At 67.4% G+C, this 108,814-nt stretch carries 120 protein-coding genes and 1 other RNA gene (1 of these 121 cut by a window edge); 71 read left to right on the top strand and 50 right to left on the bottom strand.

Going from position 1 to position 108,814, the window contains the following annotated elements:
* Positions 1–1,584, bottom strand: partial view of an NADP-dependent isocitrate dehydrogenase gene (locus GU927_RS14760; protein WP_161763206.1) — the 5' portion only. 639 nt of this gene lie to the left of the window's left edge; 1,584 of the gene's 2,223 nt are visible here — the first part of the coding sequence; its start codon is at positions 1,582–1,584; its stop codon lies off the left edge, out of view.
* A 130-nt stretch (positions 1,585–1,714) separates the two neighbouring features.
* Entirely contained in the window at positions 1,715–2,398 is a 684-nt protein-coding gene (locus GU927_RS14755) for a fumarylacetoacetate hydrolase family protein (protein WP_161763205.1), read from the bottom strand.
* Positions 2,399–2,576: 178 nt separating this feature from the next.
* On the opposite strand from GU927_RS14755, the gene GU927_RS14750 reads away from it, so the two are divergent.
* The 10 genes from GU927_RS14750 to GU927_RS14705 all read left to right on the top strand — a co-directional run bounded on the left by GU927_RS14750 (position 2,577) and on the right by GU927_RS14705 (position 11,359).
* Positions 2,577–3,266 (top strand): FadR/GntR family transcriptional regulator, encoded by a 690-nt coding sequence (locus GU927_RS14750; RefSeq protein ID WP_232489225.1) that lies wholly within the window; start codon positions 2,577–2,579, stop codon positions 3,264–3,266.
* Between the two features lie 88 nt (positions 3,267–3,354).
* The gene (locus GU927_RS14745; protein ID WP_217765682.1) at positions 3,355–4,317 is read left to right on the top strand and encodes an ABC transporter substrate-binding protein; all 963 of its coding nucleotides are present in this window, start codon (positions 3,355–3,357) and stop codon (positions 4,315–4,317) included.
* A gap of 70 nt (positions 4,318–4,387) precedes the next feature.
* Positions 4,388–5,149: an ABC transporter permease gene (locus GU927_RS14740; protein WP_161763203.1), complete on the top strand. Its 762-nt coding sequence runs from the start codon at positions 4,388–4,390 to the stop codon at positions 5,147–5,149.
* 19 nt (positions 5,150–5,168) lie between these two features.
* Positions 5,169–5,933 carry an ABC transporter ATP-binding protein gene (locus tag GU927_RS14735; protein WP_232489224.1) on the top strand — a complete coding sequence of 255 codons (765 nt, stop codon included), beginning with the start codon at positions 5,169–5,171 and terminating at the stop codon, positions 5,931–5,933.
* Between the two features lie 6 nt (positions 5,934–5,939).
* Positions 5,940–6,692: an ABC transporter permease gene (locus GU927_RS14730; protein WP_161763201.1), complete on the top strand. Its 753-nt coding sequence runs from the start codon at positions 5,940–5,942 to the stop codon at positions 6,690–6,692.
* 34 nt (positions 6,693–6,726) lie between these two features.
* Complete coding sequence (locus GU927_RS14725; protein ID WP_161763200.1) at positions 6,727–8,256, top strand: acyl--CoA ligase; 1,530 nt, start codon at positions 6,727–6,729, stop codon at positions 8,254–8,256.
* Between the two features lie 15 nt (positions 8,257–8,271).
* Positions 8,272–9,249: a 2-dehydropantoate 2-reductase gene (locus GU927_RS14720; protein WP_161763199.1), complete on the top strand. Its 978-nt coding sequence runs from the start codon at positions 8,272–8,274 to the stop codon at positions 9,247–9,249.
* A gap of 12 nt (positions 9,250–9,261) precedes the next feature.
* Positions 9,262–10,134 (top strand): fumarylacetoacetate hydrolase family protein, encoded by an 873-nt coding sequence (locus GU927_RS14715; RefSeq protein ID WP_161763198.1) that lies wholly within the window; start codon positions 9,262–9,264, stop codon positions 10,132–10,134.
* On the top strand, positions 10,131–11,069 hold the full coding sequence (locus GU927_RS14710) for an NAD(P)/FAD-dependent oxidoreductase (protein WP_161763197.1): 939 nt from the start codon (positions 10,131–10,133) through the stop codon (positions 11,067–11,069). Before GU927_RS14715 ends, GU927_RS14710 begins: the two co-directional genes overlap by 4 nt.
* Before the next feature lie 80 nt (positions 11,070–11,149).
* A complete protein-coding gene (locus tag GU927_RS14705) occupies positions 11,150–11,359 on the top strand; it encodes a hypothetical protein (RefSeq protein WP_161763196.1) in 210 nt (69 codons plus the stop codon).
* Positions 11,360–11,365: 6 nt separating this feature from the next.
* Here the strand turns inward: GU927_RS14705 and GU927_RS14700 are convergent, their stop codons facing one another.
* Complete coding sequence (locus GU927_RS14700; RefSeq protein WP_161763195.1) at positions 11,366–12,244, bottom strand: MurR/RpiR family transcriptional regulator; 879 nt, start codon at positions 12,242–12,244, stop codon at positions 11,366–11,368.
* 126 nt (positions 12,245–12,370) lie between these two features.
* Here GU927_RS14700 and GU927_RS14695 point away from each other — a divergent pair, with 126 nt between their 5' ends.
* From GU927_RS14695 to GU927_RS14675, 5 genes are read left to right on the top strand one after another with little or no spacing between them, the layout of a single operon-like run.
* Positions 12,371–13,396 carry a polyamine ABC transporter substrate-binding protein gene (locus GU927_RS14695; protein WP_161763194.1) on the top strand — a complete coding sequence of 342 codons (1,026 nt, stop codon included), beginning with the start codon at positions 12,371–12,373 and terminating at the stop codon, positions 13,394–13,396.
* Positions 13,397–13,418: 22 nt separating this feature from the next.
* Complete coding sequence (locus GU927_RS14690) at positions 13,419–14,489, top strand: ABC transporter ATP-binding protein (protein WP_161763193.1); 1,071 nt, start codon at positions 13,419–13,421, stop codon at positions 14,487–14,489.
* 2 nt (positions 14,490–14,491) lie between these two features.
* A complete protein-coding gene (locus GU927_RS14685) occupies positions 14,492–15,370 on the top strand; it encodes an ABC transporter permease (protein ID WP_161763192.1) in 879 nt (292 codons plus the stop codon).
* The gene (locus GU927_RS14680) at positions 15,367–16,203 is read left to right on the top strand and encodes an ABC transporter permease (protein WP_161763191.1); all 837 of its coding nucleotides are present in this window, start codon (positions 15,367–15,369) and stop codon (positions 16,201–16,203) included. The genes GU927_RS14685 and GU927_RS14680 overlap by 4 nt, the downstream gene beginning before the upstream one ends.
* A gap of 1 nt (position 16,204) precedes the next feature.
* Positions 16,205–17,272 carry a DmpA family aminopeptidase gene (locus GU927_RS14675; RefSeq protein ID WP_161763190.1) on the top strand — a complete coding sequence of 356 codons (1,068 nt, stop codon included), beginning with the start codon at positions 16,205–16,207 and terminating at the stop codon, positions 17,270–17,272.
* A 45-nt stretch (positions 17,273–17,317) separates the two neighbouring features.
* On the opposite strand, the gene ffs is transcribed toward GU927_RS14675, so the two are convergent.
* An RNA gene (ffs, locus tag GU927_RS14670) (signal recognition particle sRNA small type) lies at positions 17,318–17,414 on the bottom strand.
* A gap of 183 nt (positions 17,415–17,597) precedes the next feature.
* On the bottom strand, positions 17,598–18,353 hold the full coding sequence (locus tag GU927_RS14665; RefSeq protein ID WP_161763189.1) for a DUF1013 domain-containing protein: 756 nt from the start codon (positions 18,351–18,353) through the stop codon (positions 17,598–17,600).
* Between the two features lie 124 nt (positions 18,354–18,477).
* On the opposite strand from GU927_RS14665, the gene GU927_RS14660 reads away from it, so the two are divergent.
* Positions 18,478–19,113, top strand: coding sequence for a ribonuclease T2 family protein (locus GU927_RS14660; RefSeq protein ID WP_161763188.1), 636 nt, complete (start codon positions 18,478–18,480; stop codon positions 19,111–19,113).
* Positions 19,114–19,218: 105 nt separating this feature from the next.
* Here GU927_RS14660 and GU927_RS14655 read toward each other — a convergent pair whose 3' ends face one another.
* From GU927_RS14655 to GU927_RS14640, 4 genes are read right to left on the bottom strand one after another with little or no spacing between them, the layout of a single operon-like run.
* Positions 19,219–19,509, bottom strand: a complete 291-nt coding sequence (locus GU927_RS14655; RefSeq protein ID WP_161763187.1) for a type II toxin-antitoxin system RelE/ParE family toxin — start codon at positions 19,507–19,509, stop codon at positions 19,219–19,221.
* Positions 19,509–19,775, bottom strand: a complete 267-nt coding sequence (locus GU927_RS14650) for a type II toxin-antitoxin system ParD family antitoxin (RefSeq protein ID WP_332838506.1) — start codon at positions 19,773–19,775, stop codon at positions 19,509–19,511. Before GU927_RS14650 ends, GU927_RS14655 begins: the two co-directional genes overlap by 1 nt.
* A 13-nt stretch (positions 19,776–19,788) precedes the next feature.
* Positions 19,789–20,778: an NAD(P)H-quinone oxidoreductase gene (locus tag GU927_RS14645; protein WP_161763186.1), complete on the bottom strand. Its 990-nt coding sequence runs from the start codon at positions 20,776–20,778 to the stop codon at positions 19,789–19,791.
* Between the two features lie 3 nt (positions 20,779–20,781).
* Entirely contained in the window at positions 20,782–21,486 is a 705-nt protein-coding gene (locus GU927_RS14640) for a COQ9 family protein (protein WP_161763185.1), read from the bottom strand.
* Between the two features lie 108 nt (positions 21,487–21,594).
* Here GU927_RS14640 and rpsU point away from each other — a divergent pair, with 108 nt between their 5' ends.
* A complete protein-coding gene (gene rpsU / locus GU927_RS14635) occupies positions 21,595–21,801 on the top strand; it encodes a 30S ribosomal protein S21 (RefSeq protein WP_023666753.1) in 207 nt (68 codons plus the stop codon).
* Between the two features lie 166 nt (positions 21,802–21,967).
* Here rpsU and GU927_RS14630 read toward each other — a convergent pair whose 3' ends face one another.
* The 4 genes from GU927_RS14630 to GU927_RS14615 all read right to left on the bottom strand — a co-directional run bounded on the left by GU927_RS14630 (position 21,968) and on the right by GU927_RS14615 (position 24,066).
* Entirely contained in the window at positions 21,968–22,636 is a 669-nt protein-coding gene (locus GU927_RS14630; RefSeq protein WP_161763184.1) for an aquaporin, read from the bottom strand.
* Positions 22,633–23,133 (bottom strand): arsenate reductase ArsC, encoded by a 501-nt coding sequence (locus GU927_RS14625; RefSeq protein WP_217765680.1) that lies wholly within the window; start codon positions 23,131–23,133, stop codon positions 22,633–22,635. Before GU927_RS14625 ends, GU927_RS14630 begins: the two co-directional genes overlap by 4 nt.
* Before the next feature lie 5 nt (positions 23,134–23,138).
* Positions 23,139–23,468: an ArsR/SmtB family transcription factor gene (locus GU927_RS14620; protein WP_161763182.1), complete on the bottom strand. Its 330-nt coding sequence runs from the start codon at positions 23,466–23,468 to the stop codon at positions 23,139–23,141.
* A gap of 136 nt (positions 23,469–23,604) precedes the next feature.
* The gene (locus GU927_RS14615; protein ID WP_161763181.1) at positions 23,605–24,066 is read right to left on the bottom strand and encodes an Lrp/AsnC family transcriptional regulator; all 462 of its coding nucleotides are present in this window, start codon (positions 24,064–24,066) and stop codon (positions 23,605–23,607) included.
* 152 nt (positions 24,067–24,218) lie between these two features.
* On the opposite strand from GU927_RS14615, the gene ald reads away from it, so the two are divergent.
* The 3 genes from ald (at position 24,219) to GU927_RS14600 (ending at position 26,511) form a co-directional block, all read left to right on the top strand.
* Positions 24,219–25,337, top strand: coding sequence for an alanine dehydrogenase (ald, locus tag GU927_RS14610; RefSeq protein ID WP_161763180.1), 1,119 nt, complete (start codon positions 24,219–24,221; stop codon positions 25,335–25,337).
* 181 nt (positions 25,338–25,518) lie between these two features.
* Positions 25,519–26,043 carry a GAF domain-containing protein gene (locus tag GU927_RS14605; protein WP_161763179.1) on the top strand — a complete coding sequence of 175 codons (525 nt, stop codon included), beginning with the start codon at positions 25,519–25,521 and terminating at the stop codon, positions 26,041–26,043.
* Between the two features lie 3 nt (positions 26,044–26,046).
* The gene (locus tag GU927_RS14600) at positions 26,047–26,511 is read left to right on the top strand and encodes a hypothetical protein (protein ID WP_161763178.1); all 465 of its coding nucleotides are present in this window, start codon (positions 26,047–26,049) and stop codon (positions 26,509–26,511) included.
* A gap of 37 nt (positions 26,512–26,548) precedes the next feature.
* On the opposite strand, the gene mscL is transcribed toward GU927_RS14600, so the two are convergent.
* The 4 genes from mscL to mobA all read right to left on the bottom strand — a co-directional run bounded on the left by mscL (position 26,549) and on the right by mobA (position 29,649).
* Positions 26,549–26,974 (bottom strand): large conductance mechanosensitive channel protein MscL, encoded by a 426-nt coding sequence (mscL, locus tag GU927_RS14595; protein ID WP_161763177.1) that lies wholly within the window; start codon positions 26,972–26,974, stop codon positions 26,549–26,551.
* A gap of 160 nt (positions 26,975–27,134) precedes the next feature.
* Positions 27,135–27,722, bottom strand: coding sequence for a GNAT family N-acetyltransferase (locus tag GU927_RS14590; RefSeq protein ID WP_161763176.1), 588 nt, complete (start codon positions 27,720–27,722; stop codon positions 27,135–27,137).
* Entirely contained in the window at positions 27,719–29,071 is a 1,353-nt protein-coding gene (mobB, locus tag GU927_RS14585; RefSeq protein ID WP_161763175.1) for a molybdopterin-guanine dinucleotide biosynthesis protein B, read from the bottom strand. The genes GU927_RS14590 and mobB overlap by 4 nt, the downstream gene beginning before the upstream one ends.
* Positions 29,068–29,649: a molybdenum cofactor guanylyltransferase MobA gene (gene mobA / locus GU927_RS14580; RefSeq protein WP_161763174.1), complete on the bottom strand. Its 582-nt coding sequence runs from the start codon at positions 29,647–29,649 to the stop codon at positions 29,068–29,070. The genes mobB and mobA overlap by 4 nt, the downstream gene beginning before the upstream one ends.
* Before the next feature lie 66 nt (positions 29,650–29,715).
* Between mobA and GU927_RS14575 the strand changes: the two genes are divergently transcribed.
* Positions 29,716–30,417: an AzlC family ABC transporter permease gene (locus GU927_RS14575; protein ID WP_161763173.1), complete on the top strand. Its 702-nt coding sequence runs from the start codon at positions 29,716–29,718 to the stop codon at positions 30,415–30,417.
* Positions 30,414–30,740 (top strand): AzlD domain-containing protein, encoded by a 327-nt coding sequence (locus GU927_RS14570; RefSeq protein WP_161763172.1) that lies wholly within the window; start codon positions 30,414–30,416, stop codon positions 30,738–30,740. Before GU927_RS14575 ends, GU927_RS14570 begins: the two co-directional genes overlap by 4 nt.
* Here the strand turns inward: GU927_RS14570 and GU927_RS14565 are convergent.
* The 4 genes from GU927_RS14565 to GU927_RS14550 all read right to left on the bottom strand — a co-directional run bounded on the left by GU927_RS14565 (position 30,737) and on the right by GU927_RS14550 (position 33,194).
* The gene (locus GU927_RS14565; RefSeq protein WP_161763171.1) at positions 30,737–31,345 is read right to left on the bottom strand and encodes a hypothetical protein; all 609 of its coding nucleotides are present in this window, start codon (positions 31,343–31,345) and stop codon (positions 30,737–30,739) included. The two genes, GU927_RS14570 and GU927_RS14565, sit on opposite strands and share 4 nt — an antisense overlap.
* Positions 31,346–31,424: 79 nt before the next feature.
* Positions 31,425–31,571, bottom strand: coding sequence for an aa3-type cytochrome c oxidase subunit IV (locus GU927_RS14560; protein ID WP_161763170.1), 147 nt, complete (start codon positions 31,569–31,571; stop codon positions 31,425–31,427).
* Positions 31,572–31,678: 107 nt separating this feature from the next.
* A complete protein-coding gene (locus GU927_RS14555; protein ID WP_161763169.1) occupies positions 31,679–32,161 on the bottom strand; it encodes a DUF6173 family protein in 483 nt (160 codons plus the stop codon).
* A gap of 88 nt (positions 32,162–32,249) precedes the next feature.
* On the bottom strand, positions 32,250–33,194 hold the full coding sequence (locus tag GU927_RS14550) for an L-threonylcarbamoyladenylate synthase (protein ID WP_161763325.1): 945 nt from the start codon (positions 33,192–33,194) through the stop codon (positions 32,250–32,252).
* Between the two features lie 149 nt (positions 33,195–33,343).
* Between GU927_RS14550 and GU927_RS14545 the strand changes: the two genes are divergently transcribed.
* Both GU927_RS14545 and GU927_RS14540 read left to right on the top strand, forming a co-directional pair.
* Entirely contained in the window at positions 33,344–35,044 is a 1,701-nt protein-coding gene (locus GU927_RS14545; protein ID WP_161763168.1) for an acyl-CoA dehydrogenase, read from the top strand.
* A complete protein-coding gene (locus GU927_RS14540) occupies positions 35,041–36,081 on the top strand; it encodes an MBL fold metallo-hydrolase (protein WP_232843820.1) in 1,041 nt (346 codons plus the stop codon). The genes GU927_RS14545 and GU927_RS14540 overlap by 4 nt, the downstream gene beginning before the upstream one ends.
* 31 nt (positions 36,082–36,112) lie before the next feature.
* On the opposite strand, the gene GU927_RS14535 is transcribed toward GU927_RS14540, so the two are convergent.
* Both GU927_RS14535 and greA read right to left on the bottom strand, forming a co-directional pair.
* Positions 36,113–37,135: a hypothetical protein gene (locus GU927_RS14535; RefSeq protein WP_161763167.1), complete on the bottom strand. Its 1,023-nt coding sequence runs from the start codon at positions 37,133–37,135 to the stop codon at positions 36,113–36,115.
* 26 nt (positions 37,136–37,161) lie between these two features.
* Positions 37,162–37,632, bottom strand: a complete 471-nt coding sequence (greA, locus tag GU927_RS14530) for a transcription elongation factor GreA (RefSeq protein WP_217765678.1) — start codon at positions 37,630–37,632, stop codon at positions 37,162–37,164.
* A gap of 282 nt (positions 37,633–37,914) precedes the next feature.
* On the opposite strand from greA, the gene GU927_RS14525 reads away from it, so the two are divergent.
* From GU927_RS14525 to GU927_RS14510, 3 genes are all read left to right on the top strand, one after another.
* Positions 37,915–39,561: an electron transfer flavoprotein-ubiquinone oxidoreductase gene (locus GU927_RS14525; RefSeq protein WP_161763166.1), complete on the top strand. Its 1,647-nt coding sequence runs from the start codon at positions 37,915–37,917 to the stop codon at positions 39,559–39,561.
* Positions 39,562–39,762: 201 nt separating this feature from the next.
* Positions 39,763–41,478 carry a tetratricopeptide repeat protein gene (locus GU927_RS20510; RefSeq protein WP_161763165.1) on the top strand — a complete coding sequence of 572 codons (1,716 nt, stop codon included), beginning with the start codon at positions 39,763–39,765 and terminating at the stop codon, positions 41,476–41,478.
* Positions 41,465–42,307, top strand: a complete 843-nt coding sequence (locus GU927_RS14510; RefSeq protein WP_161763164.1) for a 4-(cytidine 5'-diphospho)-2-C-methyl-D-erythritol kinase — start codon at positions 41,465–41,467, stop codon at positions 42,305–42,307. Before GU927_RS20510 ends, GU927_RS14510 begins: the two co-directional genes overlap by 14 nt.
* Here GU927_RS14510 and GU927_RS14505 read toward each other — a convergent pair.
* Positions 42,292–42,618 carry a hypothetical protein gene (locus GU927_RS14505; protein WP_232489223.1) on the bottom strand — a complete coding sequence of 109 codons (327 nt, stop codon included), beginning with the start codon at positions 42,616–42,618 and terminating at the stop codon, positions 42,292–42,294. The genes GU927_RS14510 and GU927_RS14505 overlap by 16 nt on opposite strands.
* Positions 42,619–42,692: 74 nt before the next feature.
* The gene (locus tag GU927_RS14500; protein ID WP_161763163.1) at positions 42,693–43,694 is read right to left on the bottom strand and encodes a polyprenyl synthetase family protein; all 1,002 of its coding nucleotides are present in this window, start codon (positions 43,692–43,694) and stop codon (positions 42,693–42,695) included.
* A 49-nt stretch (positions 43,695–43,743) separates the two neighbouring features.
* Here GU927_RS14500 and GU927_RS14495 point away from each other — a divergent pair, with 49 nt between their 5' ends.
* The 3 genes from GU927_RS14495 to GU927_RS14485 all read left to right on the top strand — a co-directional run bounded on the left by GU927_RS14495 (position 43,744) and on the right by GU927_RS14485 (position 44,991).
* Entirely contained in the window at positions 43,744–43,962 is a 219-nt protein-coding gene (locus tag GU927_RS14495) for a putative signal transducing protein (protein WP_161763162.1), read from the top strand.
* Positions 43,959–44,723, top strand: coding sequence for a tRNA1(Val) (adenine(37)-N6)-methyltransferase (locus GU927_RS14490; protein WP_161763161.1), 765 nt, complete (start codon positions 43,959–43,961; stop codon positions 44,721–44,723). Before GU927_RS14495 ends, GU927_RS14490 begins: the two co-directional genes overlap by 4 nt.
* A 100-nt stretch (positions 44,724–44,823) precedes the next feature.
* The gene (locus tag GU927_RS14485) at positions 44,824–44,991 is read left to right on the top strand and encodes a DUF465 domain-containing protein (protein ID WP_161763160.1); all 168 of its coding nucleotides are present in this window, start codon (positions 44,824–44,826) and stop codon (positions 44,989–44,991) included.
* Positions 44,992–44,996: 5 nt separating this feature from the next.
* Here GU927_RS14485 and yddG read toward each other — a convergent pair whose 3' ends face one another.
* The 4 genes from yddG to GU927_RS14465 all read right to left on the bottom strand — a co-directional run bounded on the left by yddG (position 44,997) and on the right by GU927_RS14465 (position 49,046).
* Entirely contained in the window at positions 44,997–45,854 is an 858-nt protein-coding gene (yddG, locus tag GU927_RS14480; protein ID WP_161763159.1) for an aromatic amino acid exporter YddG, read from the bottom strand.
* A 256-nt stretch (positions 45,855–46,110) separates the two neighbouring features.
* Positions 46,111–46,836: a beta-ketoacyl-ACP reductase gene (phbB, locus tag GU927_RS14475; RefSeq protein WP_161763321.1), complete on the bottom strand. Its 726-nt coding sequence runs from the start codon at positions 46,834–46,836 to the stop codon at positions 46,111–46,113.
* Between the two features lie 114 nt (positions 46,837–46,950).
* Entirely contained in the window at positions 46,951–48,123 is a 1,173-nt protein-coding gene (locus GU927_RS14470; RefSeq protein ID WP_161763158.1) for an acetyl-CoA C-acetyltransferase, read from the bottom strand.
* A gap of 101 nt (positions 48,124–48,224) precedes the next feature.
* Entirely contained in the window at positions 48,225–49,046 is an 822-nt protein-coding gene (locus GU927_RS14465) for an EAL domain-containing protein (protein ID WP_161763157.1), read from the bottom strand.
* A 97-nt stretch (positions 49,047–49,143) separates the two neighbouring features.
* Here GU927_RS14465 and GU927_RS14460 point away from each other — a divergent pair, with 97 nt between their 5' ends.
* Positions 49,144–49,719 carry a DNA-3-methyladenine glycosylase I gene (locus GU927_RS14460; RefSeq protein WP_161763156.1) on the top strand — a complete coding sequence of 192 codons (576 nt, stop codon included), beginning with the start codon at positions 49,144–49,146 and terminating at the stop codon, positions 49,717–49,719.
* A 52-nt stretch (positions 49,720–49,771) separates the two neighbouring features.
* Here the strand turns inward: GU927_RS14460 and GU927_RS14455 are convergent, their stop codons facing one another.
* Positions 49,772–50,323 (bottom strand): TlpA family protein disulfide reductase, encoded by a 552-nt coding sequence (locus tag GU927_RS14455; RefSeq protein WP_161763155.1) that lies wholly within the window; start codon positions 50,321–50,323, stop codon positions 49,772–49,774.
* A 28-nt stretch (positions 50,324–50,351) separates the two neighbouring features.
* Between GU927_RS14455 and argH the strand changes: the two genes are divergently transcribed.
* From argH to GU927_RS14425, 6 genes are all read left to right on the top strand, one after another.
* Positions 50,352–51,755 (top strand): argininosuccinate lyase, encoded by a 1,404-nt coding sequence (argH, locus tag GU927_RS14450; protein ID WP_161763154.1) that lies wholly within the window; start codon positions 50,352–50,354, stop codon positions 51,753–51,755.
* A 45-nt stretch (positions 51,756–51,800) separates the two neighbouring features.
* Positions 51,801–51,953 (top strand): hypothetical protein, encoded by a 153-nt coding sequence (locus tag GU927_RS14445; RefSeq protein ID WP_161763153.1) that lies wholly within the window; start codon positions 51,801–51,803, stop codon positions 51,951–51,953.
* Between the two features lie 8 nt (positions 51,954–51,961).
* On the top strand, positions 51,962–52,108 hold the full coding sequence (locus tag GU927_RS14440; protein WP_161763152.1) for an argininosuccinate lyase: 147 nt from the start codon (positions 51,962–51,964) through the stop codon (positions 52,106–52,108).
* Complete coding sequence (locus GU927_RS14435) at positions 52,108–52,422, top strand: DUF2834 domain-containing protein (protein WP_161763151.1); 315 nt, start codon at positions 52,108–52,110, stop codon at positions 52,420–52,422. The genes GU927_RS14440 and GU927_RS14435 overlap by 1 nt, the downstream gene beginning before the upstream one ends.
* Before the next feature lie 160 nt (positions 52,423–52,582).
* Positions 52,583–53,848: a diaminopimelate decarboxylase gene (gene lysA / locus GU927_RS14430; RefSeq protein WP_161763150.1), complete on the top strand. Its 1,266-nt coding sequence runs from the start codon at positions 52,583–52,585 to the stop codon at positions 53,846–53,848.
* A 42-nt stretch (positions 53,849–53,890) separates the two neighbouring features.
* Positions 53,891–56,353 (top strand): DUF4175 domain-containing protein, encoded by a 2,463-nt coding sequence (locus GU927_RS14425; protein WP_161763149.1) that lies wholly within the window; start codon positions 53,891–53,893, stop codon positions 56,351–56,353.
* Between the two features lie 4 nt (positions 56,354–56,357).
* Here GU927_RS14425 and GU927_RS14420 read toward each other — a convergent pair whose 3' ends face one another.
* Positions 56,358–57,155, bottom strand: a complete 798-nt coding sequence (locus GU927_RS14420; protein WP_161763148.1) for a zinc-ribbon domain-containing protein — start codon at positions 57,153–57,155, stop codon at positions 56,358–56,360.
* Positions 57,156–57,321: 166 nt separating this feature from the next.
* Here GU927_RS14420 and GU927_RS14415 point away from each other — a divergent pair, with 166 nt between their 5' ends.
* Genes GU927_RS14415 through GU927_RS14405 form a run of 3 tightly spaced genes read left to right on the top strand, consistent with a single transcriptional unit; the run spans position 57,322 to position 59,623 of the window.
* Positions 57,322–57,993: a cell division ATP-binding protein FtsE gene (locus tag GU927_RS14415; RefSeq protein WP_161763147.1), complete on the top strand. Its 672-nt coding sequence runs from the start codon at positions 57,322–57,324 to the stop codon at positions 57,991–57,993.
* Positions 57,993–58,886, top strand: coding sequence for a cell division protein FtsX (locus tag GU927_RS14410; RefSeq protein ID WP_394357681.1), 894 nt, complete (start codon positions 57,993–57,995; stop codon positions 58,884–58,886). Before GU927_RS14415 ends, GU927_RS14410 begins: the two co-directional genes overlap by 1 nt.
* Positions 58,883–59,623: a lysophospholipid acyltransferase family protein gene (locus GU927_RS14405; RefSeq protein ID WP_161763145.1), complete on the top strand. Its 741-nt coding sequence runs from the start codon at positions 58,883–58,885 to the stop codon at positions 59,621–59,623. Before GU927_RS14410 ends, GU927_RS14405 begins: the two co-directional genes overlap by 4 nt.
* Positions 59,624–59,627: 4 nt before the next feature.
* Here GU927_RS14405 and GU927_RS14400 read toward each other — a convergent pair whose 3' ends face one another.
* Both GU927_RS14400 and GU927_RS14395 read right to left on the bottom strand, forming a co-directional pair.
* Positions 59,628–60,257 carry an HAD family hydrolase gene (locus GU927_RS14400; RefSeq protein ID WP_161763144.1) on the bottom strand — a complete coding sequence of 210 codons (630 nt, stop codon included), beginning with the start codon at positions 60,255–60,257 and terminating at the stop codon, positions 59,628–59,630.
* A 38-nt stretch (positions 60,258–60,295) separates the two neighbouring features.
* Positions 60,296–62,137 (bottom strand): 5'-nucleotidase C-terminal domain-containing protein, encoded by a 1,842-nt coding sequence (locus GU927_RS14395; RefSeq protein ID WP_217765677.1) that lies wholly within the window; start codon positions 62,135–62,137, stop codon positions 60,296–60,298.
* A gap of 143 nt (positions 62,138–62,280) precedes the next feature.
* On the opposite strand from GU927_RS14395, the gene nudC reads away from it, so the two are divergent.
* Positions 62,281–63,234 (top strand): NAD(+) diphosphatase, encoded by a 954-nt coding sequence (gene nudC, locus GU927_RS14390; protein ID WP_161763320.1) that lies wholly within the window; start codon positions 62,281–62,283, stop codon positions 63,232–63,234.
* Positions 63,235–63,305: 71 nt separating this feature from the next.
* Positions 63,306–63,779 (top strand): SRPBCC family protein, encoded by a 474-nt coding sequence (locus GU927_RS14385; RefSeq protein WP_161763142.1) that lies wholly within the window; start codon positions 63,306–63,308, stop codon positions 63,777–63,779.
* On the opposite strand, the gene GU927_RS14380 is transcribed toward GU927_RS14385, so the two are convergent.
* On the bottom strand, positions 63,780–64,613 hold the full coding sequence (locus GU927_RS14380; protein WP_161763141.1) for a prephenate dehydratase: 834 nt from the start codon (positions 64,611–64,613) through the stop codon (positions 63,780–63,782).
* A 123-nt stretch (positions 64,614–64,736) separates the two neighbouring features.
* On the opposite strand from GU927_RS14380, the gene GU927_RS14375 reads away from it, so the two are divergent.
* The 6 genes from GU927_RS14375 (at position 64,737) to GU927_RS14350 (ending at position 72,601) form a co-directional block, all read left to right on the top strand.
* On the top strand, positions 64,737–65,267 hold the full coding sequence (locus GU927_RS14375) for a c-type cytochrome (protein ID WP_161763140.1): 531 nt from the start codon (positions 64,737–64,739) through the stop codon (positions 65,265–65,267).
* A 332-nt stretch (positions 65,268–65,599) separates the two neighbouring features.
* Positions 65,600–67,516 carry an extracellular solute-binding protein gene (locus tag GU927_RS14370; protein WP_161763139.1) on the top strand — a complete coding sequence of 639 codons (1,917 nt, stop codon included), beginning with the start codon at positions 65,600–65,602 and terminating at the stop codon, positions 67,514–67,516.
* A gap of 15 nt (positions 67,517–67,531) precedes the next feature.
* On the top strand, positions 67,532–68,677 hold the full coding sequence (locus tag GU927_RS14365; RefSeq protein WP_161763138.1) for a microcin C ABC transporter permease YejB: 1,146 nt from the start codon (positions 67,532–67,534) through the stop codon (positions 68,675–68,677).
* Positions 68,677–69,789: an ABC transporter permease gene (locus GU927_RS14360; protein WP_161763137.1), complete on the top strand. Its 1,113-nt coding sequence runs from the start codon at positions 68,677–68,679 to the stop codon at positions 69,787–69,789. The genes GU927_RS14365 and GU927_RS14360 overlap by 1 nt, the downstream gene beginning before the upstream one ends.
* Positions 69,786–71,381: an ABC transporter ATP-binding protein gene (locus tag GU927_RS14355; protein ID WP_161763136.1), complete on the top strand. Its 1,596-nt coding sequence runs from the start codon at positions 69,786–69,788 to the stop codon at positions 71,379–71,381. The genes GU927_RS14360 and GU927_RS14355 overlap by 4 nt, the downstream gene beginning before the upstream one ends.
* Positions 71,378–72,601 carry a glycosyltransferase gene (locus tag GU927_RS14350; protein WP_161763135.1) on the top strand — a complete coding sequence of 408 codons (1,224 nt, stop codon included), beginning with the start codon at positions 71,378–71,380 and terminating at the stop codon, positions 72,599–72,601. The genes GU927_RS14355 and GU927_RS14350 overlap by 4 nt, the downstream gene beginning before the upstream one ends.
* A gap of 36 nt (positions 72,602–72,637) precedes the next feature.
* Here GU927_RS14350 and hemN read toward each other — a convergent pair whose 3' ends face one another.
* Positions 72,638–73,993 (bottom strand): oxygen-independent coproporphyrinogen III oxidase, encoded by a 1,356-nt coding sequence (gene hemN, locus GU927_RS14345; protein WP_161763134.1) that lies wholly within the window; start codon positions 73,991–73,993, stop codon positions 72,638–72,640.
* 86 nt (positions 73,994–74,079) lie between these two features.
* Between hemN and fnrL the strand changes: the two genes are divergently transcribed.
* Complete coding sequence (fnrL, locus tag GU927_RS14340) at positions 74,080–74,826, top strand: transcriptional regulator FnrL (RefSeq protein WP_161763133.1); 747 nt, start codon at positions 74,080–74,082, stop codon at positions 74,824–74,826.
* A 140-nt stretch (positions 74,827–74,966) separates the two neighbouring features.
* Here the strand turns inward: fnrL and GU927_RS14335 are convergent, their stop codons facing one another.
* Together GU927_RS14335 and ileS are read right to left on the bottom strand one after the other, a co-directional pair.
* On the bottom strand, positions 74,967–75,221 hold the full coding sequence (locus GU927_RS14335) for a DUF3253 domain-containing protein (protein ID WP_161763132.1): 255 nt from the start codon (positions 75,219–75,221) through the stop codon (positions 74,967–74,969).
* 1 nt (position 75,222) lies between these two features.
* A complete protein-coding gene (gene ileS, locus GU927_RS14330) occupies positions 75,223–78,147 on the bottom strand; it encodes an isoleucine--tRNA ligase (RefSeq protein WP_161763131.1) in 2,925 nt (974 codons plus the stop codon).
* Positions 78,148–78,478: 331 nt separating this feature from the next.
* Between ileS and GU927_RS14325 the strand changes: the two genes are divergently transcribed.
* Positions 78,479–78,859, top strand: coding sequence for a DUF2237 family protein (locus GU927_RS14325; RefSeq protein ID WP_161763130.1), 381 nt, complete (start codon positions 78,479–78,481; stop codon positions 78,857–78,859).
* Positions 78,860–78,862: 3 nt separating this feature from the next.
* Here GU927_RS14325 and GU927_RS14320 read toward each other — a convergent pair whose 3' ends face one another.
* The 8 genes from GU927_RS14320 to rpsA form a co-directional block, all read right to left on the bottom strand.
* A complete protein-coding gene (locus tag GU927_RS14320) occupies positions 78,863–79,378 on the bottom strand; it encodes a helix-turn-helix transcriptional regulator (protein WP_161763129.1) in 516 nt (171 codons plus the stop codon).
* A gap of 33 nt (positions 79,379–79,411) precedes the next feature.
* Positions 79,412–79,831 carry a hypothetical protein gene (locus GU927_RS14315; protein ID WP_161763128.1) on the bottom strand — a complete coding sequence of 140 codons (420 nt, stop codon included), beginning with the start codon at positions 79,829–79,831 and terminating at the stop codon, positions 79,412–79,414.
* Positions 79,832–79,950: 119 nt separating this feature from the next.
* Positions 79,951–80,400 (bottom strand): hypothetical protein, encoded by a 450-nt coding sequence (locus GU927_RS14310; RefSeq protein ID WP_161763127.1) that lies wholly within the window; start codon positions 80,398–80,400, stop codon positions 79,951–79,953.
* Positions 80,401–80,725: 325 nt separating this feature from the next.
* Complete coding sequence (trpB, locus tag GU927_RS14305; protein WP_161763126.1) at positions 80,726–81,958, bottom strand: tryptophan synthase subunit beta; 1,233 nt, start codon at positions 81,956–81,958, stop codon at positions 80,726–80,728.
* A 168-nt stretch (positions 81,959–82,126) separates the two neighbouring features.
* Complete coding sequence (locus tag GU927_RS14300; RefSeq protein ID WP_161763125.1) at positions 82,127–82,768, bottom strand: phosphoribosylanthranilate isomerase; 642 nt, start codon at positions 82,766–82,768, stop codon at positions 82,127–82,129.
* 4 nt (positions 82,769–82,772) lie between these two features.
* Complete coding sequence (locus GU927_RS14295) at positions 82,773–83,135, bottom strand: lipopolysaccharide assembly protein LapA domain-containing protein (RefSeq protein WP_161763124.1); 363 nt, start codon at positions 83,133–83,135, stop codon at positions 82,773–82,775.
* 75 nt (positions 83,136–83,210) lie between these two features.
* Complete coding sequence (gene ihfB / locus GU927_RS14290; RefSeq protein ID WP_161763123.1) at positions 83,211–83,495, bottom strand: integration host factor subunit beta; 285 nt, start codon at positions 83,493–83,495, stop codon at positions 83,211–83,213.
* 230 nt (positions 83,496–83,725) lie between these two features.
* Positions 83,726–85,405 (bottom strand): 30S ribosomal protein S1, encoded by a 1,680-nt coding sequence (gene rpsA / locus GU927_RS14285; RefSeq protein ID WP_161763122.1) that lies wholly within the window; start codon positions 85,403–85,405, stop codon positions 83,726–83,728.
* Between the two features lie 310 nt (positions 85,406–85,715).
* Between rpsA and GU927_RS14280 the strand changes: the two genes are divergently transcribed.
* Positions 85,716–86,552, top strand: a complete 837-nt coding sequence (locus GU927_RS14280) for a DMT family transporter (RefSeq protein ID WP_161763121.1) — start codon at positions 85,716–85,718, stop codon at positions 86,550–86,552.
* Between the two features lie 230 nt (positions 86,553–86,782).
* On the opposite strand, the gene GU927_RS14275 is transcribed toward GU927_RS14280, so the two are convergent.
* From GU927_RS14275 to fsa, 4 genes are read right to left on the bottom strand one after another with little or no spacing between them, the layout of a single operon-like run.
* Entirely contained in the window at positions 86,783–87,490 is a 708-nt protein-coding gene (locus tag GU927_RS14275; protein WP_217765676.1) for a CDP-alcohol phosphatidyltransferase family protein, read from the bottom strand.
* Positions 87,491–87,525: 35 nt separating this feature from the next.
* Complete coding sequence (locus GU927_RS14270; protein ID WP_161763119.1) at positions 87,526–88,479, bottom strand: tyrosine recombinase XerC; 954 nt, start codon at positions 88,477–88,479, stop codon at positions 87,526–87,528.
* Positions 88,476–89,171, bottom strand: a complete 696-nt coding sequence (locus tag GU927_RS14265) for a DUF484 family protein (protein ID WP_161763118.1) — start codon at positions 89,169–89,171, stop codon at positions 88,476–88,478. The genes GU927_RS14270 and GU927_RS14265 overlap by 4 nt, the downstream gene beginning before the upstream one ends.
* 54 nt (positions 89,172–89,225) lie before the next feature.
* Positions 89,226–89,879: a fructose-6-phosphate aldolase gene (gene fsa / locus GU927_RS14260; RefSeq protein WP_161763117.1), complete on the bottom strand. Its 654-nt coding sequence runs from the start codon at positions 89,877–89,879 to the stop codon at positions 89,226–89,228.
* Between the two features lie 100 nt (positions 89,880–89,979).
* Between fsa and GU927_RS14255 the strand changes: the two genes are divergently transcribed.
* From GU927_RS14255 to GU927_RS14230, 6 genes are all read left to right on the top strand, one after another.
* Complete coding sequence (locus GU927_RS14255) at positions 89,980–92,172, top strand: primosomal protein N' (protein WP_161763116.1); 2,193 nt, start codon at positions 89,980–89,982, stop codon at positions 92,170–92,172.
* Positions 92,173–92,569: 397 nt separating this feature from the next.
* On the top strand, positions 92,570–93,811 hold the full coding sequence (locus GU927_RS14250) for an MFS transporter (protein ID WP_161763115.1): 1,242 nt from the start codon (positions 92,570–92,572) through the stop codon (positions 93,809–93,811).
* 179 nt (positions 93,812–93,990) lie between these two features.
* Positions 93,991–94,641 carry a peptide-methionine (S)-S-oxide reductase MsrA gene (msrA, locus tag GU927_RS14245; protein WP_161763114.1) on the top strand — a complete coding sequence of 217 codons (651 nt, stop codon included), beginning with the start codon at positions 93,991–93,993 and terminating at the stop codon, positions 94,639–94,641.
* Between the two features lie 39 nt (positions 94,642–94,680).
* Entirely contained in the window at positions 94,681–95,544 is an 864-nt protein-coding gene (locus GU927_RS14240) for a class I SAM-dependent methyltransferase (protein ID WP_161763113.1), read from the top strand.
* A gap of 34 nt (positions 95,545–95,578) precedes the next feature.
* Positions 95,579–96,451, top strand: a complete 873-nt coding sequence (locus tag GU927_RS14235; RefSeq protein ID WP_161763112.1) for a 50S ribosomal protein L11 methyltransferase — start codon at positions 95,579–95,581, stop codon at positions 96,449–96,451.
* Positions 96,452–96,582: 131 nt separating this feature from the next.
* Positions 96,583–96,936 carry a hypothetical protein gene (locus GU927_RS14230; protein ID WP_161763111.1) on the top strand — a complete coding sequence of 118 codons (354 nt, stop codon included), beginning with the start codon at positions 96,583–96,585 and terminating at the stop codon, positions 96,934–96,936.
* A 70-nt stretch (positions 96,937–97,006) separates the two neighbouring features.
* On the opposite strand, the gene GU927_RS14225 is transcribed toward GU927_RS14230, so the two are convergent.
* Positions 97,007–97,210: a DUF1127 domain-containing protein gene (locus tag GU927_RS14225; RefSeq protein WP_161763110.1), complete on the bottom strand. Its 204-nt coding sequence runs from the start codon at positions 97,208–97,210 to the stop codon at positions 97,007–97,009.
* Positions 97,211–97,520: 310 nt separating this feature from the next.
* Between GU927_RS14225 and ruvC the strand changes: the two genes are divergently transcribed.
* The 14 genes from ruvC to tilS all read left to right on the top strand — a co-directional run.
* Positions 97,521–98,039, top strand: a complete 519-nt coding sequence (ruvC, locus tag GU927_RS14220; protein ID WP_161763109.1) for a crossover junction endodeoxyribonuclease RuvC — start codon at positions 97,521–97,523, stop codon at positions 98,037–98,039.
* Positions 98,036–98,716, top strand: a complete 681-nt coding sequence (gene ruvA, locus GU927_RS14215; protein WP_161763108.1) for a Holliday junction branch migration protein RuvA — start codon at positions 98,036–98,038, stop codon at positions 98,714–98,716. The genes ruvC and ruvA overlap by 4 nt, the downstream gene beginning before the upstream one ends.
* Before the next feature lie 10 nt (positions 98,717–98,726).
* Positions 98,727–99,755 (top strand): Holliday junction branch migration DNA helicase RuvB, encoded by a 1,029-nt coding sequence (ruvB, locus tag GU927_RS14210; RefSeq protein ID WP_161763107.1) that lies wholly within the window; start codon positions 98,727–98,729, stop codon positions 99,753–99,755.
* Positions 99,736–100,551: a hypothetical protein gene (locus tag GU927_RS14205; RefSeq protein ID WP_161763106.1), complete on the top strand. Its 816-nt coding sequence runs from the start codon at positions 99,736–99,738 to the stop codon at positions 100,549–100,551. The genes ruvB and GU927_RS14205 overlap by 20 nt, the downstream gene beginning before the upstream one ends.
* Positions 100,552–100,766: 215 nt before the next feature.
* Positions 100,767–101,393 carry a hypothetical protein gene (locus GU927_RS14200; RefSeq protein ID WP_161763319.1) on the top strand — a complete coding sequence of 209 codons (627 nt, stop codon included), beginning with the start codon at positions 100,767–100,769 and terminating at the stop codon, positions 101,391–101,393.
* A 55-nt stretch (positions 101,394–101,448) separates the two neighbouring features.
* Positions 101,449–102,294: a YihY/virulence factor BrkB family protein gene (locus GU927_RS14195; protein ID WP_161763105.1), complete on the top strand. Its 846-nt coding sequence runs from the start codon at positions 101,449–101,451 to the stop codon at positions 102,292–102,294.
* 63 nt (positions 102,295–102,357) lie between these two features.
* Complete coding sequence (ybgC, locus tag GU927_RS14190; RefSeq protein WP_161763104.1) at positions 102,358–102,753, top strand: tol-pal system-associated acyl-CoA thioesterase; 396 nt, start codon at positions 102,358–102,360, stop codon at positions 102,751–102,753.
* 184 nt (positions 102,754–102,937) lie between these two features.
* Positions 102,938–103,633, top strand: coding sequence for a protein TolQ (gene tolQ / locus GU927_RS14185; protein ID WP_161763103.1), 696 nt, complete (start codon positions 102,938–102,940; stop codon positions 103,631–103,633).
* Between the two features lie 3 nt (positions 103,634–103,636).
* The gene (gene tolR / locus GU927_RS14180; protein ID WP_161763102.1) at positions 103,637–104,113 is read left to right on the top strand and encodes a protein TolR; all 477 of its coding nucleotides are present in this window, start codon (positions 103,637–103,639) and stop codon (positions 104,111–104,113) included.
* Positions 104,114–104,127: 14 nt separating this feature from the next.
* Positions 104,128–105,315: a cell envelope biogenesis protein TolA gene (locus tag GU927_RS14175; protein ID WP_161763101.1), complete on the top strand. Its 1,188-nt coding sequence runs from the start codon at positions 104,128–104,130 to the stop codon at positions 105,313–105,315.
* Positions 105,316–105,423: 108 nt separating this feature from the next.
* Positions 105,424–106,761, top strand: coding sequence for a Tol-Pal system beta propeller repeat protein TolB (gene tolB / locus GU927_RS14170; RefSeq protein ID WP_161763100.1), 1,338 nt, complete (start codon positions 105,424–105,426; stop codon positions 106,759–106,761).
* Between the two features lie 87 nt (positions 106,762–106,848).
* Positions 106,849–107,382, top strand: coding sequence for a peptidoglycan-associated lipoprotein Pal (pal, locus tag GU927_RS14165; protein ID WP_161763099.1), 534 nt, complete (start codon positions 106,849–106,851; stop codon positions 107,380–107,382).
* A gap of 4 nt (positions 107,383–107,386) precedes the next feature.
* Entirely contained in the window at positions 107,387–108,241 is an 855-nt protein-coding gene (ybgF, locus tag GU927_RS14160; RefSeq protein WP_161763098.1) for a tol-pal system protein YbgF, read from the top strand.
* 68 nt (positions 108,242–108,309) lie between these two features.
* Positions 108,310–108,814: tRNA lysidine(34) synthetase TilS (gene tilS / locus GU927_RS14155; RefSeq protein WP_394357680.1), on the top strand; the 505-nt coding region annotated here is incomplete at its 3' end.

The following is a 108,814-nucleotide window of genomic DNA, read 5'->3' as shown; positions in this document are numbered from 1 at the left end:
GCGCGTGGCCTGTTGCGGCGAGAGGATCCGGAAGCGGTCGGCCACGCCTGCGGCGGCGAGGATCGGCTTGACGTATTTGATCAGCTCGGCGTCATGCGGGCGGTTCTCGTCCAGCCAGAAGATGGCCTGGCAGCCTTCGGCGCGCTGGCGGTCGATGGCGAGGCGGACCCAATCCTCGATCGGGGCCTTGCGGGTGGAGGCGGCGCGCCAGATGTCGCCCTTTTCCACGGCATGTTCGTGCAGGATGTCGCCATTGGCGGCGATCACGCGGACGATGCCGTCGGCGGCGATCTCGAAGGTGGTGGGGTGCGAGCCGTATTCTTCGGCCTTCTGGGCCATCAGGCCGATGTTCTGCACCGTGCCCGCGGTGGCGGGGTCGAGCGCGCCGGTCGCCTTGAAGTAATTGATCGTCTCTTCGTAGACGGCGGCGTAGGAGCTGTCGGGGATCACGCAGTTGGTGTCGGCGGCCTTGCCGTCGGGGCCCCAGCCCTTGCCACCCGCGCGGATGAGGGCGGGCATGGAGGCGTCGACGATCACGTCCGAGGGGACGTGCAGGTTGGTGATGCCCTTGTCCGAGTTCACCATGTAGAGCGGCGCGCGTTCGGCCATGAGGGCGGTGATCTCGGCCTCGATCTTCGCGCCGTCGGGCATGGTGGCGATGCGGTCGAGCATGACGCCGAGGCCCGAGTTCGGGTCGACCCCCGCCGCGCGGAAGGCGTCGCCGTGGCGGTCGAAGACGGGCGCGAGGAAGGCGCGCACGGCATGGCCGAAGATGATCGGGTCCGAGATCTTCATCATCGTGGCCTTGAGGTGGATGGAGAAGAGCACGCCCTTGTCCTTGGACGCCTGCACCTGTGCGGCGAGGAAGGATTGCAGAGCCTTGACAGACATGAAGGTGGCGTCGACCACCGTGCCCGCGGGGTAGGTCACCCCGTCCTTGAGGACGGTGACGGTGCCGTCCTTGGCCACGTGTTCGATCCGCGCGGCGCCGGCCTGTGCGGCGGTCAGCGTCACCGATTTCTCGTTCGAGCGGAAATCGCCCGAGGACATGGTGGAGACATGCGTCTTGCTGTCGGCGGCCCAAGCGCCCATCGAATGGGGGTTGGCCTTGGCGTAGTTCTTGACCGCGACGGCGGCGCGGCGGTCGGAGTTGCCTTCGCGCAGGACGGGGTTCACGGCCGAGCCCTTGATCGCGTCATAGCGGCGGCGGGCTTCCTTTTCGGCGTCGGAGGCGGGGTTCTCGGGGTAGTCGGGCAGGTCGTAGCCCTGCGACTGGAGTTCCTTGATCGCGGCGACGAGCTGCGGGACGGAAGCCGAGATGTTGGGCAGCTTGATGACATTGGCGGCGGGCGTGGTGACCAGCTTGCCCAGATCGGCCAGATCGTCGGGCTGGCGCTGGGCATCGGTCAGGCGTTCGGGGAAGGCCGCGATGATGCGCCCGGCGAGCGAGATGTCGCGGGTGCCGACCGTCACGCCTGCCGCGGCGGCGAAGCTGCGGATGATCGGCAGGAGCGAGGCCGAGGCGAGCTGCGGTGCCTCGTCGACCTTGGTGACGATGATATCCGGGGCGGAGGAGTCGGTCATGTGCGGGCCTGTCTGGTTCGGATTGGGTCAGCGCTGTCCTATGGGCTGCGCGCCTGTACGGCAAGGGCCGCATCATGCCCTTCGGCAGGATGCGGCCCTGTTTGCGGCGCTTTGGCGGCCGCCTGCGACATTAAACCACTTTCACCGTCAGGCTGCCCAGCCCTTCGATCGTGGCTTCCATCACGTCGCCGCGCACCACGGCACCCACGCCCGCAGGCGTGCCGGACATGATCACGTCGCCCGCCTGCAGTTCGAAATATTCGGACAGGTAGGAGATCATCTCGGGCACTTTCCAGATCATCTGGTTCATGTCGCCTTCCTGTTTCAGCGCGCCGTTGACCTTGAGTTCGATCCGGCCCTGGGCGAGGTGGCCGGTCTTGGCCACGGGGTGCAGCGGGCCGACGGGGCCGGAACGTTCGAAGGCCTTGCCGATTTCCCACGGACGGCCGAGCTTTTTCGCCTCGCCCTGCAAATCGCGGCGGGTCATGTCGAGCGAGACGGCATAGCCCCAGACGTGATCCAGAGCCTTGTCGAGCGGGATGTTGGTGCCGCCGGATTTCAGCGCGACGACGAGTTCCACTTCGTGATGCACGTCGTTGCTGTGGGGCGGGTAGGGGAATTCGCCGCTGGCATCGAGGTTGTTGGGGTTCTTCTGGAAGAAGAAGGGCGGTTCGCGATCGGGGTCGTGGCCCATCTCGACCGCATGGGCGGCGTAGTTGCGCCCGATGCAATAGACGCGGCGCACGGGGAAGGCCCCGCCCCCGCTGACCGGAATCGTCGGGACGGGCGGCGCGGGGATCACGAAATCGGTCATGTCATGCCTCTTGCGGGAAGGAATGGAGGGGACGGTAACGCAGCGACCATTTGAAATCAATCCTGCTATGGCGATGTTTTTGGTCCAATCGAAAATCAATTTGACATTGATCCCGTAAAGAATACGTTGAAAACCGCTGAATGTACCAGAATTGGTCAACCAATGAGGAGAATTGGTTTTGCTTGATCCCGATCCCCAGACCGCCGATCCCGTTGCGCTGCTGCGCCGCTTCATCACGGAGCGCGGCTATGAGCGGGGTGGGAAGCTGCCGCCGGAGCGGCATCTTTCGGACGAGCTAGGGCTGTCGCGCGCCACGCTGCGCAAGGCGCTGGATGCGCTGGAACGGGACGGGCTGATCTGGCGGCATGTGGGCAAGGGCACCTTTGTGTCGGACGGGACCGCCGCCGCGCGCGCGCCGAGCGGGGCGATGGTGGAACTGGGACGGCAGCTCACGCCTTTCCGCATGATGCGGGCGCGTCTGGCGATCGAGCCCGCGATCGCGCGCGAAGCGGCGGTCAATGCCTCGGGCGAGACGTTGCAGAAGATGCAGCGCGCGGTGGAGCGCGCAAAGGCGGCCACGACATGGAAGGAATACGAGGAGCAGGACGACATCTTCCACCGCTCGGTCGCCGAGGCGGCGGACAACCTGCTTCTGCTGGCGCTGTTCGACCAGTTGAACGAGGTGCGCCGCGCGGTGGCGTGGGGAAGCGTGACGCGCGAGAGTGCGCGCCCCTCGCCGGATCATTCGAGTTTTGCCGAACACGACGCAATCTCCGCGGCCATCGCCGCGCGCGATGCGGGCGCGGCCTACGAGGCGATGCGTCGCCATCTTGGGTCGGTCTCGCGGCGGCTGTTCGGCGAGGCGTGAAGGGCAGGGGAGACTGATACCGGCAAGGGGACGGCAAGAGCCCCGACCGGACCAAGGAACAGTGACCGGATTCTCAGGGAGGAGAGCCATGAAGATGTTTTTTGCCAAGTTGGCCGGTGCCGCGCTCGCGACCAGCATGATCGTGTCCGCCGCACAGGCCGAAACCATCCGTATCGCGCTGGCAGAGCCGCCGTCGGACGAGATGGCCGCGTTCTTCGTCGCGCTTGACCGCGCCAAGGCGGCGGGCGTCGACTATGAATGGACGGCCTTTGCCGAAGAGGAACTGGCGATCCAGGCCGTGCTGAGCGGCGACATGGATATCGCCTTCGGCACGCCCTATTCGGCGATGCAGCGGTCCAAGGCGCCGGTGCGGATCATCTTCCAGCTGTCGCGTCTGGTGTTCTTCCCGGTGGCGACGAAGCAGTATGAAACGCTGAAAGACCTGAACGGCGTGCCGATCATGCTGCATTCGCGGGGCGGCGGCACGGATGCCATCGCCAACGTGATCGAAAGTCGCGAGGGCATCACCTTCGGCGAGCGGTCCTATGTGCCGGGGTCGGACAAGCGCGTGGTCGCCATGCTGGCCGGTCAGGCGGAGGCGACGATCCTTGACCTGTCCAACCGCAACAAGATCATCGCCGAGGCGGGGGACCGCTTCAACAGCCTGCCCATGTTCGAGGTGAAGGCCAGCGACGAGGCGCTGTTCGCCAATCTCGACTGGATTAAGGAAAACGAAGAGGCGGTGAACACGCTGGTCAAGTCGCTGCATTCGGTGTGGCAGGACATGTCCAAGGACCCGACCATCATCAGCCGCGAGACCGATCCCGAAGGCCCGATCGGCCAGTTGCCGGCCGAGGTTCTGGCCGAACTGGACGGGTTCTACACCGAGGCGGTCGCGGGCGGGCTTTATGACCCGAACGGCGGCGGACGCGAGGCGGCGGCGGCGGACCTTGAGTGGTACGCGCTGTCGGGCCAGCTGGAAGGCGATCCGGCCACGCTGAACCCCGAGGACTTCTGGTACTTCGCGCCGCTTGACGCCGCGATGAAGTAAGTCCCGACGACACGAGCCGCCGGTGCGATGCGCCGGCGGCCCCTTCCCGAAGCCGCGGCGGAACGGAGCCATGAAGAACAGATCCCTTTACCTGAAGCTGCTGTCGGCCGCGATCGTGTTCGGTGCGTGGGAAATCGCGGGCCGGATTCCGGTGAGCTATGCCTTTCCGACCTTCATCGATTCGATGCTGGCGCTGTTCCGGATGATCTTTGACGGGTCGATGTTCGTCGCCTATGGCGAGACGTTGCGCCCGCTGGTGGTGGGGGTTGCCATCTCGGCCATCACCGGCATCGGGCTGGGCCTGTGGATCGGGCTGAGCTCGCGCTTCGACTGGCTGTTCTCGCCCATTTTCATCGTCATGCAGGCGGCGCCGCTGGCCGCGCTGATCCCCATTCTTGTGATGGTCTATGGCATCGGTCTGACCTCCAAGGTCTTTGTCGTCTGCATCATGGCGATGCCGGTGATCGTGCTGAACACCGCATCGGCGGTCCGCAATACGCCCGGGTCGCTGAAGGAGATGGCGCGGTCGTTCCAGGCGCGGGACAGTGACGTTCTGTTGAAGATCATCCTGCCCGCCGCGTCGCCCGTGATCTTTTCCGGCCTGCGGCTGGGCGTTTCGGCGGGCTTCATCGGGGCGATCCTGTCGGAACTGAAGATCACCCCCACCGGCGTGGGCGACATCATCACCTACAGCCGGTCCATCGCCGATTATCCCAGCATGTATGCCGCCATCTTCTCGATCATCCTTTTGGCGGTGATCTTCCTGAACCTGCTGGAAAAACTGGAAAACGTCCTCTTCGAAGGGAACAACCGTGGATATGTCTCAGATTAAGCCAGATGCACGGTCGACCGTGTCCGCAACCGATATCGCCGTTTCCGTCCGCAACGTGTCCAAGGTCTATGGCGATGTGCAGGCGCTCAAGGATCTGTCGCTGGACTTTCCGCGGGGCGAGCTGACGTCGCTGCTGGGGCCGTCGGGCTGTGGCAAGACCACGCTGCTGAAGATCATCGCGGGGCTTCTGCCCGCCACGTCGGGCCAGATCGAGGTGAACGGAAAGACCGTCACCGGACCGGGGCCGGACCGGTCCTTCGTGTTCCAGGATTTCGCGCTGCTGCCCTGGGCAAGCGTGATCCGCAACGTGGCCTTTGGCCTTGAGCTGCGCGGGGTGGCGAAGTCCGAGCGCGAGGCGATTGCCGAGAAATACATCCGCGAGGTGGGTCTGGCGGGGTTCGAGAAGAAATATCCGCACCAGTTGTCAGGGGGCATGCGCCAGCGTGTCGGTCTGGCGCGGGCGCTGTCGGTGGATGCTCAGGTGCTGCTGCTGGACGAGCCGTTTTCGGCGGTGGACGAGCAGACGCGGCGGAAGTTCCAGGAGGACCTGCTGCAACTGGTGCAGAACGAGAAGAAGACCTTTATCTTCGTGACCCATTCCATCGAGGAGGCGGTCTATGTGTCCGACCAGATCGCCATCCTGCTGCCGCGGCCCAGCCGCGTGTCCGAGATCATCCGCCCCTCGAGTTTCCGCGACAAGGGCGTGGACAACATCCGCCGCGATCCCGAATACCTCGACATCGTCGACCGTATCTGGGCATCGCTGCGCAGCTATGTGGAGTGAGGGGGCATGACCGTCTGGGGATACAGGCTGCCTGCGCTGTCGTCGCTCATCCTGTGGGCGCTGTTGTGGGAGGTGGTGGGGCGGCTGGAGTTCACCTTCTTCATCCCGCCGTTTTCCGAGGTGCTGGTCACGCTGGTGGCCCTGCTGCCGACCAAGGCGTTTCTGGGCGCGCTGTGGACCACGGCCTATGCCTTCTGGGCGGGGGTGTTCTTTGCCATCGTGATCGGGATTCCGGTGGGCATCCTGATGGGGAAAAGCCGGATTCTGGACGAATTGCTGCTGCCTTGGGTCAACATCTTCCTGTCGGCGCCGCTGACGGCGCTGGTGCCGGTGCTGATGGTGCTGTTCGGCTTCGGGACCAAGACGGTGATCATCACAACGGCGCTGTTCGCCATCTGGATCATCATCCTGAACGCGCGGGCGGGGGTGCGGCAGATCAACCGGTCGCTGGTGGAAATGGCGCGGAGTTTCGGGGCATCGCCGCTGGATGCGTTCTTCAAGGTCTATTTCTGGGCGGCGCTGCCGGAAATCCTGGGCGGGGTGCGGATCGGGGTGATCCGCGCGGTCAAGGGCGTGATCATCGGGCAGCTGCTGATTTCCATCGTGGGCTTCGGCGCGCTGTTCGAGCTTTATTCCAGCAAGTTCCTGATGGCCGAGTTCTGGGCGGTGCTGATCGTTCTTTTCGGTCTGGCCTTTGTCTTGTCCGAGTTCCTGGCCTATCTCGAACGGAAGGTTTCCTATTACGCCGCCTCCCGCTGAGACGGGACGGGGCAGAGTTTCGGGGAGAGAGGCAATGACAGACACGCTGGCCGCCCTTCTGGCGGACAAGACGGCCCATGCGCGCGCCATCGGGGCACCGGTGCGTACTTGGATGGATTACGGCACGCTCAGGGCGCTGTCGGCGGATGTGGCGGCGCAGTTGCGCGGCTTTGGCGTGGGGGCGGCGGATCGCGTGGCGATCGTGCTGCCCAACGGGCCCGAGATGGCGGCGGCCTTCGTCACCATCGCGCAGGCGGCGGTGACCGCACCGCTGAACCCCGCCTACCAGCGCGAGGAATATGCCTTCTATCTGGAGGATCTGCGGGCCAAGGCCATCGTCGTGCCCGATGGCTATGACGGGCCCGCGCTGGCGGCGGCGGAGCCTTTGGGGATGGTGGTGCTGCGGCTGGTGGCGGATGCTGCGGGGCCGGCGGGGGCGTTCCGGCTGGCGGGGCCTGCGGGGAAGGCTGCGCCTGCGGGGGTGCCGGGGGCGGAGGCGACCGCGCTGATCCTGCATACATCGGGGACGACGTCGCGGCCGAAGATCGTGCCGCTTCTGCAGTCGAACCTTGCGGCCTCGGCGCGGCATATCGGGGCGTCGCTGGCGCTGACGGGGGATGATGTCTGCCTGAACGTGATGCCGCTGTTCCATATCCACGGGCTGGTCGCTGCCGTCACGGCGTCGCTGGCTGCGGGCGGGGCGGTGTGGTGCGCGCCGGGGTTCGACGCGCTGAAATTCTTTGGCTGGATGACCGAGGCGAAGCCCACATGGTATACCGCCGTGCCGACCATGCATCAGGCGATCCTTGCCCGCGCCGCGCGCAACCGCGACACCATCGCGGCGCATCCGCTGCGGTTCCTGCGGTCGTCCTCGGCGTCGTTGCCCGCGCAGGTGATGGTGGAGTTGCAGGAAACCTTCAACGCGCCGGTGATCGAGGCCTATGGCATGACCGAGGCCGCGCACCAGATGGCCTGCAACCCGCTGCCGCCGCGCGCGCAGAAGCCCGGGTCGGTGGGCATTGCGGCGGGGCCGCTGTTGCGGATCGCGCATGAGGTGGAGAACCGTCTGGTCGACGGGACGGGCGAGGTGGTGATATCCGGCCCCAACGTGACGCCGGGATACGAGGGCAACCCCGAGGCCAATGCCAAGAACTTCTTCGAGGCGGAGGGGCGGCGCTGGTTCCGCACCGGCGATCAGGGCGCGCTGGACGAGGAGGGTTATCTGCGCCTTACGGGGCGGCTGAAGGAGATCATCAACCGCGGGGGCGAGAAGATCAGCCCGCTGGAGGTGGATGGCGTCCTGCTGGACCATCCGGCGGTGCAGCAGGTGGTGGCCTTTGCCATGCCGCATCCCAAGCTGGGCGAGGAGGTGGCGGCAGCCGTCGTCCTGCGCGAGGGGCACAGCGCGACCGAGCGCGAGATCAGGGATTTCGCCGCCAGCCGGATGGCGGATTTCAAGGTGCCGCGGCGGGTGGTCATCCTGGACGAGATCCCCAAGGGCGCGACGGGCAAGCTGCAACGGATCGGACTGGCGGAAAAGCTGGGTCTGGGCGTTCCGGCGTGACCTTGGGGTAGGGCGATGAGGATCTGCATTTTCGGGGCCGGTGCCATCGGCGGCTATATGGCGGCCAAGCTGGCGCAGGCGGGGGCGGATGTGTCCGTCGTGGCGCGGGGGCCGCATCTGGCGGCGGTGCAGTCCAAGGGGCTGACGCTGCTGGAAGAGGGGGCGGAGCCGCTGACCGTGCGGGTGCGGGCGAGTGCCGATGCGGCAGAGCTGGGCGAGCAGGATTATGTCATCGTCACGCTGAAGGCCCATTCGGTGCCGCCCGTGGTGGGGGCGATGCAGCCGCTGATCGGGGCGGGGACGACGGTGGTGTCGGGGGTGAACGGCGTGCCGTGGTGGTATTTCCACCGGATCGGCGGCGCGCTGGAGGGCACGCGGCTGGCCAGCGTCGACCCCGGCGACGTGCAGTGGAACGGCTTTGGCCCTGACCGCGTGCTGGGCTGTGTCGTCTATCCGGCGGCCGAGGTGAGTGAACCGGGCGTGGTGCGGCATATCGAGGGCAACCGCTTTTCGCTGGGCGAACCGGACGGGTCGAAGTCGGACCGCGCGGTGGCGCTGTCGGGGGCGTTGCAGGCGGCGGGGATGAAGGCGCCGGTCAGGCCGCGGCTGCGCGACGAGATCTGGGTGAAGCTGTGGGGGAACCTGTCCTTCAACCCGATCTCGGCGCTGACCCATGCGACGCTGGATGTGCTGTGCACCGACCCGGGCACGCGCGACGTGGCGCGGCGGATGATGGTCGAGGCGCAGGTGATCGCGGAAAAGCTGGGCGTGGTCTTTCCCATCGACGTGGAGCGGCGGATCGACGGCGGCGCGGCGGTGGGGGCGCACCGGACGTCGATGTTGCAGGATCTGGATGCGGGGCGGCCGATGGAGATCGACGCGCTGGTGCGGTCGGTGCAGGAGCTGGGCCGGATCACGGACACGCCCACGCCGACCATCGACACGGTGCTGGCGCTGGTCGCGCTGCGCGGGCGTGTGGCGGGGCTTTACTGAAGGGCAGGCGGGATGAGGCTGACGGTCGGCTGGCAGGGCCAGAAGAAGGGCGTGTTTGCGGTCGAGGGCGCGCGGGCGCGCGATCTGACGGCGGCGCATCCGGAGGTGGGAAGCGATCTGATGGCGCTGATCCGCGCGCCGGAGCTGCTGGCGCGGATCGGGCAGGAGGGGATGGCGGGGGCCACGGTCGCGCTGTCGGACATCCGCCCCGACCTGCCGGTGGAGCGGCCGGGCAAGATCATCTGTCTGGGGCTGAACTATGTCGATCACGTGAAGGAGGGCGGGTATGACATCCCGACCTATCCGGCGCTGTTTTTGCGGACGCTGACCTCGATGCTGCCCGCGGGGGCGCCGATGCTGCTGCCCGCCTGTTCGGAGCGGCTGGATTACGAGGCCGAACTGATGGTCATCATCGGGCGGGGCGGCAAGCATATCGCCGAGGCGGCGGCGCTGGACCATGTGTTCGGCTATACGGTCTTCAATGACGGGTCGGTGCGGGACTACCAGCGCAAGACGCACCAGTGGACGCCGGGCAAGAATTTCGACCGGACGGGGGCGGTAGGGCCGGTGGTGGTGACGCCCGAGGACCTGCCCGCGGGGGCGCATGGCTTGCGGATCACCACGCGGGTGGGGGACGAGGTGCTGCAGGACGCCACGACCGCCGACATGATGTGGACGGTCGCGCGCACCATCGCCACGCTGTCGGAATTCACCACGCTGGAGCCGGGCGACATGATCGCCATGGGCACGCCGCCCGGTGTGGGCCATGCCCGCACCCCGCCGCGCTGGCTGCGCGCGGGCGAGGTGGTGAAGGTGGAGATCGAGGGGATCGGCATCTGCGCCAATCCGGTGGAGGCAGAGGCGGCCGCAGGGGGCGGGCGGTGAGCCTGCCGCGCGTTGCGGTCATCGGCGCGGGCATCGCGGGGCTGACCTGTGCGCGGGAGCTGGCCGCGGCGGGGCTGCGGCCGGTGGTGTTCGACAAGGGGCGGGGTCTGGGCGGGCGGCTGGCGACGCGGCGTGCCGGGGACGGGCTGGCCTTCGACCATGGCGCGACGGGGCTGGTGCCGCGTGATCCGCGCTTTGCGGCGGTGCTGGACGGGGCGGTGCAGGCGGGCGCCGGGACGCGCTGGACACCGTCGGGGGCGGCGGGGGCCGAGTTCGTGGGGCTGCCGGGCATGTCGGGACTGGCCCGCCATCTGGGCGCGGGGCTGGATGTGCGGGGTCAGGTGACGGTGGCGGCTGTCCGCACAGGGGCGGGGGAATGCGCCGTGGTGACGCCCGCGGGGGAAGAGCGGTTCGACCGCGTGGTGATGGCCCTGCCCGCGCCACAGGCGGCGCGGCTTCTGCAAGGGGACGTGCCGGCGGCGCTGGGCGAAGTGCGGATGGCCCCCTGCCTGACGCTGATGGCGGCTTTTGCGGCGGGGGATGCGGACGGGCGGGATGTGCAGGCGGGGGACGGGTTCCACCGCATCGTCATGGACAGCCGCAAGCCGGGGCGCGGCGGGGGCGGGGTGGACTGCCTTGTCGCGCAGGCGGATGCGGGGCTGAGCCGCGCGCATCTGGAAGAGGAAATGGAGACGGTGGCGCGGCGGCTTTTGCCGATGCTTTGCGCGCGGATCGGGCGCAGGCCCGAGGAGGCGGTCCATGCCGTGGCGCATCGCTGGCGCTTTGCCCTGACCGAGGTTGCGGCGGGCGCGGCCTGTCTGACCGGCAGCGGGGGGCGGCTGTTTCTGGGCGGGGACTGGTGCCTTGGCCCGACGGCCGAGGATGGCTGGGCCAGCGGGTCCGCCTTGGCGGCGGCGGTTCTGGCGGCGGGGTAGGTCGGGCACTTCGCCGCATTGTGCGGTTGCGGCATAAGCGCGAAGGGGCGCGGCACGCCAGACCGCAGGACGAAAGACCCATGTCGAATATCGAGAGTGACCGCCCCGGGATGCCCCTGATCGCGGGGATGATCCGTGCCTTGGCCGGGGTGTTGCGTCCCGCAGGGGCGCAGCGGCGCGGCGGGGTGCAGGACGGTCTGGTCGGGTTGTCGACGCGGGATCTGGCCGATATCGGGCAGGGGCCGCGCGGCTCGATCCACCCGCTGCGTCCGGTGGACGAAATCCGCTGAGGCGGATCAGTAGAGCCCCAGATCGCGCAGGACGGCGGGCCATGATCCGACGCGGCGTTGCGCCTTGTCCGGGTCGCGGGCCGCGACGGCGTGGGTGACAAGGTTGAGGAGCGTGGCAAGCGGGCCGGTGCTTTCCAGAAAGGCGCCCACCTTGGTGGCGGCGTGGAACACATAGGGCGTGTGATGCTGGGCCCATGTGTTGAGTTCGTCCGTGATGACCACGACCTCGATCCCCAGACGGCGGGCGGTGCGGACCACCACCTCGGCCTCGCGCGCATAGGGGACCATGTCGACGAGGATCAGCGCGCGCGCCTCGTCGGCGCGGCGCTGTGACGGCACCCATTCCACAAGCCCGCCGTCATGCGCGGCGACAAAGCGGACCGAGCCGCGCACGATGCCCAGACGGCGGGTGAAATCCTCGGCCAGACCGCGGACGGTCTGGAACCCGGTGACGAACACCTCGTCCGCGCGGTCGAGGATGGCGATGGCAGAGTCCCATTCGGGGCGCGCGATCTGGGCGCCAAGGCCGAGGATGGCATCGGCATCGCGCCGCAGGAGCGTTCCCAACTCGCCATCCAGCAGGCGCATGTAGCGTTCGGCGGCGTGGATGTGCAGGCTTGCCGCGGGCGAGCCGATCTCGGCCTTGAGGTCGGCCATGCCGCGAAAGCCCAGACGGCGCAGGAAACGGCTGACGGTGATTTCGGAAACGCCGGTCCGTGCCGCGATGGAGGCGCCGGTTTCCATGGCAAGCCCCGCCTCGTTCAGCATGAGCCACTGGGCAATCATCGCCTCGGATCTGGTCAGATCGCCCTGCACCGCGCGCAATCTTGCGGCAAGCGGCGAGTCCGAGGGCGTTTGCGGGGCATCGGGGGCGGAGTTTGTCATGATATTGTTTACAGCAAAAAATGCGAATGTTAGCCTTCTGTCATAAACGATACATGCCCGAGTCGATCTCGCAAAGCCCGTTCTTCGCGCCCGGCACAGAGGCAGAACCAACCGGGAGACCAAGAGATGAAGATGCATTCCGCGTGTGTTGCCGTGGCCTTTTCCCTTGTCGCGGGGTCGGCTTTGGCCGAGGGGACGCTGTCGCTGTACAACTGGGGCGATTATATCAACCCCGAGGTTCTGACGAAATTCACCGAGGAGACGGGGATCGCCGTCACGCTGGATACCTATTCCTCGAACGAGGAGATGCTGGCGAAGATCCAGGCGGGGGCGACGGGGTATGACATCGTCTTTCCGTCGGTCCACATGAACGACATCATGCTGAAGCTGGGGCTTCTGGAAAAGACCGGCATCAACCAGCATCCCGATTTCAAGAACATCGACCCCGCCTTCCTGCGCGCCAAGGAGGACCCCGAAAGCGAGTACTGCCTGCCCTATGCCTGGGGCACGGTCGGGGTGTTCTACAACGAGACGGTCACCGGACCCGTCGCAAGCTGGGAGGATTTCTTCGCCATCCCCGAAAAGACGGGCGGCAAGATCACGCTGCTGGACGACATGCGCGAGGTGCTGGCGATCGGGCTGATGGCCAATGGCAAGTCGGTCAACAGCGCCGAGCCTGCCGATGTGCAGGCGGCGACGGATTACATCCTGTCGAAGAAGGCGGCAGTGTCGGCCTTTACCTATGAATCGATGGCGATGCTGAGTTCGGGCGACATTGCGGCGGCGCATTTCTTTGTGGGCGGAAACGTGTTCTTCACCGAGACGCCGAACGTGAAATACGTCATCCCGACCGAAGGCGCGACGATGTATCAGGAGAATATCTGCGTTCTGGCCAGCGCGCCGAACAAGGAGAACGCCAAGAAGTTCATGGAGTTCTACCTGAAGCCGGAAATCGCCGCGCTGAACGTGGCACAGCAGTTCAACGGCACGCCGAACGTGCCCGCGAACGACCTGACGCCGGATTTCATCAAGTCCAACCCGAACATCAACGTGCAGGGCGACACGATGGCGCGGTTGCAGATCTTCGAGGATATCGGGGCGGCGCTGAAGCTGTATGACCGCGCGTGGAACACCGTCCGCACGGCACAGTGACGGCGGGACGGGCGGCAGGGCCATGACGGCGCTTCTGGAAATCCGCGGCGCGCGGCGCGAATTCGTGACGCCCGAGGGGGGCCGGCTGGCCGCCCTCGACGGGGTGGATCTTGACGTGGGGGCCAACGAGTTCGTCACGCTGCTGGGCCCGTCGGGCTGTGGCAAGACAACGCTCTTGCGGGCGGTGTCGGGGTTCGAGACGCTGGATGGCGGGACGATCCGGCTGGACGGGGCGGATATCGCCGCGCTGCCGCCCTTTCGCCGTCCGGTGAATACGGTGTTCCAGAGCTATGCCCTGTTCGGGCACATGACCGTGGCGCGCAATGTGGGCTATGCGCTGGAAGTGCAGGGCGTGCCCCGTGCGACTTATGAGGCCGAGGTGGCGGCGGCGCTGGAAAAGGTGGGGCTGTCGGGGTTGGGCGGGCGCAAGCCGTCGCAGCTTTCGGGGGGGCAGCGGCAGCGGGTGGCGCTGGCGCGGGCGATCATCGCCAAGCCCCGGCTGCTGCTTCTGGACGAGCCGCTGTCGGCGCTGGACCGCAACCTGCGCCAGCAGATGCAGATCGAGCTGAAGGCCTTGCAGCACCGGCTGGGCATCGCCTTCGTCTTTGTCACGCATGACCAGGAAGAGGCGCTGACCATGTCGGACCGTATCGTGGTGATGCGGGCGGGCCGGATCGAACAGATCGGCACGCCGCGCGACATCTATCGCCAGCCGAAGAACCGCTTTGTGGCCGAATTCATCGGCGAGACGAACCTGTTTCCTGTCCTGGTGGAGCGGATCGAGGGGGCCACCGCGCTGGCCCGCACCGATGCGGGGGTGGTCCTTGCCATCCCGGCCGAGGGGCGGCGGGCGGGCGAGCGGGTGACGGCGATCCTGCGTCCCACCGACCTTGCCCTTGCGGGCGAGGGCATCCGCGGGACGGTGACGCGGGCGGTCTATCTGGGGGCTGACCTGCATCTGTTCGTCCAGCCCGCGGCGGGCGGACCCGAGATCAGCGTGACCACACGCGATGTGGCCAGCCTGCCCGCCACGGGCGAGACGGTGCATCTGGCGCATGATCCGGCCCGCGTGCATCTGTTGGCCGAGGCGTGAGGATGCGGCGGCAATCGGTCATCCTCGGGCTGCTGCTGGGGCCGGTCACGCTGTTTCTGGGCGTGTTCTTCCTGCTGCCGCTGCTGATCATCGCGCTGTTCTCGGTCCTGACGCCGGGGCTGTATGGCGGGGTGGAATGGGCCTTCTACCACTGGAACTACGGGCGCGTCTTCGGCTGGGCGGACGGGATCACCGAGATCTACGAGCCGGTCTACCTGTCGATCCTGTTCCGGTCGCTGGGCTTTGCCGCGATGACGGTGGGGATCTGTCTGCTGCTGTGCTATCCGGTGGCCTTCTGGGTCAGCCGGCTGCCGCAGCGGTGGCGGCTGGTGTTCCTGTTCCTGATCACGCTGCCGTTCTTTTCCAGCCTGATCGTGCGGCTTTATGCATGGCTACTGATCCTGAAACCTTCGGGCCTGCTGAACGGGGTGCTGATGGCGACGGGGCTGGTCGAGGCGCCGCTGGAGATCCTGTATACCCCCGCGGCCGTCGTGCTGGGGATGGTCTATGTGATGATCCCCTTCATGTTCCTGCCGCTTTATGGCGCGATCGACAATCTGGACCGCGCGCAGGTCGAGGCGTCGCTGGACCTTGGCGCGACGCGGGTGCAGACCTTCGTGAAGGTGATGCTGCCCCAGACCCTGCCCGGGATCATGGGGGGCGCGGTGATCGTCTTCATCCCGTCGGTCGGCAATTTCATCGTCCCCGACGTTCTGGGCGGGGCGAAAGGGTTGATGATCGGCAATCTGGTGGAGCAGCAGTTCCTGTCGGCGCGCAACTGGCCCTTTGGCGCGGCGCTGTCGATGATCATCATGTCGGTCGTTCTGGTCGTGCTGCTGACGGCGGTCACGCGGGCGCGCAAGCGGAGCGACACGCGATGAGGAATCCGCTGGGCTGGGCCGCGCTGACGCTGTTCTCGCTGCTGTTCTTCGCCTTCATCTACGCGCCGCTTTTCGTGATCGTGGGCTATTCGTTCAATGCCAACCCGGTCAACATGATGATCTGGGAGGGCTTCACGCTGGACTGGTATACGGGGCTGTTCGGGCTGACCGAGCGGTCGATGGATGCCAACAGCCGCGCGGCCTATATCGAAAGCACCGACCAGATGCTGGCCGCGCTGCGAAATTCGCTGTTCGTCGCGGTCTTTACCACCACCATCGCCACGGTGATGGGAACCGCCACGGCCATCGCGCTTGCGCGGTTCAGGTTCCGGGGCCGAAGGCTCTATGACGGGTTCCTGATGCTGCCCATGATGATGCCGGACATCGTGCTGGGTATCGGTCTGCTGATCTTTTTCGTCACGCTGGGGATGCAGTTGTCGTTGCTGACGATCATCATCGGGCATTGTACCTTTCTGACCTCTTACGTCTTCATCATCGTGCAGGCGCGCATGGCGGGGCTGGACCCCGCGCTGGAGGAGGCCTCGGCCGATCTGGGGGCGAGCGAGTGGGTGACGCTGCGCAAGGTGCTGTTGCCGCAACTGGCGCCGGGGATCATGGGGGGGGCGCTGCTGGCCTTCGTCATCTCGATGGATGATCTGGTGATCACCTATTTCGTCTCGGGTACCGGCGACACCACGCTGCCCGTCTTCATCTTCGGCATGATCCGGCGCGGCGTGAAGCCCGAGATCAATGCCATCGCCACCCTGCTCATCCTTGCCTCTGTCGCCATCGCGGCCCTTGGCCTGTGGCTGCGTTCCAGAAAGACCGACTGACATGACACGACCCCGCGCGCGCGATCTTGGCCTTCCCTTTCCCGGCACGCCGGGGCCGTTCAATGCCATCACCGATGTCGCGGGCGTGCAGGTGGGGTTCTGCACGCTGACCGATCCGGCGCGGAAGATGCGGACGGGGGTGACCGCGATCCTGCCGCGACCGGGACGAGAGCCGCGCCCCGTATGGGCAGGGCATTACGCGCTGAACGGCAATGGCGAGATGACAGGGACGCATTGGATCGACGATGCGGGCTATTTCATAGGGCCTGTGCTGATCACCAATACCCATGGGGTGGGTGCGGCCCATCTGGGGGCGACGCGCTGGATGATCGGGCATTATGAGGCGTGGTTCCGCGAGCAGCACGCCTGGGCGATGCCGGTGGTGGCCGAAACCTATGACGGTGTGCTGAACGATATCAACGCGTTGCATGTCCAGCCCGAACATGCGCTGGCCGCGCTGCAGTCGGTGTCGGGCGGCGCTGTGGCCGAGGGTTCGACCGGCGGCGGCAACGGGATGATCTGCTACGAGTTCAAGGGCGGAACCGGCACCGCATCCCGCCGCGTGGCGATCCGCGGGCAGCACTATACCGTGGGCGCGCTGGTGCAGGCCAATCACGGGCTGCGGGCGTGGCTGAACATCCTGGGGCGGCCGGTCGGGCGGTTGATGCCGGAGGATGCGCTCTATTCGGCCGAGATGGGGTCAATCATCGTCATCCTTGCGACCGATGCGCCGCTATCGGGCCTGTCGCTGCGGCAACTGGCCAAGCGGGCGGCGATCGGGATCGGCCGTGGCGGCACGCCGGGGGGGAACAATTCCGGCGACATTTTCCTTGCGTTTTCAACGGCGAATGACGGGCCGATGCCGCAGGTCGACGGGCCGTTGACGGGTAGGGTCGAACTGAACTCCGAACATATCGACCCGCTTTATCTGGGAGCGGTGGAGGCGATCGAGGAAGCCGTGGTCAATGCGATGGTGGCGGGCGAGGATGTGCCCACGGTCAAGCCCGAAGGGCGCATCTGCCGTGCGCTGGACACCGGACGGTTGCGCGCGATCTTCGCCGAGCGGTGAGGCCGCGCACCGGGCGGGGCGGGCAACCGGAGGGGAAGGGGAAAGGGTGAGAGGCTGGACAACGACCCAAGCGGGGCTCGTTACGGCTGCTTCCTTCCGGACCTGACCGGGTTGGCGAGGCGCTCGCCCGCGCCAACCTCTCGGGGGGTGATATAGGCGGGCGGGGGCGGATTCGCAAGCGCCGATGGCTGTGCCGCGGGCTGTACCGCAAACTGTCAGCACGCAGCGCGCGGCGGGGGGCGTCCGGCGCAACGGGGCGGGGACATGCGAAAGGGCAGGCGCGGCGGCCTGCCCTTGGCGGTTTGGGTCGGAACGGAGGGAGGGATCAGCGACGGTCGTCGTCTTCGTCCTCATCCTCGTCATCATCGCCCTGCGGCAGGTTGAAGAAGCTTTCGGCATCCGAGAAATCGGCGGGCTTCTCTTCCCGCTCGGACAGGGTGAAGGCTTCGAGACCGGCGATGTTCGAGGGCATCTTGGGATCGTCGGACATGCCGAGCGACTGTTCGGTCGAGACCAGCTTGCGGCGTTCGTCATCCGACATGACGGTGCCTTCGGCGGCCTTCTTGCGGGCGGCGGCCTGAACGGCGGCGTCGAGTTCCGTCTGGCGGCAGAGGCCGAGGGCGACGGGGTCGATCGGGGTGATGTTGTTGATGTTCCAGTGGGTGCGTTCGCGGATCGACTGGATGGTGGGCTTGGTGGTGCCCACCAGCTTGCCGATGGCGCCGTCGGAGAGTTCGGGGTGGAACTTCACCAGCCAGAGGATCGCGGCGGGGCGGTCCTGGCGTTTGGACAGCGGGGTGTAGCGGGGACCGCGACGCTTCTCCTCGCCCACCGCAGCCGCGTTGAATTTCAGCTTGAGCTTGTAGAGCGGGTCTTTCTGGCCCTTCTCGATCTCGATGGCGTCGAGCTGGTTGTTGGCCACGGGATCGAAGCCCTTGACGCCCGTCGCGACGTCACCGTCGGCGATGCCCTGCACTTCGAGTTCGTGCATGCCGCAGAAATCGGCGATCTGCTTGAACGAGAGCGTGGTGTTGTCCACAAGCCAGACGGCGGTGGCCTTGGCCATGAGCGGCTTCGTCATCGGATGGCTCCTTGCAATATCTTTCTCGGGCCGGGAAATCGGCTGCGGCCGGGGCCGCCTTTCCACGATTTCGGGGAAGTTCAGCAGGGCATATAGTGAGTTTTGTGAAGGGAGGGAAGTGAAAATGCGTGTGATCGTTGCGGTTCTGGTGGGGTTGCTGGCGGCAGGCGGGGCAAGGGCCGAGGGCGAGCGGGCGGGGGATTTCGACTATTACGTCGCCGCTCTGTCCTGGTCGGCCAGCTGGTGCGCGCTGGAGGGGGACGGGCGGGACGATCCGCAATGCGATGCGGGGCGCGGGGTGGATTTCGTGCTGCACGGGCTGTGGCCGCAATACGAGGAGGGGTGGCCGAGTTTCTGCCGGACGGGCGAGGGTGATCCGTCGCGGGGCATGACGGCGGCGCAGGCGGATGTGTTCGGGGGGGCGGGGGCGGCCTTCTACCAGTGGAAGAAGCACGGGCGGTGTTCCGGCCTGTCGGCGGCGGGGTTCTACGATCTGGCGCGGGAGGCGAAGGGGCGCGTGGTGGTGCCGGAGGTGTTCCGTGCCTTGGGGCGGGATATCCGGCTGGAGGCGGATGTGGTGGAGGATGCGTTTCTGGAGGCCAATCCGGGGATGAGCCCGGAGGGGGTGGTGGTGACCTGCAAGGGCGGCATGGTGCAGGAAGTGCGGGTTTGTCTGACGAAGTCGCTGGAGTTCCGCGATTGTGCGGGGGATGTGGGGCGGGTGTGCCGCGGCGTGGTGGGGATGGAGGCGGTGCGGTAGGTTGGGCAATGTTGCCCATCCCGCGGCGGATTGCCGGATGGCAGACGGGGTTACGCTGCAGGCGGGTCTGTCGCGGTGTCGTGGGGATCGGGGTGGTCAGGCAGGTCAGAGGTGGCGCGGCACGTCCATCGATTGGTGCAGGATGCGGATGATGTCGATGCTGTCTGGCGTGATTTTGCACCACAAGTGGTGCGAGCCGGCAGAAACGATCACATAGTCTTTACGGACGTGGTCTGCCCGACGGGCCGATGCCGTTCCTTGTGCCAGAGCTTCGGCGCGGGCACGGATCAGGGAAACGTAGCGGTTCGCTTGCGCCGCGCCCCAGCGGTCCGACGTGTAATCCCAGATCGATGCAAGGTCCGACTGCGCGGCTGGGCTAAGGCGCAGTCGCCGCATCAGGCCCGCGGACGGGCGGCAAGGAAAGCGTCGAAGTCGAATTCGACCGGGATTCCGGAGGTCTCTCCTTCCACCAACGCTGCACGCAGGGCGGAAAGGCGGGTTTCTTCGGCTTCGAGCAGGCGCAGACCGGCGCGGATGACCTCGCTCGCGCTGCCGTAGCGGCCGGAGCGGATGCTGTCGTCCACGAAGGAGGCGAAGTGGTCGCCGAGGGATACGGAAGTATTGCGGCTCATGCCGAGATGATACCAGATATTGGTAATCACGCCAACCGGTGTCTCACTCCACCTTCAGGACGATCTTGCCCACGTGTCCGCTGCTTTCCATGCGGGCATGGGCGGCGGCGGCGTCTGCCAGCGGGAATTCGCTGTCCATCACGGGGTGGAATTTTCCGGCGGCGATCATGGGCCAGACGTTCGCCTCGACTTCGGCCGCGATGCGGGCCTTGGCAAGGTCGCTTTGGGGCCGCAGGGTGGAGCCGGTGATGGTCAGGCGGCGCATCATCACCTCGGCGAAGTTCAACTCGACCTTCGGTCCTTGCAGGAAGGCGATCTGGACGAGGCGGCCTTCGGTGGCCAGTGCCTTGACGTTGCGGGGCAGGTAGGGGCCGCCGACCATGTCGAGGATCAGCTGCGCGCCGCCTTCGTCATGCATCATCGCGACGAAATCGCCCGTGCGGTAGTTCAGCGCCTTGTCGGCGCCGAGGGTTTCGCAGGCGGCGCATTTGTCGTCGGAGCCTGCGGTGGTGAAGACGCGGGCGCCCAAGGCCTTGGCGATCTGGATGGCGGTGGTGCCGATGCCGGACGATCCGCCATGGACGAGGAAGCGTTCGCCCGCCTTGAGCCCGCCGCGCATCACCACGTTGGACCAGACGGTGAAGCAGGTTTCGGGCAGGCAGGCGGCTTCGGCCATCGACAGGCCCGCGGGGACAGGCAGGGCGTGGGCTTCGGGGGTGACGACGTATTCGGCATAGCCGCCGCCGGGCAGGAGGGCGCAGACCTTGTCACCGATGGACCAGCGGGTGACGCCGGGGCCGATCTCGACCACGGTTCCCGATGCCTCGAGCCCCGGCAGGGGCGAGGCGTTGGCGGGGGGCGCGTAGCTGCCCGCGCGTTGCAGGGCATCGGGGCGGTTCACGCCGGCATAGGCCACGCGGATGACGATCTGGCCGTGACCGGGGACCGGAACGGGGCGGGTGCAGGGTTTGAGCACGTCCGGCCCGCCGGGTTCGGTGATTTCCACGGCGCGCATCGTGTGGGAGAGTTCCATCGGTTATCCTTGGCGGAAGCGGTCCATCATCTTGCCCGGCAGGTCGTCGGGGACCGTGGGGACGCGCCATTTCTCCATCACCTTGGCGGGGCCTGCAAGGATGGCCTTGCCCAAGGGGTTTTCGCGCAGTTTGGCCTTGAGCGATTCGATCTGCATCACGTCGGCGATGCGGCGGTCGAGGAAGTCCCACGTCGCCTGATGGCCGAGGCTGTCATCGCCCAGCCAGTAGAGGACGGTGGAGCCGTAGACAGCCGACAGCGTGGCGCGTTTGGAATACCAGTTGAGATCGCGGGTGGTGTCGCCGAGGGCGGTCCAGATGGCGTCGGCGGTGCCCCAGATCAGGCGCGCGCCTTCGGGGGCGTGCTGCGGCAGGGCGAAGAGCGTGGTGCCGCGGCGGACGAGTTCGCGGTCGTCCACAAGGTCCAGACGGGTGCGGATGGCGAAGGCGATGCGGTCGCGGAAGCGCATCTGCGACAGGTCGGTGGCGGCGAGGGTGTCGCGCATCCGTGCGTCGCCGTCCTTGTGGAAGGCCACGGCGAGGTCGATCCCGCCGCGGGGGAAGAGGGCGCGGGCCAATCCTTCGGCCACGCCCGAATCGGTGATGGCGGCGCGCAGGGTGGTTTCGGACCAGCCGTCGAAGGGAACATGGGGCAAAGCCGCGGAAAGCACCGCGTCGCGGGCGTTTTCGGGGGTGGTCTGGTGTTCCATGGCGGACTCCTTCGCGGGCATCGGTGGACAGGGCGCTTTGGCTTTGTTATAGGGCGCGCGCCTGCACACTGTAGTGCAACTCTAACTTAGGAAGGTGGTGACAACCACATGCAGGTCAGCGTCCGCGACAATAACGTCGAACAGGCTCTCCGTGCCCTGAAGAAAAAGCTTCAGCGCGAAGGCGTTTTCCGTGAAATGAAGCTTAAGCAGCATTTCGAGAAACCGTCCGTCAAGAAAGCACGCGAACAAGCCGAAGCGGTCCGCCGTGCGCGCAAGCTCGCGCGCAAGAAGGCGCAGCGCGAAGGCGCCCTTTAAGGCGTTTGCGAACACTGGGGCAGCGATGCCCGCCCGATCAACCCCCGTCCGCGAGGCCGGGGGTTTTTCATTTCCTGCGGCGGTGCGGGGCGGCGGGTGGCGCACGGGGGGCTTTGCGCCCCCCGGACCCCCCGCAGGATATTTGTCCAACGGGGCAGGGGCGGGTTCAGTCCGGATGCGGGGCCGCGCGGAAGAGCCAGCCACCGAGGGCGGTGGCGAGGAGCGCGGCGGCGATCTGGGCGGCGAGGAAGGCAGGGGCGTCGGCGGGGCGAATGCCTGCGAAGCTGTCGGTCAGGGTGCGCGCCAGCGTGACGGCGGGGTTGGCGAAGCTGGTGGAGGCGGTGAACCAGTAGGCGGCGGTGATCTGGGCGGCCACGACCAGCGCGACATTGGCCCCTGCCGCGCGGGCCCCGAGGATGGCGAGGAGGAGGGTGGCGGTGGCGAGGGCTTCGGCCAGCCAGAGATGGGGGCCGATGCGCGCCGTGCTGGCCTGCTGCCAGAGCGGCTGGTCGAACATGGCATGGGCGAGAAGCGTGCCAAGGGCGCCGCCCGCGATCTGGGCCGCGGCAAAGGCCGTGGCGGCGGCGGGGGTGACTTCGCGGCGCAGGGCGAGCATCAGGGTGACGACCGGGTTGAACTGCGCGCCCGAGACGGGGGCGAAGATGGTTATCAGGACGACAAGGGCCGTGCCCGTGGCGATGGCATTGGCCAGAAGGGCGAGGGCAGTGTCCTGCGTCAATCCCTGCGCCATGATGCCGGAGCCCACGACCGCGGTGACGAGGAGGGCGGTGCCGAGGGCTTCGGCACTCAGGCTGCGGGGCGTGGCGGGGATCATTCGGGCAGGCGTCCGATGGCGCGGATGGCCGCGGTCTGTGCCGCGCGGTCGAGTGTGGCGAGGGGGAGGGCGGCCAGCGCCAGCGCGCGGCGGGTGAGCTGGGCATAGGCGGTGGCGAAGGCGAGGGCGCGTTCGGCTTCGGTTCCCGTGGCGGCGGCGGGGTCGGGGATGCCCCAATGGGCGGTGATCGGTGCGCCGGGCCAGTAGGGGCAGGTCTCGCCCGCCGCAGAGTCGCAGACCGTGATGACAAGGTCGAGGGCGGGCGCGTCAGGTCCGGCGAATTCGTCCCAGCTTTTGGAACGGGCGAAGGCGGTGTCATGGCCTTCGCGGGCCAGAAGGTTCAGGGCGAGGGGGTGGGGTTCGCCCTTGGGTTGCGATCCGGCGGAGAAGGCGCGGAAGCGGCCTTGGCCCACGCGGTTGAGGATCGCCTCGCCCATGATGGAGCGGGCGGAATTGCCGGTGCAGAGGATGAGGATGGTCAGGGGGTCTTGCATCATGGCCTTCATGGGCAGGGGAGTGCGTCGAGGAGGGGGGCGCAGGTTTCGGGCGAGCCGCCGCAGCAATCCTGCGCGAGCCAGCCGGTCAGGGCGCGAAGGCGGGCCATGTCGGCGCGGTAGCGCAGGGTGCGGCCGTGGCGGGTCCGGATCAGGAGGCCCGCGCGGTGAAGCCGCGCGAGGTGGGGCGACAGGCTGGAGGGCGGGATCGCAAGGGTGTCGGCGATGTCGCCTGCGGCAAGGCCATCGGGGGCGTGGCGGATCGTCAGGCGCAGCGCGGCGAGGCGCACGGGATGCGCGAGGGCGTCGAAGCTGTGGAGGGCGTGTGTAATTTCCATGATTCGAGAAATATCGAAGGGTTGTAACGGCGGTGTGACGGTTACGACGCGCACCGTGCCGAACCCGGGGCTTTGCGGCGGCGGGAAGGGGTCCCGGGTCAAGCCCGGGACGGGCGGTCCGGAGTGTGGTCCTGACCTACACGGCGAGCGCTGTCGTCTGCACCACGGTTCTGAGCGCGAAGGAGGAATGCATCTGCCGCACGCCGGGCAGGCGCGAGAGGTATTGGCGGTGGATGCGGGCGAAATCCTCGGTGTCCTGTGCGAGGATTTTCAGGAGGTAATCGGCCTGACCGGCCATCAGGTGGCATTCGAGGATGTCGGGGATCTTCGCCACCTCGCGTTCGAAGGCGTCGAGGAGGTCGTCGGCCTGACCTTGCAGGGTGATCTCGACGAAGACGGTGGTGGGGCGGCCAAGGCGGCGGGGGTCGAGGAGGGCCACATAGGCGGCGATGAACCCCTCTTCCTCGAGCCGCTGGGTGCGGCGGTGGCAGGCGGAGGGGGAGAGGTTCACGCGTTCGGAAAGTTCGGCATTGGTGATGCGGCCTTCCTTTTGCAGAACGGTCAGGATGCGGCGGTCGGTTGCGTCGAGTTCTGACATTGCAGGAGAACCTTTCGTCCAAGGGCGCGATTGCGGCAGAATCTACCGCAGGGGCGGGGGTGCGTCATGCAGAATTCAAAGCAATTGCACCGGATGTGACCGAGACTTTCCCCACAGGGCCCGTCCAGAGAGGCCCGTCAGGGAGAGAGAGAATGAAGATCGGTTGCCCCAAGGAGATCAAGCCGCAGGAATTCCGCGTGGGCATGACGCCCATAGCCGCGCGCGAGGCGGTGGCGCATGGGCACGAGGTGCTGGTGGAGACCGGCGCGGGCGTGGGTTCGGGCTTTGCCGATGCCGATTACATCGCGGCGGGGGCGAGGATCGCGGCCGATGCGGCGGAGGTCTTTGCCAAGTCCGAGATGATCGTGAAGGTGAAGGAGCCGCAGGCGGTGGAGCGCGCGCGGCTGCGCGAGGGGCAGGTGCTGTTCACCTATCTGCACCTTGCCCCCGATCCGGAGCAGACGAAGGACCTGCTGACGTCGGGCGTGACGGCGATTGCCTATGAGACGGTGACGGATGACAGGGGCGGGCTGCCCCTGCTGGCGCCGATGTCCGAGGTGGCGGGGCGGCTGGCGCCGCAGGTGGGCGCCTGGACCTTGCAGAAGGCCAATGGCGGGCGGGGCGTGTTGCTCGGGGGCGTGCCGGGCGTGCTGCCCGCGAAGGTGCTGGTCATCGGTGGCGGGGTCGTGGGCGCGCAGGCGGCGCGCGTGGCGGCGGGGATGGGGGCGGATGTCACCATCCTTGACCGGTCGGTGCCGCGGCTGCGCTATCTGGACGACATCTTCCACGGGACGGTGAAGACGGGTTACGCCAGTGCGGGGCTGACGGCGGAACTGGTGGCGGAGGCGGACATGGTGATCGGGGCGGTGCTGATCCCCGGGGCCGCCGCGCCGAAGCTGGTGACGCGGGCGCAGTTGAAGACGATGAAACCCGGCGCGGCGATCGTCGATGTGGCGATCGACCAGGGCGGCTGTTTCGAGACGAGCCGCGCGACGACGCATCAGGACCCGATCTACGAGGTGGACGGCATCCTGCATTACTGCGTGGCGAACATGCCCGGCGCGGTGGCGCGCACGTCCACCATGGCGCTGGGCAATGCGACGATGCCCTTCATGCTGGCGCTGGCCGACAAGGGGTGGAAGCGCGCCTGCGCCGAGGACCGGCATCTGATGGCGGGGCTGAACACGCACAAGGGCAAGCTGACCTATGCGGCGGTGGGGGCGGCGCTGGGGCTGCCGTCGATCACACCGGAAGAGGCGCTGGCGATCTGAGCAAGCTCACGCGGAGTTGAAACCGCCGGAGGGACGCCTTTGGCGGTTTCTACATGCGGACGGATGGGGTCCATCCACCTGTGCCATTACACTTTCGGTGCGGGACGGGGCAGGGTGTTGCGGTGCCGTTTTCCGGTTGTGCCGCGCTGCGTCAGACCATCCCTGCACGAAAGCCACTGCGATGAACATTGCCATACCGTCCCACCTGCGGCGATTGCGGGTTGTCCACCGTCTGCAGACCGTGCTGCCCGGCGCGGTGCTGGATGCGCTGTGCGAGATCGGGATGCGGGCGGCGGGGGCGGATCTGGCGCTCTGCACGGTGGTCGATGACCGGCAGCACCGGATCGTGGGGCGGGCGGGGACCGATGTGACGGTCTTCCCGCGGATCGGCGGGCCCGTGGCGGGGCGGCGGGACCTGATGCTTTTGCCGGATATGGCGGGGGATGTGGCGACGGCGGCGCATCCGATGGTGGACGGACGGCTGGAGCGGATGGGCGCGGCGATCCTGTCGCCGCTGCACCATGACGGCGAGATGGTGGGTATGTTCGGGATCGCGTGGCGCGGGCCGGTCGCGGCGTTCACCGACCGGCAGCGCGATCTGGTGCGGCGCCTTGCGGGGCTGGGCGAGGCGCAGATCCGGACCGAGATGACGCTGGCGCGTCTGGCGCAGGATGCCTTTCGGCATCTGGACGGGATGCGGGGCTGAGCGATGGGCGGGAGCGTGGTCGGGATCAGGGCGGGCCGGAGCCGGACGCTGGATGATATCTGCGCGCTGGCGGTGGTGGCGGTGCGGGCGGATGTGGCGGTGGTCACGCTGGTCTGCGGGGGGATGCACCATGTGATGGGCGCAAGCGGGACAGGGGCGGAGGTGTTCAGCTTTCCCGCCTTGCCTGCGGGGAACGGGCCGGAGGAATGGCACGGTCCGGAGGCCGCGCTGCTGGCGGAACCGCTGGCGGCGGGGATCGGGGCAGTGCTGTGCGTGCCCGTGGCCGCGGGCGAGGCGCAGCGCGGGATGCTGTTGCTGGCGCGGCGGGGAGAGGAGGCGTTCGCGCCGGACGAGCGGGCGATCCTGCACCGCCTGCGTCTGCTGGCCGAGGCGCAGATCGGGGCCGAGACGGTGATGGGCGGTATCGCGCGGGGCGCGCTGGGCCTGATCGAGGGCTGGCGGCGCTGAGGCGTGCCACGGGCCGGTGGCCCGTGGCGGGGGCGCGTCACTTTTTCAGCGCGTCGCGGATTTCCATGAGGATGTCCAGTTCGGTCGGACCGGCGGGGGCCGCGGCCGCGGCGGCCTCTTCCTTCCTGGCGGTCGCTTCCTTGAGCTTGTTGACCGCCTTGACGATGAGGAACACCACCCATGCGATGATCAGGAAGTTGATCACGGCGGTGATGAAGGCACCATAAGCAAAGACCGGCGCGCCGGCGTCGCGTGCGGCGGCGAGCGAGGCGGGGTTGGTGCCGGACAGGTCGATGTAGAGGTTGGAGAAGTCGACGCCGCCGGTGATGAGACCGATGATCGGGTTGATCAGGTCGCCCACCAGCGAATTGACGATGGCCGTGAAGGCCGCACCGATGATGATACCGACGGCAAGATCGACCACGTTGCCGCGGGCGATGAAGGTCTTGAATTCGTTGAGCATTCCACTGGTTCCCGTTGTTTGTTCCGCCCCTTTGCGGGGCTTGCCCTTCTGTCGTGTCGGCAGACACATACAAAAGTATGCGACATTTTGAACATGGTTTCGACGGAAAAAGCCCCGCGGCAGAGCGAAGCGGGCCGATCTGTTGCGCGCGGGCCTGTGGTCAGAGACTGCGGACCATGCTGTGGGCGGCGGAGAAGCCGAAAACGAGGCTGAGCGGGCCGATGCCCGCGGTGCGGTCCAGCACGAAGCCGCAGCGTTCATAAAGCGCGCGGGCGCGCGGGTTGGTGTCGACCACGTCCAGCCGGACCGATTGGTAGCCGCTGCTGCGCGCCTGCGCCATGATGGCGTGCAGAAGGGCGGTGCCGATGCCTTGGCCGCGCGCCCTTGGCGTGACGCAGAGGCCGTCGAGCAGGAAGCGGCTGCTGTCCGTGTCATGGCCCAGCAGGTGCAGGGCAAAGGCGCGCCATGTGCCGCCGATCCGGCCATAGATGGCGCGCAGGTCGGATTCGGACCCGCCGGCAAAGCTGCCGTGGCGGGTCTTGAAGCCCGCCAGCCCCACCAGCGCATCGGCAGGGTCGAGCGCGACGAGGCATTGGTCGGCGCGCATGACGCGGCCGATATAGGCCAGCGCCAGCGGTTCCGGCCCCAGCACGCGGCCGAGTTTGCCGCCGAAGGCCTGCCAGTAGAGCAGCGCCGCCTGCGGGCGCAGGTGGTCGGGCAGGCCGTGGCGGATGGAGACGGGGGTCATCCGTCCCCCCCGACCGCCGCGCGCAGGGCGGCTTCGTGGCCCGCACCGAGGATCCAGCCTTCTTCCCCGATACGGGGATCGGGCGGGGTCTGGAGGAGGGGGGCGAGGGCGTTGTGGTGCGAGAGGGCGAGGAGGGCGCGGGCGAGGAGGGTGACCTGTGCCGCGTCGGTGATCCAGCCCTGCGCGACCTTGCGCGCGACGGCCTCGCGCAGGAGCGAGGGGTAGACTTCGGCGAGGATCGTCGGGGCGGTGTCGATCGGGTCGAAGGGCCATACGGCGACGCCGGGGCGCTGGGACAGGCGGTGGATCATGGGCAGGCCGGTGAGGGACTGGCCGCCGACCGAGCCGGTGGTGAAGAGTTTCCAGACGGGCTGCGCGCCCTTGACCGCGCCTTCGGCGGCGCGGTGTTCGGCGAAGGCGTGGCGGGCGGGTTTCGTTTCCGGCAGGTGCGGCAGGTCCAGCGTGCGGGGGCGTCCCCAGAAGGGGCCGTCGCCAAGCTGCGCGTTGATGCGGTCGGCAAGGGCGAAGCGGTTGTTGACGTTGCCTTCGTCCGTCAGGTTTTCGGCCAGCCATTGCCAGACGGCGCGGGGGTTGGCGCTGCCGGTCAGGGCCTTGGCGAAGCCTGCGGGGTAGCCCATGGCGAAGTCGCAGCCGATCAGCAGGCGGCGGCCTGCGGCCTGTTCGGTTTCGATCAGCTGCGACAGGTGGCTTTCGGCGGCGGCGCGGGTGGGGAAGTGCTGCGCGGTGGTGCCTGCAGTGGTGGCGGTGCCGATCCAGATGGTGTTTTCCGCAGGCCGCGGGGCGGGGCCGTTGCTGGCGGACCAGTCGACGATGGCGACGGTGTCGATGCGGCGGGGGCCGATGAGGCCGGTTTCGGTCAGGATGAAATCCGCTACGGCGCGCGTGTCGTTCAGGTTCAGGACGGGGACGGGAAGGGTGAGGTCTTCGTCCGTGGCGACGGCGCGGACGAGGGGGTCGGTGGTCTGGATCAGGTCGTGGCCGGTTTCGCGCCGCCAGACTTCGACCTTGCGGTGGGCATCGCGCTTGTAACCTTCGACGAGGATCAGGTCGACGGGGGCCATGCGGGCAAGGACGGCGGCGAGGTCGGGTTCGGGGCCGCGATGTTCGACCATCAGGGCGTAGCGGTCCTTGGAGGCGAGGACGACTTCGCGCGCGCCTGCCATGCGGTGGCGGTGGGTGTCCTTGCCCGGCTGGTCGAGGTCGACGTCGTGATGGACGTGTTTCACGGTCGAGACGGTGAAGCCGCGCGCGGTGATGTCGGCCACGAGGCGCTCCATCAGGCTGGTCTTGCCGGAATTCTTCCAGCCGATGACGCCGTAGACCCTCATGTCGCGGCTGCGATGCGGGCCTCGGCGGTGGCGAGGTCTTGGGGGGTGTTCAGGTTCGAAAAGGCGCCGTCATCGGGGAAATCGGCGCGGGCGGCGCCTTGCGCGTCGGCGAAGGCGCGGATGGAGGTTTTCGCCCCGCTGGCAAGGAAGGCGCGGAGCGGGTCGCGCAGGGCGACGGGCCAGAGGCCGAAGGTGGGGTGGTCGTTGCCTGCGGAGCGGGCGAGGGCCGTGTCACCGGCGAGAAGGAGGCGGGGCGTCAGGTCGGGCGGCAGGAAGGGGGCGTCGGTGGGGGCGGTGACGAGGTGGGTGGCGCCAAGGGGGGCGGCCCAGTCGAGCGCGGCGAGGATGCCGGAGAGGGGGCCTTGGGAGGTGTCGCGGTCCGGCAGGACGGGCAGGCCGAAGCGGGCGAGGCGCGCGGGGTCGCCATTGGCGCTGATCGACAGGCGTTCGACCTGTGGTTCGAGGCGGTCGATCGCGTGGGCGATAAGGGGGCGGCCCGCGAGGGGGAGCAGCGCCTTGTCGGCACCGCCCATGCGGCGGCCCTGTCCGCCTGCGAGGATCGCCCCGAAAATTCGCATGACGCCTTTCCCTTTGTTGCGGAAAGGCCTAAGCCCTTCGGCGCGCGAGGTAAAGCGCGAGGACTGATGACCCCCGTTCGTAAAGCCTTTCTGCGTGGTCTGGTTGCCGCGTCGCCGATGACGGTGGTCGTCGGCCCCTTTGCCGTGCTGTTCGGCGTGGTGGCGACGGAGGCGGGGCTGAACGTCTTTGAAACCATGCTGTTCACGATCAGCGTCTTTGCCGGCGCGTCGCAATTCGCCGCGCTGCAGACGATGCAGGAGAATGCGCCGGTGATCGTGGTGCTGGCGACGGCGCTGGCGGTCAATCTGCGGATGGTGATGTATTCGGTCACGCTCGCCCCGCATTTCGGGGAATTGCCGCTGCGGTCGCGGGCGCTGATGGCCTATTTCCTTGTCGACCAGAGCTTTGCCACCACGGTGGCCGAGATCGACCGGCGGCCGGAGATGACCGCGCGGGAAAAGCGGGCGGTGTTCTTTGGCGCGGTGGTGGCGGTGGCGCCGCTGTGGTTTGCGGCATCCTTTGCGGGGGCGATGATCGGGCGGGCGCTGCCGCCGGAATATGCGCTGGATTTCGCGCTGCCCATCACCTTCCTTGCCATGGTCGCGCCGATGCTGCGGAGCCTGCCGCATCTGGTGGCGGCGGGGGTGTCGATCGCGCTGTCGCTGCTGCTCGCGGGGATGCCCTATGGCACGGGACTGCTGGTCGCGGCCTCGGTCGCCATGGCCACGGGCGCGGGGGTGGAGCGGTGGCGGGAGGGGCGGGGATGATCGACAAGACCGCCTTCTGGATCGTGCTGCCCGCGCTGGCCTTTGGCACCTATGCGATCCGGTTTTCCTTCCTTGGCACGCTGGGGGCGCGGCCGCTGCCCGCGTGGCTGACGCGGTGCCTGCGCTATACGGCGGTGGCGGTGCTGCCCGCGCTGGTGGCGCCCGGGGTGCTGTGGCCCGCGGCGACGGGGGGCGAGACGGACCCCGCGCGGCTGGCGGCGGCGGGGGTGACGCTGCTGGTGGGGCTGGTCACGCGGAGCACGATGGCCGCGATCCTTGCGGGGGGCGCGACGCTATATGCGTTGCTGGCGGTGGCGGGTTAGAGCGGGTTTTCCGCCGCCTGCACCAGCAGGACACCGTGGTTCTTGTCGGCATCCTCGTCATAGATCGTGCGGCCGGTGACGCCGGGGAGTTTGGCGAAGGCGTCCATGACCTTGTTCGGGTACCAGGTCTGCGGGATCGATTCGAAGCCCGGTACGTCCTTGAGGATGAAGGAGATCGACTTGGCGCATTGCGCCTTGGGCACGGCGCCATAGGCCTTGGCGCGCTGGGCGATCAGTTCGGCCACGCCCGCGCTGACGGGGATGGTCTGTTCGACCACGCGGAACGTCTCGCGCGCGTGATAGTCGATGTAGAAATTTACGATGCGGGGGGTGATCCCGTAATGCACGTCGTTGCGTTCGGGGATGCGGGGGTGGTTCCACGTGCCCGCCGGATCGAACATGATCCGTTCCGACCCGTTGATCATCAGCCCGCTGTGCGCGCCCGCGTCGGAGCGGTTGTTGATCACGGTGAAGAGCGTGACCGAGGGCGGTTCGTCATGGACATAGCGCGCGGCGGCGATCTTTTCGTCGGGGGCCCAGACAGGCTCTGCCCCGCAGGCGGCGAGGGTGAGGAGCGCGAAAAGGGCGAGGACGGCGCGCAGCATGGGATGATCCGGGTAAAATGGGTTGATCGAAAAGGGACGGCCCGCAGGGGCTGCGGGCCGCAGGAAAAGGATCGTCAGGTCAGGCGTTGACCAGTGCCATGAAGATCAGGATGGCGAAAATGATGATGACGCCCCATTTCACGAAGGCCATGAAGCCCGCGAAGGTCTTTTCCTGCACGCGGATGTCCATGCTGCCGGGGGTGAAGTCGTTGTGGTGATCGGCCATGTTGGTTCCCTTTCCCGTTCTTTTGCGCGCAATAGCTGATTCATGGGCATATGTCACCCCTCGCGACGGTCGCAGGGCCTGTGCAGCGGGGGGCGGCGGGGTGCGTCCTATGCCGAGGCGTCGCCGCTTTCGCCTCCGGCCCATTGGCGCATGATCTGGAAGCCGATGCGGCGGGGCGGTTCGGAGGGTTCCTCTTTCGGCACGGCGCGGAGGATGACGTTGAGTTGCGTCACATGCTGGATGAGCTGGGTCTTCAGCCCGTCCTCGTCGCGGCCGTAGAAGGTGACGAGATCGGGGTCGAAGAAGCCCACGCCTTCGATCGTCAGCACGCCCGCCTGACCGCCGGTGAAGCCCATGGCGATTTCCTGTGTGGAATCGAGCTGCGCCTCGAAATTCTGGATGTAGAGGATGAGGCGTTCATAGGCCCATTCGGCGGGGCTTTTCTCCTCGACCGGTTTGCGGGTGGCGGCGGGGGGCAGGGGCTGGCTTTCCAGCCTGCCGCATTCGGCGGGGTCGGCATGGGTGGCGACCGCACGGGGAAGGGCGGCGGTTTCGGCATATTCGGCGGAGGTCGAAATTTCGTCGGTCATGGCGACAGGGAAAGGGATCGGGGGCCGTGACGCAAGGGGGTATGCGGGACGGGGCGGGGATTATGGGCGCAGTCAGGCGGGGGCGAGGTTAGCGCGGGGCCGCCGCGCGGCGCAGCCGGTCGTTGATCGCGCGGCCGAGTCCGGTTTCGGGCACGGGGGCAAAGGCGATGCGTCCGCCATCGCCCGCCAGCGCGTCCGCCTCGCGCAGGATGTGGAACAGGCGCGCGGCGGCCTCGACCGGATCGGCCTTTTCGGAGAGGGACAGCGCGGCGCCGGGGCAGTCGCCGAAGCCCACGAACACCTCGTCCGGCCGCGGTTCGGTCACGTCCAGCCGGACGGCGGCGGCGGGGGCGTAATGGCTGGCCAGTTGGCCCGGGGCGTTGGGCTTTTCCGCCGAGCCGCCCGCCACCGGCGTTTCGCCCAGCACCCGTTCCAGATCCTCGACCGGCACACCGCCGGGGCGCAGCAGGGCAGGGGGGCCGTCCAGACCGAGGATGGTCGATTCCACCCCTACGGCGCAGGGACCGCCGTCGATTATGGCCTCGATCCGGCCCGACAGACCGGCCCGCACATGCGCGGCGCGGGTGGGCGACACCTTGCCCGAGGGATTGGCCGAGGGCGCGGCGAGGGGACCGCCGAAGGCGCGCAGCAGCGCGCGGGCGAGCGGATGGGCCGGCACCCGTATCGCCACGGTGTCCAGCCCCGCCGTGACGAGGGGCGAGAGGCCCGCCCCGTCGCGCAAGGGAAGGACCAGCGTCAGGGGGCCCGGCCAGAAGGCCGCCGCCACCGCCTCGGCCCGTGCGTCGATACGGGCAAACTCGCGCGCTGCCGCCACGTCGGGCACATGCACGATCAGCGGGTTGAACCTTGGCCGTCCCTTGGCGTCGAAGATCCGCGCGACCGCGCGGTCGTCGCGCGCATCACCGCCCAGACCGTAGACCGTTTCGGTCGGAAAGGCGACAAGACCGCCGCCACGCAGCAGCGTCGCCGCGCGCGCCAGCCCTTCGGGGCCATCGGTCAAATCCTCGGTCATCATCTGACGCAGCGTACCGGTTGAAGACGGGGCGCGGAGGCTGCAATCCTTTGCGGGCCCCTTGTGCCCCATGTGCAGGGTGAAGGCCCCGTGCCATTACCGCCGCAAGGCCCGTTTGCCAAGCACCGGCACGACCGAAGGAAAGACCGATGCCCTATCGCGCCCCCCTCTCCGACTTTGCCCTGCTGCTGGATCTGCTGGGATATGACCGGCTGGCCGCGACGCCGCGCTTTGCCGCGGTCCCGCGCGACATGGCGGGGGCCATTCTGGCCGAGGCCGCGCGGCTGTGCGAGACGACGCTTGCCCCGCTGAACCGCGTGGGCGACAGGCATCCCGCGCGGCTGGAGAACGGGGTGACGCGCACGCCGCCGGGCTTTGCCGAGGCCTATCGGGCGATCGCGGCGGGGGGCTGGATCGGCATGGCGGCCCGCCCCGAGAGCGGGGGGATGGGCCTGCCGATGACGCTGGCCACGGCGGTGAACGAGATGATGTCGGGCGCCTGTCTGGCGCTGCAGCTCGGGCCGCTTCTGACGCAGGGCCAGATCGAGGCGCTGGAACATCATGCCGCGCCGGGGCTGCGTGCGCTTTATCTGCCGCGACTGGCATCGGGCGAGTGGGCGGGGACGATGAACCTGACAGAGCCGCAGGCCGGATCGGATGTCGGCGCGCTGCGTACGAAGGCCGAGCCCAACCCCGACGGGAGCTATGCGATCACGGGGCAGAAGATCTATATCACCTGGGGGGATGCGGATTTCCTGCCGAACATCTGCCATCTCGTGCTGGCCCGCCTGCCGGATGGCGCGCCGGGCACGGCGGGGATCTCGTTGTTCCTTGTTCCCAAGTTCCTGCCCGATGCCGCGGGCAATCCGGGCGCGCGCAATGCGGTGACCACCGTCAGTCTGGAGCACAAGCTGGGTCTGCATGGCAGCCCGACCTGTGTGCTGCAGTATGACGGTGCCAAGGGCTGGCTGGTGGGCGAGGCGCATCGGGGGATGGCGGCGATGTTCACGATGATGAACAACGCGCGGCTCGGGGTCGGTGTTCAGGGGATCGGGGTGGCCGAGGCGGCCTTCGGTCAGGCGCTGGCCTTCGCGCAGACGCGCATCCAGGGCCGCACGCCGACGGGCGGCGCGGCCATCGTGGAGCATGCGGATGTGCGGCGGATGCTGGCCACGATGCGCGCGCAGGTCTTTGCGGCCCGCGCGATCGCGCTGTCCTGTGCCCATGCCATCGACATGGCCACAGCGACGGGTGCGCCGGACTGGCAGGCCCGTGCCGCGCTGCTGACCCCGATCGCCAAGGCCTATGGCACCGATACGGGGCACGAGGTGGCGCAACTGGGCATCCAGATCCACGGCGGCATGGGATTTGTCGAGGAGACGGGGGCCGCGCAATATGCCCGCGACGTGCGCGTCACGTCGATCTACGAGGGCACGAACGGCATTCAGGCGATGGACCTGACCGCGCGCAAGATGGCCGATGGCGGGGCAGCGGCCTTTGCGTTGATCGACGAGGTGCAGGCCGCCGCCGAGACGGCGCGGGCCGGCCATCCCGAGCTTGCCCATGAGGTCTGGCAGGCGGCCGAGGCGTTGCGCGAGGCGACGGAGACGCTGTTGAAGCAGGGGCTGACGGACCGTTTCGCGGGGGCGGTTCCCTATCTGCGGGCCTTCGCGCTCGTGCTCGGGGCGGATGCCCATCTGCGGGCCGCCCGTCACGCGGGCGGGCCGCGCGCGGCGCTGGCGCGCGTCGCCATACGCCGCCTGTTGCCAGAACATGCCGCCCTCTTGGCACAGGCGCGGGAAGGGTCTACCGATCTTTACGCCCTTGCTCCGGAAGACCTAGCCGCTTGACCCAGTCCGATACCGGCATCCGCCACCCCTTTGCCCAGGCCCCTGCCGAGGGCGACGTCACCGAAATCGCCGAAGGTATCCTCTGGCTGCGCCTGCCGCTGCCCATGGCGCTGGACCATGTGAATGTCTTTGCTCTGGATGACGGGGACGGGTGGACGGTCGTCGATACGGGCTTTGCCTCGGATCGGGCCAAGGCGATCTGGGAACGGCTGCTGGCCGGACCGCTGGCGGGCAGGCCCGTCCGGCGCGTTATCGTCACCCATTACCACCCCGACCATATCGGGCTGGCCGGATGGTTCCAGTCGCGCGGGGCGGAACTTGTCACCACGCGGACAAGCTGGCTTTACGCGCGGATGCTGGTTCTGGACGAACAGGACAGGCCGGTGCCCGAGGCGGTTGCCTTCCAGCGCCGCGCGGGGGTGCCGGAGGCGCGGTTGCAGCGCTATGCCACGACCCGCCCTTTCAACTTTGCCGATGTGGTGGCGCCGCTGCCGCCCGGGTTCACGCGCATCAGGGAGGGGAACACCGTCACCGCGGCAGGGCGGCGCTGGGTGGTCCGCACGGGCGACGGGCACGCGCCCGAACATGCCACGCTGTGGAGTCTGGACGATCCTCTGGTTCTGGGTGGCGACCAGTTGCTGCCCGGCATTTCGGCCAATATCGGGGTCTATCCGACCGAACCCGACGCCGATCCGTTGAGCGAGTGGCTGGCAAGCTGTGCCCGCTTTGCGCCGCTGGCGCGCGAGGAGCATCTTGTGCTGCCCGGTCACAAGCTGCCCTTTACCGGCTTGCCGCTGCGGCTGCGCCAGATGGCCGAGAACCACGAGGGGGCGCTGTCGCGTCTGCTGGAGCATCTGGGCGAACCGCAGGTGGCGGCGGAGTGTTTCCTGCCGGTGTTCAAGCGCAGGATCGACGGGCCGGAATACGGCATGGCGCTGGTCGAGGCGGTGGCGCATCTGAATTGCCTGCTGGCGCGGGGTCAGGTCAGCCGCAGCCTTTCGGCGGCGGGCGCGTGGCTTTGGCAGCGCAGGCACTGACACGGGGCGCGGGGCGCGCCGTGATCGCGCGTCAGTCGAAGGTGCCCGTCACGCGGCCGAAGAGCATGAAGGCGCGGGCGGTGCGCGTGTCGGCCAGTTCGGCAAGGTCGGCGTCCGAGGCGTTCGATTCGAATTCCTGGAAGGTCTTGTCGAAGGTCCGCAGGAAGTGGTGGCCCGCGTCGCGGAACACCGGATCCTCGCGCATCCGCGCGCCGGTGAGGGCGAGGGAGGAGCGGTCGCGGATACCCCCCAGCGCCGCGATGGTGCGGCCGCGTTCGCCTGCGGCGAATTTGCGCCAGAGCTCGGGGCGGGCGCGGTCGGGGCGGAGGTCGTCCATATAGATCCCCTCTTGCGAGAGGAGCGTCAGCACGTCCTGCGCGGCGCGGATCAGCTTGGCCACGCTGCGGTCTTCGAGGGCGAGGCGGAGCGCGCGGAAGCCTTCGCGGTCGTCGGGGCCTTCGGGGAAGTTCAGGGCGCGGATGAAATCGGCGACCGAGAGCGGGGGGCGCAGGTCTTCGGCAGGCGTGCCGAGCGCGAGGGCGGGCTGTTCGTCCTGCGCGGCGGGGCGCGGCGGGGCCACCATCGCGGCCTTGCGGTCGGCGGAGGGCACGGTCAGGCCGGGGTCGCGGCGGGTCTGGAAGGTGGCGAGGACGCCTGCGGCCTCTTTCGTGACCTGTGCCACCTCGTCGAGTTTCTGTTCGACGGCGGGGCGGATCGCGGCAGAGCTTTGCTGCGACATGAGGTAGGCGTTTCGCATCGCGTCGACCGTGGCCTGCAGGCGCGCTGCCTCGGCCCGCAGGACGCGGACGGACCGCAGCGTGGTGACGGCGGCCCAGATCAGCGCGAGCGGCAGGAACACGACGAGCAGCGTCATGACAAGGCCCAGCAGCCCGCCGCCGTCGGTGGCGGGCGAGATGATGGCATAGGCGATGACCGCCACGACCCAGACGATGGCAAGCAGGGCCGCGACGATTTCCGTCGGGCCAAGGTTCGGTGGATCTTCCGCCCTGATGAACATGCCCAAAGGCTCTGGCTTGTCGTGGTCGTCTGGCATTGCGTCCCCGGAGTGTGTCGCGGTGGTCAGACGTAGCGGATGGTCAGGATTTCATAGCTTTTCTGGCCGCCGGGGGTTTTGACCTCGACGCTGTCGCCTTCGTCCTTGCCGATCAGGGCGCGGGCGAGGGGCGAGCGGATGTTGAGAAGGCCGCGTTCGATGTCGGCCTCGGCCTCGCCCACGATCTGGTAGGTTTTCTCTTCGTCGCTGTCTTCGTCGACGATGGTGACGGTTGCGCCGAATTTCACCGCGCCCGACAGTTTGGTCGGGTCGATCACGTCGGCCAGCGAGAGCATGCCTTCGAGTTCCTTGATGCGGCCCTCGATGAAGGACTGCTTTTCGCGGGCGGCATGGTATTCGGCGTTTTCCGACAGGTCGCCATGTTCGCGCGCCTCGGCGATGGCGCGGATGACGGCGGGGCGTTCGACGGATTTCAGGGTCTTCAGTTCTTCGTCCAGCGCGGTGAAGCCCGCGCGCGTCATCGGAATCTTTTCCATCGGCCCCAACATAACAAAAGGAAGGCCACGGCCCGTTTTGCGGGGCTGTGGCGCGGATCGTGCTGCGATTTCCCCCTCACCTGAACCGACCGCTGCGGCAAATGCAAGAGGGGCGCGCGACAAGCTGCCGCGAAAGCGCGCAAAACGGGGCGGATGACGTTCTGCGACACCATGATGCCGCGTTCCGATTGACCCCAAAGCGCGGCTTGGGCTAGGGGATGCGCGACCGTCCGCAATTTTGTTGCGCGGGCAGGGTGGGAAACGCGGGGAAGGAGCAGGCCGATGTCCGAGATCGTCCGTGAGTCGATGGAATATGACGTGGTGATCGTGGGCGCGGGTCCGGCGGGCCTGTCGGCTGCGATCCGTCTGAAGCAGCTTGATCCGGACCTGTCGGTCGTGGTGCTGGAGAAAGGGTCCGAGGTCGGGGCGCATATCCTGTCGGGCGCCGTGCTGGACCCGTCGGGGCTGGATGCGTTGCTGCCGGAGTGGCGGACGATGGGCGCGCCGGTCAAGACCGAGGTGAAGGAGGACAACTTCTACATCCTTGGCCCCGCGGGGCAGGTGCGGATCCCGAATTTCCCGATGCCGCCGCTGATGAACAACCACGGCAATTACATCGTGTCGATGGCCAATGTCTGCCGCTGGATGGCGGGGGTGGCCGAGGGGCTGGGCGTGGAGATCTTCCCGGGGATGAGCGCGTCGGCGCTGGTCTATGAGGGGGACCGCGTGAAGGGCGTCGTGGCGGGCGAGTTCGGGCGCGACCCCGAGACGGGCGAGCCGGGGCCGAGCTACGAGCCGGGGATGGAGCTGCACGGGAAATATGTCTTCCTGTCGGAAGGCGTGCGCGGGTCGCTGTCGAAGGAAGTGATTGCGAAATACGAGCTGTCCAAGGGCAAGTGCCCGCAGAAGTTCGGCCTTGGCATGAAGGAGATCTGGGAGATCGACCCCGCCAAGCACCGCGAGGGGACTGTCACGCATACGATGGGCTGGCCGCTGGGCAGCAATGCGGGCGGCGGGTCGTTCATCTATCATCTTGAGAACAATCAGGTTTACGTCGGTTTCGTCGTCCACCTGAATTACGAGAACCCGCATCTCTATCCCTATATGGAATTCCAGCGGTTCAAGCATCACCCGATGGTGGCCGAGCTGTTGAAGGGCGGCAAGCGCGTGGCCTATGGCGCGCGGGCGATTTCGGAAGGGGGCTGGCAGTCCATTCCGAAGATGGTGGCGCCGGGCGTGGCGCTGCTGGGCTGTTCGGCGGGGCTGGTGAACGTGCCGCGCATCAAGGGCAACCACAACGCCATGCTGTCGGGCAAGGCGGCGGCCGAGGCGGCCTTTGCCGCGATCAAGGCGGGGCGCATGGGCGACGAGCTGTCGGATTACGAGACGGCCGTGCGGACGGGGCCGATCGGGCGCGATCTGAAGAAGGTGCGGAACGTCAAGCCGCTGTGGTCGAAATACGGGCTGGTGGCGTCGCTGATGGGGGGCGGGATCGACATGTGGGCCAACACCATCGGCCTAACGATCTTCGGCACGCTGCGGCATGGCAAGTCGGATGCGGCGGCGACGGGGTTGGCCAAGGATCACAAGGTCATCGACTATCCCAAGCCGGATGGCGTTCTGTCCTTCGACCGGCTGACCAACGTGGCCTATTCCTTCACCAACCATGACGAGGCGCAGCCCGCCCACCTGAAACTGAAGGATCCGTCGGTGCCGATTTCGGTGAACCTGCCGAAATATGCCGAACCCGCGCAACGCTATTGCCCCGCAGGGGTGTATGAGGTGCTGGGCGAGGGGAATGACGCGACGTTCCGGATCAATTTCCAGAACTGCGTGCATTGCAAGACCTGCGATATCAAGGACCCGAGCCAGAACATCGTCTGGACCACGCCGCAGGGCGCGGGCGGGCCGAACTATCCCAACATGTGAACCGGAACAGCGGGGGGCCAGCCCCCCGCACCCCCCGGAGTATTTGGGCCGAGATGAAGGGGCGTGCCGAAGGTCGCCCCTTCTTCGTTTCTGACATTTGCGTGTGAATCGGTGGTGGCGGGTGCGGATTGCCGTCGGCTGCGATTGCCAGCGGGGCGGGGGGCGGCTAGCCTTTGGCCAGATGCCTTGCCGGAGTGCCTGATGCGCGCCTTTTCCCTGCGGACTGCCCTTGTCCTTGCCCTTGCCGCAGGGTCGGTCCTGCCTGCCTTCGCGGAAGAGCCGGTGCGTGGCGCGGCGGGGGCCTTCCTTGCCGTGCGGGTCGCGGCGTCGGAGAACGATTTTCGTGCGGCGGCGGGGTGGTATGACCGGCTGATGCAGGCGGGGAACAGCGATGCGCCCACGCTGGAAGGGGCGGTGATCTCGCATCTCAGTCTGGGGGATATCGACCGTGCGGCAGAGCTGGCGCGGCTTCTGGTGCAGAAGGGCGGGCGCAGCCAGACGGCCTATATCGCTCTGCTGGCGGAACAGGCGGGGCGCGGGGATTTCGCGGGGCTGATCGCGGATACCAAGGCGGGGCGGTCCATCGGGCGGCTGCTGGATGATCTTGTCATGGCCTGGGCCGCGCTGGGCGACGGGCGCATGTCGGATGCCATCGCGGATTTCGACACGGTGGCGAAATCGCCGGGGCTGGAGGCGTTCGGGCTGTATCACAAGGCGCTGGCGCTGGCCTCGGTCGGGGATTTCGAGGGGGCGGATGCCATCCTGTCAGGGCGCGAGGCGGGGCAGATCGCGTTGATGCGGCGGGGTGCCATCGCCCATGCGCAGGTGCTGAGCCAGCTGGAGCGGAACCCTGATGCGCTGGCGTTGCTGGACAGGGCCTTTGGCGCGGGCGCCGACCCGCAGATCGATGCGCTGCGGGCGCGGCTGACGGCGGGGGAGCCGGTGCCCTTTGACATCGTGACCGGTCCGGTCGATGGCGTGGCGGAGGTGTTCTACACGCTGGCGACCGCCCTGCGGGGCGAGGCCGAGGATGGCTATACGCTGATCTATGCGCGGGTGGTGGCGCATCTGCGCCCCGACCACAGCGAGGCGCGGCTGCTGGCGGCGGGCTTGCTGGAATCCATGGGGCAGCACGGGCTGGCGGGCGAGGCCTATGCCGCCATTCCGGCGGATGACCCTGCCTATCACGTGGCCGAGATCGGGCGCGCGGATACGCTGATCGCCGAGGACAAGGTGGATGCAGCGCTGGAGGTGCTGACCGCGCTGACGCGCAGCCATGCGGGGCTGGTGGAAGTCCACTCGGCCCTTGGCGATGTGTTGCGGCGCGAGGAACGCTTTGCCGATGCGATACCGGCCTATACGGCGGCGATCGACCTGATCGGCGTGCCGGACATGCGGCACTGGACGCTGTATTATTCGCGCGGCATCTCGAACGAGCGTGCGGGGAACTGGCCCGAGGCCGAGGCCGATTTCCGCCGTGCGCTGGAGCTGAACCCCGACCAGCCGCAGGTTCTGAACTATCTGGGCTATTCCTTCGTAGACCGTGGCGAGAATCTGGACGAGGCGCTGGGGATGATCGAGCGCGCGGTCGCCGCACAGCCGGATGCGGGGTATATCATCGACTCTCTGGCATGGGCGCTGTTCCGGCTGGGCCGCTATCAGGAGGCGGTGGAGCCGATGGAGCGGGCGTCGCTGCTGGAACCCGTCGATCCGGTGGTGACGGACCATCTGGGCGATGTCTACTGGGCGGTCGGGCGCAAGCTGGAGGCGCGGTTCCAGTGGCATCGCGCGCTGTCCTTCGATCCCGAGGAGAAGGAGGCCAAGCGCATCCGGCGCAAGCTGGAGGTGGGGCTGGATGCGGTGCTGGCGGAAGAGGGGGCGAAACCCCTGACCGAAGTGGCGAATGGCGGAAACTGACTTCGCGCCGGCAAAGATCAACCTGACGCTGCATGTCACGGGGCGGCGGGCGGACGGGTACCATCTGCTCGATTCGCTGGTTGTGTTCGCGGGCGTGGGGGACCGTGTGACGGTGGAGCCTGACGCCGCGCTGTCGCTGGCGGTGACGGGGCCGATGGCGGCGGGACTGTCGGGCGAGGGCGACAATCTGGTCTTGCACGCGGCGCGGGCGATGGGGGTGACGGCGCGGATCGTGCTGGACAAGCATCTGCCGGTGTCGTCGGGCATTGGTGGCGGGTCGGCGGATGCGGCGGCGACGCTGCGGGCGCTGGCGCGGATGGCGGGGCGGGCGCTGCCGGAGGCGGGGGCGGTGCTGGCGCTGGGCGCGGATGTGCCCGTGTGTCTGGCGGGGCGGCCCGTGCGGATGACGGGGATCGGCGAGGGGCTGGGGGCGGTGCCGGCGCTGCCTGCGGCGTGGCTGGTGCTGGTCAATCCGCGGGTGGGGGTGTCGACGCCTGCGGTGTTCAAGGCGCTGGCGCGGGCGGACAATGCGCCCATGCCGCGCGAGGTGCCGCGCCTGCGCGGGGTGGCGGAGCTGGCGGCCTTTGTCCAGATGCAGCGCAATGATCTGGAGGCGCCCGCGATGGCCTTGCAGCCTGTGATCGGGCGGGTGAAGGCGGCGCTGTCGGCGCAGGCGGGCTGCATGGTGGCGCGGATGTCGGGGTCGGGGGCCACTTGCTTTGGCCTGTTCGCGGACCCCTTGGCGGCGAGCGCGGCGGCCCGCGCGATCCGCGCGGCGGAACCTGAATGGTGGGTGGCCGATGCGCCGGTGCTTCAGCCCCAGTCGTGACGGAAGGTCACCTCGCGCCCGTCGGCACGGCGCAGGCCGAGGGCGATGAATTCCGGCGGGAACCCCTCTTCCAGCGCGCCCGAGACGGTGACGGTTTCGCCCACTTCGACCGGCAGGTCATTGGGGCCGACATAGACCGTGACCACGCCGGTCTCATCCTTGAGCCGGAAGGCATCGGTGTCGGTGATACGCATCACCTTGCCCGAAAGGGTGACGGGCTGGCCGCGCGGGGCCTTGGCGATGGGGACGGGCAAGGCGAAGGCGGCCGAGGCGGATAGGAGGACGGCAGCCATCGCGGCGGAGCGGATCATCGGCTTCTCCCTGTTCGTTCCGGTTGCAGGGAGAGGTGGGGAAGGGGCCGCCCCCGTGCAAGGGGGCGTGCCGGTCAGTTGATCCGCGCCACGACATAGGCGGCGAGGTCGGAGAGCATCGCGCGCAGGGGGTGGTCGGGCAGGACGTGCAGGGCGTCGCGCGCCTGTGCGGCCCAGTCGAGCGCCTGCTGGCGGGCGTCTTCCATCGCGCCGTGGCGGGACATGAGCGCGATGGCATGGTCAAGGTCGCCGTCGCGCTGGTCGCCCTTGCCGATCGTGCGGGCCCAGAAGGCGCGTTCTTCGGCGTCGGCCTTGGCGATGGCCTTGATGACGGGAAGGGTCAGTTTGCGTTCGCGGAAATCGTCGCCGGTGTTCTTGCCGATGGTGGCCGCGGTGCCGCCGTAATCCAAGAGGTCATCCACGATCTGGAAGGCAATTCCCAGCGCGTCGCCGTAGTGGCGCAGGGCCTGCACCTGTTCCTCGGTCGCGGCGGCGATCACGCCGCCCACTTCGGTCGCGGCGGCAAACAGGGCGGCGGTCTTGCCGCGGACGACCTGAAGGTAGATCGCTTCGGTCGTGGTGATGTCCTGCGCGGCGGTGAGTTGCAGCACCTCGCCCTCGGCGATCACGGCAGAGGCGTTGGCAAGGATGTCGAGCACGCGCAGAGAGCCTGTTTCCACCATGAGCTGGAAGCTGCGGGCAAAGAGATAGTCACCGACGAGGACAGAGGATTTGTTGTCCCAGAGCAGGTTGGCCGTGGGGCGGCCACGGCGGCGTTCGCTTTCGTCCACCACATCGTCATGCAGGAGCGTGGCGGTGTGGATGAATTCGACCGTGGCGGCCAGTCTGACATGGTGGTCGCCCTGATAGCCGCAGAGCCGCGCGGCGGCGAGGGTGAGCATGGGGCGCAGGCGTTTTCCCCCTGCCTCGACCAGATGGGCGGTGACTTCGGGGATGCGGGGGGCGTGTTCGGACGCCATGCGGGTGCGGATCAGGGCGTTGACCGCCTCCATGTCCTGCGCCAGCCATGCGGCCAGCCGGTCATGCGGTTTCTGCGCTGCCTCGTCCAAGCCCATCATCCCCTGCCTTTTGACAATCGGGGGCGTGGCCCCGTAACCTTGCCGCATGAAAGAGCTTTTACGCAGCACCGACCCGACGGTCATCGCCTTTGCCACGGCCCTTCTTTCGGGCGAGGGTATAGAGGTATTCGATCTGGACGTCCACATGAGCGTCCTTGACGGCAGCCTTGGCATTTTGCCGCGCAGGTTGATGGTGCGGGACGAGGATCTGGTCGCGGCGGAACGGGTGCTGCGGGACAACGCCATTCCCACGGGGCGGGGATGAGCGTCTTTGCCGACGAGGCGCTGTCGGATGACAAGTTCCTGATGGGGCGGCTGCGGCTGTTGCAGCCGGTCAGGGGGTATCGCGCGGCGACGGACCCCGTGCTGCTGGCGGCGGCCTGTCCGGCGGTGGCGGGGCAGAGGGTGCTGGATCTGGGCTGCGGGGCGGGGGCGGCGGCGCTGTGCCTTGCCGCGCGGGTGCCGGGGGTGGTGCTGGCGGGGCTGGAGGTGCAGCCGGAATATGCCGATCTGGCGCGGCGCAATGCGGCGCGCAACGCAGTGGCGATGGAAGTGGTGGAGGGCGATCTGGCCGCCATGCCGCGCGTGTTGCGGCGGGGCTTTGACCATGTGATCGCCAACCCGCCCTATTACGCGGCGGGCGGGTCGCCGTCGCCTGTCGCCGCGCGGGACAGGGCCTTGCGCGTCGGGACGCCGATTTCCGATTGGGTTGCGGCGGCGGCACAGCGGCTGGAACCCGGGGGGTTGCTGACGATGATCTTCGCCACGCCTTGCCTGCCCGAGGCGCTGGCCGCGCTGGCGCCCAAGATGGGATCGGCGGAGGTGCTGCCGCTGGAGCCGCGGGCGGGGCGCGCGCCGCCGCGGGTGATCCTGCGGGCAAGGAAGGGCGGGCGGGCGGCGTTCCGCCTGCTGGCGCCCTTTACGCTGCATGCGGGGGCGGCGCATGGCGGGGATCGCGAGGATTACACCGCCGCTGCCAATGCGGTGTTACGGAATGGTGAAGATCTGTCGGCTGCGTTTCGCTGATTTGTTACGGATACGTCCTAATTGCTGTCCCGATAGTCCGTGACACGACTCAGGGGGTGTGTTCCACTTCATCTATTGGAACCAGCTAAGGAGGACGGCTATGACCATTGCTTCGCATCTGCAGGAACTGCGCCGCAAGCATGAGAACCTCTCTGACATGGTCGAGCGGGAACAGCGCAGCCCCGGCGCGGATGCCCTGCGGATCGCCGAGCTGAAGAAGCAGAAACTGAAATTGAAAGAGGAAATGACGCGCCTGCAGCAGGCGTAAGGGGATTATCCCTTGGCGCTGGCGCGGGCCGCCAGCGCCGCACCCGCCGTGATGAGGATGGCCGCCGCGAGGATGGTCCATGATGCAGGCGATATGCCTGCAAGGACCAATGCGAGGGTGGACAGGAGCGGTGCCGCATAGGAGGCGACGCCCAGAAGCTGGATGTCGCCTTTTTTCATGCCGATGTCCCATGTGAAGAAGGCCGCGCCGACGGGGCCGATGCCGAGGGCGGCGATGGACAGCCAACCCGTCGTGGTGGCGGGCCAGACGGTTTCTTCGACCAGTGGGTGGACGAAGGCGGACAGGATCGCGGTGCCAAGGCAGTAGATCGTGACGCTTTCGGTGGGGATGTCGCCAAGGCGGCGGGACAGTGTGGAATAGCCCGCCCATGTGATCGCGCAGAGAAAGCCCAGGGCAAGGCCCAGCGGTGTGGCACTGCCCCCCGCATCGCGGCCCAAGACGATGATCGCCGCGCCCGCGAAGGCGAGGAGGGCGCCGATGAGGACCATGGGGCGCAGGCGCTCGCCCGGCAGGAGGCTTGCGAAAAGTACGATGAACAGCGGCCAGAGATAGGCCATGAGGCCGGTTTCGGCCGAAGGCGCCACGCGGAAGGCGGTGAAGTAGAGCGCGTGATAGCCGAAGAGGCCGATGATGCCGAAGGCATAGACGCGCCACGGGATGCCGCGCAGGCGGTCCATCCCGTTCCGGAGCGTCCAGATCAGGCCCAGCGTGCCGCCGATGCCGAAGGTCAGCGCGTTCAGCAGGAACGGGGGGACGGGGGCGGAGCCGATGGTGAAGAGCGCGAGGAGGGACCACATGAGGACGGCGGTGAAGCCGATGGCGGTGGCGCGTGTCGTCGTCATGGTTCCCCGCAAATTCCTTCGAAGGAATTTGCAAAAATCTTCGAAGATTTTTGCGTTTCGCAGGTTGTAGCGGTTCACTTCGCAAAGCAAAAGGCCCGCGCTTGACGCGGGCCGTTCGATCGGTCGGAGAAAGCGATTTCTGACGCAGAAATCGCGGCGGAATTTGACGCAAATTCCGCGGCTCCCGTGGAGGGCTGTCCGATTTCTGCGTCAGAAATCGGCGCGAAATTTGCGTCTAATTCCGCAGCCCCGGCTGTCAGACGAAGAACTGCCCGCCATTGGCCGAGATGGTGGAGCCGGTGATGAACCCCGCATCGTCCGAGGCGAGGAAGACCACGGTGCGCGCGATCTCTTCCGGCTCGCCCAAACGGCCCACCGGGATCTGCGGGATGATGCGTTCGTTCAGCACCTTTTCGTCGATGGCCTTGACCATCTCGGTCGCGATGTAGCCCGGGCAGATGGCGTTGACGGTGATGCCGGCGCGCGCGCCTTCCTGTGCCAGAGCCTTGGTGAAGCCCAGATCGCCGGACTTGGCCGCGGAATAGTTGGCCTGCCCCGCCTGACCCTTCTGCCCGTTGATGGACGAGATGTTGATGACGCGGCCGAACTTGCGGTCGCGCATGCCCGACCACAGCGGGTGGGTCATGTTGAACAGGCCCGTCAGGTTGGTGTCGATGACTTCCTTCCACTGCTGGGGGGTCATCTTGTGGAACATGGCGTCGCGGGTGATGCCCGCGTTGTTGACCAGCACGTCGACGGGGCCGACCTCTGCCTCGACCCGTGCGATGCCCGCGACGCAGGCGTCGTAATCGGCGACGGACCATTTGAAGGTCGGGATGCCGGTTTCCTTGGTGAAGGCGGCGGCCGCCTCGTCATTGCCGGCGTAGTTGGCGGCGACCTTGTAGCCTGCCGCCTTGAGCGCCACCGAAATCGCGGCACCGATCCCGCGCGACCCACCCGTCACCAAAGCCACTCGTGCCATCGTCATTCCTCCATGAATCCAGACGTCTTTGAAATGGTGTTACCGAAATGAACAAGGACGCGCAACATTATTGCGCGTCCATTTTGCACCTGCGGCAATGTGGCCGCAGAAAGATCAGCGTTCGAGGCACATGGCGACGCCCATGCCGCCCCCGATGCAGAGCGTGGCAAGGCCGCGCTTGGCGTCGCGGCGGGCCATTTCGTGCAACAGCGTGTTCAGGATGCGGCAACCCGAGGCGCCGATCGGGTGGCCGATGGCGATGGCGCCGCCGTTCACGTTCACGATGGACGGATCCCAGCCCATGTCCTTGTTCACGGCGCAGGCCTGCGCGGCGAAGGCTTCGTTCGCCTCGACGAGGTCGAGGTCGCCGACCTTCCAGCCCGCCTTGTCCAGCGCTTTGCGGCTGGCATGGATCGGGCCCACGCCCATGATCGACGGGTCGAGACCGGCGGTGGCATAGGAGGCGATGCGGGCGAGGATCTTGAGGCCGCGCTTTTCGGCCTCTTCTGCCGACATTAGCAGGACCGCCGCCGCGCCGTCATTGATGCCGGACGCGTTGCCTGCGGTGACGGAGCCTTCCTTGGTGAAGGCGGGCTTGAGCTTCTGCATCGATTCCAGCGTCGCGCCGTGGCGGATGTATTCATCGGCATCCACCACGATGTCGCCCTTGCGGGTCGAGATGGTGAAGGGAACGATCTCGTCCTTGAACTTGCCGGCCTTCTGGGCGGCTTCGGCCTTGTTCTGCGAGGCGAGGGCGAATTCGTCCTGCATGTCGCGGGAAATCTGCCACTGGCTGGCGACGTTCTCGGCCGTCTGGCCCATGTGATAGCCGTTGAAGGCATCCCAGAGGCCGTCCTTGATCATGGAGTCGATGAACTTCATGTCGCCCATCTTCTGCCCCGCGCGCAGATGCGCGACGTGCGGCGAGAGGGACATGTTTTCCTGACCGCCCGCGACGATGATCTTGGCATCGCCCAGTTGCACGTGCTGCGCGCCCAGCGCCACGGCGCGCAGGCCCGAGCCGCAGACCTGATTGAGCGACCATGCGCTGGCCTCTTTCGCGAGACCGGCCTTGATATGGGCCTGACGGGCGGGGTTCTGGCCCTGACCGGCGGTCAGCACCTGACCGAGGATCGTCTCTTCGACCTCGGCCTTGTCGATGCCGGCGCGGGCGATGACGGCCTCGATCACGGCGGCGCCCAGATCATGGGCGGGCGTGTTGGCGAAGGAACCGTTGAAACTGCCCACGGCGGTACGGGCCGCAGAAACGATGACGACGTTGGTCATGGCTGATCCTCTCTCTCCCAGCGCGGGCGGGTCAGCGCGACCTCGCCGCCTTGCAGCATGGCCTAGACGGCGGGGGGAACAAAAGCAACAATCTTGCGCGATCAGATTGACGCAGGGTCGGGCGCGATGCCGTCGGGGAAGAGTTTGGGCGCGCCGTGGAAAAAGCCCTGCTGGCAATCGATGCCGAGCGCGGTGATCCATGCGGAGTCGGCGGCCGCCTCTACCCCCTGTGCCACGGTGAGCATGTCGAGCTGCCGCGCGATGGCAAGGAAGACGGACATCATCACCTGGCTGTCGGCGGTGGCATGGACGTTGCGGGTGAAGCCTGCGTCGATCTTCATGACGTCAAAGGCCAGTTCGCGGAAATGGTGCAGCGTGACCGGCCCCGCGCCGAAGCCGTCCAGCGCAAAGGAGATGCGGCGCGGGCGCAGTTCGGCCATGAAACCGGCGAGGAGTTCGGGAACGGTCATCGCGCTGGCCTCGCTGATTTCGAGGATCAGGCGTTCGCCGAGGGCGGGGTCGCGGTCGAGCGAGCGGCGCAGGATCCGCATCCAGCGCGGCCAGCCGATAGAGCGGGCCGACATGTTGACCGACAGCCGCAGCGCGGGATGGCGGCGCAGCGCGTCGAGACCCATGGCAAGGGCGGCGCAATCCACCTCGCGCCCCAGATCGCGGCCTTCGATGGCCTGCATGAATTCGCGGGCGGGGATGGTGCGGCCGCCTGGATCGAGGATGCGGATCAGACCTTCGTGAAAGCCGATCCGGTCGGGACGGGCAGACAGGACCACTGGCTGGTAGGCAAGGCGCAGGCGGCGGGCGCGCAACGCCTCGGCCACGCGGTCGACGACGCGGGCGCTGTCCTCGGCCACGGCGACCGAGAGAGGGCTGGACGTTTCGGCGAAATCCCCCTTGGGCTGGTGCATCTGGAAAACCCCCGCATGGACCGGCGGCGGATGGCCGTCCCGTCGACAAGCATGCGCCTGCGGGCGTAAAGACGGGGTAAAGGCGAAGGGGGACGGGATGGGGGAACGCTGCCCTTGGTGCGGGACGGACCCGCTTTATGTGGCCTATCACGACGGGGAATGGGGCGTGCCGCTGCGGGACGGGCGCGCGCTGTGGGAGGCGCTGGTGCTGGAGGGGTTCCAGGCTGGGCTGTCGTGGATCACCATACTGAGAAAGCGCGAGGGCTTCCGCGCGGCCTTTGCGGGATTCGATCCGGCGGTGGTCGCGGGCTGGGGCGAGGATCAGGTGGCGCGGCTGATGGCAGATGCGGGCATCGTGCGGCATCGCGGCAAGATCGAGGGGGCGATCCGGTCGGCGCGGGCTTTTCTGGAGGTGGAGGCGCGCGAGGGGTTCGCGGCCTATGTGTGGCGCCATGTGGACGGGCGGCCCGTGCAGAACGCGCCGCGGTCGATGGCGGATGTGCCTGCGGAAACGGATATCTCGCGCGCCCTGTCGCGGCAGTTGCGGAAGGACGGGTTCGCCTTTTGCGGGCCGACGACGGTTTATGCCTTCATGCAGGCGGCGGGGCTGGTCAATGACCATCTGGTCGGGTGTCCGGCGCGCGAGAGGGTCGCAGCCCTTTCCTCGGGCTGATCTTCATCTCGGCACAAATACTCCGGGGGGTGCGGGGGGCTGGCCCCCCGCCTCAGCCGCCTGCCATCAGCGCGGCCATCACGGCCTTGGCGCTGTCGCTGTCCCATTCGGCATCGCCGATCAGGCGGGCGACTTCCTGTCCTTCGGGGTTCAGGATCACGGTGACGGGCAGGCCCATCACGGCCATGGGGCGGGCGAAGTCGCTGCGCGGGTCGCGCAGGACGGGGAGCGCCTGCACCCCCGCCTCTTCATAGAAGCGTTCGATCCCTTCGACTGCGTTGCGGCCCGTGGCTATGGGCAGGACGGCGATGTCGGGCATGGCCTGTTGCAGCCGCAGGAGCGAGGGCATCTCTTTCCGGCAGGGCGCGCACCATGTGGCCCAGAAGTTCAGCACGACCCATTTGCCGCGCCAGTTGGCCAAAGGCACCTCGGCATCCGCCGCGTCGAGGAAGATGGCCTCGGGCACGGTGGCGGGTTCGGCATGCAGGGCAAGCTTTTTCATGTCGCCGTCGCGCAGCGCCTCGATTGCCGCAAGATCGCCCGAGAGGGCGGGATTTGCACCGAGTGCCAAGGCCGTATAAAGCACGGCCAGAAATTTCCGCATCCCTCATCCCCTTCCGAAGGCCGCCGCCATGTCACAGTCCCAGACGTCCAAGACCGCCAACCAGATGTGGGGCGGGCGCTTTGCCGAAGGGCCGGACGCGATCATGACGGCGATCAATGCCTCGATCGGGTTCGACAAACGGCTTTACGCGCAAGACATCGCGGGGTCGCGCGCCCATGCGGCGATGCTCGCCGCGACAGGCATCCTGACGAATAAAGACGCGGAGGCGATCGGGGAAGGGCTTCTCACGGTCTTGTCAGAGATCGAGGGGGGGAATTTTCCGTTCTCGGTCGCGCTGGAGGATATCCACATGAATGTGGAGGCGCGGCTGAAGGAGATCATCGGGGAACCGGCGGGGCGGCTGCATACGGCGCGGTCGCGCAACGATCAGGTGGCGGTGGATTTCCGGCTGTGGGTGCGCGACCAGTGCGATGCGGCGATTGCGGGGCTGGAGGCGCTGATGCGCGCCTTCGTCGCGCAGGCCGAGGCGGGGGCGGATTGGGTGATGCCGGGGTTCACGCATCTGCAGACGGCGCAGCCGGTGACATGGGGGCATCACATGATGGCCTATGTGGAAATGCTGGCGCGGGATCGCGGGCGGTTCATGGATGCGCGGGCAAGGATGAACGAATGCCCCTTGGGCGCGGCGGCGCTGGCGGGGACGTCCTTTCCCATCGACCGTCACATGACGGCAAAGGCGCTGGGCTTCGACCGGCCGACGGCGAATTCGCTGGATTCGGTGAGCGACCGGGATTTCGCGCTGGAGTTCCTTGCGGCGTCGTCGATCTGCGCGATGCATCTGTCGCGCTTTGCGGAGGAGCTGGTGATCTGGTCCAGCGCGCAGTTCCGCTTCGTGCGGCTGTCGGACCGGTGGACGACCGGCAGCAGCATCATGCCGCAGAAGAAGAACCCCGATGCGGCGGAATTGCTGCGAGCGAAGCTGGGGCGCATCCTCGGGGCGACGGTGGCGCTGTTCACCGTGATGAAGGGGCTGGCGCTGACCTATTCCAAGGACATGCAGGAGGACAAGGAACAGGTCTTTGACGCCGCCGATACGCTGATGCTGGCGCTGGCCGCGATGACGGGGATGGTGGGCGACATGACCGCCAACCGCGAGGTTCTGGCGGCGGCGGCGGCGTCGGGCTTTTCCACGGCGACGGACCTTGCTGACTGGCTGGTGCGGGAATTGGGTCTGCCCTTCCGCGAGGCGCATCATGTGACCGGCACGCTGGTCGCGCTGGCCGAGAGGAAGGGCTGTGACCTGCCCGACCTGACCCTGGCCGAGATGCAGGGGGTGCATGCGGGCATCCGCGCGGATGTCTTTGACGTGCTGGGGGTGGAGAATTCGGTGCGCTCGCGCCGGTCCTATGGCGGGACGGCGCCGGACAACGTGCGCGCGCAGATCGCGGCATGGAAGGAACGTCTGGCCTGAGGGCCGCGCGCGCGCTAGGTTTCCTGCCAGAGGAGGCCCGTTTCCATGCGTGTCGTTCTGCTGGCCCTGTCGCTGTGTCTTTCCGCCTGTTCCGGTCCGCGCCTGAATGCGGGTCTGAGCCTTGGCGCGGATGGTCTGACCGTGCGCCCGTCGGTTTCGGCGGGGCTGGGCGGGGGCCGGATTTCCTATTCCCCGTGAGGTGCAAGATGAGACCCTTTCTTCCGTTGCTGGTCGTGGCGCTGCTGGCTGCCTGCGGGGCCGATGGCCCGCCCGTGCCGCCGACCAAAGCCGATGTGCAGAGCGGGGTGCAGATCAGCGGTCAGGCGCGGGTCGGCGTGGTGGGGTCGCTGTGATGGAGCGGTTGCGGTGGGTGTTCCTCGTGCTGGCGGTGTGGGGGGCGATCCATCCGATGTACTGGTTCGTGACCCATATGGCCGAGACGGGAACGGGGCTGTCGGGGCTGATCGATGCCTGGTATGTCAATGCATCCACCACGGGGCTGACATGGGATCTTACGATTGCCGCCGTTACGCTGACGGTCTGGGTGGTGGCGGAAAGCGTGCAGCGGCGGGACTGGTGGGCGCTGGTTGCGGTTCCGGCGACCTTCTGCATCGGGGTGAGTTGCGGGCTGCCGCTCTATCTGTTCCTGCGGTCGCGGCGGGGGTGACGATTTTTCTGCGAAAAATCGGGCGCTCCGTTTCGGGCGGGGTCTGGTGGGACGGTGGGGCGGGGCGGGATTTTTCGCAGAAAAATCGTGGCTCCGAATTGCGTGGCGGGGGGCGTCTGCTATAGCAGCCCGCGACAGGGTGCGGGCAGCGGGTGCGGGCATGGACCATTTTCTGTATCGGAACGGCGTGCTGCATGCCGAGGATGTGGCGATCCCCGACATCGCCGCCGCGGTGGGAACGCCCTTCTACGCCTATTCCGCGGCCACGCTGACCCGCCATTACCACCTGTTCACCGAGGCGCTGTCGCCCCTGCCGCATATGGTCTGTTTCGCCATCAAGTCGCTGTCCAACGTGGCGGTGCTGAAGCTGCTGGGTGATCTGGGCGCGGGGATGGACGTCGTCTCGGGCGGCGAGTATCGCCGTGCGCGGGCGGCAGGCGTGCCCGGCGAGCGGATCGTCTTTTCCGGCGTCGGCAAGACGCGCGAGGAGATGCGGCTGGCGCTGACGGGCGGCATCCGGCAGTTCAATGTGGAGAGCGAGCCGGAGATGCGCGCGCTGTCCGAGGTGGCGGTGTCGCTGGGGGTTGTCGCGCCGATCACGGTGCGGGTGAACCCGGATGTCGATGCCCGCACGCATGAGAAGATCGCGACGGGCAAGAAGGAAAACAAGTTCGGCATCCCCATCGCGCGGGCGTCCGAGGTCTATGCCGAAGCCGCCCGCCTGCCGGGGATCGAGGTGATCGGGATCGACGTGCATATCGGCAGCCAGCTGACCGAGCTGGAGCCGTTCGAGCAGGCCTATCTCAAGGTCGCAGACCTGACGCGGCGGCTGCGGAGCGAGGGGCATGACATCCGGCGGCTGGATCTGGGCGGCGGGCTTGGCATTCCCTATACGCGGTCGAACGAGGCGCCGCCTTTGCCCACGGATTACGGCGCGCTGATCAAGCGGACGGTGGGCGATCTTGGCTGCGAGGTGGAGATTGAACCCGGGCGGCTGATTTCCGGCAATGCGGGGCTGCTGGTTGCGGGCGTGATCTATGTGAAGAACGGCGAGGGGCGGGATTTCCTGATCCTTGACGCCGCGATGAACGATCTTGTGCGCCCGTCCATGTATGGCGCGCATCATGACATCGTGCCGGTGGTCGAGGCGCCCGCCGCCAGCCCGACCCATGCCTATGACGTGGTCGGTCCGGTCTGCGAGACGGGGGACACTTTCGCCAAGGCGCGCGAGATGCCGCTGGTGGCCGAGGGCGATCTGGTGGCCTTCCGGTCGGCGGGGGCCTATGGCGCGGTGATGGCGTCGGAGTACAACACCCGCCCGCTGGTGCCCGAGGTTCTGGTGAAGGGGGATCACTTCGCCGTCATTCGGGAAAGACCGAGCTTTGACGAAATCCTGAACCGCGATACCATCCCTGCATGGTTGTAAGGCGGCGTGGCCGCGATTTGCGGTAAAGGCCCCTTTCCACCGATGCGACAGGACCCCGACAACGCGCTTTCGGTCATTGCCCGCCCCCTGCGGCTGACGCTGCTGGGGCTGTGGGCCGAGCGTTTGGTGCGGGCGTACTGGCCGGTCTGGACGATCCTTCTGGCTGTCGTGTCGGCGCTGGCCTTCGGACTGCAGGACCATCTGCCGCTGGAGGTGCTGTGGGGTTCGGTCGTTCTGGCGGGGCTGGGGCTGGTCTGGACGCTGGGGCGGGGCCTTCGGGCCTTCCGGCGGCCCACGCGGGCCGAGGCGCTGGTCCGGCTTGATTCGCGGCTGCCGGGGCAGCCCATCGCGGCGCTGGGCGATGTGCAGGTGATCGGGACGGATGACCCCGCCTCGCTGGCCGTGTGGCAGGCGCACCGGGCGCGGATGGCGGCGCGGGCGGCGGGGGCGCGGGCGGTGGAACCCGACCTGCGGCTGGCGCGGCGCGATCCCTTTGCGCTGCGCTATGTGGCGCTGACGGCCTTTGTGATGGCGCTGATGTTCGGGTCGATCTGGCGCGTGGCGTCGGTCGAGGCGCTGGCCCCGGGGGCGGGGGTGAACATCGCGGCGGGGCCGACATGGGAAGGCTGGGCGCAGCCTCCGGCCTATACCGGCAAGCCGACGCTTTACCTGAACGACATCGCGGCGGAACGGATCGATGTGCCGATCGGCACCCGCATGCAGTTCCGGCTTTATGGCGAGGTGGGCGAGCTGACCCTGTCCGAGACGGTGTCGGGCCGGACCGAGGTGCCGGCGGCGTCCGAGCCGGTGCATGATTTCACCGTGGCGCTGAATGGCGAGGTGGCGGTGGCGGGGCCGGGCGGGCGGACATGGCGCATCGTGGTGGTGCCCGATGCCGCGCCCGAGGTGACGCCCGAGACGGTGGCCGAGCGCAAGGGGGATGGCGAATTCGTCATGGGCTTTGCGGCCAAGGACGATTACGGGGTCGCGTCGGGGCAGGTGTCCATCGCGCTGGACCTTGCGGCGGTGGAGCGGACCTACGGGCTGACTGTCGAACCCGAGCCGCGCGAGGCGGTGGTTCTGGACCTGCCGATGCCGATGAAGGGCAACCGCGCGGATTTCTCGGAGCTGCTGGTAGATGACCTGTCGGAGCATCCCTTTGCCAATCTGCCGGTGAAGATGAGTTTTTCCGTCGCCGATGCAGCGGCGCAAGAAGGGCAGGCGGAGCCTGTGGCGCTGGTGCTGCCGGGCAAGCGGTTCTTCGATCCGCTGGCGGCGGCCCTGATCGAGATGCGGCGCGATCTTCTGTGGAACCGCGCCAATTCGGCGCGGGCGGTGCAGGTTCTGAAGGCGGTGGCGCACCGGCCCGAGGGGTTCATCCGCAATGCCGAGGCGCAAAAGCGCCTGCGCGCACTGACACAGGGGTTGGAGGCGCAGAAGGCCAGCCTGTCGCCCGAGGCGCGCGACGGGTTCGCCAAGGAGCTGTGGGATCTGGCGCTGCTGGTCGAGGAGGGCGATCTGCAAAGCGCGATGGAGCGGTTGCAGCGCGCGCAGGACCGGCTGGACGAGGCGATCCGCAACGGGGCCGATCCGGCCGAGATCGAGCAGCTGATGCAGGAGATGCGGCAGGCGCTGGCCGATTACATGCAGGAACTGGCCGAAGAGGCCGAGCGCAACCCCGACAGCCAGCTTTCCGAGAATATGGAAGGCATGCAGATGTCGGGCGACCAGTTGCAGCAGATGCTGGACGAGTTGCAGCGGCTGATGGAGGAAGGCAAGACCGCCGAGGCGCAGCAGCTCATGGAGATGTTGCGCCAGCTGATGGAGAACATGCGCGTCACGCAGGGACAGGGGCAGGGACAGGGGCAGGGCGGCCCCGGCCAGCAGGCCATGCGCGAGTTGCAGGATACGCTGCGCGGCCAGCAGGGCCTGTCGGACGAGGCGTTCCGCGACCTGCAGGACGGGCAGGAAGGCAACGAAGGGCAGGGCGAAGGCGAGGGCGAGGGCCGGTCACTGGCCGAGCGGCAGCAGGAATTGCGGGACCGGCTGGGCCGGTTGCAGAACGGGCCGCTGCCCGGTGACGGGTCCGAGAACGGTGAGGAGGGGCGGCGCCAGCTGGACCGCGCCGGACGCGCGATGGACGAGGCGGAGGAGGCGCTGCGCGAGGGCGATCTGTCCGGCGCGCTGGACCGTCAGGCCGAGGCGATGGAAGCCCTGCGCGACGGTATGCAGCAATTCGGCGAGGCGATGGCCGAGGAGCAGCAGCAGGGCGATGCCGAGCGCGGGCAGGAGTTCGGTCAGGCCGATCCCAACGGCCAGCGCGACCCGCTGGGACGCGAGCCGGGCAATTCGGCGCGCATCGGGTCGGACCGCAACATGTTGCAGGGCGAGGACGTCTATCGCCGCGCGCAGGACCTGCTGGACGAGATCCGCCGCCGGTCGGGCGAGCAGGAGCGCCCGCAGGTCGAGCGGGACTATCTGCGCCGTCTGCTGGACATGTTCTGACCGATCAGCCGCCCGAGGGCGCGCCGCCCTGCTGGGCAAGGTCGCGCACGGCCTTGGTCGCGGCGCGCATGGCGCCATCCAGCCAGAGGCGCGCCGAATCCACCGTCTGCACATAGGCCGTCATCGCGCCTTCGGTCGCGGGGAGATAGGCGGTGATGCGCGGGGCCGAGACATAGACTGCCGCTGCCAGAACGGCGAGCGTGAGCGAGAGCGTGAAGCCGCGCCGGAAACTGCCCGTATCCTCGGGCGTGTCACTGTCGGTATCGCCAAGGTCGGCGGGTCTGGACGCGCCACCCTTGAGCGAGGAATTGATCTCTTCGATATCGGGAAGAAGGTCGCGGCGCGATGCGGCGCGTCCGGCCTGCGGGGCGGGCGGTTCGACCGGTTCGTTTCGCAGTTCCGCGATGCGGCGGGCGGCGGCCCCCTGTGCCGCGGGCGGCGGCGGGGCGAGGCCAAGGTCGGGTTGCGTTTCGATCGGCGCACCTTCGGCACGGCGGGCGGCGGCCTCGCGCTCTGCCTCTTCGCGCAGGATGGCAAGGAGGCTTTCGTCCACGCTGCGGCGCGGCGCCTCGTCCAGCGGGGGCGAGGGCGGTGCGGGGTCATCATCCAGATCGGGCAGGGGATCTGCGCTTTCGGGACGGCCGAAAAGTTCGTCCTCCTGTTCGAGGGCGAGTTCGATCTCGGGCGGAAGCTGGAACCAGGCGTGCCCGCAACTGGAGCATTGCACATCCCTGCCTGTATCCGGAATCGCTGCGTCATCCACCTCGTATTCGGCGTCGCAGTTCGGACAGATCAGCCGCATTCGTAAACTTCCCCACTTCCCGCAGCGGTGCCGGTTTCCCCGACCGGCACGTTCATCTCAGGATGGCATCATCCTGTGCGGTCCACAACCGGACCCACCCCGCATTGCAACCGCAGTCACCTTGGGCAATGCTGCGCCCGCAGGCAAGGGGAAGCGTGAGGGACAAGTGATCGCCTTCGACAATGTTGCGTATAATTACGGCGGGGGCGAGTTGCTGTCGGATATCAGCCTGCGGCTGGCGCCGGGGTCGTTCCATTTCCTGACGGGGCCGTCGGGGGCGGGGAAATCCACCTTCCTGAAACTGGCCTATGCCGAATTGCTGCCTACGGCGGGACGGGTGACGATCTTCGACCGCGATGTCCGGGGCCTGACGCGGGATGACGTGGCGCTGGTGCGGCGGCGGATCGGGGTGGTGCATCAGGATGTGCAGTTCCTTGACCACCTGCCGCTGGCGGCGAATGTGTCGCTGCCGCTGATGGTGTCGGGCAAGGCGGGTGATCCGCGGGACATGACGGACCTTCTGCAATGGGTCGGGCTGGGCCAGCTTGCCGATGCGCTGCCGCCGCAACTGTCGGGGGGCGAGCGGCAGCGGGCGGCGCTGGCGCGGGCGGTGATCATGGGGCCGGACGTCATTCTGGCGGACGAGCCGACGGGGAACCTTGACTGGGAGATGTCGCTGCGGCTGCTGACGCTGCTGGTCGAGCTGAACAAGATGGGAAAGACGATCCTTGTGGCGACGCATGACCTGAACCTGATCCGCACCGCCAAGAACCAGGTCGCGGCGCGCGTGCTGCGGATCCGCAACCGGAGGATCCAGCTTGCGGGGGCGGACCTGTGATCGCGTCGGTGATCGCCTCGCTCCGCCCCGACAGGCAGGCCGACCGCGTGGTGCCGCCCAGCGGGCATACCGCGTGGCTGACCGTCTTTACCGCGGCGGCGATGACCTTCCTTGCGGTCTTTGCACTCGCGCTGTCGCTGGCCTCGGGGCGGCTGGCGGAACGGTGGGGCGGCGCGCTGGCCAATACGGCCACGGTGCGGATCTCGGCCCCGCCGGACCAGATGGAGTTGCAGACGGCTGCCGTGCTGCGGGTGCTGGAGACGACGCCGGGCATAGCCTCGGCCCGCGCGCTGACCGATGACGAGCAGAAGGCGCTGCTGGCGCCGTGGTTCGGGCCGGACCTGCCGGTCGAGGCGCTGCCCCTGCCGCGGCTGGTCGAGGTGGTGGAGGGCCCCGACGGCTATGACGGCGAGGGGCTGCGCCAGAGGCTGGCGGCCGAGGCACCGGGGGCGGTGCTGGATGACCACACGCGCTGGCGGCGTCCGCTGGCTGTGGCGGCGTCGCGGCTGAACCTGCTGGGGGGGCTGGCGATCGTGCTGATCGGGGCGGCGATGGCGGCGATGATCACGCTGGCCGCCAATGCGGCGCTGGCGGCCAATGCGCAGGTGATCCGCGTGCTGCGGGTCGTGGGGGCGCGGGACGATTACATTGCCGCGGCCTTCGTGCGGCGTTTCACGCTGCGGACGCTGGCGGGGTCGGCGGCGGGGGCGGTGCTGGGTCTGGTCGGGGTGGCGCTGCTACCTTCGGTCGACGAGGCGGGCGGGTTCCTGACGGGGTTGGGGTTCCAGGGGGCTGGATGGCTGCTGCCGCTTCTGCTACCGCCCGTCGCGGCGGGGGTGGCGTTGATCGCCACGCGCGCCGCCGCGTTCCGCACCTTGAGGGAATTGCCATGAAGAACCCGCTGCGCTGGATCCTGTCGCTGCTATTCATCGTGCAGATGTATCTGGCGATGGTCGTCTTTGCGCTGGTCTATGCGATTCCGGCGCTGTTCAGCCGGAATTGGGCCTGGGCGGCGGTGCATGCCTATTGCCGCTGGGTGCGCCGGACGGCGGCGGTGATGGTGGGGCTGCGGTCCGAGGTGCGCGGCGAGGTTCCGCAGGACGAGGTTCTGATCGCGTCGAAGCACCAGAGTTTCTTCGACATCATCCTGATCGTTTCGGTCGTGCCGCGCCCGAAGTTCATCATGAAGAAAGAGCTGAAATGGGCCCCGCTTCTGGGGTTCTATGCGTGGCGGATCGGCTGCATTCCGGTCGATCGCGGCAAGAAGGGCCGCGCCATCGCGGAAATGAAGCGGGCGGTGGCCGAAGGGGCCAAGGTTCCGGGGCAGCTGATCATCTATCCGCAGGGCACGCGTGTCGCGCCCGGGGCGGACATGCCCTACAAGGTGGGGACGGGGCTGCTGTACCAGCAGATGGGCAAGCCCTGCATTCCCGCGGCGACGAATGTGGGCGTGTTCTGGCCGCGCCACGGCATCTATCGCAAGCCCGGGCTGGCGGTGGTGGAATTCCTGCCCGAAATCGCGCCGGGCCGCGCCGTGGGCGATTTCATGGCCGAGCTGGAGCGGGTGGTCGAGTCCGCCTCGGACCGGTTGATGGCCGAGGCGGGGTTCGTCGCCCGTCCGAAGGGCTGATCGGTCAGATCAGCCCCGCCAGACGCGCGCCGGTCATGAGGTCGGCGGCAAGGTGGCGGGCGAAGCGCCCCTCGGTGGGCGCGACGTCGGGCACCTGCACCACGGTGCATCCGGCGCGGTGGCCGGCCTCGGCGCCGATGTCGCTGTCCTCGAACACCAGACAGCGGGCGGGATCGACGCCCAGTTTGCGCGCGGCCAGAAGATAGGGTTCGGGCGCGGGTTTCGGGGCGGTCACATCGTCGAAGGTGACGACCGTGGGAAAGTGGTGGGCGATCCCCGCAAGGCCCAGCTTGTGATGCGCGCCTGCCCGCCCCGTCGAGGTAACGAGCGCGAGCGGATGGTCGAGTCGCGAGAGCAGTTCCGCCGCGCCGGGTTTCAGCGGCAGGCCGTCGGACAGCATCATCCCGTCGAATTCGCGCCGCCAGACGGCGTGGAACGCCACGAGGTCCAGTGCCGGAAGGGCCGCGCGGATCAGGCTGGCGGCCTGCGGTTCGGCCTTGCCGACGAGGGAATGCATGAACGCCTCGTCCACCGGATGCCCGACTTCGGCAAAGGCGCGCAGGCCGGTGACGAGGGCGATGCTTTCGGTGTCGATCAAGGTGCCGTCGAGGTCGAAGAAGATCGCGTCGAACATGGCCGCCCCCGGAACTGCTGCCCCTGCGCCTTAGCCGATCAGAGGCGCAGACGGAAGCGCTGGCCGTCGGGGTCGCGGGGGCCGAGCGGTTCGGGGTGCAGATGCGCGATGTCGGCCAGATGCGGAAGGGCCGAGGCGGCAAGGGTCACGGTGGCACTGCGCGGCGGGCCCGAGGGCGGCAGGAAGCACCAGTCGAAGCCGGTCAGCGGGGCAGCGGCCCCGCCTGCCGCGATATGGTCGATCAGGATCTGGCGGGTGGGCGTCGCGCTTTCGGCGAGGATGCGGTCGGGGCGGCAGGCGGGAAAGCCGCCGCTGCCTGCGGCGCGGTAGCTGTTGGTGACAAGGACGAAGCGGTCGGTCGGCACCACGGGGCGACCCTTGTGGCGCAGGTCCGTGATGCGCCGTGCGGCGGGGTCGGCAAGGCGGCCGCGTGTGTCGAAGCGCGGCGCGGCGGAAAGGTCGATGGCGAAGGACAGCCCGTCGATCAGGTCGAAGTCGAAGCCCGGGACATCGTCGCGCAGCAGGGGCATGTCGGGCCGGTCGGGGGCAAGGCGGTTGAACAGGATGACGGCGCGTTCCAGCCAGCAGGCCAGTTCGGCCCCCGTCGTAGCCAGTGCGGTCAGGGTATTGGGATGGGGATAGAGATCGGCGGCATGGCGCAGGCGCAAGGGGCCGGGGTCGATGTTGGTCGGGCCATCGGCGGCGCGTTGCGGCACGGCGCGGAAGGGCGCGGCGGCCGACAGGACGGGCCGCCCGTCCAGCATGTCGTCCGGCAGCAGGCTGCGGGCATGGGTGGCCTGTGCAGCGGCGACAAGGCGCAGGATATCGCAGGGGGCGAGAAGGGCGAAATGCGACCGGAGCGGAACCGCCGTCGTTCCCACGGGCGCATCGAGCCATGCCCGCGCTGCCCGATGCGCGGGGCCGCAGGCGGCGGCAAGGGTGGGATGGGGGGCGGGATGGGGGGCGGGCGTGGGCTTGGCCGGCAGCAGGCGGGCACGGTGCGCGGCGATGCGCCAGCCCTGATCCTTGCGGGACAGGTCGAGGTCGATGCAGGCCAGATGCGACCCGAAGGCCCCTGCGCCCACGGCGGGGATGCCGTGGAGCAGGGCGGGCTGGTCAGGGGCGGGCGGGAAGGGCGCATGGGTATGGCCGAGAAACATCGCATCCGCCCCCGCATGTCGGGCGAGCGCATGTCCGGGGTTTTCCGCGCCTTCGCCATCCGACTCGGCTCCGGCACCGGAATGGGCGAGCAGGACCACCACATCCGCCCCGTCGCGGCGCAGGGCGGCCACGGCTTCGGTCGCGGCGCGCAGAGGGTCGAGGCATTCGATCCGTCCCGCGATGCGGCGGCCTTCCCAGATCGCGGTCTGGGGCGGGGCGATGCCGGTGATGCCGATCCGCAGGCTGTGACCCTTGCCGTCGCTGCCGGTGACGGTGCGGGTCAGAAGCACGCCGCGGGGAATGACGGGGCTGTCGCCCGTGGGGCGCAGATTGGCCGAGACGACGGGAAAGGCGGCCTGTGACAGGGCGCGTTCCAGAAAGGGCAGGCCGTGACCGAATTCGTGATTGCCAAGCGTGGCGGCATCATAGCCCAGCGCGTTCATCGCGGCGATGACGGGGTGGGGATGGGCCAGCCCCGGACCTGCGGCCCAATCGCCCAGCGGGCTGCCCTGAAGGAAGTCGCCATTGTCCAGCAGCAGCGTATCGGGACAGTCGGCCCGCGCATCGGCGATCAGCGTGGCAAGGGCGGAAAGACCTGTTTCGTGGCGCGGCTGGTCATTGTGGTAATCCCAGCCGCAGATATGGGCGTGAAGGTCGGTGGTGGCGAGAAGGCGCAACGTGGCTTGGACGGTCGGCACCGTTACACTCCGGTCAGTCATGACGCAGGCCGCCTATGCGACATCCGTTCTTACAACCATAAGATGAGGCGGCGCAAGCAAACCCCGCAGGGCGGCATTTGCGCCCGCGCGGGGCGCGTGGCATGACGGTGCCGGCGCGAGGGGCGGCAGGGGTGGATGCGGCGATGCGGATGGCGGAAACGGTGACCTTTGGCGGGTCGGGGCTGGACCGCGGGGCGGGGCTTCGCAAGGATGGCGCGGCGCTGGACCGTTTGCTGGCGGGCGGGCAGGTGCTGCCGGTCTGGCGGGGCAAGCCGCTGGTCGATGCGGGCGCGGCGCTGGGCTGGGTCCGGCCGGACAGTCCGGTTCTGTCGGGGGCGGGGCCTGCGGTGTTTCTGGGACTGGATGACGGTGTGGCGCGCTTTGCCGCCGATATTTCGGACTGGTCGCCCGAGGCGGGGGCGGCAGGGGTGGAGGCGGGGTTCTTCGACACGTCCGAGCAGCGGCATCCCGCGCTGGACCCGCGTCTGGCCTTTCAGGAATTGCGGGGCGTGATGACGGTGCTGTCTGCGCGGGAGGCGGAACTGGCGGCGACGGCCAAGGCGGTCCTGCACTGGCACCGGAGCCATGGCTTCTGCGCGGCCTGCGGGGCGGCTTCGGTGATGGAGGCGGGCGGCTGGCAGCGCGCCTGTCCGGCCTGCGGAGCGCAGCATTTCCCGCGCACCGATCCGGTGGTCATCATGCTGGTGACGCGGGGGAACAAGGTGCTGGTCGGGCGGAACGCGTCATGGCCCGAGGGGATGTATTCCCTTCTTGCAGGCTTTGTCGAACCCGGCGAGACGCTGGAGGCCGCCGTGCGGCGCGAGGTGTTCGAGGAGGCGGGCGTCCGCGTAGGGGCGGTGCGCTATCTGTCCAGCCAGCCCTGGCCCTTTCCGGCCAGCCTGATGTTCGGCTGCGCGGGCGAGGCGCTGGACGAGGAGATCCGGCTGGATCCCGAGGAGCTGGAGGATGCCTGCTGGGTCACGCGGGAAGAGATGGTGTCGGTGATGGCAGGGCGGCATCCGCGCATCAGGCCCGCGCGGAAAGGGGCGATCGCGCATTTCCTGATTGCGAACTGGCTTGCCGACAGGCTTGATTAGGCCGAGTGTGCCTGAAGCGGACGGGACAGTCCGGCAGGCGGTTGAGTGGTGGCAGAGGCAGGTCGTAACGCATGAAACTGAGTGGTCGGACGGATATCGCAGCGCCCATCGCGCATGTCTTCGCCTCGATCACCGATTTCGAGGATTGGGAGCGTTCGGCCATGCGGCGGGGTGCGGATGTGCACCGGACCGACAAGCTGCGCCAGCCCGCACCGGGGATGACATGGCAGGCCCGCTTTGCCTGGCGTGGCAAGGAGCGGCAGTTGCGCGTGCGGCTGACGACGCTGGAACCCGCACGGCGCATGGCGCTGGAATTCGACGCGCCCTCGGTCGAGGGCTGGATGGCTGTCGAATTGGTGGAACTGGCCGCGCGGCGCACGAGGCTGATCATGCAGGTGGAAATGAAGCCGCGCACGCTGGCCGCGCGTCTGTTCGTCCAGTCGATGAAGCTGGCGAAGGGGCGGGTGCAAAAGCGGTTCGACGCGCGGCTGGACGCCATCGCGCGCGATATCGAGCTGCGCCTTGCAGGCCAGCCGAAGCTGTGATCAGCCGCGTTCGCGTGCGGCGGGATAGACGCCCAGCAGCGTGAAGGACGAGGTGAAGTAGCCCAGTTCCTCGAGCGCGAGCTTGACGTTGGGGTCTTCGGGGTGGCCCTCGATATCGGCATAGAATTCGGTGGCGGTGAAGCTGCCGCCGACCATATAGCTTTCCAGCTTCGTCATGTTCACGCCGTTGGTGGCAAAGCCCCCCAGCGCCTTGTAGAGCGCGGCGGGGATGTTGCGGACGCGGAAGGTGAAGGTGGTCATCATCTTGCCCGCGCCACGCCGGGAATGGTCACCCTCGCGCGACATCACCAGAAAGCGGGTGGTGTTGTTGGCGTGATCCTCGATATGGCGGGCGACGACGTCCAGACCGTAGATCTCGGCCGCCAGTTCGCTGGCCAGTGCCGCGCGGGTGGGGTCGCCCAGTTCCGCAACCTCGCGCGCGGCGCGGGCATTGTCAGAACTGACGCGGCCCTTGATGCCGTGCTGTTTCAGGAAGCCCGCGCATTGGGGCAGGATCACCACATGGCCATGCGCCTCGGTGATCTGGTCGAGACGCGCGCCCCTGACGCCGAGGAGGTTGACGTGAACGCGGACGAAGGCTTCGTCCACGATGTGCAGGCCGGCCTTGGGCAGCAGGCTGTGGACATCGGCCACGCGGCCATAGGTGGAATTCTCGACCGCGAGCATCCCCAGATCGACCTGACCCGAGCGGGTGAGCTCCACCACATCCTCGAAGGTCTGGCAGGGGACGACCTCCATATCGGGGCGCGCCTGGGCGCAGGCCTGATGCGAATAGGCCCCGGGTTCCCCCTGGAAAGCGATGCGGCCGGTCATTTCGGGCTGGCTCCGTGCGGAAAACCCCGTGAGAGGGGCGATTGGTCGCGCTAGTACACCTTGAAAGAGGGTGGGGGAAGCGGATACATAGCGCGCCAAACGACGGCCAAGGGAAGGCGCGACATGTTCGACACGATGACGATGACCAAGGTGACGGGTGCGGTTTGCGGGTCGCTGCTGGTCTATCTGTTTGCCGCATGGGGTGCGGAATCGCTTTATCACGTCGGCCATGACGCCGGCCATGGCGAGGGCGAAGAGATCGCGCAGGCCTATTCGATCGACACCGGCGCCGAGGAAGCCGCGGGCGAAACCGCCGAGGCCGGCCCCGACTTTGCCACCGTCTTTGCCGCCGCCGATGCGGCCGCGGGCGAGAAGGTCTTTGCCAAGTGCAAGTCCTGCCACAAGCTGGACGGTTCGGACGCCACCGGTCCGCACCTGAACGGCATAGTGAACAAGAACAAGGGCACTTCGGCCGGTTATGCCTATTCCGAGGCGCTGGCCGCGCTGACGGCGGATGTGTGGTCGCCCGAGAACCTAAACGGCTTCCTTGAAAACCCCAAGGGTTACATGCCCGGGACCAAGATGTCCTTCGCGGGCCTGCCCAAGGTCGAGGACCGTGCAAACCTGATCGCCTATCTGGCGACCGTGCAGTAAATCCTGCCGGATCACGGATCGGGGGCCGCTTCCGCAAGGGGGCGGCCTTTTTCGTTGCAGGCTTCGCGCAACGGTTGGTCCTCACCCGGGCCCACAAGGCCCGGGTGGCGGCCGCACCGCCCCCTCGGGGCGGCCGCACGTATACGTGCAGCCACCCCGCGGTGCGGCCGCCACCCTCGCGTTGCACCTGTGTTGCACAGGTGGTGCCCAAACCGCAGTTTCGTCCCCATCGCGCCACTTTCACGCAAACGCAACTTGTGGGGGGCGGGGGGGCGTTCTAGCTTGCTGGAAAGAAGGGGCGATGAAGCCTCGGTAGTTTGGGGAGTGGCGGTATGGCGGGACGGAAGGGCGCGCGGGCCGAAGTTGCGGTGAAGCGGGACGGGCAGGCGCTGCGCTGGCTGGGCGCGGGCTTTGCCGTGCTGGCGCTGGCGGGATGGGCCGTGGCGGCGCAGGCGCAGGACGTGATCGTGTCCCATGCCATCACCACCTTTGGCGACGCGCCGAAATATCCTGCCGACTTCCCGCATCTGGATTACGTGAACCCCGACGCGCCCAAGGGCGGCGAGATTTCGATCTGGGCTTCGGGCGGGTTCGATTCGCTCAACCCCTATTCGGTCAAGGGGCGGGCGGCGGCGCTGTCCTCGGCCCCTTATGAATCCATCCTGACAAGCACGTCGGACGAGATCGGCACGAGTTACTGCCTGCTCTGCACCACGATGGAATATCCCGCCGACCGGTCATGGGTGATCTTCAACCTGCGGCCCGAGGTGACCTTCGCCGACGGCACGCCGCTGACGGCGGAAGATGTGGCCTTTTCCTTCAACCTGTTCCTGACCAAGGGGCTGACCGATTTCCGCACCGTCTTCGGCCAGCAGGTCGAAGGGGTGGAGGTGCTGGACCCCCACAAGGTCAAGTTCACCTTCAAGCCCGACGTGCCCAAGCGCGACCTGCCCGCATCGGTGGGCGGCCTGCCGATCCTGTCCAAGGCGCATTACGAGGCGAACAAGCTGGATCTGGAGGAAAGCAGCCTGACGCCCTTCCTCGGGTCGGGGCAGTATGTGCTGGACCGGATGGATACGGGTAAGAACATCGTCTGGAAGCGCAACCCCGATTACTGGGGCAATGACCTGCCCATCAACCGCGGGCGGGGCAATTTCGACAGTATCCGCGTGGAATATTACGGCGACTATCAGGCCGCCTTCGAAGGGTTCAAGGCGGGCAACTACACGTTCCGCAACGAGGCGTCGTCGATCACATGGGCGACGGGGTATGACTTCCCCGCCGTGGCGGATGGCAGCGTGCAGAAGGTGGAGCTTCCCTCGGGGGCCAAGGCATCGGGGCAGGCCTTCCTGTTCAACCTGCGGCGGGAAAAGTTCCAGGACCCCAAGGTGCGCGAGGCGATCGGGTTGATGTTCAACTTCGAATGGTCGAATGCCACGCTGTTCTACGGGCTTTACGACCGCATCCATTCGGTCTGGGAAAACACCGAACTGGCCGCGACGGGCGCGCCCACGCCGGAAGAGGTGGCGATCCTGCAGCCGCTGGTCGACGAGGGGCTGCTGCCCGCCACAATCCTGACGGATGAGGCGGTGATGGCGCCGACATCGGGCGAGCGGCAGCTGGACCGCGGCAATGTGCGGAAGGCATCCGCCCTGCTGGACGAGGCGGGCTGGGCCGTGGGCGATGACGGCATCCGCCGGAATGCCGCGGGCGAGGTGCTGGTGGTCGAATTCCTGAACGACAGCCCCACCTTCGACCGCGTCTTCAACCCGTTCATCGAGAACCTGAAGGCGATCGGGGTGGATGCCAAGATGACATCCGTCGACGACGCGCAGATGGAGGCGCGGACGCGCCCGCCGCAGTATGATTTCGACATCATCACCGGCAATGCGCGGTCGGATTACATCTCGGGGTCGGAGTTGAAGCAGTATTACGGGTCCGAGACGGCGGATGTGTCGGCTTTCAACCTGATGGGGCTGAAATCGTCTGCGGTTGACCGGCTGATCGATGTGGTGATGGCGGCCGATTCCAACGACAAGCTGCGGGTCGCGACCAAGGCGCTGGATCGTGCGTTGCGGGCGGAGCGGTTCTGGGTGCCGCAGTGGTACAAGTCCACCCACACCATCGCCTATTACGACATGTACGAGCATCCCGAGAACCTGCCGCCCTATGCGCTGGGCGAGCTTGATTTCTGGTGGATGAACGCCGAAAAGGCCGAGGCGCTCAAAGCTTCCGGCGCGCTGAAGTAAAGGCGGTACGCGCGGATGGGCGCCTATATCCTGCGGCGGCTCTTGCTGATCATCCCGACCCTGTTCGGGATCATGCTGATCAATTTTTCGTTGACCCAGATGGTTCCGGGTGGTCCCATCGAACAGGTCGCCGCGCGGCTGGAGGGCGAGGGCGACTCGCTCGAGGCGGTGTCGGGTGGCGGGGATGCGGGGGCCGAGCAGCAGGATGACGGCTATATCGGTGCGCGGGGTTTGCCGCCGGAGTTTCTGGCGGCACTCGAGGTGCAGTTCGGATTCGCCCGCATCGTCTGTGACGAGGGGTTCACGGGCGAGCCGTCGGTGACGGCGCCGGAATGCCAGAAGGAGCTGATCCCCGCGACGGAGCGGTTCCTGATCATGATGGGCAACTATCTGCGCTTTGACTTCGGGCAGAGCTATTTCCGGTCCATCGACGTGGTCGATCTGGTGCTGGAGAAGATGCCGGTGTCCATCACGCTGGGTCTGTGGTCCACGCTGATCGCCTATCTGATCTCGATCCCGCTGGGCATCCGCAAAGCGGTTCGGGACGGCACGCCCTTTGACACATGGACGAGCGGGGCGATCATCGTGGGCTATGCGATCCCCGGTTTCCTGTTCGCGATCCTGCTGCTGGTGCTGTTCGCGGGCGGGTCCTATTGGAAGCTGTTTCCGCTGCGGGGCCTGACCAGCGACGGGTGGGAGCAGTTGTCGTGGTGGGGCAAGGCGGTGGATTACCTGTGGCACATCACGCTGCCGGTCGTGGCGAGCACGATTTCCAGCTTTGCCACGCTTACCCTGCTGACCAAGAACAGCTTTCTGGACGAGATCAAGAAGCAATACGTGATGACCGCGCGCGCCAAGGGGTTGAGCGAGGGGCGGGTGCTCTATGGACATGTGTTCCGCAATGCGATGCTGATCGTGATCGCGGGCTTTCCGGCGCTCTTCGTGTCGGTCTTCTTCGGCGGCAGCCTGATCATCGAGACGATCTTCTCGCTGGACGGGTTGGGGCAGTTGGGGTTCCGCGCGGCGGTTGAGCGGGATTATCCGGTGATCTTCGGGACGCTGTTCTTCTTTGGCCTGATCGGGCTGGTGATGGGGATCATTTCGGACCTGATGTATGTCTGGATCGACCCGCGCATCGACTTCGGCACGAGGCGGACGTGATGGCGCTGTCGCCCCTGAACCAGCGCCGCTGGCGCAATTTCAAGGCCAACCGGCGGGCCTATTGGGCGCTGTGGCTGTTTGCGATTCTTTACGGCATCTCGCTCTTTGCCGAGGTGATCGCGAATGACCGGCCGTTGTTGGTGAGTTACCGTGGCGAGTGGCATACGCCCTTTCTGAAGTTCTATCCCGAGACGACCTTTGGCGGGGATTTCCGGACCGAGGCGAAATATACCGATATCGAGGTGAAATGCCTGATCCGGTCGGGCGGCAGCCTTGATTGCTGGGACGATCCCGAAGGGGTGATCGCGCAGGTCGAGGAGGGCAGCCGCGCCGTCGCCGATCCGGAGTTCGTGGAGGGCTGGATCGTCTGGCCGCCCATCCCCTATAGCTACAACACGATCAACGATCTGGCGGGACCGGCGCCGTCGGCACCGGACGGAAAGCACTGGCTGGGCACGGATGACACGGCGCGGGATGTGCTGGCGCGGGTGATCTATGGCTTCCGGCTGTCGGTGAGTTTCGCGCTGATCGTGACGGTGATCACGTCGGTCGTGGGCATCGCGGCGGGGGCGGTGCAGGGGTATTTCGGCGGGCTTACGGACCTGATCTTCCAGCGGGTGATCGAGCTGTGGGGTTCAACGCCCAGCCTTTACGTCATCATCATCGTGGCGGCGATCTTCACCATGGATTTCTGGCTGCTGGTCGGGTTGATGGTGCTGTTCGGCTGGACGGCGCTGGTGGGGGTGGTGCGGGCGGAATTCCTGCGGGCGCGGAATTTCGAATATGTGCGCGCGGCGAAGGCGCTGGGCGTTTCGGATGCGGTGATCATGTTCCGCCATGTGCTGCCCAATGCGATGGTGGCGACGCTTACCATGCTGCCGTTCATCATCACGGGCACCATCGGCAGCCTTGCGACGCTGGATTTCCTTGGCTTCGGCCTACCGTCTTCGGCGCCTTCGCTGGGTGAATTGACGCAGCAGGCCAAGCAGAACCTGCAGGCGCCGTGGCTGGGCTTCACCGCGTTTTTCACCTTTGCCATCATGCTGTCGCTGCTGGTCTTCGTGTTCGAGGGCGTGCGGGATGCCTTCGATCCCAGAAAGACGTTCCGATGAACACGGTGCTGGAGGTTCAGGGTCTGTCGGTGCGGTTCCGTCAGGACGGGCGGGTGATCGAGGCCGTGCGTGGCGTCAGTTTCACAGTCGGCAAGGGCGAGACGGTCGCGCTGGTGGGCGAGAGCGGGTCGGGGAAGTCCGTCACGGCGCTGTCCACCGTGTCGCTGCTGCCCGACGCGGCCGAGGTGGGCGGGTCGATCCGCTATCTGGGACGCGAGATGGTGGGGGCGGCAGAGGCCGAGTTGCGGCGGGTGCGCGGCAATGACATCAGCTTCATCTTTCAGGAACCGATGACGAGTCTGAACCCCCTGCACACGATCGAACGGCAGTTGGGCGAGAGCCTCGCGCTGCATCAGGGGCTGTCGGGGGATGCGGCACGGGCGCGGATCGTGGAACTGCTGGGCAAGGTCGGGATCGCGGATGCGGAAAGCCGTCTGGGCGCCTATCCGCACCAGTTGTCCGGCGGGCAGCGGCAGCGGGTGATGATCGCGATGGCGCTGGCCAACGGGCCGGAGCTGCTGATCGCGGATGAACCGACGACGGCGCTGGACGTGACGATACAGGCGCAGATCCTTGACCTGCTGGCCGAGTTGAAAGAGCGCGAGGGGCTGAGCCTTCTGTTCATCACGCATGACCTTGGCATCGTGCGGCGCATCGCGGACCGCGTCTGCGTCATGCAGGGCGGCGAGATCGTGGAGCAGGGCAGGGCGGCCGACATCTTCGCCGCGCCGAAGCATCCCTATACGCAGAAGCTGCTGGCGGCAGAGCCGAAGGGGATGCCCGAACCGGTGGCGGCGGACGCGCCCGAGGTGGTGCGGACGGAAAACCTGCGCGTGTGGTTTCCGATCCAGCGCGGGCTGCTGCGCCGGACCGTGGGCCATGTGAAGGCGGTCAACGACGCCACCCTGTCCGTGCGCGCGGGCGAGACGCTGGGGATCGTGGGCGAAAGCGGGTCGGGCAAGACGACGCTGGCGCTGGCCATCCTGCGGCTGATCCCGTCCGAGGGGCCCGTGGTGTTCATGGGGCGCGACCTGAAGGGCGTGCAGGGCGGCGGGTTGCGCGCGTTGCGGCGGGACATGCAGGTCGTGTTCCAGGATCCCTATGGCAGCCTGTCGCCGCGCATGACGGCCGAGCAGGTGATTGCCGAAGGGTTGGGCGTGCACGGGGTGGAGCCGGGGCGCGACCGCCGCGCCATGGTGGCCGACATCATGGCCGAGGTGGGGTTGGACCCGGACTGGATGGGCCGCTATCCGCACGAATTCTCGGGCGGGCAGCGGCAACGCATCGCGATTGCGCGGGCGATGATCCTGCGGCCCAAGCTGGTGGTGCTGGACGAACCCACCAGCGCACTGGACATGACGGTGCAGGTGCAGATCGTCGAATTGCTGCGGTCGTTGCAAAGGAAGTGGGGGCTGGCCTACATTTTCATCAGCCACGACCTGCGCGTGGTGAAGGCGTTGTCGCACAGGGTAATGGTGATGAAATCGGGTGATGTGGTGGAAAGCGGTGACAGCGCGGCGGTCTTCGGAGCCCCGCAGAGCGACTATACAAAGTCGCTGATGGCGGCGGCCTTTGCGGGGGTCGAAGGGTGAAGATCCTTCTTGTCCACCAGAACTTCCCCGGCCAGTTCCTGCACCTTGCGCCCGAGTTGATGCGGCGCGGGCACGAGGTGCGCGCGCTGACCGATCTTGTCAACAAGCGGACCTCGCCGGTCGAGACGCTGCGCTATCGCCACGAGGCGCCACCCGTCGATCCCAATGCCTGCCGTCTGGGCCGCAACTACACCCAGCAGAGCGACCGAGGCGTCACCGTGGCGCGGGCCTGTCTGCGGTTGCGGCGCGAGACGGGCTATGTGCCCGACGTGATCTTCGGCCATTCCGGCTGGGGCGAGACGCTTTTCCTGAAGGAGGTCTGGCCCGAGGCGAAGTTGATCGTCTATGCCGAATTCTACTATCGTGGGCGCGGTGCCGATGTGGGTTTCGACCCAGAGGCGGGCGAGGCGGGCTTTGACCAGATCGTGATCGCGCAGGGCCGCACGACCCATCTTGGCCAGTCGCTGCTGCATGCCGATGCGGGCGTGTCGCCCACCGAGTGGCAGGCCAGCACCTATCCGCCCGCGCTGCGCCAGATGCTGCGGGTGATCTTCGACGGGGTGGATACCGCCGCCATGGCTCCCGACCCAGCGGCCGAAGTGCAGCTTCCCGGCGGCCCCCTGCTGCGCGCGGGGGACGAGGTTCTGACCTTCGTGAACCGCAATCTGGAACCCTATCGCGGCTATCACAGCTTCATCCGCGCGCTGCCCGCGATCATGGCCGCGCGGCCAAAGGCGCAGGTCGTGCTGGTGGGCGGGGACGAGGTCAGCTATGGCCCCGCGCCCAAGGACGGGCGCAAGTGGAAGGACATCTATCTGGACGAGGTGAAGGACCGGCTTGACCTGAGCCGCGTGCATTTCCCCGGGCGGGTGCCCTATCCGGTCTTTACGAAGCTGATGCAGGTCAGCCGCGCCCATGCCTATCTGACCTATCCCTTCGTTCTGAGCTGGTCGATGGTCGAGGCGATGTCGGCGGGTGCGCTGGTCATCGGGTCCGACACCGCGCCGGTGCGCGAGGTCATCCGGCATGGCGATAACGGGCTCTTGGTGGATTTCTTCGACATTCCGGCATGGTCCAAGACGATCATCGAAGCGCTGGCAGAGCCGGAGCGGTTCATGCCCCTGCGCGCGGCGGCGCGGCAGACGGTGCTGGAGCGCTATGACCTGAAATCGGTCTGCCTGCCGCGGATGGTGGAGTTCGTGGAAAGCTTCGCCCCGTAAGATGGGCAATATGGCCCATCCTACGGGAGGAGGCGGTCAGATCGCGGCGGAATGCTGCGCCTTGGACTGGTCATAGGCGTCGAAGGCGCGGGCGATCATGCGGGTCAGCGGGCGCGCCTTGACGGGGATCGAGAACCCCTCGGCGTCGATCTGCACCCAGCCGTCAAAGGCCGAGGCCGCGTTGCGGAACAGCTCGTCCAGCCGCTCGGGACTGACGGCGTGGTCGCGCAGGAGCTCGGCCCTGTTGACGCGGAAGTCGCACATCAGCGCCTCGATGATGCGGGCGCGCAAAAGGTCCTCGTTCGCAAAGACATGGCCGCGATGGGTGGAGAAATGGCCGTCGCGGATGGCCTTGGTGTGGTCCGAGGTGCCTGCGGCATTCTGTGCATAGCCCTGCGGGAAGCGGCTGATGGACGAGGCGCCAAGCCCGATCAGGACAGGGGCGGTGTCGTCGGTATAGCCTTGGAAATTGCGGTGCAGCGTGCCGTTGCGGGCGGCGATGGCCATGCCGTCCTCGGGGCGGGCGAAATGGTCGATGCCGATTTCCTGATAGCCGTCCCATGTGAAAAGCTGCCGCGCGGTTTCGAAAAGGCGCAGGCGCTCTTCCGGCGTGGGCATGGCGTCCGAGGGGATCATCTGCTGGCGGCGGCTCATCCACGGGACATGGGCATAGCCGTAAAGCGCCACGCGGTCGGGCGAGAGGGTCAGGAGTTTCTGGACCGAATCCGCGATCCGTGCGCGGGTCTGGTGCGGCAGGCCATAGAGGATATCGGCATTCAGGCTGGCCACGCCGCGGTCGCGGATCATGTCGGCGACGCGCTTGGTCAGCTCGTAACCCTGTTCGCGGCCTATGGTTTTCTGGATCTCGGGGTCGAAATCCTGCACCCCGATCGAGGCGCGGTTCATGCCCGCGGCGGCCAGCGCGTCGAGGCGGTCTTCGTCCACCTCGTTCGGGTCGATCTCGACCGAGAATTCGGCGCCTTTGCCCAAGGGGACGACGTCAAAGATCGAATCGGCCAGCGCGCGCATCATGTCGGGCGGCAGGAGCGTCGGCGTGCCGCCGCCCCAGTGCAGCCGCGAGAGCGTCACGCCCGGCGCCAGATGGCGTTTCAGCAGCGCGATTTCGGCCTTGAGCGTGGCGGCATAGGCGCGGACGGGTTCGTCCGAGGAGGTGCCCTGCGTGCGGCAGGCGCAAAACCAGCACAGCCTTCGGCAGAAGGGGACATGCAGGTAGAGCGAGATGGCCGAGCCGGGTTGAACCGACTGAATCCATTCGGAAAACTGTTGCGGACCCACGCCACCGGCAAAGTGGGGTGCGGTGGGATAGCTGGTATATCGGGGCACCCGCGCGTCAAAAAGACCGAGGCGCATGAGTTGCGATTCATGGGTCATTCGAATAGGTTTATTGGACCAATGGATTTAAGCCTTGATGCAGATCAAACCTTTTCGGGATCAGGGCCAGAGACGAAAGGCCGGCCATGGCACATCATGACCTGCAGACCGTGTCTCACGAGTGTGGAGATTGCCCGATCCGGCACCGTGCCGTCTGCGCCCGTTGCGAGTCTGACGAGTTGCAGCGGTTGGAGCAGATCAAATACTACCGCAGCTATCAGGCGGGGCAGACGGTCATCTGGTCGGGGGACCGGATGGATTTCGTGGCGTCCGTCGTCACGGGGATCGCCACGTTGACCCAGACGATGGAGGACGGGCGGCGGCAGATGGTGGGGCTTTTGCTGCCGTCGGATTTCGTCGGGCGGCCCGGACGGGCGACGGCGGCCTATGACGTGACGGCGACCACCGATCTTGTAATGTGTTGTTTCCGAAAGAAACCTTTTGAAGAACTGATGCAGTCCACCCCGCATATCGCGCAGCGGTTGCTGGAGATGACGCTGGACGAACTGGACGCCGCGCGCGAGTGGATGCTGCTTCTGGGGCGCAAGACGGCGCGCGAGAAGATCGCGTCGCTGCTGGCGATCATCGCGCGGCGGGATGCCCATCTGAAGCTGAAATCGGCCAAGGGGTCGATCGTGTTCGACCTGCCGCTGACGCGCGAGGAGATGGCGGATTATCTGGGCCTGACGCTGGAGACGGTCAGCCGTCAGGTGAGCGCGCTGAAGCGCGACGGGGTGATCGAACTGGAGGGCAAGCGCCACATCATCGTGCCGAATTTCGACCGGCTGGTCGAGGAGACGGGCGATGACAGCGATGGTGGTTTCCTCGTCTGAGCCAAGCCGTTGATCCGGCTGGATTTGCCGGAACGGAGTTGTACCGCTGGCTGTGCAGACAGTTGTGCAGACAGCTGTACATACACGATTGGCGCACGATTTACGCGAAAACGTGGTTAAGGGTGCGCCTGCGCGCAGGATCAGGACTGCCGCAGCCGCAGGCGGATGGGGCCGCGGGTTGTGGCGGGGTCGACGGGGTGGCCTTTCTGGACGGCCTGAAGATCGGGATGGGTGGCGGCCACCGCGCGGATGCGGGGCATCAGGGGGCGCCAGTCGGGTGACAGGGTGCGGGCGGCCTCGGACGGGCAGAAGGTCTTGTCCCGACCCCGCCGCAGGGCGAGGTCGAGAAGTGCGTTGGCGATGGCCGCATCCGTGGGATGGGCAGGATTGCCCATCCTACAGGGCGGCGTCGCAGCGGGCGCAGGTGGCGGGGTGGGCGTGGGTGCCGACATCGGGCAGGATCTGCCAGCAGCGTTCGCACTTGGCCCCTTCGGCGGCGCGGAAGACCACCGCCACACCTGCCACTTCGGGCAGGGTGAAGGCGTCGGCGGGCGCGGCGTCGGTCGTCACGGTGATGCCCGAGGTGATGCAGAGTTCCGCGAAATCGGTGTCCGACAGCATCGCGGCGGTGTCGGCATCGACATGCACCACGGGGGCCGCCTCGAGCGAGGCGCCGATCACCTTGGCGGTGCGCTGCACCTCGAGCGCGCCGGTCACGACGCGGCGGACGGCGCGGATGCGGTCCCATTTCACGGCCAGCGCATAGTTCAGCCATGCGGCGGGCGTTTCGGGCATGTCTTGCAGGTGGACGCTTTCGCCCTCGTCCCCGAAGCGCGAGAGCCAGACATCCTCGGCCGTGAAAACGAGGATGGGGGCGAGCCATGTCGTCAGGCGGTGGAAGATGAGGTCGAGCACCGTGCGCGCCGAACGGCGGCGCAGCGACGAGGGCGCGTCGCAGTAGAACGCGTCCTTGCGGATGTCGAAATAGATGGCCGACAGGTCCGTGGTGCAGAAGGCGAAGAGCTTTTGAAACAGGTTCTGGAAGTCGTAGGCGGCATAGCCCGACCGCACCTCGGCATCCAGTTCGGCGAGGCGGTGCAGCACCCAGCGTTCCAGTTCGGGCATGTCCTTCGGGTCGACCCGTTCGGCATCGGTGAAGCCGGCAAGGTTGCCCAGCATGAAGCGCATGGTGTTGCGCAGGCGGCGGTAGCTGTCGGCCACGCCTTTCAGGATTTCCTTCCCGATGCGCAGGTCGATCGTATAGTCGGACTGTGCCACCCAGAGGCGCAGGATGTCGGCACCGTATTCCCCGATGACCTGTTCGGGGGCGACGGTATTGCCCAGCGACTTGGACATCTTCATGCCCTTTTCGTCCAGCGTGAAGCCGTGGGTCAGCACGCCGCGATAGGGCGCGCGGCCCTTGGTGCCGCAGGCCTGAAGCATGGAGGAGTGGAACCAGCCGCGATGCTGGTCGGTACCTTCGAGGTAGAGGTCCGCGATGCCGTCTTCCGTGCCGTCGGCGCGGTCGCGCAGGACGAAGGCATGGGTGGAGCCGGAATCGAACCAGACGTCCAGCACGTCGAAGACCTGTTCATAGGCGGCGGGATCGACGATGCCCGCCAGCACCTTTTCCTTGAAGCCCGCGACATACCAGACATCGGCGCCGTCGGCTTCGAAGGCGGCCTTGATGCGGGCGTTCACCTCGGCGTTCTTCAGCAGGAAGTCGGGATCGGTGGGCTGTGCGCCCTTTTTCACGAAGCAGGTGAGGGGCACGCCCCATGCGCGCTGGCGCGAGAGCACCCAGTCGGGGCGCGCCTCGATCATGGAAAACAGGCGGTTGCGGCCGGTCTGCGGGGTCCAGTCCACCAGCTTGTCGATGGAGGTCAGGGCGCGGGCGCGGATCGTGTCGCCATACTGGCCCTTGCCGTCGTCGAGCGTGCGGTCGATCGAGACGAACCATTGCGGCGTGTTGCGGTAGATCACCGGCGCCTTGGAGCGCCACGAGTGCGGGTAGGAGTGCCGCAGCTTGGCCTTGGCGAAAAGCGTGGCGGTGCCGGCGAGCGCCTTGATGACCGAGACGTTGGCGGGGCCTTCCTTGCCGTCGGGCAGGATGATGTGCTGGCCGCCGAAGAGCGGAAGATTGGTCCGGTAGGACCCATCCGGTTCGACATTGTACGTCATGGGCAGGCCGAATTTCAGCCCGATCTGGTAGTCGTCGTCGCCGTGGCTGGGCGCGGTGTGGACAAAACCCGTGCCCGCATCGTCGGTCACATGGTCGCCCGGCAGGAGGGGGACGTCATAGTCCCATTCGCCATTCCCGCCCTCGATGGCGCGGAAGGGGTGGGCGCAGACGAGCGCGGCCAGATCGGCGGCGGAGACGTCGCAGAGGCGGCGGGTGAAATCGGGGCCTGCGAGTTTGGCCTGTGTGAAGGCGGCCTCGGCCAGCTTGTCGGCGAGGATGACGCGGTGGCCGATGGTGGCGGGGCTGTCCTCGGGGCGGCCGATGATTTCGTACAGGCCGTAGGAGATGTCGGGGCCGAAGCAGATGGCGCGGTTCTGCGGGATGGTCCAGGGGGTGGTGGTCCAGATCACCACATCGGTCGGCGTGCGGGTGAAGGTCGCGTCGGCGGCGGTGTGGATGCGGAATTTCACCCAGACCTGATGGCTGGTGTGGTCGTGGTATTCCACCTCGGCCTCGGCCAGGGCGGTCTTTTCGACGGGGGACCACATGACGGGCTTGGAGCCCTGATAGAGCGAGCCGTTCATGAGGAAGGTCATGAATTCGTCGGCGATGACCGCCTCGGCGTGGTAGTCCATGGTCAGGTAGGGGTCGGCCCAGTTGCCGGTGACGCCCAGACGCTTGAACTCTTCGCGCTGGATGTCGATCCAGCCTTCGGCGAATTTGCGGCATTCCTGACGGAAGGCCACGACATCGACGTCGTCCTTGTTCAGGCCCTTGGCGCGGTACTGCTCTTCGATCTTCCATTCGATGGGCAGGCCGTGGCAGTCCCAGCCGGGGACGTAGCGGGCGTCCTTGCCCAGCATCTGCTGCGAGCGGACGATGAAGTCCTTGAGCACCTTGTTCAGCGCGTGGCCGATGTGCAGGTGGCCGTTGGCATAGGGCGGGCCGTCATGCAGGACGAAGGGGGTGCGGCCTTCGACGCGGCCTTTCTCGCGCAGGCGGTCGTAGATGCCGATGCGTTCCCAGCGGGCCAGCCAGTCCGGCTCGCGCTGGGGAAGGCCCGCGCGCATGGGGAATTCGGTTTCGGGCAGGAAGACGGTCGGGCGGTAGTCGGGCGTGGCGGTCGTGTCGGCGCACATGGGCGGCGGTCCTATGGGGCAAGCGGCGGGGGGGCTGCGGCGGCACGGGGGCGGCGGCGCAGGCGAAGACAGGCAGTCCCGGCGGCTGGATCAGCGCGCCGGGCCGGTAATTCGGGTGACTGTCGCGTAGGGGTATCTCATGGCGGGGGTTATAGTCGGCCCGCTTGCCGTGGTCCAGCCTGAGAGGCTGCGGTTTTTGGACCCCGATCCCCCTTTGTCGGCGGGAATGGTGCCGCATCGGCGATCCCGGGCGTGACCGGATGGCAGGGGGCTGGACAGGGCCGCGCGACGGCATAGCTTGCCATGCGACAGGGCGCGAAGGAGGTCTGCGATGAAGGAGCCGTCGGTCAATGTGCTGGGCCAGCCGCTGGAGACCTGTTCGACCGCGCCGGTGACGGGGTTCTTCCGCAACGGCTGCTGCGATACGGGGCCGATGGACAGCGGGGTGCATACGGTCTGCGCGCTGATGACGGAGGAGTTTCTGGCGCTGTCGAAATATCTGGGCAACGACCTGTCGACGCCGCGGCCGGAATACGGTTTCGCGGGGCTGAAGGCGGGGGACCGCTGGTGCCTGTGCGCGGCGCGGTTCTATCAGGCGCATGAGGAGGGCGCGGCCCCGCAGGTGCGGCTTGCCGCGACGCATATCCGGACGCTGGACATCGTGCCGCTGTCGATCCTGAAGCAATATGCGGTGGATCTGCCCGAGGGCTGAGGCTCAGGCCGCAGATTTGGGGCGGATCTGGTCGGTCACGTCGTCGCGCATCAGGTCGTCGATGAAGAGCGACAGCAGCTGCGGGCGACCACTGACGCCGGCCTTGCGGTAGATGGCGTTGGTCTGCGCCTTGACCGTGCCTTCGGACGTGGCCCGCAGGGTGGCGATTTCCGAGGTGGACAGACCCTTGATCGCAAAAAGCGCCACGTCGCGTTCGGCGGGGGTCAGGGCCCATTCGGTAAAGCGTTCCTCGAGCAGGTCCATGAAGGCGCCCGAGGCGCGGCGCAGGCGTTCCTGCGCGACGTTGCGTTCGCGCATGATGCGCTGGAACATCACCGCGCCAAGCAGCAGCCCGAGGATGAGACCGGTCGCGGCGAGGATTTCCAGAAGCTCGCGGATTTCCCATGCGAGGGGGCGGGTATAGATCCCGAGAAGCGAGGAGAGGATGTCGCTTACGAAAAAGACCGCACAAAGCGCCTGAACGACGAGGACCGCCGCGATCACCCACCTACCGGTCACAACAGGCCCCGCTTCCTGCAGGGGCCGCAGGCATCAGTCGGAGTCGCCGCCGTTGTCATCGCCGCCGCCGTCACCCGATCTGCCGCCGCCGCTGTTGCCGCCATTGTCATCCCCGCCGGACCTGCCGCCGTTGTCGTCATCACTGTCATCGTCGGATCCAAGCCTGCTGCGCGTTCCGTCGCCAAGCAAGCCCCCGGATCTGTCTTCGTTCTTAACAAGCCAAAGATCGCGCAGGATCTCGCCCGTGTTCGGGTTGACGATGATCTCGCGCTCGCCCGCCGAGCCGGAGGCGACGATGCGTGTTCGGCCAAGCCATGTGCGTTCCGTCGAGACCGCGTCGAAGCCCTGCGACTTCAGTTCGTTCACGATCGTATCGGCGATAGTGTCCGCAAATGCGGGCGCGCTGCCGAGGAGACCGGCAACCAGAGCACCCATGACTTTCCGTGTCATCATAGCGACCCCCTTCAAGGGCAGGCACCGCCTGTTGCGATACCCGAATTATCTTACAGCAAGCGCGCCCCGACAAGGCCGGGACGCGTCAATTTCGTGACATTCGTTAACGAATGCCGGTCTCAGTCATCCGAGCTGTTGCCCGAGCTGCCGCCCGAGTCGCCACCGTTGCTGTCGGACGAGCTGCCGCTGTCATCGCCGTTCGAGTCCGACGTGTCGGAGCTGTCGTCGCCATTGGCGTCGCTGGAGCTGCCCGGGTTGTCGTCGCCGATGCGGATACGCAGTTCGCCGTCGTCGTCCAGACGGACGCGCACACGCTCGCCATTCGCGTTCAGGGCGGAGATGCGGACTTCGCCATCATCTTCGGAACGCAGCGAGATGTTCTTGAGCCCCAGTTCCCCCAGCTTTGCCGCGATTGCGGCGTCATCCTGCGGGGTTGCGAAGAATTCCGTCAGCGCGGCGATGATATCGACGGGCGTATCTTCGACGGGCGCTTCGGTTTGCGCGAAGACGGCGGAGCCCGTGATGAACGTGGCAGCGGTGATCATCAGGAGTTTCGATTTGGTCAGCATGATGCCATTCCCTTTTTCTTTTTCGGATCGTGGACGTCTCCCCCCGTCCACATGCTCTCAAGATTGCCTGCCGTGAGTCGTCGGCGACGGTTGTGTTCTGGACCGCTTCGATGGCGGGGGAAATCGAACCGCGGTTTAGTCGGCGCGATTTTCCGGCGGGATGCGCGGCTAAACGGAAGTTTACGGATTATGGCCAGTGGTATGGCGGGTTGTGGCGACAACCCCAAGGCGTAGGGCGGGCGGCGGGCGGGCATGAACCAAAGGAAAAGGCCCCCCTGCAGCTGCACAGGGGGGCCTTCATGCGCCGAAGGTTTAGAGCCGCGGCTCAGACCTTCATGTCGAATCCCAGATGCTTTGCCACGGTGAAGATGTCCTTGTCGCCGCGGCCGCACATGTTCATGACGATGATGTGGTCCTTGGGCAGGGTCGGGGCGATCTTCATCACATGGGCCAGCGCGTGCGACGGCTCCAGCGCGGGGATGATTCCCTCGAGCTTGCAGCAGAGCTGGAATGCCTCGAGCGCCTCCTGGTCGGTGATGGAGACGTATTTGGCGCGGCCCACGTCATGCAGCCATGCATGTTCCGGCCCGATGCCGGGATAATCCAGACCGGCCGAGATCGAGAAACCCTCGAGGATCTGGCCGTCGCGGTCCTGCAAAAGGTACGTGCGGTTGCCGTGCAGCACGCCGGGGCGGCCGCCGGTCAGCGAGGCGCAATGTTCCATGCGTTCGTCCACGCCCTTGCCGCCCGCCTCGACCCCGATGATGTTGACGGAGGGGTCGTCGAGGAAGGGGTAGAACAAGCCCATCGCGTTGGACCCGCCGCCGATGGCCGCGATGATCGTGTCGGGCAGCCGCCCCTCGCCCTCGGCCTCGGCCAGTTGCCAGCGCACCTCCTTGCCGATGATCGACTGGAAGTCGCGCACCATGGCGGGATAGGGATGCGGGCCTGCCACGGTGCCGATGCAGTAGAAGGTGTCGCGCACATTGGTCACCCAGTCGCGCAGCGCGTCGTTCATCGCGTCCTTGAGCGTGCCGCGTCCGCTGGTCACGGGTACGACCTCGGCCCCCAGAAGCTTCATCCGGAAGACGTTGGGGGCCTGACGTTCGACGTCATGGGCGCCCATGTAGACCACGCATTTCAGGCCGAACTTGGCGCAGACGGTGGCGGTGGCCACGCCGTGCTGGCCCGCGCCGGTTTCCGCGATGATGCGGGTCTTGCCCATGCGGCGGGCAAGGATGATCTGGCCCAGCACGTTGTTGATCTTGTGCGCGCCGGTATGGTTCAGCTCGTCCCGCTTCATGTAGATCTTGGCGCCGCCAAGATGCTGGGTCATCCGCTCGGCATGGTAGAGCGGCGAGGGGCGGCCGACATAGTGTTTCCACAGATCGTCCATCTCGGCCCAGAAGGTCGGGTCGGTCTTGGCGAAGGTGTAACGCTCTTCCAGTTCGAGGATCAGCGGCATCAGCGTTTCGGATACGAAGCGGCCGCCGAAGATGCCGAAGCGACCCGCCTCGTCCGGGCCCGTCATGAAGCTGTTGATGCCGTCTTCGGCCATGTCCGCCACTCCCCTTGTCTTGCTGTCCCGATGTAGCGCCGTTGTCCGCCGTGGGAAAGACGGAGTTTGACGCAAACTCCGCCCCGAAATCTGGCGCAGATTTCGGGTTCCGGCAGGGGGGCGCGGAATTTGCGTCAAATTCCGGCGCGATTTCTGCGTCGGAAATCGCTAGGCCTGTGCGGCCTTCACGAAGGCTGTGATCCGCGCGGCGTCCTTGACCCCCGGCGCGCTTTCGACGCCCGAGGAGACGTCGACCTGACGGGCATTGGTCAGGCGGATGGCCTCGGCCACGTTGTCCGGCGTCAGGCCGCCGGCCAGCATCCACGGGCGCAGCCAGCGGCGTTGCGCCACCAGACGCCAGTCGAAGGACAGCCCGTTGCCACCCGGCAGCGCCGCGCCCTTGGGCGGTTTGGCGTCGATCAGGATCTGGTCCGCCACGGTGGAATAGTCGAAAAGCGCGGCAAGGTCGCCTTCGTCGGCCACACCTACCGCCTTCATCACCGGCAGGCCGTAGCGGGCGCGGATTTCGGCCACGCGGTCGGGGGATTCGTGGCCGTGAAGTTGCAGCATGTCCAGAGGGACGCCACCCACGATGGCGTCCAGCGTGTCGTCATCGGCATCGACCACCAGCGCGACCTTGGCCAGACCGGGCGGGGCAGCAAGGGCCAGCGTGGCGGCCTGTGCGATGGTCAGGTTGCGGGGGGATTTGGCGAAGAAGACGAAGCCCGCATAGGCCGCGCCCGCCGCCGCGACGGCGGCAACATCGGCTTCGGTCCGCAGACCGCAGATCTTGACGCGGATGTCGGTCATCGGATCAGCCAGCCTTGCGCGGCTTTTCGATCAGGGCGAGCACGTCGTCACCCGGAACGGTGGTGGAATCGCGCATCACGGCCAGTTCGCGTTCCAGACGCGCGACCTCGCGCTTCTTCTCGCTCGCCGTCTTGCGGTGCTTGTGTTCGCGCAGCCATTCCCATGTGAAGCCGATCACCACCCCCGCCACGACCCCGCCGAAAAGCACGAGGAAGAGCGGCATCTCCATCTGCCATGTCACGCCGAAGAGCGCCCCCACATCCTCGGGCAGGAGGCGGACGGGCACGACCGCGCGGTTTGCCAGCGCCACGGTGAGCAGGAGCACCATCAGGACGGCGATCAGGACATAGCGGATATAGCGCAGCATCGGGCACTCCTGCCGGGGTCTGCCCGACTATCGCGCCGCGTCGCGCAAGGTGCAAGCCGGATGCGGCGGGGGCGGTCAGCCCTTGCCGTTCAGGCGGTCGCGCAGGAGTTTGCCGGTCTTGAAGAAGGGCACCTTCTTGTCGTCGACCTTGACCGCCTCGCCGGTGCGGGGGTTGCGGCCGACGCGGGCATCGCGGGACTTGACCGAGAAGGCCCCGAAACCGCGCAACTCGACGCGGTCACCCTTGGCGAGCGCCTCGATGATTTCCTCGAAGACCGTGTTCACGATCCGCTCTACATGCCGCTGCGTGAGATGCGGGTTCTCGTCCGCGATCTTCTGGATCAGTTCCGAACGGATCATCCATGTCCCCCCTGTGGCCCCGTTGGCCGGATGCCACGATGTTGTTTGGATTGGACTATAGGCAAAAAAACCAACCGCACAACGAAAACGACAAGCGGATTGACGATGCCGTCCCTCCTGCGGCACGGGCGCAACCCTGCGGGCAGGTGGCACGGGCCGGATGCAGCGAAAAGCAGAAAGGCCCCGCCATGGCGGGGCCTTTCCGTCTGTCATCGCAGTGCGGGATCGGCTTAGTTGCCGCCCTTGAGCGCCGCGCCGAGGATGTCGCCCAGCGACGCGCCCGAATCGGACGAACCGTACTGTTCCACGGCCTCTTTCTCTTCCGCGATCTCGCGCGCCTTGATCGACAGGCCCAGACGGCGGGTCTTGGGGTCGATGTTGGTGACGCGGACGTCGACGTGGTCGCCCACCGAGAAACGCTCGGGGCGCTGGTCGGCGCGGTCGCGCGACAGGTCCGAACGGCGGATGAACGACTTGGCGCCGTTGTATTCCACCTCGACCCCGCCTTCTTCGATGGCGGTGACGGTCACGGTGATGACCGAGCCACGCTTCACGCCGTCAACGGCATCGGTGAAGCTGTCGTCGCCCAGAGCCTTGATCGAGAGCGAGATACGCTCTTTCTCGACGTCGACTTCGGTGACGGCGGCCTTGACCACGTCGCCCTTGCGGTAGTTCTGGATCGCGTCTTCGCCACGCTGGTCCCACGACAGGTCGGACAGGTGGACCATGCCGTCGATGTCGTTGTCGAGGCCGACGAACAGACCGAATTCGGTGATGTTCTTGACTTCGCCTTCGATGGTCGACCCCACGGGGTGGGTTTCGGCAAAGACTTCCCACGGGTTACGCATGGTCTGCTTGAGACCCAGCGACACGCGGCGCTTGGCGCTGTCGATTTCCAGCACCATGACGTCCACTTCCTGCGAGGTGGAGACGATCTTGCCGGGGTGCACGTTCTTTTTGGTCCAGCTCATTTCCGAGACGTGGACCAGACCTTCGACGCCGGCTTCCAGCTCCACGAAGGCGCCGTAATCGGTGATGTTGGTCACGCGGCCCTTGTGGACCGAACCCAGCGGATAGGCGCGTTCCACGGCATCCCACGGATCGGCCTGCAGCTGCTTCATGCCGAGGCTGATGCGGTGGGTTTCCTTGTTGATCTTGATGACCTGCACCTTGATCGTCTCGCCGATGGCGAGGATCTCGGACGGGTGGTTGACGCGGCGCCATGCCATGTCGGTGACGTGCAGCAGGCCGTCAACGCCGCCGAGGTCGACGAAGGCACCGTATTCGGTGATGTTCTTCACGACGCCGTCGATGGTCTGGCCTTCGGTCAGGTTGCCGATGACTTCGGCGCGCTGTTCGGCGCGCGATTCTTCCAGGATGGCGCGGCGCGACACGACGATATTGCCGCGGCGACGGTCCATCTTGAGGATCTGGAAGGGCTGCTTCATGCCCATGAGCGGGCCTGCATCGCGCACGGGGCGGACGTCGACCTGCGAACCGGGCAGGAAGGCCACGGCACCGCCCAGATCGACGGTGAAGCCACCCTTGACGCGGCCGAAGATCGCGCCTTCGACGCGGGTTTCGGAGGCGTAGGCCTTTTCGAGACGGTCCCATGCCTCTTCGCGGCGGGCCTTCTCGCGGCTGATCACGGCTTCGCCGCGGGCATTCTCGACGCGGTCAAGATAGACCTCGACCTCGTCGCCGACCTCGATCGACGGCGCTTCGCCGGGATTCGCGAATTCCTTCAGGTCGATACGGCCTTCCATCTTGTAGCCGACATCGACGATGGCCTGGCCCGCCTCGATGGCGATGACCTTGCCTTTGACGACCGTGCCCTCTTCGGGCGTGTCGATCTCGAAGCTCTCTTTCAGGAGGGCTTCAAATTCTTCCATAGCGTTCTTGGCGCACATGTGCAGTTTGTCCTTTGTCATGGTTTTCGGGCCAAGCGGTTGGCTCCGCCGGTCTTTGGCTGGTCCTTCGGGAAAAAGCCGCCTGCGTGCCGGAAAACCGGAGGCGGGGCGACTCTGCCGTCGGGATGGGGGGCCTATAGTCGCTTGGGCCAAGGAAAACAAGCCTGAACGGGGGGGCCGCTGCCTGCGGGCGGGATCAGGCCAGATGCTGCTGGCTGTCGTGCCAGTGACCGTGCCGGTGGCTTTACCGCTTGCGGCAGGCGGGCGCAGCGCCTAGCCCTGTGCGGGTCGGTCCGATGACGGGTGCAACGTGAGCCTTGGCGTCTTTCTGGCGGTGCTGGCCGCCGCCTTCCTGCATGCGCTGTGGAATGCGCTGATCAAGCTGGGCACTTCGAAGGCGGGGGGGATGCTGGTCCTGTCCATAGCCGAGATCCCCATCGGCCTGTCGGTGGCGCTGTTCCGGCCCTTTCCGGACGCGCATGTGTGGTGGTGGCTGATCGCGTCGGGATGCACGCATTTCTGCTATAAATCCTTTCTGGTCTTTGCCTATGAGCGGGGCGATCTGTCGCGCGTCTATCCCATCGCGCGGGGGGCGGCGCCGATGGTGGTGGCGCTGGTCGGGGCCTTTGCATTGGCCGATGCGATCACGCTGCATGAATATCTGGGCGTGGCGGTGCTGGGCTTTGGCATCCTGCTGATGGCGCGGGGGGTATTCACGCGGGGCGAGGACCGCAAGCTTCTGCCCTTTGCGCTGGGTTCGGCCTGTGCGACGGCGACCTATACGATGATCGACGGGCTGGGCGCGCGGGTGTCGGGCGATGCGGTGGCCTATGTCGCGTGGGTGTTCGTGGTGGACGGGCTGATCTTCACCACGGGGATCCTGCTGTGGAAGGGGTTTGGCATCGTGCCGCGGCAGGGCAAGGCATGGGCGGTGGCCTCTTTCGCGTCGGCTGCGTCCTATGGGGCCTATGCGGTGTCGGTCTGGGCGATGACGGTGGCGCCGCTGGCGGTGGTGGCGGCGCTGCGCGAGACGTCGATCCTGTTCGCCGTGCTGATCGGCTGGCTGGCCTTTGGCGAGAAGATGGGCGTGGACAAGGCCGTGGCGGCGGTGGTGATCGTGGCGGGGGTGGTGCTGACGCGGCTTTAGCGGGGCGGTGGCGGGGTGAACCCCGCCCTACATGGCGTCGGGCGTGACGGTTGGTTCCGGCCCGTGCCCAAAGCACGGGCCGCGCGCGCCCCGCCCCCCCCGGGGCGCGCGCATTCTGCGCACTCCCCGGCGGGACGCGCGCGGCCCTACCGGCGGCCCTGCTCAAGGCTCCACCGGAGCCTTTCACAGGACCTTGCACCTTTGATGCAAAGTTTACGTAATTTCCGTAATCACTCCACCCGCGCGACCGTACGGTCGGGGATGATCTGCTGCGCGATGCCCGCGAAGGTCAGGTAGAGCGAGGTGATCACCAGCCCCCAGAGCGCCCAGCTCTGCGGGTAGAAGTCGACCCATGCCGCCCAGCCCGCGAAGAAGCACCAGCCCAGAGCCATGGGCAGCGTGATGTTGCGCCAGCGCTTGGTGCGGACGGGGTGGACGAATTTCAGGTTGGTGAACATCCCCACCGTCAGGGCCACGACCACGAGCAGGCTGATCCACCACGCCGGATGGATGGCGAAGAGGACGAGCACGACCATGTTCCAGCAACCCGGGAAGCCCGCGAAGGATTTGTCCTTTGTCTTCATCCGCGTGTCGGCGAAATAGACGACCGACCCATAGACGATGGCGATGATGGCAAGCCAGCCCGTCCATCCCGGCAGAAGGCCGGATTTGAACAGCGCGTAGGCGGGGATGAAGACATAGGTCAGGTAGTCGACGATCAGGTCCATCAGGACGCCGTCATAGGTGGGCCAGTTCTTCGTCACGTCGTAGCGGCGCGCCAAGGGTCCGTCGATCCCGTCCACGAAGAGCGCCACGACGAGCCAGAGGAACATCAGGCTCCACTTTTCCTCGACGGCGGCGAGCATGGCGAACATCGACAGCACCGCGCCGGTCGCGGTGAGAAGGTGGACGCCGAGGGCTTTGAAACGCATATCCATACCGCTGGTTTGCACCGAAAACCCCCTTTAGGCAATCACGCTCGGGCGCGCGGGTGGGCCTTTTCATAGACATCCATCAGCCGCGCGGCGTCGACCGCTGTATAGGCTTGTGTCGTGGAAAGCGAGGCGTGACCGAGAAGTTCCTGTATCGCGCGCAGGTCGCCGCCCGCCGACAAGAGGTGCGTGGCGAAGCTGTGGCGGAGCGCGTGGGGCGTGGCGGTGGCGGGCAGGCCGAGCTGCATCCGCGTGCGCTCCATCGCCAGCGCGATGAGGCGGGGGTTCAACGGGCCGCCCCGCGCCCCGCGGAAGAGGGGGCCGTCGGGGGGCAGGGTAAAGGGGCAGAGCCGCGCGTAATGCGCCACGGCGTCCCGCGCCGCGGGCAGGACGGGGACAAGGCGGGTCTTGCCGCCCTTGCCGGTGATGCGCAGAACATCCGGCAGGGGATGGGCGGCGGCGGTCAGACCCAGCGCCTCGGAGATCCGCAGGCCGCAGCCGTAGAGGAGGGTGACGACCGCAGTGTCGCGGGCGGCGATCCAGTCCTCGCGCGCGGTGTCGCCCACGCTGTCGAGCATGGCGCGGGCTCCGTCCTCGGTCAGGGGGCGGGGGAGTTTTCGGCGGTATTTCGGGCCGCGCGCCGAGAGGATGGTGGTGGCGTCCTGCCCGTCGCGGTCGGCCAGCCAGCGGGTGAAGTTCTTGACCGCCGAAAGCGCGCGGGCGAGCGAGCGGGCCGAGACGCCGCGCGCGCGTTCCTGTGCCATCCAGGCGCGCAGGTCGGTCGCAGGCAGCGTGGTCAGCGCGGCGGTGCCTTCGGTCCCGCCGCGGTGCAGGGCAAGGAAGGCGAGGTATCCGGTCACGTCGCGGCCATAGGCCGAAACGGTCTTTTCCGCCGCGCCGTCCAGCGCGCGCAGGTGGCGCAGCCAAGTGGACAGCGCGTCGCGCGCCTGCGGCGACAGGGGGAGCGCGTGGGACGCTGCCCGCGGATCGGTCATGACAGCCAGCGGCGCATCGTGCGTTCGAAGACGCCCGCGAAGAAGGCCAGAAGGTCGGTGCCATGCGTCGGCTTGAACTGGTGGGGGTCCTCGGCCCCCAGCACGAGCATTCCCGGCAGGCGGCCCTTGCCGAAGTCGAGCCGCATCAGCGCCTCGGACCGGATCCAGCCGGAGCGGTCGCCGTAGAGGCTGTCATTGTCGGGCGCGACCTGACGCAGCACGACGGGGCGCATCGGCACGTTGCGCCCGCCTGCCAGATAGTCCGCCACGAATCCCGGTTCGGCCACGTAGAGCACATCGCCAAGTTTCCGCAGCAGGGCGGGGCTGTCCTCGGGCTGGACGCTTTCCAGCACCAGACGGATGCAGTCGACGCGCAGGGTGGCCGCGACTTCGGTGTTCAGCGTCTTGAGGAAATCCTCGAAGCTGAGCGGGTCGAGCATCTGGAGGATGGCGCGGTGGACCTGATTGGTGCCGGCAAGGTTTTCGTAGGCGGCGGCGATGACCGAGCGGTGGGTATCCTCCAGCCGGTCAAGCCGCGCCTCGAGCCGTTCCATCGCGATGCCGCGCAGATCGACGATGTTGTTGCCCATCGTGCGTTCGTTGGCGGCGATCAGGGCGTTCATCACGTCCCGATCCTCTAGCAGGAGTTCGGGTTCGGCGAGAAGCCGGTCGCGCAAATCAGGTTCGATCATTCAGGTTACTGCCCGTGTCGTTCTTGGTGATTTGCGCGACAGGATAGCAGATGGTCAGATGATTTTCTGCCCCGTTTTTGCCCAGTCCTTCATGAACTGGTCCAGCCCCTTGTCGGTGAGGACATGCGAGGCCATTGCCTTGATCACGGCGGGCGGCGCGGTCATCACGTCGGCGCCGATCAGGGCGCATTGGGTGACGTGGTTTGCGGTGCGGATGGAGGCGGCGAGGATCTGGGTGTCGAAGCCGTAATTGTCATAGATCTCGCGGATGTCGGAGATCAGTTCCAGACCGTCGAGGTTGATGTCGTCCAGCCGACCGATGAAGGGCGAGATGAAGGTGGCGCCCGCCTTGGCGGCGAGAAGCGCCTGATTGGCCGAGAAGCAGAGGGTGACGTTCACCATCTTGCCTTCGGAGGACAGCACCTTGCAGGTCTTGAGCCCGTCCCAGGTCAGCGGCACCTTGACCGCGATGTTCGGCGCGATCTCGGCCAGTTTGCGGCCTTCGGCGATCATGTCCTCGGCCTTGAGCGCGACGACTTCGGCGGAAACGGGGCCCGAGACGATGGAGCAGATTTCCTTCGTCACTTCGATGATGTCGCGGCCGGATTTCAGGATCAGCGAGGGGTTGGTGGTGACGCCATCGACCATGCCCAGATCGTTGAGTTCGGCGATGGCTTCGACATCGGCGGTATCCACAAAGAATTTCATCGGCGCGGTCCTTATGGGTTGCGGGGGTTCGGGGGCGGGTTTACCCCAAGTGGGGGCTGGGCGGAAGTGGTCCGGCGAAAATGTATGTGAGCGCTAACAGGTGTATGACCGGACCTATCAGGCGGGAGAACTTGTCGGCGTCCTGACGACCGAGCCCTTGGGGCGCGTGCTGGATTACCGCGCGCCGGAAGGGGGCTGCGGGGACGGGGATTTCGTCGAGGTGCCCTTGGGGCCGCGCCGCGTTCTGGGGGTGGTCTGGGGGCGGGGGCGCGGCGATTGGGACATCGCCAAGGTCCGGCCCGTGGGGCGGGTGCTGGACGCGCCGCCGATGCGGGCGGAATTGCGGGCGTTCCTGACAAAGGCTGCGGATTATACGTTGACTCCCTTGCCGCAGATGCTGCGGCTGGCCACCCGCGCGCCGGGGTTGATGGAGGGGGCGGCGCTGCGGCGGGTGTACCGGCTGGGCGGCGCGGTGCCGAACCAGTTGACCGATGCGCGGCACAGGGTGGTGGAGGCGCTGCGCGCCTATGGCGGGGCGCCGATGACGCTGGGCGAGCTGGCCGAGGAGGCGGGCTGCGGGACGTCGGTGGTGAAGGGGCTGGTGAAGCTGGGCGTGGTGGTCGAGGAGGAGGCGCCGCGCGATCTGCCGTTTCCGGTGCTGGACCCCAAGGGCGGGCCGGAGTTGCAGGGGGATCAGGTCGCGGCGGCGGATGCCTTGGTCGCGGCGGTGGCAGCGGGGGAGTATTCGACCACGCTGCTGAAGGGCGTGACAGGGTCGGGGAAGACCGAGGTCTATCTGGAGGCGGTGGCGGAATGTCTGCGGGCGGGGCGGCAGGCTTTGGTTTTGCTGCCCGAGATCGCGCTGACGGCGGAGTTCCTGACGCGGGTCGAGGCGCGCTTCGGGGCGCGCCCGGCAGAGTGGCATTCGGGTGTCACGCAGACGGAGCGGCGGCGGGTCTGGAAGATGGTCGCCACGGGGGGCGCGTCGGTGGTGGTGGGGGCGCGGTCGGCCTTGTTCCTGCATTATCAACGGCTTGGGCTGGTCGTGGTGGATGAGGAACACGACACCTCTTACAAGCAGGAGGAGGGGGTTCTGTACAACGCCCGCGACATGGCGGTGCTGCGGGCGTCCATTGTGGGGTGCCCTGTGGTGCTGGCCTCTGCCACGCCGTCGCTGGAGACATGGGCGAATGTGGAGGCGGGGAAGTATTCCCGGCTGGACCTGTCGGCCCGCTATGGCGCGGCGGAGATGCCGGATGTGCGGGCCATCGACATGCGGGCCGAGAAGCTGCCCGCCGACCGCTGGATCAGCGCGAAGCTGGCGGCGGAGGTGGCGGCGCGGGTGGCGAAGGGCGAGCAGGCGATGCTGTTCCTGAACCGGCGCGGCTATGCGCCGGTGACGCTGTGCCGGGCCTGCGGGCATCAGGTGGGCTGCGATCATTGCGACGCGCGGATGGTGGAGCATCGGTTCCAGAAGCGGTTGGTCTGTCATCAATGCGGGGCGACGAAGCCGGTTCCCGTGGCCTGTCCGGCCTGCGGGGTGGAGGGGCGGATGGCGGCGGTCGGGCCAGGGGTGGAGCGGTTGGCCGAAGAGGTGGCGGCGCGGTTTCCCGAGGCCCGCGTGGCGGTGCTGTCGTCGGACCTGTTCGGGTCGGCACGGGCCTTGAAGGCGCAGATCGAGGCGATTGCGGCGGGCGGGGCGGATATCGTCATCGGCACGCAGATCGTGGCGAAAGGCCATAATTTTCCGCTGCTTACGCTGGTGGGAGTGATCGACGCGGACCTTGGATTGCAGGGGTCGGACCTGCGGGCGGCGGAGCGGACGTTCCAGCTGATGCGGCAGGTCGCGGGGCGCGCGGGGCGGGTGGAGGGGCGCAAGGGGGTGGCCCTGTTGCAGACGCACCAGCCGGAGCATCCGGTGATCCGCGCCATTCTGGGGGGCGACGAGGAGGCGTTCTGGCGGGCCGAGGCGGCCGAGCGGCGGGCGGCGGGGGTGCCGCCTTACGGGCGGATGGCGGGGGTGATCCTGTCGTCGCCCGATGTCGCGCAGGTGTTTGATTTTGCGGGCGAACTTGCGCGGCGGGATGGGCCGTTGCGGAAGGTGGGGGCGGTCGTGTTCGGGCCTGCGCCTGCGCCGATTGCGCGGGTCAGGGGGCGGCATCGGGTGCGGTTGCTGGTCAAGGCCGAGAAGGGCGTGCCCTTGCAGGCGGCGCTGGCGGAATGGGTGGGGCAGGTGAAGCCGCCCGCCAATCTGCGGCTGGCGGTGGATATCGATCCGCAGAGTTTTCTGTGATTTCCGGTGTCCGGGATCCGTGCCGGAAACGGTACCGCAAACTGTCAGCACGCAGGGGGCGGTGCGGTAGGGTTTGGGTAAGGGGCGGGGGGGCGGGTTGGCCGGGGGAACCCCGCCTACTTGGATGGCGCTGGGTCTGGTTTCCGCCAAGTGGCGAAAGGCGGTGCGAAAGGCCCCAGTGGGGCGTTTCGCATCGCCGCCGGTAGGGCCGCGCGCGACACGCCGGGGCGGGCGCCCGTGGCGCACGACCCGGTGGGGCGGGTCGTGCGCGGACCGTGGCTTTGGGCCACGGTCCGGACCTGAGCGTTGCGCCAAGGTCGGGGAGGCGAGCCCCCCACAATGTCACCGTCACAAGTTTACCCTATCCCGCCCCGTCCGGCAGGCGTATGGCGGAGCCATGCAACTTCGGACCATGACCCTTGACGAGGCCCAGTCGCTGCCCCTGTGGCGGCGGCCGGAAAGCCTGCTGTTCATCATGGCCTTTGCCATGCCCATCGCCTTTGCCACATGGTCGGCGCTGCTGAACAACTTCGTCATCGAGGCGGCGGGGTTCAGCGGGGTGGAGATCGGCTGGCTGCATACGGTGCGCGAGATCCCGGGCTTTCTGGCGATCGGGGTGATCCTGCTGATCATGGTCCTGCGCGAGCAGGTGCTGGGGCTGGGCGCGTTGTTCCTGCTGGGGGTGTCGACGGCGGTGACGGCGTGGTTTCCGTCCTTTGGCGGGATGCTGCTTGTGACGCTGCTGTCGTCCATCGGGTTCCACTATTTCGAGACGGTCAACCAGTCGCTGCAACTGCAATGGATCGACAAGAAGCGCGCGCCCGAGGTTCTGGGGCGGATCGTGGCGGTAGGGTCAGGGGCGTCGCTGCTGGCCTATGGGGCGATCGTCCTGTTCTGGGATGCGCTGGGGCTGACCTATAACATGGTCTATCTGGTGTCGGGGGGCATCACGGCGGCGATCGCGGTGTTCTGCTTTTTCGCCTATCCGCAATTCGAAAGCCCGCATCCGCAGAACAAGCGCATGGTGCTGCGGCGGCGGTACTGGCTGTTCTATGCGTTGCAGTTCATGGCGGGCGCGCGGCGGCAGATCTTTGTCGTCTTTGCGGGGTTCATGATGGTCGAACGCTTCGGCATGAAGGTGTCGGAGATGACCATGCTTCTGCTGGTCAACTATGTCCTCCAGATGGTCGCCGCCCCCGCGATGGGCAAGGCGTTGGGCCGCTATGGCGAGCGGAGCGTGATGGCCTTTGAATATGTGGGGCTGACGCTGGTCTTTCTGGCCTATGGCGGGCTTTACTGGTTCGGCTGGGGGATCTTGATCGCGGGGGCCCTGTATATCTGCGACCAGATGTTCTTTGCGCTGTCCTTCGCGTTGAAGACCTATTTCCAGAAGATCGCGGATCCGGCCGACATCGCGCCCACGGCGGCGGTGGCCTTCACCATCAACCATATCGCGGCGGTCTTTCTGCCTGCGGCGCTGGGCTATATGTGGGCGAAAAGCCCGGACTGGGTGTTCCTGCTGGGGGCGGGGATGGCGCTGGTGGCGCTGGCGCTGGCGCTGATGATCCCGCGGCATCCAGAGCCGGGGTATGAGACGGTGTTCGGGTCGTGGCGCGCACGGGGGGCACCCGCGGAGTAGGGAACCAAGAGCCTAACCTTACGGTGGCGGCCGCCCCGTGGGGGCGGTGCGGCCGCCACCGTCCTGTGGACCTTTGGGCCACGGGTGGGAACTACCCGTTGCGCCCTAGCGGGCAAATTGCCGTGGAAGCGGGGGCCATGGGTTCCTATATTCCCGTCATGCCGAAGGAGGGCCGCCAGATGTTTTTCGTCGATCGCCGCAAGATGGAGATGGTCACGCCGGACAGGGCGCTGCCCGGACGGGCGGAGCCGCTGCCGACGGCCGAGACGCATTTCCTGTCGGGTATCCCGCTGAAATCCCCCGTGCCCGAGGGGATGGCCGAGGCGATGTTCGGCATGGGCTGTTTCTGGGGCGTTGAGCGGAAGTTCTGGCAGACCAAGGGCGTGTGGCTGACCATGGTCGGCTATGCGGGCGGGTTCACCCCGAACCCGACCTACAAGGAGACCTGCACGCAACTGACGGGGCATAACGAGGTGGTGCGGGTGATCTTCGACCCGGCGGTGATCGATTATGCGGGGCTTTTGCGCGTGTTCTGGGAGGGGCATGATCCGACGCAGGGGATGCGGCAGGGCAATGACATCGGGTCGACCTACCGGTCGGGCATCTATTTCTATGATGACGCGCAGGCGGCCCTGGCGCGCGAGACGAAGGCGGCCTATCAGGCGCGGCTGACGGCGGCGGGATACGGGGCGATCACGACCGAGATCATCCCCGCGCCGGTCTTTTACTATGCCGAGGATTACCATCAGCAGTATCTGGCAAAGAACCCCGACGGTTATTGCGGGGTCGGCGGGACGGGGGTAACGTGCCCCATCGGACTGACCGCCTGAGACGCGGCAGCGTTTCAAGGGTGGGGGTTTTCACGGGTCATGGGGTCGGGGCGCATCGATACGCGCGCCGTCGGGCTGGAGGCGGGCTGTGCGCTCGCCCGCTGGCTGACGGGCAAGGAGCACATGCATTACGGGCTGTGGGCGGGGCTGGAGCCTGTCGCGGCCAATCTGGGCGCGGCGCAGGAGGCCTATAGCCGACGGCTCTTTGCGCTGTTCCCCGAGGGGCGGTTGCGGATTCTGGATATCGGCGGGGGCGCGGGCGAGACGGCGAAGCGGCTGATCGCGATGGGGCATCAGGTGGAGATCGTGGTGCCGTCGGCCTTCCTCGCGTCGCGGTGCCGCGAGAATGCGCCGGGGGCGGTGGTGCATCAGGCGATCTTCGAGGAGGCGCGGGTGACGGGGCCGTTCGACCTGTGCCTGTTCTCGGAGAGCTTCCAGTACATCCAGCTGCGCGACAGCCTGCCCAAGGCGCGGGCGCTGCTGGCGCCGGGGGGCGCAATCGTGATCGGGGATGTGTTCCGGCGGGATGGCGGGCCGTGGCTGGGCAATCCGAAGCGGGTGGTTGGCGGCGGGCATGTGCTGTCGGTCTTCCGCAAGGCGGTGGAGGCCGAGGGGCTGGTGATCGAGGCCGAGGACGAGGTGACGGACGAGGTCGCGCCGTCCATCGATCTGGAGCAGGCCTTCTTCAACGTGCTGGGCGTGGGTCTGTCGGGGATGGACCGCGAGCTGCGGGCGCACCGGCCCTGGCTGCGGGGGCTGGCCGTGGGTGTCGTCGGGCGGTTGATGGGCGAGCGGCGGCGGGCGTCGCTGGTGGCGCGTCTGACCGCGACGGACCGCACGGCCGAGGCGTTCCGCGCGAGCAACCATTACCTTCTGATGCGGTTGCGCCCTGCGGCGGTTTAGGGTTTACGGGGGATAGCCTGACAGGAGACGCCCCATGCCCACCTATTCCGCCCTGACCACGCTGGAAGGCGAGGATGCCGCCGTCGCACTGGCCAATGCCATCGAGCGGCTGGAGCCGGAGCCCACGGGGGTTGGCGTCTTCGAGATCGAGGATGACAGCGGGTTGTGGGAGGTCGGGGCCTATTTCCTTGAAAAGCCCGACATGGTCATGCTGGAGGTGATCGCGCTGGCCTTTGGCGCGAAGCCCTTTGCCCTGTCGGAATTGCCGGAAATCGACTGGGTCGCCAAGGTGCGCCGGGAGTTGAGCCCGGTCGAGGCGGGGCGGTTCTTCGTCTATGGCAGCCATGACGCGGACAAGGTGCCAGAGGGGCGGGTGGCGTTGCAGATCGAGGCGACGGTGGCCTTCGGCACGGGGCATCACGGCACGACGCTGGGCTGCCTGCGGGCCTTTGACCGGCTGTATGAGGGCGGGTTCCGGCCTGCCAAGGTGGCGGATATCGGCTGCGGCACGGCTGTGCTGGCGATGGCTGCGGCGGCGGTGCTGCCCGAGGCGCTGGTGATCGCGTCGGATATCGACGCGGTCGCGGTCGAGGTGGCGGTGGCCAATACGGCCATCAACGGGCTGGCGGGGCGGGTCGAATGCCTTGAGGCGGCGGGGTTCGGGCATGCGCGGCTGGCGGAGGCGGCACCCTATGATCTGGTCTTTGCCAATATCCTGAAGGGGCCGCTGATCGAACTGGCCCCCGACATGGCGGCGCATGTGGGCAAGGGTGGCCTCTGCATCTTGTCGGGCCTTCTGGTCGTGCAGGCCGAGGCGGTGACGGCGGCCTATGTGGCGGCGGGATTCGCGCTGGAAGCGCGCGAGGATATCGGGGAATGGTCCACGCTGGTGCTGAAGCGGGGCTGAGGGCCGGAATAGGCCGGAAGTTTATTAAAACTTGCGGCAGAAAAGCGGCGAAAGGGGTGGTTTGCCACATTCCTGCCGTGTTTGCTTAATACAAACGAAGGCGGTGGGGGTCGAGGCTACGGGGTAGAACCATGTCCGACCCGAATATGAACGACTTTTATCGCCGTGTGGGCCGCATCGAGCAGGCCCATGCCTCGGGCCTTGCCTTCGAGGCGGAGGGGACGCTGGGGCGGTCCTTCTATCGGCGCACGCCCGTCCGCCGCCGTCCGGTTTTTCGCATCGGCATCTTCCTGCTGTGCTTCTGCTTCGGGCTGAAGGGCGCGCTGCATTACCATCTGGGCGCCAAGGCCTATGACGACAGGGTCGAAACCATCGCGGCGCGCGGCGGGTTCGATGCGGTGCAGGCCAAGCTGTTGCAGTCCGAACCGGTCACGCGGCTGATTTCGGAGGGGATCACGCTGGTGGTGCAGCGCAGTCTGGACTAGGGCCGGATAATGCAAAGGGCCGCGCCCCCCCACGGTGCGCGGCCCTGCATCCGGTCAGGTCGCTGATGGATCAGCGGCCGATCATTTCGATGTCACCGCGGCACAGGCCGATATCGTCAAGCTCGCGATCCGAGAGCTTGGCAAGGGCCTTGCGGGTGACGCGGGCGTCGTTCCAGGCCGAGAAGGCGATCTGGGCGTTCGAGACGAACTGGACGGCGCGGAAGATCGAAATGGCGCCGAACGGCGCCGGGCGGGTCGTTTCATAGGCGGCCATGGGGTTAATCCTTTATAAACTGCTCATGGTGGAAGCATCACTTGCTTCGAGGAGCCATATAATCGTGCTGCAGGTGCATAACCAGCGCTGCGCCTGCAAAGCACCCTTGCAATGGCTGCATGACGAATGGGGGCCGGGTGGCCCTTGTTTTGCTGGAGAGTTGCGGTGCGCGTCGCAATCGCGGGGCGCTGCGTCGCTTTCTGCGTCTGCATTACAAATCCTTTACAACGGGTGCAAGCGGAAATGGCGTTTGCCGGATGTTCCCGTTTCGTGCTAATCCTTCCCGCAACGACAAGAAGCAGGGGCAGGGATGCGCGTTCTCGGGATAGACCCCGGTCTGAGGAACCTCGGTTGGGGGGTGATCGACGTCGACGGGGCGCGGCTGAGCCATGTCGCCAACGGCATCTGCCATTCCGCCCCCGGCGAGGAGGAGGGGGATCTGGCGCTGCGCCTGCTGTCGCTGCATTCGCAACTGACCGAGGTGGTCCGCCAGTGGCAGCCCGATACGGCGGCGGTGGAGCATACGTTCGTGAACAAGGACGCGGTGGCGACGCTGAAGCTGGGTCAGGCGCGGGGGATCGCGCTGCTGGTTCCCGCGCAGTTCGGGCTGGCGGTGGGGGAATATGCGCCCAATGCGGTGAAGAAGACGGTGGTGGGCGTGGGCCATGCCGCCAAGGTGCAGGTGGACCACATGGTCAGGCTGCATCTGCCGGGGGTGAAGGTGGCGGGGCCGGATGCGGCGGATGCGCTGGCGGTGGCGATCTGTCACGCGCATCACAGCCAGAGCGCGGGGCGGCTGCAGGCGGCGTTGAGAAGGGCTGCGGGATGATCGGCAAGATTTCGGGGCGGCTGGACTGGCGCGGCGGCGATCAGGTGCTGATCGACGTGCGGGGCGTGGGCTATGTCGTGCATGTGAGCGAGCGGACGATGGCCGCGCTGCCCGGGGTGGGCGAGGCGGTGAGCCTTTATACCGACCTGCTGGTGCGGGAGGATCTGCTGCAGCTGTTCGGGTTTCCGACCATGCTGGAGAAGGAGTGGCACAAGCTGTTGATGACCGTGCAGGGGGTGGGGGCGAAGGCGTCGATGGCGATCCTTGGCGCGCTGGGCGCGGAAGGGGTGGCGCGGGCGATTTCCCTTGGCGATGCGCGGGCGGTGCAGGCGGCCCCCGGCGTGGGGCCCAAGCTGGCGCAGCGGGTGATATTGGAGTTGAAGTCGAAGGCACCGGGGTTGATGGCGATGGGGGGGCGGCTGTCGGTTTCCGCCGTCGCCGATGACGCCGATGCGGTGATCGAACCGGTGGCGGCGGCGCCGAAGCGGGCGGCGAAAGTGGACGGGGCGGCGCAGGCGCGGGCGAACGCGGCGGCGGATGCGCTGTCGGCGCTGGCAAACCTTGGCTATGGCGCGGGGGATGCCGCGCAGGCGGTGGCAGGCGTGTCGGCCGAGATGCCCGAGGCGGATGCGGCGGCGCTGATCCGTGCGGCGCTGAAGATGCTGGCGCCGAAGTGAGGGGCGGGGGATGCTGACGCCGGACCCCACGCTGCGGCCCGAACGGCTGGCCGAGGATACCGACCGCGCGCTGCGTCCGCAGGCGCTGGAGGAATTCGTGGGGCAGGCCGAGGCGCGGGCGAACCTGCGCGTCTTCATCGAAAGCGCCCGCATGCGGGGCGAGGCGATGGACCACACGCTGTTCCACGGGCCGCCCGGTTTGGGCAAGACGACGCTGGCGCAGATCATGGCGCGGGAATTGGGGGTGGGGTTCCGGATGACATCCGGCCCCGTGCTGGCCAAACCCGGCGATCTGGCGGCGATCCTGACCAATCTGGAACCGCGCGATGTGCTGTTCATCGACGAGATCCACCGCCTGTCCCCCGTGGTGGAGGAGGTGCTCTATCCGGCGATGGAGGATTTCGCGCTGGATCTGGTGATCGGCGAGGGGCCGGCGGCGCGGACGGTGCGGATCGATCTGCAGCCTTTCACGCTGGTGGGGGCGACGACGCGGCTGGGTCTGTTGACGACGCCGCTGCGCGACCGGTTCGGGATTCCGACGCGGTTGCAGTTCTATACCGAGGCCGAGCTTGACCTGATCGTGGGGCGCGGTGCGCGGCTGCTGGGCGTGCAGGCCGAGGCTGCGGGAACGCTGGAGATCGCGCGGCGGGCGCGGGGGACGCCGCGGGTGGCGGGGCGGCTGTTGCGCCGCGTGGTTGATTTCGCGCTGGTCGAGGGCAACGGGCGGCTGACGAAGGAGATCGCGGATAGCGCGCTGACGCGGCTGGGGGTGGACCATCTGGGGCTGGATGGCGCGGACCGGCGGTATCTGGCGCTCTTGGCCGAGAATTACGGCGGCGGGCCGGTGGGGGTGGAAACCATCGCGGCGGCCCTGTCCGAGGCGCGGGATGCGATCGAGGAGGTGATCGAGCCATACCTCCTTCAGCAGGGGTTGATCCAGCGCACGCCGCGTGGCCGGATGCTGGCCGCGAAGGCGTGGCGGCATCTGGGGCTGGAGGCGCCGAAGGGGCCGGGGCAGGGTGATCTGTTCGAAGGGTGAGGCGATGCGGGGGATCGGGGCGGTTCTGGCGGTGCTCATCGCAGCGGGGGCGGCTGGGGCGCAGGAGGTGATCGACACGCCCTCCGGCCCTGCGGTGATCGAGAAGGCGGGCGATCTGGACCATGTGCTGCGGATCGCGGGGACGAGCTTTCCCATCGAGGGGATGATGCTGGTCGCCTTCGGCGAGAAGGTCGGCAATCTGGTGCTGGTGGGGCAGTATACGGGCGGGTCGGGCTGTCCGGCCTTTTTCGCATGGCTGGACACGACACCCGGCAAGGTGCGGCTGACCGAGACCTTCGGCACCTGTTCGGAAGCCTACGAGATCACGACGGATGCCGAGACGGTGACGGTCACGATGCCCGGCGCGCCCGGACAGGGGCGCAGCGCCTTTGTCTGGGATGGCAAGGGCAGGGTCGTCGAGCAGCGGCTGGGGATGGAGGCGACGGGGCTGGGCCCCGAGGCGGGGGTCGAACCTTGGGTCGGGCGGAGCCCGTACGAGCTGGTCACGGCGCCGGAATGGGCGGGGGTGTTCACCGCGCTGATGGGGGGCGAGGCGCTGGCGCGGGTGCAGGCGGGCATCGCGCTGGGCAATGCGCTGGAGCGGCAGGGGGAGTGGCTGGCCGGTCAGGGCTGCCAGCCGCATATGTGCGATGCGGTGGCGGCGGCGGTGGCGGTGCATGCGGGCGACGGGCGGGTGGTCGTGGCCTTGTGGGAGCAGGGCGCGGGGGCGCAGGTCTGGGGCGATGCCTCGGCCGGATTTCCGCCCGCGGTGGCCGAGGTGATGGCGCGGCGGTAGGTGCGGTACACCTGCCGGAGGCGCGTCTGACAGACGGCGGACAGGGGGCTTTGCGCCCCCTGCGGCCGCGCGGGCGCGGCCTACCCCCGCAGGATATTTGCGGACGGAAAATGCAAGGTCCTGTCCGGCCTGACGCGCCTGCGGCGGCGCGGAAGGTTGAGGGGGCGGCGGCCTGCGTGTATCTGGCGGGCAGGGTCGGGTGGCGGAGGCTGGCGATGGATGCGGATCAGGTGCGGGCGTTGTTCACGCGGGGCGATGGCAGCTATCTGTGCGCGCGCTGGGGGCGGCCCATCGTGCCGGTGGTCTTTGGCGTCGAGGAGGCCACGCTGCCGGTGGTGAAGGGCGCGGTCGAGGCGGTGGTCGCGCTGGCCGGTCACAGGATGGCCGAGACGGACCCCGAACTGGGCGCGAACCTGATGGTCTTTTTCTTCCGTGACTGGGCGGAATTGCCCGAGGTGCCGAACCTTGACCGGCTGATCCCCGATCTGGCGCCGCTGTGCGACCGGCTGGCGGCGGCGGGGGCGAACCAGTACCGCATCTTCCGCTTTGACGAGGGCGGGGCGATCCGCGCGGCCTTTGTCTTTGTGCGGATGGATGACCATATGGCGCAGGTTCCGGCCGAGACGCTGGCGCTGTTGCAGGCGGTGCAGGTGATCGTGCTGTGGTCCGATCTTGCCTTCACCGATGCCTCGCCCCTTGTTGCGGGGCGGGAGGGGGCGGTGATGCTGCGCCCCGAGATCGCGGGGGTGATCCGCGCGGCCTATGATCCCGTGCTGCCCGCCGTGGCGCGGGATGCGTCCCATGCGCTGCGGCTGGCGGCGCGGATGGCGGCGGTGCAGTAAGGGAACAGGCGCGGGCAGGCCGTGGTTGCCCCCATGCAGGACATGGGAGGCGGCAATGGGCATCGGGAGCTTCGGCGGCGGGATCGCGGCGCGCGTCTGGCATGCTGTGAGCGAGGACAATCTGCTGCTGGTGGCGGCGGGGGTGGGGTTCTACCTGCTTCTGGCGCTGTTTCCGGCGCTGACGGCCTTTGTCGCGCTGTATGGCCTGATCCTTGATCCGGCGGAGGTCGGCGGGCAGTTGGCGCTGCTGGAGGGGGCGGTGCCGCCTTCGGTGATGGAGATCGTGGCAGCGCGGGTGGAGGGGCTGGCGGCGCAGCCTGCGGGCACGTTGGGGCTGGGCTTCGTGCTGTCGCTGGGGGTTGCGCTGTGGGGGGCGAATGGCGGGGTGAAGGCGGTGATGCAGGGGCTGAACATCGTCTTCGACACGGGCGAGGAGCGGAGCTTTGTGAAGCGCAACCTTGTCGCGCTGGCGCTGATGGCGGGGGCGGTGGTGCTGTTTGCGGTGATGGCGGTGGTGATGGCGGTGGTGCCCGCCGTGCTGGCGCTGTTCCCGCTGGGCACGGCGGGCGAGGTGGCGGTGCGGCTGTTGCGCTGGCCGCTGCTGCTGGCGGTGACGGGGCTGGGGCTGGCGCTGCTTTACCGGTTCGGGCCGTGCCGGAGGGGGGTGGACTGGCGCTGGATCACCTGGGGCAGCGGGTTGGCGGCGCTGGGCTGGGTGGCGGCCTCGCTGGTGTTTGCGTGGTATGCGGGGTCGTTGGCTGATTTCGACGCGAGCTACGGGGCGCTGGCGGCGCCAGTCGCGCTGCTCTTGTGGGTGTGGCTGTCGGTGGTGGTGATGCTGCTGGGGGCCGAGGTGGATGCGGTGATGGAGGGGGCGGAGCGGCAGGGGTGCGCGGCCTGACGGGGGTGCTTTTGCCGCGCGGGATTGTCCGCTATGCCGTGGGGGGCAGGCGGAGGGTGGATGATGGCGCACGCGTTTCCGGTGAGGGTCTATTACGAGGATACGGACCTTGCGGGCATCGTCTATTACGCGAATTACCTGAAATTCATCGAGCGGGGGCGCACGGAATGGGTGCGGTCGCTGGGCGTGGATCAGGGCGCGCTGAGGCGCGAGGTGGGGATCGTCTTTGCCGTGCGGCGGGTCGAGGCGGATTATCTGCGGCCTGCGGTCTTTGACGACGCGCTGGTGGTGACGACACGGCTGCTGGAGTTGGGCGGGGCGCGGATCGAGCTGGAGCAGGCGGTGTTGCGGGGGGAGGAGCGGCTTTTCGTGGCAAAGGTGGTGCTGGTCTGCCTGTCGGATGCGGGGGGCGCGGTGCGGCTGCCTGCGGCGGTGCGGGCGAAGCTGCTGGCAGGGTAGGCGGCGGGCCGGAGCGGGGCGTCAAGGCGCGGCGGGGCGTACGGGCGGATGCCCGTGCTGCGGCGGCGGGATGATGCCAAATGCGCGGGCGTCGCGCAGATGTGTTGGCAATCCCCTTTGAAAGCGGATAGAATCACCGCTAAAGGGCCGCGCCAAGGACGGCCCCGTAACACGAGCAGGCGTAATGGAAACGGAAACCCTCGCGGCGGCGCAGGAGATTGATTTCTCTGTGCTCGCCTTGTTCTTTAAGGCGACCCTCACCAACAAGCTGGTGCTTCTGACCCTGTTGGCGATGAGTTTCTGGTCTTGGTCGATCATCATCCAGCGCATCCTGACCTTCCGCCGCGCGCGGGCCGAGGCCGAGGAATTCGACCGCGCCTTCTGGTCGGGCGAGCCGCTGGACGAGCTTTACGAGGCGATCGGGCCGAGTCCGCAGGGCGCGAGCGAGCGCATCTTCGTGGCGGGCATGACGGAATGGCGGCGCAGCCACCGGCAGGACGGCAAGCTGATCGCGGGGGCGCAGGCGCGCATCGACCGCGCCATGGACGTGGCCATCGCGCGCGAGAACGAGGCGCTGAACAAGGGGCTGGGCTTCCTTGCCACGACCGGTTCGACGGCGCCCTTCATCGGTCTGTTCGGGACGGTCTGGGGGATCAAGCACAGCTTCGAACAGATCGCCATCAGCCAGAACACCAACCTTGCCGTCGTGGCGCCGGGGATTGCCGAGGCACTGCTGGCAACGGCCATCGGTCTTGTCGCGGCGATTCCGGCGGTGGTGGCGTATAACAAGCTGAACAGTGACAGCGAGCGTATCCTGAACGGGTATGAGAGCTTTGCGGACGAGTTTTCCACGATCCTTTCGCGCCAGTTGGACGCCTGAGCCATGGGTGCGGGGGTTGCAAAGGGCGGCGGGGGCGGCGGGGGGCGTCGCGGCCGGAGACGGCGGCGGGGCGCGCCGATGGCGGATATCAACGTCACGCCGTTCATCGACGTGATGCTGGTGCTGCTGATCATCTTCATGGTGGCGGCGCCGATGCTGACCGTGGGGGTGCCGATCGAATTGCCCGAAACGGCGGCGAATGCGCTGCCGTCCGAGCAGGAGGAGCCGCTGGCGATCACCATGACCGCCGACGGGCGACTGATGATCCAGAACACCGAGACGGCGCCCGAGGAGCTTATCACGCGGCTGACGGCGATCGCGGCGGAGCGGACGTCGGACAAGATATTCCTGCGGGCGGACGGGGCCATTCCCTATGCCCGCGTGGCCGAGGTCATGGGCGCGCTGAATGCGGGCGGGTTCAACAATATCGGGCTTGTCACGGATGCGGGCGGGCCGACGCTTGACGGTAACGGCGGCTGAAAGCCGGGCGGGGTATGGAAAAGGGCCAGATCATTTCGGGTGTCGCGCATGCGGGCGTGATCCTCTGGGTTGTCCTGGGGGATTGGCTTTTCCGTGCCGATACGCTGCCCGAGATCGAGGTGGCGGAAGTGTCGCTGATGTCGAGCGCGGAGTTCGACGCGATGATGGCGTCGGCCCCCGCGCCTGCGGAGCCCGTGGCGGAACCCGAGGAACCCGCGCCGCAAGCGCCTGAGGTGACGCCGCCAGAGCCGGTGCAGCCGGAGGAACCGCCTCCCGCCGCCGAGGAGGCACCCCCGCCGCAGCCCGAAGAGCCTTTGCCGGAGGATCTGCCGCAGGAGGCGGTGCCGCAGCCGATCGAGACGCCCGATCCGGTCGCGCCGATTGCCGATGTGGAGCAGCCGATCCCCGTGCCGCTGTCGGACACCAAGCCCAAGCCGCGCCCCGTGGAACGTGTGGCGGCAACGCCGGTGGAAAGTGTGGATGCGCCCGAGGTGGCCGATCAGGTGGTCGAGGAGGTGAGCGACCAGCCCACCGAGGAATCGGTCATCGTCGAGGAGGAGCAGGAGGCCGCCGCCCCCGAGGAGGCCACGACGCAGATCGTGACCGAGGCGGTCGAGGCCGAGGAGGATGCGCCGCAACTGGAGATGACCTCGTCCCTGCGGCCGCGGTCGCGTCCGGTGGCGCCCTCGCCCGAGGAGGTGCCCGAGGAAGAGGTGACGAGCGCCGAGACGCCCGAGGAGCAGCCGGTCGAGGACGCCGCAACCGAGGATGCGGTGGCTGCCGCGCTGGCCGAGGCGCTGGCCGAGGAGGCCCCTGCGGAGGAGCCTGCGGCAGAAACGGCGGATACGGGCGCGTCGGACCCGTCGCTGCCGGTGGGGCCGCCGATGACGGCGGGCGAGAAGGATGCGCTGCGGGTGGCGGTCAATGCCTGCTGGAACGTGGGCGCGCTGTCGATGGAGGCGCTGCGGACGACGGTGACGGTCGGCTTCTCGGTCGGGCAGGACGGGATTCCGGATGCGGGGTCGATCGAACTGGTCGAGTCAGCGGGCGGGTCGGATACGGCGACGCGGCAGGCCTTCGAGGCGGCGCGGCGCGCGATCATCCGCTGCGGTGCGCGGGGGTTCCCGCTGCCGCCGGAGAAGTATGAACAGTGGAAGAACATCGAGATCGTGTTCGACCCGAACGGGATGCGGATGCGATGAGTGCAGGGAAAGAATGGGCACAAGCGCGCCGCTCGCGCGTTCGTGTCACCGAAACAAGCGCCGTTCGCGGCATGTTGGTAACGTTGACCCAAGGCGAATGAGGTCCGAATGACGCGGAACAGAACCCTATCGGCCCTGCTTGGCATCGCGGTTGCGCTGCTGGCGGGGGTCGTCTCTCCGGTGGCAGCCCAGCAGGGGCCGCTCAGGATCACCATTACGGACGGGGTGATCGAGCCGCTGCCCTTTGCCGTTCCGGGCTTTGTGCCGGAAAACGGCGCGGCGGGGGAATATGCGGCGAATATCACGCGGGTGGTGGCGGCCGATCTGGCCGGAACGGGTCTGTTCCGCGAGATCCCGCGCGAGGCGCATATCTCGACCGTGTCCAATTTCGATGCGCCGGTGGCCTTTGCCGACTGGCAGGCGATCAATGCGCAGGCGCTGATCGTGGGGGCGGTGGGCGTGTCGGGCGACCAGATCGTGGTGAAGTTCCGCCTGTTCGACGTGTTCAGCGGCCAGCAGATGGGCGAGGGGCTGCAATTCGCGGGCACGCCCGGGACGTGGCGGCGCATGGCGCACAAGGTGGCGGATGCGGTCTATAGCCGGATCACGGGGGAAGGCCCCTATTTCGACAGCCGCGTGGTCTATGTCGCGGAGAGCGGGCCGAAGAACCAGCGGGTGAAGCGGCTGGCCGTGATGGATTATGACGGGGCGAATGTGAGCTACCTGACCGATGGCGCGTCCATCGTGCTGGCGCCGCGGTTTTCGCCCACGGGCAACCAGATCCTGTTCACGGGGTATGAATCCGGTTTCCCGCGCATCTATCTGATGGACCTGAATTCGATGGGTGTGCAGGCGCTGGCGCAGACGGAGGGCAACATGACTTTCTCGCCGCGCTTTGCGCCGGACGGGCGGACGGTGGTCTTTTCGCTGGAGCGGGGCGGGAACACGGATATCTACGCGCTGGATATCGGGAGCGGGTCGGTGCGGCAGCTGACCAATTCGCCCTCGATCGAGACGGCGCCCAGCTTTTCGCCGGACGGGAGCCAGATCGTCTTTGAAAGCGACCGGTCGGGCACGCAGCAGATCTATGTCATGCCCGCCAGCGGTGGCGAGGGGCAGCGGATTTCCAACGGGCCGGGCCGCTATGGTACGCCGGTCTGGTCGCCGCAGGGGGATTACATCGCCTTTACCAAGCAGAATGCGGGGCGGTTCCATATCGGCGTGATGCGGACCGATGGCAGCGAGGAGCGGCTTCTGACCGCGTCCTTCCTGGACGAGGGCCCGACCTGGGCACCGAACGGGCGCGTGATCATGTTCACCCGCGAGAGCGCGGGGGCGGGCGGTCAGGCGGCGCTGTTCAGCGTGGATATCTCGGGGCGGAACCTGCGGCAGATCCCGACGGACGGGCCGGCCTCGGACCCCGCGTGGTCGCCGCTTTTGCCGTGAACCCTGTCGCGCCGCCGGATTCACATGGCGGCGCGAAGATGCTATCTTGTGGTTAATCGAGCCAAGAACCCCAAAGGAACCCAATCCATGACGATCCTTCCCAAGGCCCTTCTCATCGTTGCCGCCCTCGGTCTGGCGGCCTGCAAGAACCCTGACCGTTTCGGCGCGGGCGGTGCCGGTGGTGCCGATGGCGCGGGCGGCTTCGGCGCGGGCGGGATCGGGATGACCGGTCTGGGTGACCCGAACGACCCGACCTCGATCGCCTATTTCAACCAGGCGGTGGGGGATCGCGTGCTGTTCGCGGTGGACCAGTCGACGCTGTCGCCCGAGGCGCGCATGGTGCTGCAGGGGCAGGCGCAGTGGCTGAACGCGAATCCGACCTATGCCATCATCATCGAAGGCCATGCCGACGAGCAGGGCACGCGGGAATACAACCTTGCCCTTGGCGCGCGCCGTGCCAGCGCGGTGCAGGACTTCCTGATCTCGCAGGGTGTGCCGCAGAACCGGATGCGGACCGTGTCCTATGGCAAGGAACGCCCGATCGAGGTCTGCTCGGACGAGGCGTGCTATGCCAAGAACCGCCGCGCCGTGACCGTGCTGTCGATGGGCGCGGGGGTCTGAGGCGATGCGGATGCTCCGCCTTCTGGTGCTGACGGCCTTTCTGCCGGTCGCGGCCTTTGCGCAGGACGCGCAGACGCTGGCCGACATCCGGGCCGAGATCGGGCAGTTGCAGGCTGACTTCAACATGCTGAAGTCTGAACTCGTCTCGTCCGGTGCGGCGGCGACGGGGGCGGCAGGTGGCGATGCGCTGCAGCGCATGGATGCCATCGAGGCCGCGCTGACGCGACTGACGGCCAAGACCGAAGAGGTGGAGCTGAAGCTGAACAAGGTGGTCGCCGACGGGACAAACCGGATCGGCGACCTTGAATTCCGGCTGTGCGAGCTGGAGGAGGGCTGCGATATCGCGGCCCTTGGCGATACCGCGCCGCTGGGCGGCGGGGCGGCGGGCGGCGCGGTGGCGCCGGTCGATCCCGCGCCGGTCGATCCGGCGGCGGGGGGCGGCCTTGCCGCGGGTGGCGCGGATGCGCCGGAACTGGCGCTGAGCGAGCAGGCGGACTTTGACCGGGCCAAGGAGGTGCTCGGTCAGGGTGACTTTCGCACCGCTGCAGACCTCTTTGCGACCTTTACCCAATCCTACGCGGGTGGCCCCCTGACGCAGGAGGCGCATTTCCTGCGCGGCGAGGCGCTGGGGCAACTGGGCGATACGGCAGGCGCGGCGCGCAGCTATCTGGAGGCGTTTTCCGGCCAGCCGTCGGGGCCGAAGGCGGGGGCGGCGCTGCTGAAGCTGGGCACGTCGCTGGGCGCGCTGGGCCAGACGCCCGAGGCCTGCGTGACCTTGCAGGAGGTGGGAACGCGTTTTCCGGGGTCGGTGGAGGCCACCGATGCGGCGGCGGCGATGCAGGGGCTTGGCTGCTCCTGACACGGGATCTGGATGACATCTTCCGTCAGGGCCTGAAGGCGGCGCGTGCCCCTTCGGGCCCTGATGCTTTGGGGCTGGCGGTGTCGGGGGGCGGGGATTCGGTCGCGCTGTTGCATCTGGCGCTGCGCGCAGGGTGCAAGGTGGAGGCCGCGACGGTGGATCACGGGTTGCGCCCCGAGGCGGCGGCAGAGGCGGCGGGGGTGGCTGCGGCCTGTGCGGCGCTGGGCGTGCGGCACGAGGTTCTGGCGTGGCGCTGGGACGGGCGGGGGAATTTGCAGGACGCGGCGCGGCGGGGGCGGCTGGCGGTGCTTGCCGACTGGGCGCGGCGGCGGGGGCTGGCGGCGGTGGCGCTGGGCCATACGCGGGACGATGTGGCCGAGACCTTCGTGATGCGGCTGGCGCGGGATGCGGGGGTGGACGGGCTGGCCGCGATGGCGGCGCGGCGCGAGGTGGGGGGCGTGGCCTTCGTGCGGCCCCTGCTGGCGGCGGGGCGGGCAGAGTTGCGGGGGTGGCTTCTGTCGCAGGGCGTGGCCTGGGTGGATGATCCGTCGAACGGCGATGCGCGCTTTGCCC

It is taken from the genome of Paragemmobacter amnigenus (assembly GCF_009908265.2).
Taxonomy (GTDB): domain Bacteria; phylum Pseudomonadota; class Alphaproteobacteria; order Rhodobacterales; family Rhodobacteraceae; genus Paragemmobacter; species Paragemmobacter amnigenus.
Note: the sequence above shows the minus strand (reverse complement) of the source record. Positions and strands in the feature narration are given on the sequence as shown.

Bases quoted from the DNA above. Each gene is read 5' to 3' on its own strand.
- GU927_RS14755 (WP_161763205.1), bottom strand. From the start codon at position 2,398: ATGACCGATTTCGTGATCCCCGCGCCGCCCGTCCCGACGATTCCGGTC.
- GU927_RS14745 (WP_217765682.1), top strand. From the start codon at position 3,355: ATGAAGATGTTTTTTGCCAAGTTGGCCGGTGCCGCGCTCGCGACCAGC.
- GU927_RS14740 (WP_161763203.1), top strand. From the start codon at position 4,388: ATGAAGAACAGATCCCTTTACCTGAAGCTGCTGTCGGCCGCGATCGTG.
- GU927_RS14730 (WP_161763201.1), top strand. From the start codon at position 5,940: ATGACCGTCTGGGGATACAGGCTGCCTGCGCTGTCGTCGCTCATCCTG.
- GU927_RS14725 (WP_161763200.1), top strand. From the start codon at position 6,727: ATGACAGACACGCTGGCCGCCCTTCTGGCGGACAAGACGGCCCATGCG.
- GU927_RS14720 (WP_161763199.1), top strand. From the start codon at position 8,272: ATGAGGATCTGCATTTTCGGGGCCGGTGCCATCGGCGGCTATATGGCG.
- GU927_RS14715 (WP_161763198.1), top strand. From the start codon at position 9,262: ATGAGGCTGACGGTCGGCTGGCAGGGCCAGAAGAAGGGCGTGTTTGCG.
- GU927_RS14705 (WP_161763196.1), top strand. From the start codon at position 11,150: ATGTCGAATATCGAGAGTGACCGCCCCGGGATGCCCCTGATCGCGGGG.
- GU927_RS14700 (WP_161763195.1), bottom strand. From the start codon at position 12,244: ATGACAAACTCCGCCCCCGATGCCCCGCAAACGCCCTCGGACTCGCCG.
- GU927_RS14695 (WP_161763194.1), top strand. From the start codon at position 12,371: ATGAAGATGCATTCCGCGTGTGTTGCCGTGGCCTTTTCCCTTGTCGCG.
- GU927_RS14690 (WP_161763193.1), top strand. From the start codon at position 13,419: ATGACGGCGCTTCTGGAAATCCGCGGCGCGCGGCGCGAATTCGTGACG.
- GU927_RS14685 (WP_161763192.1), top strand. From the start codon at position 14,492: ATGCGGCGGCAATCGGTCATCCTCGGGCTGCTGCTGGGGCCGGTCACG.
- GU927_RS14680 (WP_161763191.1), top strand. From the start codon at position 15,367: ATGAGGAATCCGCTGGGCTGGGCCGCGCTGACGCTGTTCTCGCTGCTG.
- GU927_RS14675 (WP_161763190.1), top strand. From the start codon at position 16,205: ATGACACGACCCCGCGCGCGCGATCTTGGCCTTCCCTTTCCCGGCACG.
- GU927_RS14665 (WP_161763189.1), bottom strand. From the start codon at position 18,353: ATGACGAAGCCGCTCATGGCCAAGGCCACCGCCGTCTGGCTTGTGGAC.
- GU927_RS14660 (WP_161763188.1), top strand. From the start codon at position 18,478: ATGCGTGTGATCGTTGCGGTTCTGGTGGGGTTGCTGGCGGCAGGCGGG.
- GU927_RS14655 (WP_161763187.1), bottom strand. From the start codon at position 19,509: ATGCGGCGACTGCGCCTTAGCCCAGCCGCGCAGTCGGACCTTGCATCG.
- GU927_RS14645 (WP_161763186.1), bottom strand. From the start codon at position 20,778: ATGGAACTCTCCCACACGATGCGCGCCGTGGAAATCACCGAACCCGGC.
- GU927_RS14640 (WP_161763185.1), bottom strand. From the start codon at position 21,486: ATGGAACACCAGACCACCCCCGAAAACGCCCGCGACGCGGTGCTTTCC.
- rpsU (WP_023666753.1), top strand. From the start codon at position 21,595: ATGCAGGTCAGCGTCCGCGACAATAACGTCGAACAGGCTCTCCGTGCC.
- GU927_RS14630 (WP_161763184.1), bottom strand. From the start codon at position 22,636: ATGATCCCCGCCACGCCCCGCAGCCTGAGTGCCGAAGCCCTCGGCACC.
- GU927_RS14625 (WP_217765680.1), bottom strand. From the start codon at position 23,133: ATGATGCAAGACCCCCTGACCATCCTCATCCTCTGCACCGGCAATTCC.
- GU927_RS14620 (WP_161763182.1), bottom strand. From the start codon at position 23,468: ATGGAAATTACACACGCCCTCCACAGCTTCGACGCCCTCGCGCATCCC.
- GU927_RS14615 (WP_161763181.1), bottom strand. From the start codon at position 24,066: ATGTCAGAACTCGACGCAACCGACCGCCGCATCCTGACCGTTCTGCAA.
- ald (WP_161763180.1), top strand. From the start codon at position 24,219: ATGAAGATCGGTTGCCCCAAGGAGATCAAGCCGCAGGAATTCCGCGTG.
- GU927_RS14605 (WP_161763179.1), top strand. From the start codon at position 25,519: ATGAACATTGCCATACCGTCCCACCTGCGGCGATTGCGGGTTGTCCAC.
- GU927_RS14600 (WP_161763178.1), top strand. From the start codon at position 26,047: ATGGGCGGGAGCGTGGTCGGGATCAGGGCGGGCCGGAGCCGGACGCTG.
- mscL (WP_161763177.1), bottom strand. From the start codon at position 26,974: ATGCTCAACGAATTCAAGACCTTCATCGCCCGCGGCAACGTGGTCGAT.
- GU927_RS14590 (WP_161763176.1), bottom strand. From the start codon at position 27,722: ATGACCCCCGTCTCCATCCGCCACGGCCTGCCCGACCACCTGCGCCCG.
- mobB (WP_161763175.1), bottom strand. From the start codon at position 29,071: ATGAGGGTCTACGGCGTCATCGGCTGGAAGAATTCCGGCAAGACCAGC.
- mobA (WP_161763174.1), bottom strand. From the start codon at position 29,649: ATGCGAATTTTCGGGGCGATCCTCGCAGGCGGACAGGGCCGCCGCATG.
- GU927_RS14575 (WP_161763173.1), top strand. From the start codon at position 29,716: ATGACCCCCGTTCGTAAAGCCTTTCTGCGTGGTCTGGTTGCCGCGTCG.
- GU927_RS14570 (WP_161763172.1), top strand. From the start codon at position 30,414: ATGATCGACAAGACCGCCTTCTGGATCGTGCTGCCCGCGCTGGCCTTT.
- GU927_RS14565 (WP_161763171.1), bottom strand. From the start codon at position 31,345: ATGCTGCGCGCCGTCCTCGCCCTTTTCGCGCTCCTCACCCTCGCCGCC.
- GU927_RS14560 (WP_161763170.1), bottom strand. From the start codon at position 31,571: ATGGCCGATCACCACAACGACTTCACCCCCGGCAGCATGGACATCCGC.
- GU927_RS14555 (WP_161763169.1), bottom strand. From the start codon at position 32,161: ATGACCGACGAAATTTCGACCTCCGCCGAATATGCCGAAACCGCCGCC.
- GU927_RS14550 (WP_161763325.1), bottom strand. From the start codon at position 33,194: ATGACCGAGGATTTGACCGATGGCCCCGAAGGGCTGGCGCGCGCGGCG.
- GU927_RS14545 (WP_161763168.1), top strand. From the start codon at position 33,344: ATGCCCTATCGCGCCCCCCTCTCCGACTTTGCCCTGCTGCTGGATCTG.
- GU927_RS14535 (WP_161763167.1), bottom strand. From the start codon at position 37,135: ATGCCAGACGACCACGACAAGCCAGAGCCTTTGGGCATGTTCATCAGG.
- greA (WP_217765678.1), bottom strand. From the start codon at position 37,632: ATGGAAAAGATTCCGATGACGCGCGCGGGCTTCACCGCGCTGGACGAA.
- GU927_RS14525 (WP_161763166.1), top strand. From the start codon at position 37,915: ATGTCCGAGATCGTCCGTGAGTCGATGGAATATGACGTGGTGATCGTG.
- GU927_RS20510 (WP_161763165.1), top strand. From the start codon at position 39,763: ATGCGCGCCTTTTCCCTGCGGACTGCCCTTGTCCTTGCCCTTGCCGCA.
- GU927_RS14510 (WP_161763164.1), top strand. From the start codon at position 41,465: ATGGCGGAAACTGACTTCGCGCCGGCAAAGATCAACCTGACGCTGCAT.
- GU927_RS14505 (WP_232489223.1), bottom strand. From the start codon at position 42,618: ATGATCCGCTCCGCCGCGATGGCTGCCGTCCTCCTATCCGCCTCGGCC.
- GU927_RS14500 (WP_161763163.1), bottom strand. From the start codon at position 43,694: ATGGGCTTGGACGAGGCAGCGCAGAAACCGCATGACCGGCTGGCCGCA.
- GU927_RS14495 (WP_161763162.1), top strand. From the start codon at position 43,744: ATGAAAGAGCTTTTACGCAGCACCGACCCGACGGTCATCGCCTTTGCC.
- GU927_RS14490 (WP_161763161.1), top strand. From the start codon at position 43,959: ATGAGCGTCTTTGCCGACGAGGCGCTGTCGGATGACAAGTTCCTGATG.
- GU927_RS14485 (WP_161763160.1), top strand. From the start codon at position 44,824: ATGACCATTGCTTCGCATCTGCAGGAACTGCGCCGCAAGCATGAGAAC.
- yddG (WP_161763159.1), bottom strand. From the start codon at position 45,854: ATGACGACGACACGCGCCACCGCCATCGGCTTCACCGCCGTCCTCATG.
- phbB (WP_161763321.1), bottom strand. From the start codon at position 46,836: ATGGCACGAGTGGCTTTGGTGACGGGTGGGTCGCGCGGGATCGGTGCC.
- GU927_RS14470 (WP_161763158.1), bottom strand. From the start codon at position 48,123: ATGACCAACGTCGTCATCGTTTCTGCGGCCCGTACCGCCGTGGGCAGT.
- GU927_RS14465 (WP_161763157.1), bottom strand. From the start codon at position 49,046: ATGCACCAGCCCAAGGGGGATTTCGCCGAAACGTCCAGCCCTCTCTCG.
- GU927_RS14460 (WP_161763156.1), top strand. From the start codon at position 49,144: ATGGGGGAACGCTGCCCTTGGTGCGGGACGGACCCGCTTTATGTGGCC.
- GU927_RS14455 (WP_161763155.1), bottom strand. From the start codon at position 50,323: ATGCGGAAATTTCTGGCCGTGCTTTATACGGCCTTGGCACTCGGTGCA.
- argH (WP_161763154.1), top strand. From the start codon at position 50,352: ATGTCACAGTCCCAGACGTCCAAGACCGCCAACCAGATGTGGGGCGGG.
- GU927_RS14445 (WP_161763153.1), top strand. From the start codon at position 51,801: ATGCGTGTCGTTCTGCTGGCCCTGTCGCTGTGTCTTTCCGCCTGTTCC.
- GU927_RS14440 (WP_161763152.1), top strand. From the start codon at position 51,962: ATGAGACCCTTTCTTCCGTTGCTGGTCGTGGCGCTGCTGGCTGCCTGC.
- GU927_RS14435 (WP_161763151.1), top strand. From the start codon at position 52,108: ATGGAGCGGTTGCGGTGGGTGTTCCTCGTGCTGGCGGTGTGGGGGGCG.
- lysA (WP_161763150.1), top strand. From the start codon at position 52,583: ATGGACCATTTTCTGTATCGGAACGGCGTGCTGCATGCCGAGGATGTG.
- GU927_RS14425 (WP_161763149.1), top strand. From the start codon at position 53,891: ATGCGACAGGACCCCGACAACGCGCTTTCGGTCATTGCCCGCCCCCTG.
- GU927_RS14420 (WP_161763148.1), bottom strand. From the start codon at position 57,155: ATGCGGCTGATCTGTCCGAACTGCGACGCCGAATACGAGGTGGATGAC.
- GU927_RS14405 (WP_161763145.1), top strand. From the start codon at position 58,883: ATGAAGAACCCGCTGCGCTGGATCCTGTCGCTGCTATTCATCGTGCAG.
- GU927_RS14400 (WP_161763144.1), bottom strand. From the start codon at position 60,257: ATGTTCGACGCGATCTTCTTCGACCTCGACGGCACCTTGATCGACACC.
- GU927_RS14395 (WP_217765677.1), bottom strand. From the start codon at position 62,137: ATGACTGACCGGAGTGTAACGGTGCCGACCGTCCAAGCCACGTTGCGC.
- nudC (WP_161763320.1), top strand. From the start codon at position 62,281: ATGCGGATGGCGGAAACGGTGACCTTTGGCGGGTCGGGGCTGGACCGC.
- GU927_RS14385 (WP_161763142.1), top strand. From the start codon at position 63,306: ATGAAACTGAGTGGTCGGACGGATATCGCAGCGCCCATCGCGCATGTC.
- GU927_RS14380 (WP_161763141.1), bottom strand. From the start codon at position 64,613: ATGACCGGCCGCATCGCTTTCCAGGGGGAACCCGGGGCCTATTCGCAT.
- GU927_RS14375 (WP_161763140.1), top strand. From the start codon at position 64,737: ATGTTCGACACGATGACGATGACCAAGGTGACGGGTGCGGTTTGCGGG.
- GU927_RS14370 (WP_161763139.1), top strand. From the start codon at position 65,600: ATGGCGGGACGGAAGGGCGCGCGGGCCGAAGTTGCGGTGAAGCGGGAC.
- GU927_RS14365 (WP_161763138.1), top strand. From the start codon at position 67,532: ATGGGCGCCTATATCCTGCGGCGGCTCTTGCTGATCATCCCGACCCTG.
- GU927_RS14360 (WP_161763137.1), top strand. From the start codon at position 68,677: ATGGCGCTGTCGCCCCTGAACCAGCGCCGCTGGCGCAATTTCAAGGCC.
- GU927_RS14355 (WP_161763136.1), top strand. From the start codon at position 69,786: ATGAACACGGTGCTGGAGGTTCAGGGTCTGTCGGTGCGGTTCCGTCAG.
- hemN (WP_161763134.1), bottom strand. From the start codon at position 73,993: ATGACCCATGAATCGCAACTCATGCGCCTCGGTCTTTTTGACGCGCGG.
- fnrL (WP_161763133.1), top strand. From the start codon at position 74,080: ATGGCACATCATGACCTGCAGACCGTGTCTCACGAGTGTGGAGATTGC.
- GU927_RS14335 (WP_161763132.1), bottom strand. From the start codon at position 75,221: ATGGGCAATCCTGCCCATCCCACGGATGCGGCCATCGCCAACGCACTT.
- ileS (WP_161763131.1), bottom strand. From the start codon at position 78,147: ATGTGCGCCGACACGACCGCCACGCCCGACTACCGCCCGACCGTCTTC.
- GU927_RS14325 (WP_161763130.1), top strand. From the start codon at position 78,479: ATGAAGGAGCCGTCGGTCAATGTGCTGGGCCAGCCGCTGGAGACCTGT.
- GU927_RS14315 (WP_161763128.1), bottom strand. From the start codon at position 79,831: ATGATGACACGGAAAGTCATGGGTGCTCTGGTTGCCGGTCTCCTCGGC.
- GU927_RS14310 (WP_161763127.1), bottom strand. From the start codon at position 80,400: ATGCTGACCAAATCGAAACTCCTGATGATCACCGCTGCCACGTTCATC.
- trpB (WP_161763126.1), bottom strand. From the start codon at position 81,958: ATGGCCGAAGACGGCATCAACAGCTTCATGACGGGCCCGGACGAGGCG.
- GU927_RS14300 (WP_161763125.1), bottom strand. From the start codon at position 82,768: ATGACCGACATCCGCGTCAAGATCTGCGGTCTGCGGACCGAAGCCGAT.
- GU927_RS14295 (WP_161763124.1), bottom strand. From the start codon at position 83,135: ATGCTGCGCTATATCCGCTATGTCCTGATCGCCGTCCTGATGGTGCTC.
- ihfB (WP_161763123.1), bottom strand. From the start codon at position 83,495: ATGATCCGTTCGGAACTGATCCAGAAGATCGCGGACGAGAACCCGCAT.
- rpsA (WP_161763122.1), bottom strand. From the start codon at position 85,405: ATGTGCGCCAAGAACGCTATGGAAGAATTTGAAGCCCTCCTGAAAGAG.
- GU927_RS14275 (WP_217765676.1), bottom strand. From the start codon at position 87,490: ATGGATATGCGTTTCAAAGCCCTCGGCGTCCACCTTCTCACCGCGACC.
- GU927_RS14270 (WP_161763119.1), bottom strand. From the start codon at position 88,479: ATGACCGATCCGCGGGCAGCGTCCCACGCGCTCCCCCTGTCGCCGCAG.
- GU927_RS14265 (WP_161763118.1), bottom strand. From the start codon at position 89,171: ATGATCGAACCTGATTTGCGCGACCGGCTTCTCGCCGAACCCGAACTC.
- fsa (WP_161763117.1), bottom strand. From the start codon at position 89,879: ATGAAATTCTTTGTGGATACCGCCGATGTCGAAGCCATCGCCGAACTC.
- GU927_RS14250 (WP_161763115.1), top strand. From the start codon at position 92,570: ATGCAACTTCGGACCATGACCCTTGACGAGGCCCAGTCGCTGCCCCTG.
- msrA (WP_161763114.1), top strand. From the start codon at position 93,991: ATGTTTTTCGTCGATCGCCGCAAGATGGAGATGGTCACGCCGGACAGG.
- GU927_RS14240 (WP_161763113.1), top strand. From the start codon at position 94,681: ATGGGGTCGGGGCGCATCGATACGCGCGCCGTCGGGCTGGAGGCGGGC.
- GU927_RS14235 (WP_161763112.1), top strand. From the start codon at position 95,579: ATGCCCACCTATTCCGCCCTGACCACGCTGGAAGGCGAGGATGCCGCC.
- GU927_RS14230 (WP_161763111.1), top strand. From the start codon at position 96,583: ATGTCCGACCCGAATATGAACGACTTTTATCGCCGTGTGGGCCGCATC.
- GU927_RS14225 (WP_161763110.1), bottom strand. From the start codon at position 97,210: ATGGCCGCCTATGAAACGACCCGCCCGGCGCCGTTCGGCGCCATTTCG.
- ruvC (WP_161763109.1), top strand. From the start codon at position 97,521: ATGCGCGTTCTCGGGATAGACCCCGGTCTGAGGAACCTCGGTTGGGGG.
- ruvA (WP_161763108.1), top strand. From the start codon at position 98,036: ATGATCGGCAAGATTTCGGGGCGGCTGGACTGGCGCGGCGGCGATCAG.
- ruvB (WP_161763107.1), top strand. From the start codon at position 98,727: ATGCTGACGCCGGACCCCACGCTGCGGCCCGAACGGCTGGCCGAGGAT.
- GU927_RS14200 (WP_161763319.1), top strand. From the start codon at position 100,767: ATGGATGCGGATCAGGTGCGGGCGTTGTTCACGCGGGGCGATGGCAGC.
- GU927_RS14195 (WP_161763105.1), top strand. From the start codon at position 101,449: ATGGGCATCGGGAGCTTCGGCGGCGGGATCGCGGCGCGCGTCTGGCAT.
- ybgC (WP_161763104.1), top strand. From the start codon at position 102,358: ATGGCGCACGCGTTTCCGGTGAGGGTCTATTACGAGGATACGGACCTT.
- tolQ (WP_161763103.1), top strand. From the start codon at position 102,938: ATGGAAACGGAAACCCTCGCGGCGGCGCAGGAGATTGATTTCTCTGTG.
- tolR (WP_161763102.1), top strand. From the start codon at position 103,637: ATGGGTGCGGGGGTTGCAAAGGGCGGCGGGGGCGGCGGGGGGCGTCGC.
- GU927_RS14175 (WP_161763101.1), top strand. From the start codon at position 104,128: ATGGAAAAGGGCCAGATCATTTCGGGTGTCGCGCATGCGGGCGTGATC.
- tolB (WP_161763100.1), top strand. From the start codon at position 105,424: ATGACGCGGAACAGAACCCTATCGGCCCTGCTTGGCATCGCGGTTGCG.
- pal (WP_161763099.1), top strand. From the start codon at position 106,849: ATGACGATCCTTCCCAAGGCCCTTCTCATCGTTGCCGCCCTCGGTCTG.
- ybgF (WP_161763098.1), top strand. From the start codon at position 107,387: ATGCGGATGCTCCGCCTTCTGGTGCTGACGGCCTTTCTGCCGGTCGCG.